This is a genomic window from Bacillus sp. ISL-7, assembly GCF_018613065.1.
In genome coordinates this window covers 1-115,343 of the sequence record NZ_JAGGQW010000034.1, presented here as the reverse complement: position 1 = coordinate 115,343, position 115,343 = coordinate 1, and the positions used below count along the sequence as shown (strand labels likewise).

Genomic DNA, 115,343 nt, shown 5'->3' with positions numbered 1-115,343 from the left:
CAACTTTAACACCACCGGCTTTCCCCCGTCCACCAGCATGGATTTGTGCTTTTACCACACAAACCTGTGTGCCTAGTTCTTTTGCTGCTTCCACTGCTTCTTCTACAGTGAATGCTACTTTTCCATTCGGAACTACTACCCCGTATTTTCTGAGGATCTCTTTCCCTTGATACTCATGGATATTCATTTCCCATCCTCCTATTCAAACTCTTCTAAAAACTGACTCCGTTTTCATTTTATATAATGACAGTTACCTTGTCTACCATTATGCTAAAAAATTATATACGTCTTTAAAACATTCAGAATAATCAATCGTTTATTTCGGATAAATCAAGGAAATCTACACCTTATTTGGTATAATTTGTTTTCTACAATAATAAAAAAACAGGCATTGCCTGTTTTTTACTATTGTGTTTGATAATTAAACAAAATCCTTTACTGGTGCGAAACTTTTTCTGTGATAAGTGGTTATTCCGTGTTTTTGGATGGCTTCGATATGCTCCTTTGTTCCGTAGCCCATGTTGCGCTGAAATCCATAGGCTGGATGGGCCTCTGAAATTTCATTCATCAAATCATCTCTTGCTACTTTCGCTATAATCGAAGCGGCGGCGATAGAGATACTTTTTGAATCACCCTTAATAATAGATTCAGAGGTAAAGGGGGTTTCCAGTTTCATTGCGTCAATTAGCAATAAATCCGGCTTTGGATCTAAGGATGAGATGGCAGCTTTCATAGCTTTTTTTGTAGCTTCATAAATATTAATTTCATCTATTTCCTTGGCATGGATCATTGCAATACTGAAGGCAATCGCTTCTTTTCTAATAATCGAATCGAATTCCAAGCGTTTTTTTTCAGATAGCTTCTTAGAGTCGTCTATCCCTGCTAAGTAAAAGTCTTTTGGCAAAATGACAGCTGCTGCAACTACCGGACCTGCAAGAGGCCCTCTACCCACTTCATCGATACCGGCAATCTTCTCATATCCTCTTTTGCGCCATTTATGCTCATAGACATTCATTTCAACAAACTTTTCTTTTAGTCGATGATTCTCCGCAAATTTCTTACTCCATCTATGTACCAGCTGTTGGACACCCTTCCTCTCATCTTGAAGAATCCCCAACAAGAATGGATCAGTTTCTACTAATATATTTTCCAATTGTCGTTCAATTTCTGCGATTGTTAATTGTTTCATCTTATCACCCATTGTAATTGTTATCTTGGTCATTTGTTAAAAAACAACAAAATAACACCCAATATTCGAGATGAACTTGGGTGTTATTTCATTCCGTTAGGATATAACTAAGTCTTTTAGTTTGAATGTTTTGCTTGTGCCAAAAATTTCTTGTTCAAGTCTTCTTCCTGTCGGTGTCGCTGCAAGACCACCTTCCGCTGTTTCCCTTAAGGCAGATGGCATGGATTGGCCAATTAAGAACATCGCATGAATGACTTCATCGCAGGGGATTCTGCTTGTAATGCCAGCAAGTGCCATATCTGCAGCCGTGATGGCATTGGATGCACCCATTGCATTTCTTTTCACACAAGGAACTTCAACTAAGCCTGCTACAGGATCACAAACTAATCCAAGCATATTCTTCAATGTGATTGCCATCGCTTCTGCAGCTTGCTTAGGTGACCCACCAGCCAATTCTACAATCGAAGCTGCAGCCATACCACTTGCAGAGCCTACCTCTGCTTGACATCCCCCTGCCGCACCAGAAATAGAGGCATTATTTGCGACAACAAATCCGAAAGCTGCTGAGGTAAATAAAAATTCAATCATTTCTTGTCGGGTTGGATTTAATTTTTCTTTTACTGCAAATAATGTACCTGGTACGACACCTGCTGAACCAGCTGTTGGCGTTGCACAAATTACGCCCATTGCAGCGTTCACTTCATTGGTCGCCACCGCTTTACTGACGGCATCTAATAAAATGGTCCCCCCCAGCGCCTTGCCACTTTTAATATAGTTTTGGAGCAATACTGCGTCTCCACCGGTAAGACCTGTATGTGAGTACACACCGTTAAGTCCTCTTTCCAATGCTTGTTCCATAATCGTTAAGTTCTTATCCATTTTAGCAATAATATCTTCTCTAGAAAGGCCAGAAACTTCTATTTCTTGCCGGATCATAATTTCCGCTATTTTTACTTGATTGCTCTCTGCCAACTGAACAAGTTCTGCTACATTTCTAAACATAATGACACCTCCCGCTGGCTAATTAATGGTCTATTCGACCATACGAATAATTTGCGATACACTTGAAAGTTGATGTAGTTCCTCTATCACTAATTCATCAATTTTCTGATCAACTTCAATAACCATTAATGCCATTTCTCCTTTTTCTAATCGAGAAACTTCCATATGACCAATATTTATTTGATTTTTTGATAACACACTTGTTACTGCTGAGATAATACCAAATCGATCTTGATGAACAACCAAGATTGCGGGATGTTCACCGGAAAGCTTCAACGGAAAGGAGTTTAACTCTGTTATCTCAATCGTACCCCCGCCAATTGAAATCCCAACTAATTCGAGTTCGTTATCATCATTATATAAATTAATTTTTACGGTATTGGGATGATCCATCACAGCCTCTTCAATACAAAAGATCACCTCTAAACCCATTTGTTTTGCTATTTCTAAGGATTGTGGCATCCGTCCATCAAAAGTATCAAAATCTAACAGCCCTGCCACTATGGCAAAGTCTGTTCCATGTCCCTTATAGGTTTTTGCAAATGAACCGTACAATGAGATGATGGCTTTCTTTGGCAGCTGACCAAATAAGGTTCTTGCTACCCTGCCAATTCGCGCTGCGCCTGCGGTATGAGAGCTAGATGGTCCAATCATGACGGGACCAATAATATCAAATGCAGATCGATATTTCATTTAGAACGCTCCTTTACTTTCACTCAATTTATTTTACAAGATATACGGCTAAATTGCCTACAATAAATAGTGGTAAATTATTCCATAAAAAAGACTCTCCGTCTAGGAGAGCTTAAACTAGATTTTTTCTTTATTCAACCAAAAAATCAGTCGGTCGTTCAAATGTAATCCGACCAAACTTTTCTGATCTAATTTCCTTGATGACCAAATCTGAAACCTTATCATAATCAACGATACCACCAGCCATAAGACATCCACGCAGTACTCCTATTTTGTCAAACATCTCTACAACATCCTCAGGAAGGGTATCAAGATTGTACCGTTCTTTTAAACGATCTGGATATGCTCGTTCTAAATACTTAAGAGTATAGACAGTAAGATCCTGAAGATTTAATAACGTATCTTTGATTGCGCCTGTAACGGCAAGTTTTTTGCCGACTTCTTGGTCCTCAAATTTTGGCCATAAAATCCCGGGGGTATCAAGCAGTTCCATTTCCTTCCCCACTTTAATCCATTGTTGGGCCTTTGTTACACCAGGCGTATTTCCTGTTTTAGCGATATTTTTCTTTGCCAATCGATTGATTAACGTCGATTTACCAGCGTTAGGAATTCCAACTATCATCGCTCGGATCGCTCTTGGATTATTGACACCTCTAGCTCTTAAACGGTCAAACTTTTCCTTCAATATTTCCTTTGAAGCATTGGCAATGTCTCTCATGCCTTCTCCCGCATGAGAATTTATTGCGAGTGCCTTAATACCTTTATTCGCAAAAAACTCAATCCATTCCCTTGTTGCTTCTTTATCAGCCATGTCAGCCTTATTTAATAGGACAAGCCTTGGCTTATGCTGAATGATTTCATCTATCATCGGATTTCTCGAGGAATAGGGAATCCTCGCATCCACTAATTCAAAAATAATATCTACTAATTTTAACTTTTCCGTGACCTCTCTGCGAGCCTTAGCCATATGGCCTGGAAACCATTGGATCGTCATGCTTGGCCACCTCCCAAACTCTATTTCACTGTTACGATATGTGCATCATTTAACGGCCAGTAAACGAAACTGGTTTTACCGATAATTTTATCATAGGAAATGGTCCCAATATGCCGACTATCTTTACTGAAGCGGCGATTGTCGCCCATAACAAACAATTCACCTTCCGGAACCGTTTTACGTCCTATTTTTTCTTCTAAGGTAAATGGATCTGTTAACGGTCCATCCTCTACTTCTTTTTTATATTTATCCAAATATGGCTCTTTATACGCTTTTCCATTAACATATAATGTATCATCTTTATACTCAATTGTGTCGCCGGGCAATCCAATCACGCGCTTTATGTAATCCTTGTGTTCTGGTGCATGAAAGACAATGATATCAAATCGCTTTGGCTCACCAATATTATAACTAAACTTATTTACAATCATTCGATCCTGATCCTTCAATGTCGGCATCATCGATAAACCATCGACAACGATTGGAGCAAAAAGGAAGTACCGGATAACTGCAGCTAATATGACAGCAATCAAAAGGGCCTTTGTCCATTCCCAGAGTTCATTTTTCTTTTTTGTCATAACAATCCCCGCCATTCTCCGTAAAAAAATGTTTTATAAAATTCATTTTACATAATTTCAATAATTTTAACACGATGGGATCATATTTTTAATCAAACTTTAATAATTTGTTAAAAAATCAGCACCAATTTATAAACTCATAATTTAATATTACAAGGGCATCAAATCGATTATATAAAAAAAAGAGCCTGCTCCCGAGCAAGCTCTTTTTCTTTTCATATTATCGAATCTCTTTAATTCTTGCTTTTTTACCACGAAGGTTACGCAAGTAGTAAAGCTTAGCACGGCGAACTTTACCGCGACGAAGTACTTCTAGCTTCGCAATTTTTGGTGTGTGTACTGGGAAAGTACGCTCAACGCCTACTCCGTAAGAAATTTTACGAACTGTAAAAGTTTCGCTAATTCCACCACCACGACGCTTAATTACAACACCTTCAAATAACTGAATACGCTCACGAGTACCCTCGACAACCTTAACGTGTACACGCACAGTGTCACCAGGACGGAAAGCAGGAAGATCAGTACGAAGTTGTTCTTTTGTAATTTCTTCAATCAATTTTTGCATCGTTTTCAACTCCTTCCAACAGACGCTCATGCACATCAAACTCTTAATTATATTGCAGCGGAACATCGTTATAAGACCACAATCTGATTCATATCAGCTCAAGTCACAAGTAGTATCATACCATAATCGCTAAACTCGCGCAATACTACTCGTATTCTTTTTTTACTTCTTTAAGCCATTTTTCCTGTTCATTCGTCAATTCTATTTTCTCAAGTAGGTCTGGACGTCTTAAAATTGTTCGCCGTAACGCTTCTTTATTACGCCATTCTTCTATTAATTTATGATTACCTGATATTAGAACTTCTGGAACCTTTAGTCCCCGGAAGTCAGCAGGTCTTGTGTAGTGTGGATGCTCAAGCAGTCCTGTGCTGAAAGAGTCCTTCATATGAGATTCTTGATTTCCCAGCACTTCTGGTAAGAGTCGGACTACACTATCAACGATAACCATCGCACCAAGTTCACCGCCAGTTAAGACATAATCACCAATTGAGATTTCATCTGTTACTACATGTTCACGAATTCGTTCATCATAACCCTCGTAATGCCCACAGATAAAAATCAAATGCTCTTCCTTTGCCAATTCTTCCGCTTTCCGCTGCTCATATTGTTCACCCTGCGGACAAAGAAGAATCACCCGTGGATTCGTACCTTTTGCTTTTTCCTTGAGGGCTGTTACAGCATCAAAAATGGGCTGCGGTTTTAATACCATACCAGCTCCGCCGCCGTAGGGATAATCATCTACAGTTGAGTGTTTATTATCAGCAAACCCGCGAAAATTGACGACGTTATAGTTGACCGCAGATTTCTCAGCAGCCTTTTGCAAAATCGATTGTCCCAGTACCCCGGTAAACATCTCCGGAAATAAGGTGAGAATATCTATTTGCATCATGAAAGTAACCCTTCGATTGGATCGATTAGTATGACTTTTTCTTTCACATCTACTTTCTTGACCACATCATGGATATAAGGGATTAGTATTTCTTTGCCGCCTTTACCTTTAACCACCCAAACGTCATTGGCACCAGGAGATAGAATTTCAGAAACTTTTCCAAGCTCCTCGCCTTTTGTTGTAGCAACAAGGCATCCAATAATCTCATGGTAATAAAATTCATCCTCATTTAATGCACCAAGCTGTGTTTCAGGTACTTTTAGAATTCCATCCCTAAACTTTTCTACTTCATTGATATTGTTATAACCTTCAAATGAAAGTAATTCAAAATTTTTATGGGTTCGGCGGCTTTTAACTGTTAGTTCAATCGGCGAACTAGAATTAGGCATAAACAAATATAATACATTTCCTGCTTTATAGCGTTTCTCAGGGAAGTCAGTCTTTGATATAACTCGGACTTCCCCCTTTAGCCCCTGTGTGTTTACAATTTTTCCGACATTAAACCATTTTTCCATAGCTTTACACCTCTAGCGTATATCTTCTATTATTCCGTCTTTTATGATAATTGTAGGTTGCCCAATCCGCCCGTTCCATATGTCACCTATCTTAATTTCAACGAGGGCTTGTACTTCCTTTTCTTTTAACTCACTGCCTAATGGCAGCATATGTAATTGTTCGATTTGAAACTCAATAAGCTTTTCTTTTTCCAAACGTTTATTGATTTCTTTTTCAAAATGATTCTTTAATGCTCCAGGTGAATATCCCTTGGTTTTTTCCAAACGCTTCAACTCAAATTGAAGCTGACTAATCTCCCTTTGATACTGCAGCTTTTGTGCCTCGTAATGGTCAGCTAATTTTTTCTTACTATTTTCCGTTAGAATTTGTTTTACCACAACAGTTTGAATGATTTGCAAAGAAATGCCTCCCTCGTTCATTGAACTTTGAGAACTGTCTAGCTCCAGCGCCCAGCGGCTAGTGGACTTCGCTCTTCTCCCTACGATAAGTCAACATCGGATCGCTATCGCTCTCCGTGTTTCCTTTATCTCAGTCAAAGCGCTCCAGTCCATACGCCGCTAAACGGGCGCCTCCGCTTTTCTTATAGCAAAAAAGGGAGGAAATAATTCCTCCCTTTTATCTAGATGCAAAAAGCTATTCACCAATTTCTAGAAAAATTTTCTTTTGTTGTGATGATCCTGCTGCATAAACAACAGTTCTAATGGCCTTTGCAACGCGCCCCTGCTTACCGATAACTTTTCCCATATCTGTTTTATTAACAAATAACTGATAGGTTACACGGTTGTCATCTTCCACGACATCCACACGAACGTCTTCTGGAAAATCAACTAGGGGCTTAACAATCGTTTCGACTAATTGTTTCATCGTCGTCCCTGAGTTACTTACTTAATTTTGCATTATGGAATTTTTCCATGATGCCTTGATTAGAGAAAAGGTTACGTACTGTATCAGATGGTTTAGCACCGTCTTGTAACCATTTAAGAGCTAATTCTTCGTTGATGTCAACCTTAGCTGGTTGTGTAACCGGATTGTAAGTTCCTACAATCTCAATGTAACGTCCATCACGTGGTGAACGAGAATCTGCTACTACGATACGATAGAAAGGAGTTTTGTTTGCTCCCATACGTTTTAAACGAATTTTTACTGCCATTTTAAATAAGCACCTCCGAATAGTTTCACACAAGATAGTATAATATCAATTCTTTTATAGTTTGTAAAGTGTTTTTTCTTTACATACAGTATTACCAATAATTAGCAAAATAAAACAGATAAAAAAGTGAACTTAGATGACTGTCTAGCTCCAGCGCCCCTGAACAAGGCGCTTCCGCTTTTCGATTTTAAAACGGCTTGAAAGGAAGTTTAAATCCACCTTTTTTCTTACCTTTTTGCTGCATTCCAGTCATTTGTTTCATCATTTTTTTCATATCTTCAAACTGTTTTAACAAACGGTTTACTTCAGTTACAGAACGACCGCTGCCTTTGGCAATTCGGTTTTTCCGTTTGGCGTTCAAGATTTCTGGATTATTTTTTTCAACAGTCGTCATTGAACGGATGATTGCCTCAACATGAGCAATTTGCTTTTCATCGATTTGAAGATTATTTAACCCTTTAATCTTGTTTGCACCAGGCATCATCTTTAATAGTTCATCAAGTGGACCTAAATTACGAACCTGTCCAAGCTGATCCAAAAAATCCTCCAGCGTAAACGTAGCTGTCCGCATTTTTTGTTCCAACTCTTTAGCCTTTTCTTCATCAACATTGGCTTGTGCCTTCTCAATCAATGTCAGCACGTCACCCATACCAAGGATTCTAGATGCCATACGTTCAGGGTGAAAAGGTTCAAGTGCATCTAACTTCTCGCCTAAACCGACAAATTTAATTGGTGTTTGCGTTACTGCCCGGATTGAAAGTGCCGCCCCGCCTCTGGTATCACCATCCAGCTTTGTTAACACAACCCCAGTTAATCCGAGCTGTTCGTTAAAGCTTTGGGCCACATTGACTGCATCTTGACCAGTCATGGCATCAACGACTAGGAAGATTTCATCAGGTTTAGTCAGTTCCTTAATGTCCTTTAACTCACCCATTAATGCTTCATCAACATGAAGTCGGCCGGCGGTATCAATAAGGACATAGTCATGATGCTCTTCTTTTGCTTTCGCAATGGCTTGCCTTGCAATTTCGACAGGGCTTACTTGATCACCAAGTGAGAAAACTGGCATGTCTAATTGCTTTCCTAGTGTTTCAAGTTGCTTGATCGCAGCAGGCCGATAAATATCTGCAGCAACAAGCAATGGCATACGGTTATACTTTTTGCGAAGCAAGTTGGCAAGCTTTCCGGATGTTGTTGTTTTACCAGCACCCTGTAAACCGACCATCATAATGACCGTTGGCGGACGATTTGACACCGCGATTTTGCTTTGTTCTCCACCCATCAATTCCGTCAATTCTTCATTAACGATTTTAATAATTTGTTGTCCAGGTGTTAAGCTTTTCAGTACTTCCTGCCCAACGGCACGTTCACTTACCTTTTTCACAAAATCTTTAACAACCTTGAAGTTTACGTCTGCTTCTAGTAAAGCTAGACGTACTTCACGCATCATTTCTTTTACATCCGCTTCTGAAACTTTCCCTTTTCCGCGGATTTTTTGAATTGTATTTTGCAGTCGGTCGGCTAATCCTTCAAATGCCATTCATGCCGCCTCCTAATCTAAATTCTCCAACTCGGCAACAGCTTCTAACATTGCCTGCTTTGAAGGGTGATCCTCATTGAGCAATTCTTTTACATTTCTTAAAAGTTTGCTGCGCTCTTGAAATTTCTGAAATAATAGCAGCTTTTCCTCATATTCCTCGAGCATTGCCTCCGTCCGCTTGATATTATCATAAACGGCTTGGCGGCTTACATCATACTCTTCGGCAATTTCTCCTAAAGAGTAATCATCTAGATAATAGAGAGACATATAGCTTTGCTGCTTTGGGGTTAACAACGAATGGTAAAAGTCATAAAGATAGTTCATTCGTGTCGTCTTTTCAAGCATGCAATCCCCTCCAATGCGCATGTTAAGTGAAAAGCCTTTACATAAGTAGTTTACAAGGTCAGAGATTATCTGTCAAGATAATACCTTTACATCCATTAATCCGCTTTTTCCACTTCATCTGCAAATAAACCATACACATATTTTTCCGCTTCAAATTCTTGAAGGTCGTCCATTTTTTCGCCGAGACCAACAAATTTCACAGGAATTTTTAATTCATTGCGGATAGCAAGGACGATTCCGCCTTTTGCCGTTCCGTCTAATTTTGAAAGAACAATTCCACTAACATTTGTCACTTCTTTAAAGGTTTTTGCCTGGATCAGGGCGTTTTGACCAGTTGTTGCGTCAAGGACTAAAATTACTTCATGTGGGGCACCGGGAATTTCTTTTTCTATCACACGTTTTACCTTTTCAAGCTCCTTCATTAAGTTTACTTTGTTTTGCAAGCGGCCAGCGGTATCACATAACAAAATATCTGTTTTACGAGATTTAGCTGCCTGTATGGCATCGTACATAACCGCGGCAGGGTCAGACCCTTCCGATTGCTTAATAACATCGACGCCGACTCTTTCTCCCCAGACTTCAAGTTGTTCAATCGCACCAGCACGGAAAGTATCACCTGCTGCTAATAGTACTTTCTTTCCTTCATTCTTAAACTTGTACCCAAGCTTACCGATCGTTGTTGTTTTTCCAACCCCATTAACTCCAACAAATAGAATGACTGTCAGCCCATCCTCTTGAATATTTAATTTTGAGGATTGTTCTTCACCCGCATTGTAGATATCAACCAACTTTTCGGATATTACACTTTGTACATCCTGTGGGTCTTGGATGTTCCGGCGTTTAACTTCCATTTTCAACTCTTCAATCAGTTTCATCACTGTATCAAAGCCTACATCAGCCTGGATCATGATTTCTTCTAATTCTTCAAAAAAGTCTTCATCTACTTTACGGTACCTGGCAACAAGGTCATTTACTTTTCCTGAGAAATTATCCCTTGTTTTTGTAAGACCTTCCTTAAACTTCTCTGTCACCGTATCCGTGGATTTTGTGATTTTTTCTTTTAATTTTTTAAAAAAACTCATTTTTTTCACTTCCTAATTTTAAGATTCAACAAGCTCTTTTGTTTCCTCTAAGCGAACAGATACAAGCTTTGAAACACCTGATTCTTGCATAGTTACCCCGTAAAGCACATCTGCTTCCTCCATTGTTCCTTTGCGGTGGGTAATCACAATAAATTGCGTCTCCTTACTATATCGTTTTAAGTATTGGCTGAAGCGTTGGACATTGGCTTCATCCAACGCTGCTTCTACCTCATCAAGGATACAGAACGGAACGGGCCGTACCTTTAAAATAGAAAAAAGTAGCGCAATCGCAGTTAATGCACGTTCACCACCTGATAATAAACCTAAATTTTGCAGTTTTTTACCCGGTGGCTGCGCAACAATTTCGACACCTGTATTTAACAAATCACCTGGGACAGTTAGAACGAGGTCGGCTCTCCCCCCACCAAAAAGGGTTCTAAATACCGGCTCAAAATGTTCACGAATTCCATTAAAGGTCTGTTCAAAGCGTTTTTTCATTTCTTCATCCATTTCGTCAATAACCTTATAAAGGGTTTCTTTAGCTTCCTGGAGATCATTCTTCTGTTCATTCAGGAACTCATACCGTTCAGAGACACGCTCATACTCTTCAATCGCACCAATGTTGACATTACCAAGTTCTTCAATGGCCAGTTTTATAAGTTTGACCTTTTTTCTCGCTTCTTCAATCGATAACGTTAATGGATATTGTTCCTTTGCACCTTCAAACGATAAAAGATATTCTTCTCTTAACCGTGCAAAACGGTTTTCAAGATCGACATCCAAGCGGTTGATTTTTACTTCCTCGTCTTTTAAAACGACTATCATTCCTCGATGGAGTCTTTTTAGTTCTTTAACTTCCAATTCTAAGTCTTCTAAGGCGGACCTTAAGGACAAACGTTCTTCTCTTCTAACCGTAATTAACTGTAATGCAGCTTCTTTATCCTGTTGTTTTCTAATTGCAGCTGTTTCTAACTGTTCTTCACCTGATGAACTGTTTGTCATTTCCGAACTTAACAGATTAAGATCTTCAGTATAAAGAGCATGCTTTTGTTCACTCTCTTCTAAATCTGTTAGCAGAAGTGTCAACCGTTCTTTTGTGCTCATATACTGTTCATTTTTAGAAGCAAACGCTACTTTTAAATCATTTATTTCAATAGTTAGAGTCTCTTTCGAAGTCAAATCACTCGACTTTTGTTCGGTAAGCTTCGCTATTTGCGCCTCAAGCTTATCTATCGTTGTTTTGTATGTCTCCATTGCAATGGCTAATTCTTTTTTTCTATTTGTTAAGGTTGTTTTCTCATCAGAAAATTGCCCTTTTTCAAGGTCATAAATAGCTAAGCGTTCATTGATATTTTTTTCTTCGAGCTCTGCTTGCCGAAGGTCACCCTTCAAAGAAAGTTCATTTAATCTCAACTCTTCGCCATCTTTGCGCATTTCTTCAAGTTGCTTTTCTATTCGATGAACATCTTCTTTTAATGACTTTACAAGTTGTTCTAGATGGATCGTTTTTTCTTCCATCACAACTAACTTCTCTTTTAATTCCTCAAGTTCTCCTTTACGAGTTAATAAGGATGAGTTTTTTTGTTTAATGGCACCACCTGTCATTGAACCGCCAGGATTAACGATATCACCATCGATCGTTACCAAACGGCCGCGGTATTGAAGAATTTTCGCTAATTCATTGGCGCCTTTTAAGTCTTTTGTAATGACAACATTCCCAAGCAGACTGCTCATAACCTCCGAGTACTTTTGATCAAATTTAACAAGACTTACGGCTGTTCCAACAAAGGATGGATGATTTTGGATGGAAGCTATTTGCGCGGAAGACAACGGTCTTCCCTTAATGACATTTAACGGTAAGAAGGTTGCACGGCCAAAAGAATTCTGTTTCAAATATTGGATTGCTGTCCGCCCATTTTGTTCATTATCAACGACGATATGCTGCAAAGCCCCGCCAAAGGATGTTTCTAATGCAGTTTCATACTGTTTCGGAACAGTCACAAGCTCGGCAACCGCTCCCTCAATTCCCTTTAAGTTTTTCCCACGTGCTTTAAGAATTTCTTTTACTCCCTGAAAAAAACCTGAATAATCTTCTTCCATTTCTTCGAGCATTTCTTTTCTTGACTTTGCCTGTTGAAGAATTTGGTATGCCTGATACAGTGTCTTTTCTTGTTTTTGATAATTATTTCTTGTTGTCTCAAGCTTACGCTGCTTTTCTCGAAAAGCTCCTACTTGATCTTCTATTTTTTGTTGTACTTCGTCTAATGCTGATTGGATCGCAGCTTTTTTATCCTTGGCAATTTGCCGTTCCTCAATAAACTTGTCATTCTCAACATCAAGTCGTGAACTTCTTCTTTCCTGCTGTTCCAGTTGCTGTTCAATGTATTTCATTTCATTTTTTGCGCCAGCTTGATCATTTAGCCATTCGATATATTCACTTTTTAAACTCTCTATTTTATCTTCAATATTTTCGGTGAATAACTGCAGTTTCGCCTGTTTTCCCTTTAATTGAGTTTGTAATTCGGTGACCTGCTTTCCAAGATCCTCGGCAGACATTGAAAGGATGTCGCGATTCATTTTTAGCTGGTTAATTTTTTCATTTAGTTCCGAAATGTTCGTTTGAAGCTGTTCTTTATTTTGTGAAGCATTTTTCTTTCGTTCTTTTAAGACTTCTTTTCGGCCTTCCAGTTTTTCTAACTCCTCCGTAGCATGAAGAAGAACATTCTGCAGGTCGGTGATTGACTCATCAAATGCTGTCATTTGATCTCTTTTTTCAACTATTTTTGCTTCCTTTACTTGCAATTCAGAAGAGATTTTAAGTTCTTCCTCCTGATGTTCGTTCAACAGCTTGGAAAGGCCCTCCCATTTTTGATGAAGATCTTCAATTTCATACACTGTTAAGGCAACTTCAAATTTTTCTAGTTCCTCTTTCTTCTCCAGAAAATCTTTTGCCATCGAGGCCTGAATTTTTAATGGTTCTACTTGGCTTTCAAGTTCGTGTAAAATATCATTTACACGGTTTAAATTGTCTTGTGTTTCAAACAGTTTTACTTCTGCTTTTTTCTTTCGATGTTTATACTTTAGTACACCAGCTGCCTCATCAAATATGGTTCTTCGTTCTTCTGCTTTACTATTTAAGATTTCTTCCACTTTTCCTTGGCTAATTATCGAAAATGCTTCTCTCCCCAGCCCAGAATCCATGAATAAGTCGATAATATCTTTAAGACGACACTGTTGCTTATTTATCAAGAATTCACTATCACCTGAACGGGATACTCTCCTTGTGACACTTACTTCGTTATAATCAAGTGACACGCCTTGATCCTGATTATCCAAGGTTAATGTTACTTCAGCAAAATTTAGGGGTTTTCTGGTATCGCTACCCCCAAAAATAATATCCTCCATTTTACTGCCTCTAAGCGATTTGGCCGACTGTTCACCCAATACCCAACGAATAGCATCGGTAATATTACTTTTCCCACTGCCATTTGGACCTACCACAGCCGTTACGCCTGGAACAAAATCAACTCCAATACGATCAGCGAAGGACTTAAAGCCAATAATGTCCAACCGTTTTAAAAACATTTCTAAATCCTCCCTATGCATACAAGCTGGACTACTTGCAAACATTTTGTCATTTCTAAGTTGTTTTTTCCTTTAATATGTCGAGAGCCATTTGGGCGGCATGTTGTTCGGCTTCCTTCTTTGATTTTCCCGTACCTACACCTAATTCCTTGCCATTCAACGAAACTTTCGATACAAATTCTTTATTATGAGCAGGCCCAATTTCTTGAAGAACACGATATTCAATAGCGCCTGCCCCATCCCGTTGAATGAGTTCCTGTAACTGGCTTTTATAATCCATCACATGAGAAAAAGCACCGGCATTAATTTTAGGAAAAACTATTTTCTCGAGAAATTTAATGACTGTTTCAATTCCTTGGTCCAAATAAAGAGCTCCAATGAACGCTTCAAAAACATCTGCTAGTAAGGCGGGACGCTCCCTTCCGCCTGTCATCTCTTCCCCTTTACCCAACAAAACTAATTTTCCGAAGTTCAGTTCGTTGGCAAATGACACAAGAGATGGCTCGCAAACAATTGCAGCTCGAAGTTTCGTCAATTCTCCCTCTGTCATCGTAGGATATTTTTTGTATAGGAATTGTGAAACAGTTAACTCAAGAACGGCATCTCCTAAAAACTCAAGCCTCTCATTATCTTCAAAAGGCTTTCTTCGATGCTCATTCACATAAGATGAATGAGTAAAAGCTTGTTTTAATAATTTCTCGTTTTCAATCGTAATACCAATCGTATTTTGAAAACCCTTAAATAGATTTTCTTTTGCGCGATTATTTAAATCTTTTTCATTATTATTTCTGCGCATATAAAACGTCTCCACCTTGCATTAAATAATTTACACACCACTCAAGTATAAGTTTAAAAAAAGTTTTTAGCAAAACGCAAAGAAACTTGGCATCACAGTTGGAAGCCAAGTTCTATTTTACAGAATAAAGCTCCGTTTGAAAACGGAGCTTTTGTGAATAAATCCAACGATTACTTCGTGCTTTGTATGTAATTAACAGCGTCACCAACTGTGCTAATTTTTTCAGCATCATCGTCAGAAATTTCCATATCGAACTCATCTTCTAATTCCATAACTAGTTCAACTACGTCAAGGGAATCAGCTCCAAGATCATCTTTGAATGAAGCTTCAAGTTTAACTTGAGATTCATCCACGCCTAAGCGGTCAACGATGATTTTTGTTACACGTTCTAATACCTCTGCCATGCCTGTTCACCTCCCCTCAAGCTATTATAGAGTATTTCAACAAAATAATACACCTTGTTTTTATTAAAATTACATTACCATGCCGCCATCAATATGAAGTGTCTGCCCTGTGATATAGGCAGAATCATCAGAAGCAAGGAATGCGGTGATTTTGGCGATGTCTTTAGGCTCTCCTAATCTTGCTAAAGGAATCAGTTTTAACATTTCTGTTTTTACATCTTCAGGTAATTTTTCGGTCATATCCGTTGTGATGAAGCCTGGTGCAATGGCATTTACGGTAATATTGCGAGATGCCAGCTCTTTAGCCGTTGTTTTTGTTAAACCAATGACCCCAGCTTTTGCCGCCACGTAGTTTGCCTGCCCTGGATTCCCACTTACACCAACAATCGATGCAATATTAATGATGCGTCCTACCCGTTGCTTCATCATTTGTCTTGTTACTGCTTTTGTACAAAGGAAGACACCTTTAAGATTGATATTAATTACGTCGTCCCATTCTTCTTCTTTCATTCTCATTAATAAATTATCTCTGGTAATACCCGCATTATTGACGAGAATGTCAAGTTTTCCAAAGCGGTCTATCGTTCCCTTAACCATTTCTGCGACTTCTCCTGAGTTTGAAACATCACATTTTACAGCGAATGCCTCTCTCCCAAGTGCCTTTATTTCATCAACAACCTCATTTGCTTTGGCTTCACTGCCGGAAAAATTAACCGCCACATTTGCTCCTTGTCGTGCAAGTTCAAGAGCGATTTCTCTGCCAATACCTCTTGATGCACCTGTTACAAGGGCTGCTTTTCCTTCAAGATTCATAGTCTTTCCTCCTTTAACGCATCTATTACAGCTTGTGCGCTTTCCTCATCCGATACAGAATATGTTGACACTGTTTTATCAATTTTTTTGATTAAGCCTGATAAAACTTTCCCAGAACCCACTTCAATGAATGTATCGACACCCAAATCAATCATTTTTCGAACGGAGTCTTCCCATTGTACCGGGGAATAAAGTTGTTCAATTAACTTATCCTTAATTTCTGAGGCAGAACTAATTGGTTCAGCAGAAACGTTTACTACGATTGGGACACTAGCATCCCTCATTTCAATTTCATCCAATACTTCACGCAATTGAACTGCTGCTGGCTTCATTAACACGGAATGAAAAGGACCGCTTACTTCTAATGGAAGCACTCTTTTTGCCCCTGCTTCTTTCGCTTTCACGGCTGCAAGTTCTACCCCTTTTTTCGAACCTGAAATTACAATCTGACCTGGGCAGTTTAAATTTGCTAAGGACACAGGAAAACCAGCATCACTGATTTCTGCCGTCACATTTGATAGCGGAGTGCGATCGAGACCGAGCACAGCCGCCATCGATCCTTCCCCGTTAGGTACAGCACTTTCCATAAATTCGCCTCGTTTTCTAACAGCATACACCCCTTCTTCGAAAGTAAAGGTGCCCGCTGCAACAAGGGCCGTATATTCACCTAAACTGTGACCAGCAACAAAATCAGCTTTAATCCCAGATTTTTGGAAGTATTTCAATATAGCAATACTTGTTGTTAAAAGGGCTGGCTGTGTATTATAGGTAATTGTCAATTCTTCTTTTGGTCCCTCAAATATAAGTTTACTCAGTTGAGTGTTAAGCTTTTCATCTGCTCTCTTAAAATAATCCATTACCTCGGAGTGTTTCTCTGCTAACTCTTTCCCCATCCCGACGGCTTGTGACCCTTGCCCTGGAAACACAAATGCTATTTTCTTCATTTCAATACTCCTTTACCGTTCTACTTTGGCAATACTCGCTTCTTCTGTTGACATTTTAATTAATCCAACTACATCGTTACTTACCATTTCCCTCGTTTGCCGGATGGCGCTAAAAATAGCTTGCCCATTCGAAGATCCGTGAGCCTTAATTACAGGTGCATTTAAACCAAACAGTGCAGCACCGCCATATTCGGAATAATCCATTGTATTCTTTAAAGTTTTAAGATTCGGTTTTAACACAGCGGCAGCTAGTTTACTTGTAAAACTGCTCATTAAAGCCGTTTTTAACATTTTAAACATGGACAGTGCCGTTCCTTCAATCGTCTTTAGCACCATGTTACCCGTAAATCCATCGGTAACAACTACATCAGCTGCACCATCAAGTAAATCCCTTGCTTCCACATTACCGACAAAATTGATATTAGCCGTTTTTAATAGTTCAAAGGCATGCTTGGTAAGTTCATTCCCTTTCTTTTCCTCTGTGCCAATATTTAATAGACCCACTCTTGGTTGTGTAATTCCTCTTACTTTTGCACTATAAATGGAACCCATCAATGCATATTGCAAAAGATGCTCTGGTTTGGCCTCAGCATTGGCCCCGACATCTAGTAAAAGGAAGCCTTCGCCGCCAATGGTCGGAAGCGTTGGTGCTAAGGCCGGGCGGTGAATCCCAGTTACCCTGCCAACCACAAAAAGGCCTGCCGCGACTAAGGCACCTGTATTTCCTGCAGAGATGCACGCATCTGCCAATCCATCTGCTACCTGCTGGGCCGCTAGCACCATGGAGGCATTCTTTTTGCGGCGAACTGCTTTTACAGGCTCATCTGTTCCGAGAATCACTTCGGTTGTATGTATAACTGAAATCCGTTCATGATCAGTTAACGTTTCTTTAATTTTATTTTCATCCCCGACAAGGGTAATATGTATATCAGAAAATGCTTGTACAGCTTTTAGTGCGCCTAAAACGATTTCCTTTGGAGCATTGTCGCCGCCCATTGCATCAATTGCTAGGTTCATTTTTTTCCTCATCCTTTACCGATTTTTCGAACGGTACATTTCAAATTCTCCGGTAAAAACAAGTTCATTATTTACAAAACTTGTCACTTCGACACTTGTTCTGCCTAAGTTCCCATCGATTTTTGTTACTCTTGCCTTGGCTATGACACGCTCATTTAATTTTACCAAACGCTTAAATTGAATATTCGCCTTTGCTGTCAACGCCAATTCATCGTTAATGACAGCTACTGCTAGGGAATTTGCCTGTGCGAATACATGATGACCACGGGCAATGTTATTACGAATAAACACATGTTCTTTTTTTACATCAAAAATCGAAATGGCATTTTGATCTAATTCTATATGAATAATTTCACCAATGACTTCTTCAAGCGGAAGGGAGCGGACCTCATCATCAAATCGTTTTTCAGCAACAGTCTTAATTCGTTCCCGTAGTTCCGGGATTGATAATTCTAACCGATCAAGACGGATTGTTTGTACACTTACTTGGAATTTTTCAGCTAAATCTTCATCAGTAATAAATGGATTATCTTTTATTGTCGAGGTTAACAATTGCTGGCGCTCTTTTTTACTTTTTCTCATGAATTTTTACACCGTCCGAGATCTTATGACTAGGTACTAATAGTAGTATAAAATTTGAATTAGCAGATTGCAAGAGTTTGTTTTTTATACATAGCATCTGCTTTTTTTATTCTGGAATTCATTTAAAGGGAAAAAAACTTTATTAATCAAGCTTTTCCCCTTCTAATACACGTGATTCTTCAAGCATTTTTCTTAAAAATTGATATTCTTCCGCAGTCCAGAAGGTTTTTGATTGGATAAGCATTATCGCATCACTTCTCGCTGTTTCTAGTGCCCGATAATCATGAACCATATCTGCAACCTTAAATTCAGGAACACCGCTTTGTTTTCTCCCAAAAAAGTCGCCAGGACCTCTGAGTTCTAAATCCTTTTCACTTAGAACAAATCCATCGTTTGTTTCTGTCATGATCCGCATTCTTTCTTGGCCCACTTCTGATTTAGGACTGGCAAGCAAAATACAGTAGGATTGTTCGCTGCCACGTCCAACACGTCCACGAAGCTGGTGAAGCTGAGACAGGCCAAATCTTTCAGCATCATAAATAACCATCATGGTCGCATTTGGAACATTAACACCAACCTCAACAACTGTAGTTGAGACAAGCACCTGTACTTCGTTGGTACTGAACGACTTCATTACGGAGTCTTTTTCTTCCGAACTTAAACGCCCGTGCATAAGGCCTGCTTTATATCGGTTTTGAAAGTATTGGCTTAAAGTATTAAATACATCGATTGCGTTTTGGACATCAAGCTTTTCTGATTCTTCAATAAGCGGGCAAATTACATAGGCTTGGTGTCCTTTTTGTAATTCTTTTTCAACAAAGGCAAGTACACGCTCAAGCATTTCCGGCTTTGCCCAGTAAGTTTCAATTGATTTTCGGCCAGCTGGCATCTCGTCAATAATAGAAACATCCATTTCACCAAACACAGTGATTGCAAGTGTTCGTGGAATCGGTGTCGCAGTCATAAAAAGAACGTCAGGATTCTCGCCTTTTTCCCTGAGCACTCTTCGCTGCTCGACCCCAAAGCGATGCTGTTCATCGGTAATGACAAAACCGAGTCTTTTGAATGTGACCTCATCCTGTATGAGAGCGTGCGTACCAATTAATAGATCAACATTTCCTTCTGCCAGTTCATGAAGGATTTCCTTTCTCCGTTTACCCTTAATAGAACTCGTTAAAAGCTCGCATCTGACATCAAATGGTTCTAGCATGCTTTTTAAGCTTTGCGCATGTTGCTCTGCTAAAATTTCTGTTGGTACCATTAGAGCACCTTGGTAACCTGCTGTTACACTGGCATATAAACCAATTGCAGCCACTACAGTTTTCCCCGAACCAACATCCCCTTGCAACAATCGATTCATGCGTAGGGGTGATTTTAGTTCCGCCAACAATTCATTGACAACCCGTGTTTGAGCATTTGTTAACGGAAATGGAAGACTATTGATAAAACCCTCTACCTGAGTAACGTTATAGTTTTGGCAAATTCCTGGGGAATGTTCCCGTTCAAATTTCCTTAAGGCCTGCATTTTTAGTTGAAACATAAGAAATTCTTCATAAACAATGCGCCTTCGTGCCTGTTTCACATCCTCTTGGCTGCTCGGAAAGTGCATTGCTTCAATCGCCCCCTGTCTATCAAGAAGGCGATACTTTTTTAAGGATGCTGCTGGCAGTGTTTCTTCAATAAAATGTCCATATTGCTGGAAAGCAATGCTGATAAATTTTCGTATTCCCTTCGTTGTTAATTTCCCTCTTAATGAGTACACAGGCTCAAAATCCTTTGTCTTGGCGTTTGTGCCTGACTGCATTTCATTTGCAGTGATCGTTTGCCGATGGGCATCCCATTTTCCTGTGACCGTTATCGTTTCATTAATAATGATTTTATTTTTCAAATAGGGTTGGTTAAAAAAGACGACTTTGATTAAATGAGAACCAACGAAAAGTCGGATCATTAGTTTGGATTTCTTCCTTCCATAATAGACAAGAGAAGGCTCGCTATGAACCTTCCCTTCCACTGTTACTTTCTCATCATGCTGTACCTCTGTTATTTCACGAAGGCGGTAATCTTCATAGCGATAAGGAAAATATTCCAATAAATCTTGTATCGTAAAGATTTTCATTTCTGAAAAAATCTCAGCAGTCTCTTCACCAATTCCCTTAATGACAGTAATTTTTTGATTAAGATGTGGATTCACTATTACCCGACTCCCCCACTAAGCCATATCTATTGATTTTTTTAAAATTTACTCTTTCTAACTTCTTTTTTACAAAAAAAAGAAGGGAACTCCCCTTCTATTTTAGCGGTTCATTATTCAATTGAAAAGATAAATGAATACAACGGCTGCCCGCCGTTATGGATTTCTACTTCTACATCTTCATAAGTCTCTTCCACAAACTGTGTCAGCTGATTTACTTCTTCTTCGCTAACGTCTTCCCCATAAATGATGGTCAAGATTTCTGAATCGTCTGCGAGCATTTGTGAAAGTAATTCTTCAGCTACTTTTCCTTTGTTCTTGTTCTTTACCACAATTTTCCCCTCAGCAATACCCATAAAATCATCTTTCTCGATTTCTAAACCATCAATCTGGGTATCTCGTACAGCGAAGGTTATTTGACCAGTCTTTACGTGTTTTAGGGCATCATTCATTGCAGACTCATTGGCGTGAAGTTCCGCTGACGGATTAAATGCTAAAAGGGCCGAAAGTCCTTGCGGGACAGTTTTGGATGGTATGACATAAATATCTTCTTCTGCCACATCGGCTGCCTGCTGGGCTGCCATAATAATGTTTTTATTATTAGGTAAAATAAATACCTTTTTAGCATTAACTTCCTTAACAGCTTTCACGATATCCTCCGTACTTGGATTCATCGTTTGCCCGCCTTCTATTACGGCATGGGCGCCAATACTTCTAAATAAATCTGCAATTCCTGCTCCCATGGAAACCGCTACAATTCCGTATTCTTGCGGCTCTTTTGGAGGCTTCTGTTGTACAGCACCGGGTGCAATATGTGTTTCACCAACTATATTGGTATGCTGTTGACGCATGTTTTCAATCTTCATATTTATTAAATTTCCGTACTTTTGTCCGTAGCTTAATACTTCGCCAGGTTGTTCGGAATGTATATGGACTTTTACAACGTCTTCATCCGCTATGACTAATAAAGAATCACCTAATTTGCTGAGGTCATTTCGGAAAACCCCTTCACTGAAAGGATGCTTGGCGGTCTTTTCCTGTTCAAAGCGAACCATAAATTCGGTGCAGTATCCAAATTCAATATCTGCCGTGTTAATATGTCCTTGGACATTTTTGTGGTGTTCAGTATTAACCAATTCATCCATAGAAAGAGATGCAGAAGGGGTATCGGGAAGTTTTTCGCCTCTTAATACCGCAAGAAATCCTTCGTAAACAAACACTAGACCTTGTCCGCCACTATCGACAACACCGACTTCCTTTAACACTGGAAGTAGATCAGGAGTGCGCTTTAATGAAGCTTTTGCTTCTTGTAAAACTTCTTCCATAATAACAATAATATCATTTGAATTCTGGGCAGCTTGTACGCCCTTTTTAGCTGAATCCTTTGCTACAGTTAAAATGGTTCCTTCAACAGGCTTCATTACTGCTTTATACGCAGTTTCTACTCCAGCATCGAGGGCATGGGCAAAATCATTCCCTGAAATTTGCGCTTTCATTTCTACTGCCTTAGAAAAACCACGGAACAACTGTGAAAGGATCACTCCTGAATTTCCGCGAGCCCCCATCAGCAATCCTTTAGAAAGGGCTACTCCAACTTTACCAATATGTTCTTGAACATTATTTTTTACTTCTTTCGCCCCTGATGTCATTGATAAATTCATGTTTGTTCCAGTATCACCATCGGGCACGGGAAAAACGTTTAGTGCATCAACCATTTTTGCATTTGCAGCCAAATGATTTGCACCTTGAATCACCATCTCGGCAAAACGTTTTCCATCTAAAGCTGTTATTGACACAAACTTTCCTCCTCTACTTGAGGTTCATTATACAAACTTAAGGGTTCGTCACTCGAACTCCCTGAACGTAAATATTTACCGAGTCAACGGCAAGTCCAACAGTCTTATCGAGGGTGTATTTAACCTTTGATTGCACGTTGTGGGCAATTTCGGAAATTTTCGTTCCATAGCTAACAATAATGTACATATCAATATGTAATGCTTCATTTTCTTGGCGGACGATCACGCCGCGAGTGAAATTTTCTCTTCGTAGTATTTCCGTAATTCCGTCTTTAATTTGATTCTTTGAGGCCATACCGACAATACCATAGCATTCGATTGCCGCTCCTCCAGCGATGGTCGCGATTACTTCGTTTGAAATATCAATTTGTCCGAACTTTGTTTTTAATTCAATGGACATGAATCGTTCCCCCTCTTGAAAAAATTGCTCCTTGACTACAGTCATTTTACTATAGTCAATGCAATATTGAAAGTTATTCCTGCCTGTTTAATATAAGTGCATTTAATTAATAGGGATGTCAAGGCTTTTTTCTTGAAAGGTAACTATTGCAATCAAATAAGTTGTATGATAAATTATTAAGGTATCTCAAGTCTAGAAAATTTGTTCAATCAATTTTCTTTTTTCAGATGAGGATCTTAAAGATAGCTGTATAAAGCTTTTGGTAGTTAAGGAGGGAAATCATTATGCCACGTCAATGTGTTGTAACTGGAAAGAAAACAACAACTGGTAACGCACGTTCTCACGCTATGAACGCAAATAAGCGTACATGGGGTGCTAACCTACAAAAAGTACGTATTCTTGTTGATGGAAAGCCTAAACGTGTTTGGGTTTCTGCAAGAGCGTTAAAATCAGGTAAAGTAGAACGCGTTTAATATGGAAAAGGCATCCGTTGAGGATGTCTTTTCTTTATATACAAAAAGTACAATTACTCTACAACCCTTGTAACCAAATAAAAAGCACCCAAATTAAACGGGTGCCATTCGTTAATGAAAAGAATATCTAGATAAAAACCCATGCTATTCGTTCTTTTTAAACGCCCCTATCATCGCACGGACAAGTCCGCCTAAAAATCTCGGCAGTTTAATCGTATAGAATTTCATACTGTCCCTCCTCACAAATCTCCCCAGCTTATTCAACTCAACTTTTTTCGAACGCCCTACCATTTTATTCAAACGAACGAAATCAGTACCAAATTGTTTTGCATATTAATCGTGACTTCTTATCACTATTAATATGCCTTCAGAAAATGAAAAAGTACCATATTCACTAATAAGTTCATTACTAATACATAGTGTTGAGCCTATTGAAATATGACGATTTTCCAAAGGGAATTTAAAGCCTTCTAAGGTGAGATTGCGGACATTCAGTGTTAAAGGAACAAAGGAAATATATTTTTTTTTGTTTATTTTTTCAATTGTATAGCGCCCAGGTTCTTTAATAAAAATGATGTTATAGCGGTCAATCAAGCAGATATCAGCCGATTTTTTGGTTTTGAACTGATTCAGCAATAAGTGCACATTGGCAAATAAATGATCAAGTCTCCCCCCAGTTGCACCGAACATACGGATCATACTTGGATTCTGATCAAGTGCCCAATTGAGGGCTAACTCCATGTCTGTTTCATCTTTTTCCGGCATATACTTCTTCAATTCTACTACACGTTCTTCAATAAACATTAATTCCTCAGATGATACTGAATCGAAATCCCCAAAGGCAATGACCGGAGTTATATTTCTTTTTAACAAATGATAGACACCTCGGTCAACTCCGACCCAAATTGCATCTTTCTCTAGATACTCTGTTAAATCAGGTAATAGGCTTTCAGGTCCTCCGGCTAGAATATTAATAATCATAAAACTAACTCCTTTTCCATATGCAAAAAGCCAGCGCTAAAGCTGGCTCTTATCATTAACCTCTTATTTGCGAAATTGCCTTGGCATAATCTTCTTCATTATAAATAGCCGAACCTGCAACAAGTACATTTGCGCCGGCTTCCATGCATAGCTTTGCCGTTTCTGAATTAACACCGCCGTCAATTTCAATCTCAATGTCTAAGCCTTTTTGTTCTGCCATTTCTTTAACTTTTCTTATTTTCGGAAGTACCTCTGGTATGAATTTTTGCCCACCGAACCCTGGATTAACCGACATTAATAATACCATATCAATGTCTCCAATTATGTGCTGAATGGATTCCACGGGGGTTGCTGGGTTTAAAACAACACCCGCCTTGATACCAAAGGATTTAATATTTTGGACTGTGCGGTGAAGATGACGACATGCTTCCACATGTACGGTAATAAAATCGGCTCCAGCTTTGGCAAATTCCTCAATATATTGATCAGGGTTTTCAATCATTAGGTGTACATCAAGTGGCAGCTTCGTAATCGGACGAATGGCCTCAACAATGAGCGGACCAATCGTAATATTTGGTACAAAGTGACCATCCATGACATCGACATGAATATAGTCTGCTCCACCTTTTTCAACAGCAATAATCTCTTCACCTAATTTCGAAAAATCGGCGGAAAGAATCGAAGGTGCTATTTTTACCATCTTTAATACCTCGGCTTTCTATCTTTTATCTCCTGTAGGAAATCCAGATAATGTTCATATCGGTACTTAGGGATTTCACCTGATTCAACTGCATGTTTCACACCGCATTTCGGTTCGGTCCCATGCAAGCATCCTCGGAATTTACAATTCTCACTTGCTCTTTGCATTTCAGGAAAACATGAAGTCAAATCTTCGGCTTCAATATTGGTAAATTCTAATGAACTGAAGCCTGGTGTATCAGCTATTAATCCATTTCCAATCTTTATTAACTCCACATGTCTAGTCGTGTGTTTTCCACGGCCAAGATGCGACGAAATATCATTTGTTTTCAAATCAAGATCAGGTCTAAGGACATTTAGCAAAGATGATTTTCCTACACCTGACTGACCAGCAAAAACAGATATTTTATTATCAATGTGTGGACTTAACAGTTCAACCCCTGCTTCGGTTTCGGAAGAAGTTAGGATTACTTTATACCCTGCAGACGAATACTGCTCTGCATAAATCTTAATCTTCTTTTGCTGCTCTTCGTTTGTGAGGTCCATTTTAGTGATACAAATAAGCGGTTCAATCCGATTAAATTCAACTAGCACAAGGAAACGATCTAAAAGAACAGTACTGAAATCTGGTTCAACAGCCGAAAACACAAGGATCCCTTGATCTACATTCGCTATGGGGGGACGAATCAATTCGTTCTTCCGTGTCTTCACTTCCATAATGTAGCCTTCCAAGTCATTTTCTGCTTGAAAAACAACTTCGTCTCCAACGAGGGGGGTAATTTTATTCTTTCTAAATACCCCTCTACCACGGCATTGGATCAACTTGTCATCATCAAGAACATAATAGAAACCGCTTAATGCTTTAACAATTTTCCCTTCAGGCATAGCCGCACTCCTTGTTATTCATTTCGCAACATCAACATATCATTCAAAATTCTGTTAACTGATTGGATAAAAGAGCATAGTAATATTAATTACTCTGTTTCTGGATAGTTAATTACGTCCTCTGCTATCACCTTGCTGTCACGAATAATCTTATAGCCCGCTTTTCCGCCATATGGAATAGTAAGTTCTATTTGTTTTTTTGTCGTTTCAGTTATAAAAAATGATTCGGCAGGTTCCGTCATACTATGATTCATATCTTCGATGTAGATTAAAACCTCTTGTTTTTGAACAGGATCTCCTGGCACTGGCACTGGGACAGTCGGTTCATAATCAATTGTTATATCTTTAACTACCGTTTTGGGCGGTTTTTCTTCTTTTCCTTTTGAAATAATGACTGATACCTTATCGCCTTTTTTCAGTTCTGTTCCAGCCTTTGGTGTTTGTGAAATTACCATGCCAGCAGGAATTTTTTCATCATATTTTTCTTCTGAGACATTTAAAGTCAGCCCTACTAATAAGGCATAATCCTCGGCCCCTTTTAAATTGTATTCGGTTAGGTCCCTTAGGACGATTATTTCAGGTCCTTTACTGACTTCAAATTCTAATACAGTATCTTCAGGAATAATTTCTTCACCTCCTGAAGGGTTTTGGCTAATAATGGTTCCTGGTTCACTCTCATCGTATTTCTCAGTTTTCAAAATATCTTTAAAACCCCTGTCTTCTAATAAACGGAAAATATCATCATATATCCGGCCAACATAATTAGATAGCTCAATTTTTTCTTTACCAGTACTTATATATAAATTAACTTTTGCGTTCTCCTTGACTGTACTGCCAATTTCGGGGTCGGTTTTGATAACCTTTCCTTCAGCCACCAGATCATCAGGAATTTCAACCTGTTTGTCAACCACTATTCCGCTGAGCTGAAGCTCAGAAATCGCATCATCAACATCCATCCCACTTACGTCAGGTATTTTAACGTCCTTAGCAGACAATAAATCAGGTAAAAATGTAACTGTTAATAGTCCGAGAATGGAAAGTATAAGGAAAGTCGAAATTAAGATCATCGGCCATTTTTTCCGCTTTTTCTTACTAGTTTTCTCCTTATTAGGTGTAACCTTTTTGACCGGCAATATTTTATCATTACTATGCACTAATGTTTCATCAAGGTTTTTATGTGGACGGTCATCTGTTATGATTGGAATGGCTTTTGTTGCCTCATCATCAATTGGAATAATAAACTTCGGTTCATCCATTCTTTCTGGATTTAGTGCCGTCCTTAAATCCTCCTCCATTTCATCGACACTGTTATAACGATGGAATGGATCCTTTGCCGTTGCTTTTAGGACTATATTCTCTACACTTTGCGGTATAGTTGAATTCCACCTTCTAACAGAAGGTGTTTCTGACTGTAGATGTTTCAATGCAATCGAAACGGCTGATTCCCCTGAGAATGGTAGCCTGCCTGTTAAAATTTCGAACATGACAATCCCAAGTGAATAAATATCTGATTTCCGATTAGCCATTCCCCCACGAGCTTGTTCCGGTGATAAATAGTGGACAGAACCCAACACAGAATTTGTTTGGGTAATGCTTGTCGCACTTAAGGCCATGGCTATCCCAAAATCAGTAATTTTCACACTGCCATTAGGATCAATTAGAATGTTATGCGGCTTTATATCACGATGAATAATATGATTTTGATGGGCATGGGAAATTGCAGATGTTAATTGCATCATTATGTCTAATGCTTTTTCTACACGGAGTGACGAATGCTGGTTTATGTATTGCTTTAATGTTTGCCCATTCACATATTCCATAACAATATAGTAAAGAGAATCCTCTTCACCCACATCATAAATACTAACGATATTGGGATGGGTAAGACTTGTGGCAGATTGTGCTTCTCTATGAAAGCGTCGAATAAATTCTTCATCATTGGCAAAATCAAGGCGGAGCATTTTCACGGCAACTTCTCTGTCCAGTATCATATCATGTGCTAAATAGACATTGGCCATTCCGCCTCCGCCTATCATTTTAAGAATTTTATAGCGGCCGCTTATTCTTTTCCCAATAATCACTGCTCATCACCCAATTCAAAATCATTAGCATATTTTAATATGATCAGGGTAATATTGTCTTCTCCACCGTTATCATTTGCAATATTAATTAATGTGGAAGCCTTTTGTTCAAGTGATTCTTCATTTTGAAGAATACTTACCATTTCCTGTTCGTTGACTTTATTTGACAACCCATCAGAGCATAAAAGGAGAAAATCTCCTTCTTCGAACATTATCGTTTTTATATCGATTTTTACATCCTGTTCTGTTCCTAACGCTCTTAATATCCAATTTTTCCTGGGATGATGTTCTGCATCCTCTTTAGTGATTTGTCCAGTTCGGACTAACTCATTCACAAGTGTATGGTCCTCAGTTAGCTGCTGGAAGCCAGTATCATTTAAGATATAACAACGACTATCCCCCACATGTGCAATCGTTGTAAAATTTTCAGAAGCAATCACTGCCTCTATAGTAGTACCCATACCTTCGCATTCCACGTGACTTCTTGAATGGTCAAACAATAATTGATTAACCTGGAGAACATGGGTTTTCAGCCATGCTTCGGCTTGATCTGCTGTTTGAATTCCTTCAGATTTCTCCCACATTTCTTGAAGATGCGTAACGCTCATGCTACTAGCAACATCACCGGCAAGGTGACCGCCCATGCCATCTGCTACGATGGCAAGACGGTGTCCATCCCGATTAACAAAAGTACCACCACTATCCTCATTATTCTGGCGAACTCTACCCTGGTCCGTTTTAAAAACAGCCTTCACTTTTGTCACCTCGTCTCCTCTTTCCGCTCCTTTGCACGAAGTTGCCCGCATGCTGCAGCGATATCTGAACCTTGCTCCCTGCGAATGGTTACATTAATACCTCGGTTTTTCAATGTTTTTTCAAAAGCAAAAATTTTGTCTCGTGGAGTCCGTACATAATCTCTTTCAGGAACATAGTTTACAGGAATTAGATTCACATGACATTTTAATCCTTTTAATAATATAGCTAACTCTTCAGCATGCTCGACTGAATCGTTTACACCGCCAAAAAGACCATATTCAAAGCTTATTCTACGACCTGTCTTATCGATATAATACCTTACTGCTTCCATTAAGTCATCTAGTTTATAAGCCTTATTAATAGGCATTAGCCTTGAACGTAATTCGGTATTGGGAGCGTGGAGAGAAATAGCAAAATTAATTTGTGTATTTTCATCTGCAAATTGATAAATTTTCGGAACGATACCACTTGTTGATACGGTTATATGGCGTGCTCCGATATTAAGAGCCTTTTCATGATTGATTATTTTTAAAAATGATAACATATTATCATAATTATCAAATGGCTCACCAATTCCCATGATAACAACTGAATTTACACGCTCATCTGTTTCATCAAGTGTTTGCTGAACTTTTACAACTTGTGCGACAATCTCTCCTGCCTCTAAGTGTCTTTTTAAGCCGCCTAATGTTGAGGCACAAAAAGTACACCCTATTCGGCAGCCTACCTGTGTCGTAACACAAACGGAGTTTCCATAATCATGACGCATTAGCACCGTTTCAATGGAGTACCCATCTTGAAGTTCAAAAAGGAATTTTATGGTTCCATCAGATGATGTTTGTTGAATCGCCGTATTTAATGTTGTTAATTCAAAATGGCTAGCAAGCTTATCTCTTAAGCCCTTTGATACATTACTCATATCCTCAAATGATGTAATTCGTTTTTTATAAAGCCATTCATAGATTTGTTCGGCACGGAATGCCTTTTCAGCATTTTCAGTCAGCCAATTCTTTAATTCGTTAAGCTGCAATGAATAAATTGATTTCTTCTTAATTTCCTTAGCTGTGTTTGTCTCAGTTGTATTTAATTGTTCCAACTGTTACACCTTCTTCCTTAAAACTGCAATATAGAACCCATCTGACCCAAGATCTTGTGGGAATATCTGTACATCAAAACCTGTAATCAATGGTTGGATAGCTTCAGGCATCCTGTTTTTAAATGATAAATCTCCTTCGAATTCAGGGTTATTCTCTAGGAATGTCTTAACCGTGTATTCATTTTCCTCTTTATCTACTGTACAAGTACTATAGACAAGGATGCCATCCTTTTTCAATAAAGGGGATACGGACATTAATAAGTCTTGCTGGATCGTACTTAACCTCTCAATATCCTTCTCTGTTTTTGTGTATTTCATATCAGGCTTTCTCCTCATTACTCCAAGACCAGAGCACGGAGCATCCAGAAGGATACGATCAAATGATTCTTTGTTGAATTTTTCCTGTATTTGTCTGGAATCAGAAACGCTTGTTTTTATATTTTCTAACCCTAGTCGCTTGGCATTATCATTGATTAATCTGACTTTGTGCTGATGGAGATCAACCGATATAACTTCTCCCGTATTATCCATTTTTTCAGCGATATGTGTACTTTTACCACCTGGTGCTGCACAAGCATCAAGGATAAATTCGTTTTGCTTTGCTCCTAATGCATAGGCGGCGAGCATTGAGCTTTCATCTTGAATAGTAAACATTCCATATTTAAAAGCAATAGTAGACGCTAAATTCCCCTTTAACGATCTGATCGCCTCAGGAATAATTGGACTTTTCTCGATTTGAAAACCATCTTCTTCTAAGATCGCAACACATTCATCTCTTGAAATTTTCGTGAGATTAACTCTAGCTGTTTGCAATGGTGCTGTTAGGTTTACTTCACACATTTCTTTTGTTTTTTCATAGCCAAATTGGTTTACCCATCGGGTAATTAGCCATTCTGGGTGGCTAGTTTCAAGTGATAGTCTTTTGTTTGGGTCCGTGATTTCCTCCATGGATGGGAGCCCTTCTCTTTGAATACTCCGCAATACTCCATTTACCAAACTTGCTATCCCCTTATGACCACGACTTTTGGCAATTTCTACTGCTTCGTAGATCGCTGCTCTGTCCGGAATTCGGTCGAGATAAATCATTTGATAAAGCGTTAGTCTAAGTAAATGATGAACCCAATTGGCTAACTTTTTATTATCTTTGACAAAAGGCTCTAAATAATAGTCAAGTGCCATTCTTCTTTGTAAGGTTCCATACGTCAATTCCGTTAGCAGTCCGACGTCCTTAGGAGACAATTCGTGTTTTTCAATTGTATTATTAAGAAGTAAATTGCTGTAAGATTGGTTTTTCTCAATAGCAACTAAACTATCCATTGCGATTGCCCGTACATTATTTATTGTTGATGTCATTTTATTCTCCCAGCTTGGTGCCTATTGAAATTTTTGAACCTCGTAAAAATTGTTCACTCATCATTTTTGTTTTTCCAGAGGGCTGAAGTTCAATGATTTTGATTGCCGTTTCATTACCGGTTGATACCGAAAAACCATCCGATTCTATATTAATAATTGTTCCAGGTACTTCCACATTCTGTCCAGATACCTTTTCTGCCCGCCATATTTTTAAGACCTGGCCATACAGGGTTGTAAACGCAACTGGCCATGGATTTAGAGCACGGATATGATTAAAGATTTCTTCACCTGATTTTGTCCAATGAATTTTTTCTTGTTCTCGCTTAATATTGGCAGCAAATGTGGCTTCTTCATTGTTTTGAGGCTTAGGCGTCAGACGGCCTTCCAAAAGAAGCGGCAAGGTTTCTGCCAACAATTTAGCCCCGGCTGTACTTAATTTAATGTGCAATGTACCAACATTGTCCTCTTCAGCAATTGGGACTTCAATACTTGTTAAAATATCCCCAGCATCTAATTTTTCAACCATATACATGATGGTAACACCTGTTTTTTGTTTTCCTTGCATAATGGCATAATGAATAGGAGCACCACCACGAAGTTCTGGGAGCAGGGATGCATGAACATTTATACAACCGTATTTAGGCGCTTCTAACAGCTTATTGGGTAGGATTTGCCCAAACGCAGCAGTAACAATTAAATCTGGATTCAAGGAAAGGATTTTTTCAAGTTCTTCTTCTTGACGGATTTTTTCTGGTTGAAAGACAGGAATAGAATGTTTCAAGGCTTCTACCTTAACCGGGGGAGGTGTTAAAATCTTTTTTCTTCCCACCGGTCGATCTGGTTGTGTAACTACTCCAATGACATCATACCCATCTTTAATCAGTTGTTGTAAGATTGGCACAGAAAAATCTGGAGTACCCATAAAAACAATTTTCGTCATTCAACTTCTACTCCTTTTAACTCATCTTCCTCGAGATATCTCGTCACTTTAGATGTAAATAAAATCCCGTCCAGATGATCGATTTCATGTTGAATCGCCCTTGCTAGGAATTCTTCTGCTTCTAATGTGTATTTTCTGCCTTTACGGTCAAATGCTTCAATTTTAACAAAATTGGGCCTTGTCACTTCACCGAATAATCCAGGGAAACTTAAACAACCTTCTGGTCCAGTTTGTTCACCGGATGTTTCTAATATTTCTGGGTTAATCATTTCGATTGTCCCTAATTCATCATCGATATCAACAATTGCGATGCGTGCGTCCAATCCAATTTGAGGAGCAGCTAGTCCCACCCCATCATATTCAATCATCGTGTCATACATATTATCAAGTATTTTTGCAAGCTTTTTATCAAACTTAATCACTGGCTTGCAAGTCTGCTCAAGTATCTCAGCAGGGTAATTTATTACTTTGAGTATAGGCAAATTATTTCCCCCAATAATTCCATTCTTATATAGGCGTTTTAAATTTATTAATTGCTTACATTTTCACCAAAAATGCGAAATAATAACCTTTGATGACCAGGTTACCTTTGGCTAACTTACATTAATATAAATGGATTTACATCTATTGAAACCAATAAGCCGCTTTTAGTATCTTTCTGGTGTTGATCCAAGATGGTTTTTAACATTTTTGTCAAGTTCGGTTCCCGCTTGTATTTTATCAGACATTGATAGCGATATCTATTATTAATCCTAGGAATCGGCGAGGCTGCAGGTCCTAAAACGACGGCATCCTTTGAAACCTGTGAACGTACATAATTAACAATTTTCTCTGTCGCTGTAACGACAGTCATCAATTGGTCATGACTGACTGTTATGAGGGACAGATAATAGAAGGGTGGATAATGATGGGTTTTTCGAATCATCATTTCTCTTTGGTAAAAGAGATCATAATCCTGTGTTCCCGCAAGTTCGACACTATAGTGTTCAGGGGTGTAGGTCTGAATGATGACCTCCCCCGGCAATTGATGACGTCCCGCTCTTCCGCTTACCTGTGTTAATAATTGAAAGGTTTTTTCAGACGCACGGAAATCAGGTAAATGCAGCATCGTATCAGCCGAAAGCACACCAACTAGGGTGATATTTGGGAAATCCAGCCCTTTTGCAATCATTTGAGTCCCGAGGAGAATATCTGCTTTGCCATTCTGAAAGTCAGTTAATAATCGTTCATGTGAGCCCTTTCGACCAGTTGTATCAACATCCATCCGAATAACCCTTGCTTCTGGGAGAATTTTACCAAGCTCGTCCTCTACCTTTTGAGTACCAGTCCCAAAATACCGAATATAATCACTGGAACACTCCGGGCATTGCTTAGGAACATGGCTTTCATACCCGCAATAATGGCATTTCATTTGTTCATTTACTCGGTGGTAGGTAAGCGATATGTCGCAGTTTGGGCAATTCATCACATAACCGCAGTCCCGGCACATTACAAATGACGAATGACCCCGTTTATTTAAAAATAAAACCGATTGTTGTTTTTTTTCTATTCGGTCCTTTAGCATATCAAAAAGCTTACGTGAAAACATTGACCGATTTCCGTCACGAAGCTCCTCACGCATATCAATGATCTCTACTGAGGGCAGGGTTTGATTATTCATCCGGTTAGGTAGCGATAATAGATGATACACCTTCTTTTGAGCCCTGGCAAACGACTCGAGTGATGGGGTAGCGCTTCCGAGCACAACTGGACAGTTATACGTTTTAGCTCTTTCAATTGCAACATCCCTAGCATGATATCGAGGCATATCCTCCTGCTTATAACTTGTTTCGTGCTCTTCATCAATAATAATAATTCCTAAGTTCTCAAATGGGGCAAAAATCGCTGATCTTGCTCCTACAGCTACTTTTACTTCTTTACGTTGAATCTTCCGCCACTCATCATATTTTTCTCCAGCTGACAAACCGCTGTGCAAAACAGCCACTAAGTCCCCAAATCTCCCTTTAAAACGATTCACCATTTGGGGAGTGAGCGATATTTCTGGTACAAGCACTATTGCTTCCTGTCCTCTTTCAATAACTTCTTGAATGGATTGGAGGTAAATTTCGGTTTTTCCGCTTCCTGTTACACCATAGAGCAAGAATACCTCATGTCGAATTGATTCAATCGCGTTTAGAATCGGCCCAATCACGGTCTGTTGGGAATTTGTTAATGGTAAGGGCTTTGTTCGTTTAAAGGTCCTATGTTCAAACGGATCGCGGTAAACTTCCATTTCATACTCAGTAAGAAGTTTCTTTTCTACAAGTGCCTTAACAGTTGAAGATGTCGTATTTAATTCAGCGACAAGCTGCCTCAATTCGACTGGTTCGAAATGATTGATAAAATAGCTCAATACTAGTTTTTGCTTTTCAGCTTTTGCTGGAAATCGTACTACTTCATCTTTCAATTCAGCAAGAGATACAAGTGGGCGGACAAACTTACGCTGTTTCTTTTTGACCTTCTCCTTAACGATGTAAAGGACTTCAAGTTTACCTTTTGCTGCTTCCTTTTGTAATAAGGGAACCACTCCATTATTCAAAGCATCTTCCCAGTCAATCATTGGATTGTTTTCAAAAAGAGTTTGAAGGGGTTCTGATAAATCAGCAGCCTCCACCCCTGAAGTAATCTTCACTTTTTTTTCGTATTTAGCTTTTAACGCGGCTGGAAGCATAACCTGAAAAGCAAAGATTTTAAAACAAAGTGTATTCTCAGTTAGCCAGTCACCAAGGTCAAGTAAATCCTTGTTTAAGATTGGCTCAAGATCCATGGGCTCGATAATTTCTCTTAATTTTTTAAATTCAGATTGTGTTTTAAGCGATGTGACAAATCCTTGGATTTTTCTCGGACCAAACGGAACGATTACCCTCATTCCCGGCTGGATTGTTCCCCACCACTGCTCTGGAATTAAATAATCGAACGCTCTATCCGTTTGTTTTGCCGGTACATCCACAATCACACTAGCTATTTCCATTTTCATCCATATCCTTCAATAAAGAAGTAATTTCTTTGATAATCCTTTTTGCTACATCACTTTTTGACATAATCGGTAAATCTATATTTGAGCCAGACCGTTTGAAAAGTGTGACAATATTTGTATCTGTCCCAAACCCTGCCCCTTCCTCTTTCACATTGTTTGCAACGATCATATCCGCATTTTTCGCATTTAATTTTTTCCTTGCATATTCTTCAACATTTTCCGTTTCAGCTGCAAAGCCTACAAGCACTTGGTTCTTCTTTCTCTTACCCAACTCAAGGAGGATATCTTTCGTTCGTTCCAACTCTATACTCGAGTCACCGGCTTGTTTCTTTACCTTATGATCAAATGTAATTTTTGGACGGTAATCGGCAACGGCGGCTGTTTTAATGACTACATCCGCAGAGTCATAATACTTCAACACAGCATTGAACATTTCTTCAGCGCTCTCGACCTTCACCACTTCCATACCTAATGGGGCCGGCAACCCAACCGGTCCCGAAACTAATACAACATGGGCACCTTGTTTTTTTGCCTCAACTGCAAGGGCATAACCCATTTTCCCTGTTGAATGATTGGAAATAAAACGAACAGGATCAATCTTTTCCCGTGTTGGCCCCGCTGTAACCACAACTGTTTTTCCTCTTAAGGTTTGTTGGAATTGATCGGTAAAGAATTGTTGTACGAGCTGGACGATTTTTTCCGGCTCTTCCAAACGGCCCTTTCCTACATATCCACAGGCAAGATAACCTTCACTTGGTTCAATAAATTGATATCCGTACTCAGCCAATATTGAGAGGTTCTTTTTCACAGCAGGATGGTCGTACATATGCACATTCATCGCAGGGGCAATCCAGACTGGTGAGGTTGCTGCAAGCAGGACCGTTGTTATCATATTATCGGCTATTCCACCAGCTATTTTTCCCATCGTATTTGCTGTAGCAGGAGCAACAAGGATTAAATCCGCCCAATCAGCTAAATCAATATGGGCAATGACACGCGGATTTTTTTCGTCAAAGGTATCAACATATACTTCATTACGGGATAACGCCTGAAAAGTTAATGGGGTAACAAATTTCTGTGCAGATTCACTTAAAATGACTTTTACATGAGCACCAGCCTGAACAAGCTTACTTGTTAGTGCCGCTGCCTTATATACGGCGATTCCGCCTGTAACACATAATAATATTTTTTTATCCTGTACCATTATTGGATTCCCCCGCTTCTCGTTCATTTCACTCTTTCTTTATTATGCTAGAATAAATGCAATTTTTCACCTTTTTCCACTCGTAATTCGACAAATTCTACAAAACGAGGATAACCAAAATAAAAAAGGCTGACATGTAAGGATTTCCCCTTTTGTCAGGCCTTCTCTCAGAAATTTACTGTCAATCAATAACTATTTAAGACTACTCAGCAGATGTGTCTGCTTTATTAGAAATTCGGTAGGTTAGTTCACCGCTGTATATTTCCTCTAGTGCTTTTCCAACATGTTTATGGGAAACGTATTTTGGCAATCTTTCATCTCTTACCTGGGACATCACGCGAGCGCGTTTCGCAGCTACGGAAACAAGCGAGTATTTCGAATCAATTTTCTCAAGCAGCGAATCAATAGAAGGATATAACATTATAATTCAACCTCCAGCAATTTTTTATAGCGGTGTTCAACACGTTCTCTGCGGCAATGCTCCGCAGTAACAATGGATTTCACGCGTTCACAGGCGCGCTCCACTTGATCATTTTCAACAACATAATCATATAATTCCATCATTTCAATTTCTTCGCGAGCTGAAAGCAGGCGGTTTTGTATGATGTCATCTGTTTCCGTTCCTCTTGTTACAATCCGGTTCTTTAGTTCAGATAAACTTGGCGGCATAAGGAAAATAAATAAACCTTCAGGGAACTTTTCTCGTACCTGACGGGCACCCTTTACTTCAATCTCTAAGAAGACGTCTTTTCCAGCATCCAGAGTGGAACGAACATAGTCAACAGGGGTACCATAATAATTCCCGACAAATTCGGCATACTCTAACAGTTTGCCCTGTTCAATTAATTGTTCAAACTCTTCTCTTGACTTAAAAAAGTAATCCACTCCATCAATCTCCCCATCTCGAGGTGAGCGGGTTGTCATTGAAATGGAGTATTCAAAAGCTGTATCCGGATGGGAAAAAATTTCTTTCCGAACCGTTCCTTTTCCAACCCCGGAGGGCCCAGAAAGTACAATCAGCAATCCTTTTTCCTGCATTTCATAAATCCTACCCTTCATCAATTATTTCATCACGATCAGCTAAGCGGTGCGCTACCGTTTCAGGTTGTACAGCTGATAGAATAACATGATCACTATCCATAACAATCACCGCTCGTGTCCGCCTACCGTATGTGGCATCAATTAATGCTCCCCGGTCCCGGGCATCTTGAATAATTCTTTTTATTGGAGCAGATTCAGGGCTGACAATTGAAATAATTCGATTGGCAGAAACGATATTTCCAAATCCAATATTAATTAATTTTATCGACATGGTACTCATCCAATCATTAATAATATATTTTGACCGTCTCAAACAGTTTCTAAACAAGGTTCACTCGATATTTTGAACCTGTTCTTTTAGCTTCTCAAGTAGACTTTTAATATCTACAACCTTTTTAGCAATGTTTGAATCGTTTGCTTTTGAACCAATGGTATTTGCTTCTCTATTCATTTCCTGGACGATAAAATCCAATTTCCTTCCAATTGGTTCCATGCTCTCAAGGGTTTGCAAGAATTGTTGAAAATGGCTTTTTAATCGTGTGACTTCTTCATTTATATCTGCTTTATCAGCAAAAACGGCGACTTCCGTCAAGATTCTCGTTTCGTCCAATTGCCCATTAACAAACTCTTCCATTCTTTTTGTTAAACGCTCTTTAAAGGATTGAACAACTAGTGGAGCAAATTTCTGGAGTTCAAAAACATGTGATTCTAATTGAGATAAAATGGCGAGCAAATCCTTTTTTAATTCTTCACCTTCTGCCATCCGCATTTGTGTTAAAAACTTGGCAGCTTCTTCTGTTGCAGCCAGAACTAGATTATCAAGTTCTTCATTGCCAGCTTCACTTTCTTCAATATGTAAAAGTTCACTTCTACTTAGCAAATTCTGAAGTGTTAACGTTCCTTCAACATCATATTTTTCACGAGCCTGTTTGATAAATTGATAATACTCATCTAGCAGTTTCCAATCCACGATGACTTTGCGGGTTACGACACCTTCACCCTCTAAGCTAACATAAACTTCTACCCTTCCACGGCGGATATACTGATTAAGTTTCTTTTTCATTCTATCTTCTATTTTTAAAAGCTGCCTTGGCATGCGGATATTCATTTCACAGAAACGGTGGTTCACTGTTTTTACTTCCACATTGACAGAGAAGCAATCTGATTCTGTTTTAGCTCTTCCAAAGCCTGTCATACTTATAACCATTTTTGTGCACATCCAATCTTCTGAAAAATTGATCGGCTAGCTATATTTTTCAAAAAAGACAAAAGGTAATAGAGTGGAATCTATTACCTTTTGGATTATAACACACTTTATTTTGTTTTTCTTAACAAAAATGACCCGGCTAGTAAAAAAGTTGGTATCGATGATAAACCAACAATCAACAGCCAATCCTTAGCTGCTACCGGCAGTGTGTGAAAAATAGGCTGTAATGGCGGGTAATAAATAACGACAAACATCAATGCAAGTGAAGATAAAACGGCCCAAACAAGGTACTGATTTCCGAAAGGATTTCTCGAGAGCACTGATTTCTCACTGCGGCAATCAAAAACATGAATCAGCTGAGCCATGACAAGTGTTGCAAAGGCAACAGTTTGTGCATATTGCAACTTGGAAGGATCGTTATTGTAAACAATCATAAAGGATAGTAATGTTACCAGCCCTATTAGGAAGCCACGTGACACAACCTTCCAGCCCAGACCTCGCGAGAAAACACCTTCATTTGGACTGCGGGGTTTACGTTTCATTACATTTTCTTCAGGTCGATCAAGCCCTAGTGCCATAGCCGGCAACCCATCAGTAACCAAATTCACCCAGAGGATTTGGATAGGAATAAGCGGCAGAGGCAGCGCTAAAATCATCGCAAACAACATGACCAAAATTTCACCAACATTAGAAGCCAACAAGTATCGAACAAATTTACGAATATTTTCATAGATATTTCTGCCTTCTACTATCGCAGCCTTAATCGTGGCAAAGTTATCGTCCAACAAGATAAGAGAGGAAGCTTCTTTGGCGACATCTGTCCCGGTAATCCCCATAGCGACTCCAATATCAGCGGCTTTAATAGCTGGCGCATCGTTCACACCATCACCCGTCATGGCGACAATATGTCCGCGATTTTGTAATGCTTTGACAATTTTCAGTTTATGCTCTGGTGAAACCCTAGCAAAAACTGAAACATCATCGACTATTTCTTCAAGTTCTTCGACTGTCATTTCAGATAATGCATTCCCATCAATGACCTTGCTGTTATTCGTTATAATTCCAAGTTGGGAGGCAATCGCTTTTGCAGTGATGACATGGTCACCCGTAATCATGACAGTTTTAATACCTGCTTCTTTACATTCCTTTACAGCCTTTTTCACTTCAGGTCTCGGCGGGTCAATCATTCCTTGAATACCAATAAGCGTTAAATTTTTCTCAGCTTCTCGTTCACTTAAAATAATCGTATTAGCCTGTATTGGTTTAAAGGCAATCGCGATCGTTCGAAGTGCCTGTGATGCGAGTCCATTTATTGCCTCCTGAACCTTCACTTGTGTCTCTTTATTTAAAAATTGTGTTCTCTCGTCCCAAAGAACGGATTCACTAATATCTAAAATAACGTCCGGTGCCCCTTTTGTGACTATAAAATGCCGTCCCTGCTTGTCTTTAACGTGAATACTCATCATTTTTCTGGTTGAGTCAAACGGGAATTCATTTATGATCGTAAACTCATCTAATAATTTGGGACGATCAAAACCTGCTTTCATTGCACTTACCAACAGTGCCCCTTCGGTTGGGTCTCCGTCAAGAATATAATCATCATCCTTAATGACTAAATCTGAATGATTACATAACATCCCAAAAATCAGCATTTGCTGCAATGCCTTTTCATCTTTAGGATTAATATTGCGTTCATTTCTATAGAAATTCCCTCGCGGCTGATACCCTACCCCATCAACTGTCCAAGTTTGACCCCCACTCCATAAATGGGTAACCGTCATTTTGTTTTGTGTCATTGTTCCCGTTTTATCTGAACATATGACCGAAGCACAGCCAAGTGTTTCTACCGCGGGCAATTTCCTGACAATGGCATTTTTCTTAATCATTTTTTGCACACCGAGGGATAATGCCACTGTCACGATTGCCGGCAGCCCTTCAGGTATGGCCGCAACTGCAAGAGAAACACCTGCTAAAAACATCTCATAAATGTCGTGTCCTCGCAAAACTCCAACCACTACAACCAGAACAGTTAATAGTAAGGCTACTGTAATTAGTATTTTTCCCAGCTGCTCTAAGCGGCGTTGCAATGGAGTATCTTGCGCCTCTGCATTTTGAAGCAAATCTGCAATTTGTCCCATTGCTGTTTTCATACCTGTTGCAATGACGACTCCTATCCCGCTTCCCCTCGTAATCATCGTACCCATAAATGCGATATTCTCCATATCTCCTATGCCAGGGTTAGGGTTAGTCAGGATTTCTATATGCTTGGAAACAGGGACGGATTCTCCTGTAAGCGCTGATTCTTCAATTTCTAAACTTTTTGACTCAATCACACGGACGTCGGCACCGATACGGTCCCCACTAACAAACTTCAAAATATCCCCTACCACAATTTCTTTCGAAGGAATTTTGATCCACTGACCATCCCGGAGCACAGAGACTTGTGGTGCAGATAATGCCTTTAATGCCTGTAGTGATTTCTCTGCCCGCCTTTCTTGAAAAAAACCAAGAAAGCCATTGATAATGACGATGGCAATAATAGCAATGGCATCAATATATTCGCCAAGCAATCCGGAGATTAAGGTAGCTGCGAGAAGAACTAAGACCATAAAATCCTTAAATTGACTAAAAAATAAGAGTAAAGCTGATTGCTTTTCTCCTTCGTCCAACTCATTTAGTCCGTGCAAATTAATTCTCTTTTTTACTTCTTCCTGTGATAATCCAGAAGAAAAGTCGGTTTCTAGAGACTTTTCTACTTGTTCTATCTGCATTTCATGGAATTTCATCCGACCATCTCACTTCCCCCTTTAAATACCTATAAATACCTGCTCTAAAGAAAGCTTATTCAGGGTCGTCCAAAAAAATGCTATGATATAGTGAAAGATAAATTAGAGAATAAATGGAACCCTATTGATTGGAGCGGAAATCAACTGGCACGTTTAACAGAGTAAAAATAAGACAGTATATTTTTAGTAAGCTATAATTAATTCATATGAATGTAGTAAAGGATGTTTTCCATGTCATTTGATGGTTTATTTACAAAAGCAATGGTTGATGAACTTGTTCGTTCCTTGAAGGGCGGACGGATCAATAAGGTTCACCAACCCTATAAAAATGAAGTAATTCTCACGATTCGTGCGAATGGAGTTAATCAAAAGCTGCTTTTATCAGCACACCCTAGCTATGCGCGGGTCCAATTCACGAATGAGGCATACGATAATCCTAGTGAAGCCCCGATGTTCTGTATGCTGCTTAGGAAACATATTGAGGGGTATATTTTAGAGGATATATATCAAGTAGAAACAGACCGGATGATAGTACTTGAAATAAAGGGCAGAAATGAGATTGGTGATATTAGCTATAAACAATTAATTATTGAAATTATGGGCAGGCATAGCAATATCGTACTGGTAGATAAAACACGAAATGTCATTCTTGATAGTATCAAACATGTTTCCTTTGCCGTTAATAGCCACAGGGCCATTTTGCCAGGACAACCTTATGTATTTCCACCAGAACAGCATAAGCAAAATCCGTTTCATTCGAGCGAAGATGAACTATTAAGAAAAATTGATTACAATGCAGGAAAACTCGACCGCCAATTAGTTGAGCAATTTGCAGGGATCTCTCCCCTTTTTGCCAAGGAAGTTATATTCCAAAGTGGTCTAGCCAATCGTTCTACAATACCGGGAACGTTTATTCGTATGATTAAAAAGGTGGAAACCGGTGAGATTTCTCCTTCGATTATATCGTCGGGCGGTAAGGACGCTTTTTACTTATTTCCCCTTGAGCATTTAAAAGGAGAAATAAAGACCTTCCCTACACTAAGTGAATTGCTTGACCGTTTTTATTTTGGCAAAGCGGAAAGAGACCGGGTTAAGCAGCAAGGAAATGATATTGAACGATTTATTCAAAATGAAAAAGAAAAGAATGAAAAGAAAATTAACAAACTGAAGGCTACTCTGAAAGAAGCAGAAAAGGCTGATCAATATCAACGCTCTGGCGAGTTGTTAACTGCCAATTTATATGCGGCTAAGAAAGGGATGCGTGATATTGAAGTTCTCGATTATTATGATGAATCTGGTGGAACGATTTTAATTCCGCTTGACCCCAGAAAGACACCATCTGAAAATGCCCAAAAGTATTTTTCAAAATACCAAAAGGCAAAAAATGCAGTTGAAATTGTCGTTGATCAAATTGAAAAGGCACAAGTCGAAGTAGCTTATTTTGATAATTTACTACAGCAGGTACAAGCTGCCTCTCCAAAGGATATTCAAGAGATTCGTGAAGAATTAGTTGAGGGTGGCTATATCCGCGAACGGCAGAAAAAGAAATTGAAAAAGGCTCAGAATGTTAAACCAATTTTAGATCACTTCTTATCTACAGATGGGACGGATATCATCCTTGGAAAAAATAATAAACAAAATGACTATTTAACAAATAAGCTGGCAGCAAGGGATGAGATTTGGCTCCATACGAAAGATATTCCCGGCTCACACGTGGTGATACGCAGCAAGGAACCATCTGATGAAACGATTCGTGAGGCTGCCGTTTTAGCCTCTTATTATAGTAAAGCGAGGAATTCAAGCTCTGTTCCTGTCGACTTTACGAGGGTCCGGTTTGTTAAAAAACCTAGCGGTGCAAAGCCTGGATTTGTGATTTATGACAATCAACAGACGGTTTATGTAACGCCGGATGAAGAATTAGTGCTGAAATTGAAGAAATAGAAAGGAAAAGAGGGCACCCGGTAGAACTTGGATGCCCTCTTTTTCTATTTATCAGCGGATATTACCTGTATATCAGCGAAAACACATGATTTATCAGCGTTAAATTCATTTTATCAGCGTATTTTCGATTATATCAGCGAATCTGTTTCAACGAACTGTTTGCTCCATTCAGATGGATCTTTCCTCCATAAAAGCAGACTTTTCTGATCCTCTGCCGTAACGTTGCCTTTTGAAATCGCTACTTCTATTAATGTCGGAAAATCAGTCAAAGAAATACTCTTAATCCCGTTTTCCTGAAGCAGTTCTCTTCCCTTTTCCAGCCCATATGTAAAAATAGAAACAACTCCAAGCACTTCACAGCCTGCTTCCCGTAATGCTTGAACTGCCGTAATCACACTGCCCCCTGTTGAAATTAAATCCTCAACAACGACAACTTTTTGACCTGATTCAACCTTGCCTTCAATCTGATTTCCTTTGCCATGCCCCTTTGCCTTTGAACGAACATAGCACATTGGTAAATCCATTAGCTCACTCACCCAAGCTGCATGTGGAATCCCAGCTGTCGCCGTACCAGCAATAACTTCAGCTTCTGAAAAATTCTCAAGGATGAGTTTTTGCAAGCCAGCAGCAATTTCTCTTCTAACAGCCGGGAATGAGAGTGTTAGCCGATTATCACAATAGATTGGTGACCGGAGCCCTGATGTCCAAGTAAATGGATCCTGTGGCTTTAAGGCAACCGCATTAATTTCTAATAATCTTTCAGCAATCACGTGTTTCATTGTCGTATCCCCTTCCATGCTTCCATCCATTTTTCATAGCTTTTCACTGGGTCAACTGACCGAGTAATCGAACGCCCTACAACAATAGAACTTACCCCCGAATTTCTCGCAAATTCCGGTGTAGCCACTCGCTTTTGATCCCCAACCTGATCAGACTCCATGCGAATTCCTGGGCATACGGTCAAAAACGATTGCCCAGCTTTCTCCCTAATAAAAGCAGCTTCCCAGGCAGAGCAGACGATACCGTCCAGGCCAGCTTCTTTTGTAAGTAACGCATAATGTAAAACGGATTCTTCCAATGAAACAGGAATGAGCTGTTCTTTATTCATTTGCTCTTCTGATGTACTCGTCAACTGTGTTACCGCGATGCAATCAGGTCGTTTCCGTCCTGCAGAAGTCCCTGCCTCCAGTCCTTCAAGTGCAGCTGCCATCATCTCTTTTCCCCCAGCAGCATGAACATTAACTAAGTCACATTCCAATCGGGCAAGCCCCTTCATCGCACTTTTCACAGTGTTCGGAATATCATGAAGCTTTAAATCCAGAAAAATATGATGACCTTTTTCTTTTAATTGATGAACGATTGAAGGGCCTTCTTGATAAAATAACTCCATACCAACTTTCACAAAAAGCTCCTTGCCTTCAAAAGGCTGCAAAAAACGATTCACTTCGCTGCCATTAGCAAAATCAAGCGCGATGATAAGTGAGTTGTCCATCTTCTCTCCAGCTCCTTCCTGTACATTCACTGATGTGTTCAAAGCCTAATTTTTCTAGTAAAGCTGGTAATTCCTCAATAATGGTCGGACATACGAAGGGATCCACAAAATTTGCAGTTCCAACTGCTACGGCACTTGCGCCTGCATAGAAATACTCAATCACATCGGCAGCCGACTCAATTCCACCCATGCCAATAATCGGAATGGATACAGCCTGACTGACTTCATAAATCATCCGTATGGCAACAGGTTTAATAGCAGGACCTGATAAGCCGCCTGTACGATTGGCTAAAATCGGTTTGCCCGTTTTTAAATCAAGCCTCATCCCAACAAGTGTATTTATCATGGTTAAACCATCGGCGCCCCCAGCTTCCACCGCTTTCGCCATATCCACAATATTAGTAACATTCGGTGACAATTTCACATACACCGGCACTTCGGAAACTTCCTTTACCTTCCGGGTTAATTGCTTAGCTACTTCAGGTATTGTACCAAATGCAATTCCTCCCGTTTTCACATTTGGACAAGAGATATTTAGTTCTAATGCATGCACATTTGGTGCTTTTGAAATACGGCGAGCAACCTCCACATAATCCTCTTCGAGTGAACCTGCAACATTTGCGATAATCGGGACATCGTACTGGGAGAGCCAAGGCAGCTCCGCGCCTAGTACTTTTTCAAGGCCTGGATTTTGCAATCCGATTGCATTTAACATCCCTGATGTTGTTTCTGCTACCCTTGGGGTTAAATTTCCGAACCGCGGTTCTACTGTTGTGGCTTTAATCATAATCGCGCCCAATACACTCAAATCATAAAATTGGCTGTACTCACGTCCAAATCCAAAACATCCCGAGGCAGGCATGATAGGATTTTTCAGTGTTAAACCCGGTAATTCGATGTTCAAACGGCTCATATCAATACCTCCCCGGCGCGAAAAACGGGCCCATCGCTGCATACCTTTTTATAGGCAACTCCGGTTGGGTCTTCTTTACTTTTACACACGCAGGCAAAGCATGCCCCAATTCCGCAGCCCATTCGTTCTTCTAATGATAAAAACATTTTTTTATCCGAATAACTTTGTTCAATCGCCTTTAACATTGGTGTTGGTCCGCATGTATAAATACAATCAAATCGTAAATCCTTCATAACATCTGTTACAAATCCTTTCCTTCCATAGGAACCGTCAACAGTAGTCACATAGGTTTCGCCATTTTCTAAAAATTCCTTTTCGTAAAAAACCGCCGTTTCCGTTTGAAAGCCTAGTACATGGATAACCTTTACACCTTTTTCGACTAATTGGTTAGAAAGTTCATATAGTGGCGGAACACCGATTCCACCGCCAACAAGCAAGGCTGTCTCACCTTTGCTGACCTCATCGACAGGAAAGCCATTGCCGAGCGGTCCAAGGATGTCAAGTTGCTTCCCTGGACCCAATTCTGCTAGCATTGTTGTTCCTCTACCTTCCTTGCGATAGATCATGGTCATGCTCTTTTGTTTTTTATCGAAGGAAGAGATACTAATGGGCCTTCGTAAAAGCGGGTCCCACCCATTTGAGACCCTAATATGCACGAATTGACCCGGGGCACTAATTTGTCCGACCAATTCTCCCTTTACAGTAAGCTCATATATGTCTGCAGCAATTTCTTTTTGGCTGCTGATTTTGCATAACTCTTTTTTAATCAAGCAAAGACAGCCTCCTTTTTCACTGAATCCATCGCTTCAGCCGAGAAGTTCATCGACTCAATCACTTTTAGGATAGCATCTGCTGTGTCTAATGAAGTTAAACACGGAACTCCATTTTCAACGGCTTCCCGGCGAATTCTAAACCCGTCGCGTTGCGGTTGTTTACCTTTGGTCAGTGTATTAATTATAAATTGCGCTTCGCCATGTTGAATGACATCCAAAAGAGTCTTTCCTTCCGAACCAATCTTTCCGACCTCTTTGACTCTTAGTCCAGCCGCCTCTAAAACAGCTGCTGTACCGCTCGTTGCCATTAAACGATAACCGTTAGCGGAAAATCGCTTCGCCAGCTTTAAGGCTTCCTGTTTATCTTTATCTGCTACAGTAAACAATACCGTCCCAAACTTTTGGACATTCATACCTGAAGCAACTAATCCTTTATAAAGAGCTTTTTCAAGCGTTACATCCTTACCCATTACTTCCCCTGTCGATTTCATTTCCGGTCCGAGGGTTATATCCACACTTTTGAGCTTAGCAAAGGAGAAAACAGGAACCTTTACGAAAACCCCTTCTTTTTCAGTTGCAAGACCAGGAATGTACCCTTGATCAACAATCGATACGCCCAAAATTGCTTTAGTGGCTATTTTCGCCATTGGAAGATTCGTTATTTTACTTAAGAAAGGAACCGTACGGCTTGAACGCGGATTAACCTCAAGCACATAGACTTGATCCCCTGCCAGAACGTACTGGATATTTAATAATCCGATAATGTTTAAGCCCTTTGCTAATTTCTCTGTATACTCCACAAGTGTTTGTTTTACCGTCTCAGTAAGAGTTTGCGGCGGATAAACAGCAATCGAATCACCAGAATGGACCCCCGCTCGCTCGATATGTTCCATAATTCCAGGTATTAGTACATTTTCTCCATCACAGATGGCATCTACTTCGATTTCTTTACCTGTTAAATAGCGGTCAATCAACACTGGATGATCTGGATTAATTTTTACAGCATTTTTCATGTAGTGTAGCAATTCCTCTTCATGGTAGACAATTTCCATTGCCCTTCCCCCAAGAACATAGGATGGGCGGACTAGAACAGGATAGGCGATTTCGTTGGCAATCACCACCGCTTCTTCCACTGATAAGGCTGTTTTCCCTAACGGCTGCGGAATATTTAATTGTTGAAGAGCATGTTCAAACTTATCTCTATTTTCAGCACGGTCTATATCTTCAAGGCTTGTTCCAAGGATTTTGACCCCATTTTCAGCAAGATCTGCGGCAAGGTTGATAGCTGTTTGCCCGCCAAATTGGACCACAACCCCAATTGGATTTTCTAACTCAATAATACTCATGACATCTTCAATCGTCAGCGGCTCGAAGTAAAGCTTATCGGAAATACTGAAATCGGTGGATACCGTTTCAGGGTTATTATTAATAATAATTGCTTCATATCCTGCTTCCTTAATGGCTTTAACCGAATGAACAGTAGCATAGTCAAACTCAATTCCTTGACCAATACGGATAGGTCCCGACCCGAGAACAATCACACTTTTTCTGTCCGTTACGACCGACTCGTTTTCCTCTTCATACGTACCATAGTAATAAGGTGTTTCCGATTCAAATTCTGCTGCACAAGTATCAACCATTTTATAAACAGGGATAATCCCTAGGCTCTTGCGCAGGTTAAAAATCTCTTTTTCAGTACTATTCCAAAGTTCAGCGATTTTTTTATCAGTAAAACCTTTTTGCTTTGCTTCAAAAAGGATTTCGTTATCAAAAGGATTAGAAGCAATTTTTGCTTCCAGACATATAATCCCTTCCATTTTCTTCAAGAAAAATAAATCAATTTTACTCCATTGATGCAAGGTTTCTATAGTAAGTCCTCGTTTTAACGCTTCTGCAATGTAGAAGAGACGCTCATCTCCTGCTTTTCGAATCCGCTTCTCGAGTAATTCATTATCAATTTCCTCCGCACCATTTAATTCAAAATGGAAGACGCCCGCCTCAAGGGAACGAATGGCTTTTAATAGGGATTCTTCAAACGTCCGGCCAATCGCCATAATTTCCCCGGTTGCTTTCATTTGCGTCCCTAGTGAACGATTCCCTGATTCAAATTTATCAAAAGGCCATCTAGGGATTTTTGTTACAATATAATCGAGAGCTGGTTCAAAACTTGCGTACGTTTTCCCAGTAACCGGGTTCAACATTTCATCCAGCGTTAAGCCAACGGCAATTTTTGCAGCAAGCTTGGCAATTGGATAACCAGTGGCTTTTGATGCTAATGCCGAAGAACGGCTAACACGTGGATTTACTTCGATTATAAAGTAATTGTAGCTATCTGGATCTAAGGCCAGCTGAACGTTACAGCCCCCTTCAATTCCTAAAGCACGAATGATTTTTAGTGATACATTCCTTAGCAGTTGATATTCTCGATCACTTAGGGTCTGACTTGGTGCAACCACAATGGAGTCCCCAGTATGAACACCCACCGGATCAATATTTTCCATGTTACAAACGACAATTGCATTGTCGTTTCCATCACGCATAACTTCGTATTCAATTTCTTTGAAACCGGCAATACTTTTTTCGAGCAAACATTGATTCACAGGACTATGCTTTAGTCCACTTGCGATGATTTCCTCAAGTTCTTCTGGATTATGACAAATGCCGCCTCCCGTTCCTCCTAGAGTATAGGCAGGACGGACAATCACAGGGAAACCAATCTGTTCAACAAAAGCCTTAGCTTCAGCTAATTCATGAATGATTGCACTATCAGGTACCGGTTCGTTTAACTCATTCATTAAGCTGCGGAATAGGTCCCGATCTTCTGCTTGTTTAATCGCGGAAAGTTTAGTACCAAGAATTTCAACCTCGCACTCAGCTAAAACTCCGGATTCAGACAACTCAACAGCCAGATTAAGACCAGTTTGTCCGCCGAGAGTAGCTAGAAGGGAGTCTGGACGTTCTTTACGAATAATTCTGCTGACAAACTCTACTGTTAATGGCTCGATATAAACAGCATCAGCAATTTCTGTATCTGTCATGATGGTTGCAGGATTAGAGTTTACTAGAATAACACGATAGCCTTCTTCTTTTAGAGCGATACATGCCTGAGTACCGGCATAGTCGAATTCTGCAGCCTGCCCAATGACGATTGGACCCGAACCAATTACTAAAATGGAGTTGATATCTGTACGTTTAGGCATTTGCTGTAACCTCCTGTTTGTTCTCTTCCATTAGGGCAAGAAACTGATCAAATAAGCCGTTTGCATCTTCAGGTCCTGGAGATGCTTCCGGATGATACTGAACAGTAAATGCCGGATAATCTAGGTGTTTTAACCCCTCAACCGTTCCATCATTTATGGCTATATGAGTAATTTGTAATCTTGTGTTTTTGATTGACTCTTCTTCAACTGTATATCCATGGTTTTGTGCAGTAATCGCAACTTTCCCTGTAGTTAAGTCTTTGACAGGTTGATTGGAACCGCGGTGACCAAACTTCATTTTTTCGGTGTTCGCCCCGCACGCCAGGGCAAATAACTGATGGCCAAGACAAATTCCGAATAATGGAACTCTGCCTAATACTCCTTTTAACATATCGATTGCTTCTGGTACATCCTTTGGATCCCCAGGTCCATTTGACAGCATAATTCCGTCTGGACTTAATTGAAGAATTTCTTCAGCCGTAGTGTGATATGGTACAACGATCACATCACAGCCGCGCTGATTTAATTCACGTAAAATTCCATGCTTCATTCCAAAATCAACAAGTACAACTCTTTTCCCGCGTCCAGGACTAGGATAGGCATTTTTAGTTGATACTTGACGTACCTGATCGATAGGAAGTGATGTTCCACGCAATTTTTGTAGAACCTGATTTGCATCTTTTTCAATACTGCAAATTGCTCCCTTTAGTGTTCCGTATTGGCGGATAATTCTTGTCAATTTTCGTGTATCAATCCCTGCAATTCCCGGGATTTTTTTCATTTCAAAATATTCATTCAACGTATATTCACTTCTCCAATTGGACGGGAATTCTGCCGCTTCTTTAACAACGAATCCCTTCACAGCCGGATTGATTGATTCGAAATCATCACGATTAATCCCATAGTTACCAATAAGCGGATAGGTTAGTGTTACAATTTGTCCACAATAGGATGGGTCAGAAAGGATTTCTTGATAGCCAGTCATCCCTGTATTAAACACCACTTCACCTATCGTTTCAGTATCACTGCCAAATCCTTTACCGATAAAAATTGTACCGTCTTCTAAGATAAGCTGTTTTTTCATGCTAGTACACATCCTTTTTCCCAAGCAATTTGCCCTCCAGCTATGGTCATATCAGGCCATCCTTTACATTTCCAGCCGCCAAATGGAGTATTTTTTCCTTTTGATAAGAATTCTTCTGGTTTAATTTCATATTCTTCATCGAGGTTCAAGATTACTAAATCTCCTGGTGCGCCTACTTCTATTCTTCCATATGGAAGCCCGAATGCTTCCGCTGGTTTTATTGTTAAAAATTCAATTAATTGGTTAAGCGAGATGATATTTTTTAATACAAAATGTGAATACAGCAGTGGGAACGCAGTTTCTAGTCCAACAATTCCGAATGGAGCGAGAACCATTCCTTCACTTTTTTCTTCTGCTGTATGCGGCGCATGATCGGTTGCAATAAAATCAATCGTTCCATCTAGAAGTCCTTCGATTAGGGCCGTTCTATCATCTGCACCACGAAGCGGTGGATTCATCTTGAAATTCGTATCAAGCCCTGGAATATCATCTTCAGATAACAATAAATGATGCGGTGATACTTCTGCGGTTACATTAATGCCTGCTCGTTTTGCATCCTTTACCACCCGAACCGATTCCTTAGTACTAATATGGCAGACATGATAATGACAGCCTGTGGCTTCAGCTAAGAGGACATCTCTTGCAATCTGAACTGATTCGCAGATGGAAGGAATACCATTCAAGCCATGTTTCTCTGAGAAAGAACCTTCATGGACACAGCCTTTATTAATTAGCGTGTTTTCTTCGCAGTGTGCAACGATTGCCATATTATTGGCTGCTGCTTTCCGCATGGCTGCTAGCATCCTCTCAGCCGACTGAACTCCGACACCATCATCGGTAAAGGCAAACGCTCCCGCTTCATTTAATGCCTCAAAATCAGTTAGTTCCTGGCCAAGCTGTCTAGTCGTAATCGATGCATATGGCAAAACCCTTACCTTTGCTGTTTCGCTGATTCTGTTTTGCAGCCATTCCATTTGTTCCTTGGTGTCAGGCACCGGTCTTGTATTCGGCATCGCTGCTATTGTTGTAAACCCGCCCCTAGCTGCGGCAAGTGTCCCTGTAGCGATGGTTTCCTTTTTTTCTCCGCCAGGCTCGCGAAGATGAACATGTAGATCAATAAATCCTGGTGAAACTAACTTCCCAGCTGCATCCACTATCCGATCCACAATCGCATCAATGTTCGTTTCAATTTTTGCAATAACACCATTTTCTACCAATATATCAGCTTGTTTTGTTTCCCCATTAGAGGCTATGTAGCATGCGTTCTGAATAAGAATGTTCATAATTTTTTCCTCCTTCAAGACTTTCAATTGATCTTTTAATTGCTGCCATTCTTACATATACACCGTTTTCCATTTGCTTAAAAATTCTTGACCGCTTGCACTCCACAAGACTATCAGCAATTTCTACATTTCTATTTACTGGAGCAGGATGCATAATGATACTGCCCGACTTCATCATTTTTTCTCTTTCTAAAGTGAGCCCAAATTGTTTATGGTACTCATTTGCTGTAAAACTGCTTTTATTATGGTGCCGTTCATGTTGAACTCGCAGCAGCATTACTACATCTGCTTCTTGTACTGCCTGATCAATAGGCCTATACCTAGATATATCTACACTCCTAGTATCAAACCATTCTTCTGGTCCAGAAAAAACCACTTCCGCTCCCAGCCTGGTCAGAACATCTGCATTGGAACGCGCCACCCTGCTATGTCGGATGTCTCCAATAATGGCAATTTTTAATCCTGCAAATTGGCCAAATTCTTGTTGGATGGTCAATAAATCTAGAAGCGATTGTGTTGGATGATGTCCGCATCCATCACCGCCATTTATGATTGGGATATTAATCTTCCCAACTAACTCATCAAAGTATCGATCCTGATCATGACGAATGACAATCGTATTTACGCCAATTGATTCTAAGGTCTTCACAGTATCATAAAGTGTCTCCCCTTTTTGAACACTTGAGGTTAGAACTTCAAAAGGGATAACTTCTAATCCTAATCTTCTTTGTGCCACTTCAAAGCTGCTCTTAGTTCTTGTGCTTGGTTCGAAAAATAGATTGGCAGTAAACATTTGCCCTTCAGGATGCCACTTCATTCCATTTTTGAATCCCTGAGCATCTGCTAAGATTTGATTAATCTCCTCCACCTTTAATTCATTTGTGGTTAGTAAGTGATTTATCATCCGTCTTATTCCCGCCTCTCATTTTGATAAAAAACACCCTGACCATTGGTTGGTTCAGGGTGTAAGAATTCACGACTTAATCCATGAGACTAAAATCATGGCATCAAGCTTACACCCTTATAAATCTCTCTGGATTTATTTAAAAAGTTGAAACTTTATTATGCAGTTTTCCGCTTTTCAGAGGATTGATTCTCCTCAAGCATATTTTCATTAATTGGTTCTTTGCCAGGCAGGATGAGATTTAAGAGAACCCCGCAAATTGCTGCCAATGCCATACCTTGGATTTGCAATGAATCAGATACTTTTATCACAGCGCCACCGATGCCAATCACCAGGATGACAGAAGATATGACAAGGTTCCGCTTGTTTCCAAAATCAATTTTGCTATCAACCAGCATTCGCAACCCTGAAGAAGCAATAATTCCGAAAAGCAGAATCGAAACTCCGCCCATAACCGGTGTTGGAATGGTCCCGATTAAGGTCGTTATTTTTCCAATAAAACCAAAGATGATAGCGAAGACTGCTGCACCAGCAATGACATACACACTGTATACTCGTGTAATGGCAAGGACACCAATGTTTTCACCATAAGTTGTTTTGGGTGGGCCGCCAACCAAGGCAGAAATAATTGTTGCTGTTCCATCACCAAGAATCGAGCGGTGCAAGCCGGGGTCTTTAATATAATCACGACCAACTACTTTACTTAGTACTAACTGGTGTCCGATATGTTCCGATAAAGTTACAATTGCAACTGGTACCATTAAAAGGACTATATCCCAAGTGAATTTTACTTTATAACTTACAAATGGAAGGATAAATTCAGGCATTTCAAACCATTTAGCATCTAATACTGGTTTGAAGTCGACGATCCCAACTAGTAGTGCATAGATATATCCCACAATTATCCCTGCTAAGATAGGGATCATGCTTAACATTTTTTTTGCATAGATCGAGAAAATAATCGTCGCTGCCAAGGTAACAAGTGCGACGGAGAAATGAAGCAAGCTGTACTTTCCAGTCGCAGGATTATTCATTGCCATATTCACTGCAGTTCCAGATAGAGCTAATCCGATAACAATGATAACTGGGCCGACAACAATTGGCGGCAGCAGGTTCATGATCCAGCGGTGCCCCGCCTTGCTTATGACAAGTGCAACAATTCCGTAAACTAATCCTGCTAGAAAAGTACCGACCATCGCACCACCAGGGCCGCCTGCTGTTTTGGCAGCAATGACAGGTGCGATAAAGGCAAAGGATGAACCCAGATAAGCAGGAACCTTGAATTTAGTTATTATTAAAAACGCCAATGTTCCAAGTCCACTTGAAATAAGTGCAATCGCTGGGCTTAAACCCACCAGGTAGGGAACAAGTATTGTTGCACCGAACATAGCAAACAAATGCTGTAAGCTTAATGTTATCCATTGAAATGGTTTTGGAATCTCTTTTACGTCTAGGATTGGTTTATTGTTCAATTGGATTTCCTCCATTTGATATACTACATTTTATTAGTATCTATTTTTTTCATAAAAAAAACCCTCTTTGCCAATAAGGGTACAAAGAGGGCATGGAAATGCCATAATGAAGTCTCATGTTGGCATATTCCCCTTTGTCAGCCTCACAGGACTAAATTTAAAAGGGTTGCTATTTATTTTTCAAAGATACTTACTTGATCAACCTTATCCACTTCGGCTAACTCAACAACGATTTTTTCGTCACTTGACGTTGGGATATTTTTCCCTACATAATCTGCCCGGATTGGGAGCTCACGATGTCCTCGGTCGACTAATACCGCAAGTTGGATAACTGATGGGCGTCCTATATCCATTAAGGCATCCAGCCCAGCTCTAACTGTTCTTCCCGTATATAAAACATCATCAACAAGAATTACTTTTTTATTATTTATACCAACCGGAATAACTGAGCCTTTAACAAGTGGCTCTTGACTTTCCGTCTTCTTAGTTAAATCGTCTCGATAAAGGGTAATATCTATCTCACCTATAGCAATCGACTTGCCCTCAATCTCTTCAATTTTTGCTGCAAGTCGATCCGCAAGATAGATGCCTCTCGTCCGGATACCAACCAGAATGCAGTCCTCTATACCTTTGTTTTTTTCAATAATTTGGTGGGCAATTCTAGTCAGCGCTCTACCGATAGCTTGTTCATCAAGGACAACAGCTTTTTGGTTCATATTACACCTTCTTCTTTAGTAAAAATAAAAAACCTCTCACCCAATTCTGGTGAGAGGTTAACAAGTTAATTCATAGATATGGACATAGTATGACCATAATCTTAACCGTTTCCTTCTCAGCCTCTCGGGACTGTTTTAAAGGCTTATTAAGCTAAAATCATCTTACTTTAAATAAACAACTATGTCAACGATTATTTCGAAGCTGTGTTAGCAACAATTCGATATCTTCTGGAAGCGGCGCTTCAAATTCTAAATATTCGTTAGTTCTCGGGTGGTTAAATCCAAGCACACCTGCATGCAAGGCTTGTCCTTCTATGTCCAGTGTTTTTTTCGGTCCATATTTTGGATCACCAGCGAGAGGATAGCCAATATATTTCATATGAACACGAATTTGGTGTGTTCGACCAGTTTCTAATTGGCATTCTACAAAAGTAAAGTCTTTAAACCGTTCAATCACATGGAAATGCGTGACGGCATGTTTTCCGTGGTCAACAACTGTCATGCTTTGGCGGTCTTTTGTATCCCTGCCTAGCGGAGCATCAACAGTTCCAAAGTCATGTGGAATGACACCATGGACAATCGCTTTATATTTACGAGTGACAGTTTTTGCCACCAATTGATTGACAAGGCTTTCGTGAGCCATATCATTTTTGGCCACCATCAACAGCCCAGTAGTATCTTTATCAATCCGGTGAACAATCCCGGGTCTTAATACACCATTAATACCCGATAAATCCTTACAGTGGAACATTAAACCATTGACTAATGTCCCTGACAAATGCCCTGGTGCCGGATGAACAACCATCCCTCTTGGTTTATTTACAACCAATACATCTTTATCTTCATAAAAAATTTCTAAGTTTAGATCTTCAGGTAAAACATCTAGTTCTTCTGGGTCTGGTATTGTGATCTCAATTTTATCATTTGTGCTGCATTTATAATTGGTTTTAATCTGTTGTCCGTTCACAAGGACATTACCTTCTTTTATCCATTGCTGTACTTGTGTTCGGGACCATTCTTCATCAAAGCTTGAGATCACCTTATCAATCCGATCTCCTTTTTGCTCCTCAAGAATGGTGTGTTCCATTTTCTCCATATGATTTCTCCTTTGATTCTCTCTCTTCTAGCAACATTTGAATCATTAACATGATGACACCGATCACTAAAGCTGAGTCTGCGATATTAAAGACTGGGAAATTATAGCCAAAAACATACGTATGAATGAAGTCGACAACTTCCTTACGAATCACACGGTCAATAAAATTGCCTATGGCACCTCCGAGCATTAATGCTAACGATAACCCTAGCAGCCATTTTCCTTTTACTGCTTTGTATAGATAATACATAATAGCAACTATTACAATGACAGTAATTACATAAAAAAGCCACATTTGACCTTGTAATATCCCCCATGCTGCTCCACGATTACGATGAGAAGTAATATAGAAAATTTTATCAATGATGGTAATACTTTCTCCTAGATACATGTTGCTTACAATTAACCATTTCGTAATTTGATCTAATAAAATAACAAAAAGAGCGATTAAGTAATAAAACACTAAGAAATACCTCCACATCAACCTAGACTTGCGATTCTAGGCGCTTTCGCTTTTCATACTTCTTAAGCATTTTAGCATACTTTTTCGCTAAACGAAAATGGAACATTATTAATTAAGAATGGTAAATTGATTTTTTGAAGTAACTTTCCAAATACTCTGAGTCTCTTTGTGATTTTAAGGTGGGAATCATCTTTAATAAATCAGCGGATAAAAATTCACCGGAAATTTCACATTGCCCAAAATTCCCATTTTCTAACTTTTGGATTGCTGTAATAGTATCTGACAATTCCTCTTCCAAAATGGTTGTAAACCAATTTTTTCCTTGTTTATTTTTTAACGAATATTCGATTTCTTCTTTCGTTTGACGGAGTTCAAAGAACAGCTTTTCCTGCGATGCATTCATAGTTGTTACCTCCGTTACTCATTTTTCTTATTATTTCCGTCATCAATTACTTAACTCGGAAAAACATTTGACAACAACTACAACAATTAACGGAGAAGGAAAAAATTAAAAGCCCTGTGCATTTTTGCACAGGGCTTCACTTTATTTATGCTAAATGGGTATAGTTTTCTTTTACTACGTCCGCACAACGGTTGCAAAGTGTGGAATGTTCTGGATTTTGACCTACTTCCGGTGTAACAATCCAGCAACGCTCACATGTTTCTCCCTCAGCTTTCGTAATAACAATGGATGCAGTTTCTAACTTCACCGCATGTTCAGGTGCTTCCTCATATGTTCCCGCTACTTCGAAGCCTGAGATAATAAACAACTGTTTCATATTTTCATCAATAGAATCTAATAGCTGTCTCGATTTTTCATTAACATACAGGGTTACTTTTGCGGTTAACGATTTACCAATCACCTTTTGATTACGGGCTTCTTCAAGTGCTTTTAACACATCATCACGCAGATTCATGAATTCAGTCCACTTTTCTTCCAAAGCATTTGCATTGCTCAACTCCTGGTATTCTGGAAGGTCAGTCAATTGAACACTTTCTTCTGTTACAGATGGAATGAATTTCCACACCTCATCAGCTGTATGGGACAGAATTGGCGAAACCAACTTAGTTAATGCGAAAAGTGATTCATATAAAACTGTCTGGATCGCACGACGCTCATGATTATCTGTTGCCTCAATATAAAGGACATCTTTTGCAAAATCTAGATAGAATGAACTTAAATCAAGGGTACAGAAATTATTAATCGCATGATAAATACCTGCAAATTCATAGTTTTCATAGGCCTTACGAACATTTTTAATCAGCTTATTTAATTTAACAAGCATGAATTGATCGACTTCCCGTAGATTTTCATAAGGAACTCTATCTGCAGGGGTAAAGTCTGCTAAATTCCCCAATAAGAATCGGAAAGTATTTCGAATTTTACGATACACTTCAGCAACCTGTTTCAAAATAGCATCGGAAACACGAACATCTGCTTGATAATCAACGGAAGCAACCCAAAGGCGTAAGATATCTGCGCCTAATTGATTCATCACTTTTGCAGGGATTACTACATTCCCGATTGATTTACTCATCTTTCTACCTTCACCGTCAAGAGCAAAGCCATGGCTTAATACTCCTTTATACGGTGCTTCACCTGTCACAGCTACCGCAGTTGATAATGACGAGTTAAACCAGCCACGATACTGATCAGAGCCTTCAAGATAAAGGTCGGCAGGTCGAACTAAATCATCTCTTTCAAGTAACACTGCTTGATGTGAGGAACCTGAATCAAACCACACGTCCATGATATCCGTTTCCTTTGTAAATGTTCCGTTTGGACTTCCTTGATGGGTAAAGCCCTCCGGAAGTAAATCTTTTGCCTCACGTTCAAACCAAATATTAGAACCATACTCACGGAATAAATCTGAAACATGATTGATCGTTTCATCAGTGATGATTTCTTCCCCATTTTCTGCATAAAAAACAGGAATTGGTACCCCCCAGACACGTTGACGGGAAATACACCAGTCCCCACGGTCACGCACCATATTAAATAACCGCGTTTCACCCCAAGCAGGAATCCACTTGGTTTCCTTCACCGCATCGAGTAATTCATTACGGAAATCCTTAATAGAAGCAAACCACTGGGCTGTAGCACGGAAGATAACCGGCTTCTTCGTTCTCCAGTCGTGAGGATAAGAGTGAGTTATAAACGAAAGCTTAAGTAGTGCACCTGCATCTTCTAATGCTTGTGTAATTGGTTTATTAGCTTTATCGTAAAATAATCCTTCAAAGCCCGGTGCTTCACTTGTCATCACGCCTTTATCATCTACAGGGCATAATACTTCTAAACCGTATTTTTGACCTACATGGAAGTCATCTTCCCCGTGGCCTGGTGCTGTATGAACGCATCCAGTACCGGCATCAGTTGTTACATGTTCACCTAACATGACCAATGAATCACGACCATATAGAGGATGGATGGCAAGAATATGCTCTAATTCATTTCCTTTTACCTTCTGAATAACTGTTGCTTCTTCCCAGCCAATTACCTTCGAAACTTCTTCCAGAAGAGCTTCAGCAACTAGGTATTTGTTTTCATTTGCAGATACCACTACATAAGTTAAATCAGGATGCACTGAAATTCCTAAGTTTGCAGGAATTGTCCATGGAGTAGTCGTCCAGATAATAATTTGGGTTTCCGTGTCAAGGACACCTTTACCATCCCTTACCTTAAAGCCCACATAAATGGATGCAGACTTTTTATCCTGATATTCAATCTCTGCTTCTGCAAGTGCTGATTCACTTGAAGGGGACCAATAGACAGGCTTAAGACCTTTATAAATATAACCCTTTTTGGCCATTTCACCGAAAACCTTAATTTGTTGTGCTTCATATGCTGGGTTAAGAGTAATATAAGGATTTTCCCAGTCACCACGAACACCAAGACGTTTAAATTGTTCACGTTGATTATCAATTTGTTCAAGAGCATATTTTGTACAAAGTTGACGGAATTCTGCAACCGTCATTTCTTTGCGTTTCACTCCCTTATTGGTTAACGCCTGCTCAATAGGGAGTCCATGTGTATCCCAGCCAGGTACGTATGGTGCATGATAACCACTCATAGATTTATAACGGACAATCATATCTTTTAAAATTTTATTAAGGGCATGGCCCATATGGATATCACCATTTGCATACGGAGGACCATCATGTAAAACAAACATAGGACGTCCTTTGGTCCGTTCCTGGACTTTTTTATAAATATTCATCTCTTCCCATTTTGCCTGAATCTCAGGTTCTCTTTGTGGAAGATTACCACGCATCGGAAATTCAGTTTGCGGCATTAATAACGTATTTTTATATTCCATCTTTTCTTCCTCCTGTAATCCTCTTCATATAACAAAGAATAGCCAATAGACAAACAAAAAAACCCTCTCATCCCAAAATAGGGACGAGAAGGTTTTTTTCCCGCGGTACCACCCTGATAAATAGTACGAAATAATCGTTCTACCCTCTTAAACATTCGTAACGTGAATAACACGCCTAAGCCTACTATCCTTAAAGAAGGAGGTTCGACCTGGAACTCGAGGGTGATTTTCCAATTTTCAACTTTACCGGGCTTCCACCACCCCCGACTCGCTTTTAAAAAGCCATAGAAAATTGTACTTTCCCTTTCATCGTCATTGACCATTCTTTATAACTGTTAAGAAATTATATGCTAAAAAAACGCATTTCGTCAAGCTAATGAATCTTCTTCTTGATGAACTTTTAGCTCTGTCGCATCAACCTCATACTCTAATAAGTGATCCCAATCATCCGTGTTCAACATATCAAGCTGAGCTTCAATCAACATTTTAAACCGAGTTCGGAATACTTTGGATTGTTTTTTTAAATCCTCGATTTCAAGAGCAATTTTCCTTGCTTTTGAAAGTGAATCATTGACAATTCGATCCGCGTTTTTCTCTGCTTCCTTAATGATTAACTTCGCTTCCTTTTGGGCATTACGTTTTACATCTTCCCCAGCTTCTTGAGCAATGATGATTGATTTATTCAGAGTATCCTCAATAGTAACAAAATGACCAAGACGCTCATTCATATCGTTTAAGCGTTCTTCCATTTCTTTTTTCTCTCTGAGTACTAATTCATAATCTTTGATGACTTGATCGAGAAATTCGTTCACTTCATCTTCATCATATCCTCTAAAACCCTTATTAAACTCTTTATTATGAATATCCAACGGTGTTAACGGCATTGATGCCACCTCCATACAATCTCTAATTCTATATGTATAAGCAATTATTCGACAACATTCTTCGAATTTCCTTCTTTACTTATGTAGTTATTTTTGTTTTCCGACATTTATTCGCCATTTTTCTTTTTTTGTTTTCCCTTCGATGGCGAGAATTTTTGCTCTTCCGTATCCTCTAACTGAAATCATATCACCAACATCGCATTCAAATGAAGGATTTTCGGTTAATGTCCAATTCACTTTCACGAGCCCTTGTTGAATAAGAAGTTGTGATTTTTGCCGTGATACATGATAAATACCTGAAATAACAGTATCCAATCGTAGTGAAGATACTGTTAAATCACTATCGACCAATAATTCATTGGTACGGATGGCATTCTCGATATCTGTTTCAGTTAGTTTAACGCCAGCCCTGCCAATTGTTTCGACATTAGTTTTTATATAGTCGCTTATTTCCTTTGCAGCGAAAAATTGGCATTTATCATCCTTATTGAGGATATCACCAAATTTCCCTCGCTTTAGCCCTAAAGACATTAACGTACCCAATACCTGTCGATGTTCGATCGTGACGAACTTGGTTGGATAATGGATTTCAAAAAGACTGATTTGAAATTCTTCTTCCGTGGCGGTTAGATAATCTGGAAAGATTAAGGCTCTTTTTCGTTCAACATTCGGGCTGCCGCCAAAAAGTTTATAATTTACTTGGCCATGTTCACCAATTAATATTTTTAGAATATGCTGTTCCCTTGGATCAAGAAAATCTGTTAACTTAGGAGTATATTGCGTCTCGACATAATCCTTCCAATTTAACACTTGGTCAATATATTCTCGTTCTTCTGGCCGGAAATGCTGGTAAATATTCATTTTTCAAAACACAACCTAGTTTCAGTATTCTTATGCAAGCCAGCGATATACACTGCCTAAACCACTGCTCGCAAAGTTTAAAACAAGAAATCCAACAATAGGTGATATATCCATCATACCAAGAGGTGGGATGATTTTTCTAAATGGCTCTAAATAAGGTTCACAAACTTTTGCTAAAAATTGACCAATTGAGGACTCTCTAGCATTTGGAAACCAGGACATTAAAATATAAATAATTAATGCCCACGAATAAACTTGAATTAACTGTTGTAATAAACTAAATACAAATGCCATTTAACATTACCACCTCATATTTTGATTATCAAAGTCAGGAATCAGATCGGATATATTTCCTGACACCTCAACATTATCAGGAGTACATAAAAATATACTTAAACCAATTTTTTGAATGTCACCCCCGAGGGCATAGACAACTCCGCTTAGAAAATCAACAATTTGCCTGCCTTGTTCACTATCAATCCGCTGCAGGTTCACTACAACTGCCCGGCGATTTTTTAAATGGTCTGCAATATCAGTTGACTCAGAATATGTACGTGGTTCAACTAATATTACCTTGGATGACTTTGATGAAGTGGTAGTTTTTTGGACGCTTTGCAAGCTAACAACATTTTGGTTTTTTACCACTGGCAGATGCTGTTGCTTTTGCTTTACAGGAGCCGGTTCAACTGTTTGTGCATAATCATCATTAGTATCATCATATTCATCATCTAAAAAGAAAAATGTTTTTAATTTTGATTTAATCGTCATTATCTTCTCTCCTAACCATCTTCACCAACAAGAGCTGTGCCTATTCTTACCATTGTTGACCCTTCTTCAATAGCAATTACATAATCATTAGACATACCCATCGAAAGCTCTGTGCATGGGGCGTAATCTAAATTTAGAGCTTGAACTTGATCGCGAAGTTCTCTTAATTTGCGAAAACATTCTCGAATTTGGTCTTCATCATCCGTTAATGGTGCCATTGTCATTAAACCTTCCACGCTAATCCTCTCAAATTTGCGAAGCGATTCAATAAAGACTATCGCACCTTCAGGACTTAAGCCGTGCTTAGATTCTTCTCCAGAGACGTTGACTTGAACCAGGCATTTTACCTTTTGTTCTGCTCGTTTATTGATTTCTTCTGCAAGAGAAATCCGGTCCAAAGAATGAATATATTCAACTATATTAATTATATTTTTTACTTTTCGCGTCTGAAGCGAACCAATGTAATGCCAATTAGGCTTGTCCTTAAGAACTTCCCACTTATGAAGGAGCCCCTCATCACGATTTTCACCTAAATTTATGATGCCAGCTTGTAATGCTTCAATAGCTCTCTCCGTACTAACATATTTCGTAACGCCTATCACTTTCACCTCTTCAGGGTCCCGCTCTACTCGATGGCATGTCTCAATAATTTGTTGTTTTATTTGTTCAAACTTTACTGCAACCCTCATAAACTTTTCGTAGTCTCCTTCCAGCCAATAAAACTTACCATTCTTCCTGTCCTACCTTGATCACGTCGGTAGGAAAAAAACTCTTTATCACAACTAGAACAAAATCCAGTCATCTGAATATTAATATCAGGTACACCTGAATTGACAATAATTTGTCTGTTTACTTCACGTAAATCTAAAGAGTATTGGCCATCATTAATTAAATTATAGGGTAATGTTTCGACATCTACTAGTGTATTTTCAACTAAATTTATAACACGCTGATCAACAATATAACATTTTTCACAAATTGATGGGCCAATTGCCACAAAAATCTGTTGGGGATTAATTCCTTCTCTTCCCCATGCATTTATCATTTCCTTGGCAATTTGACCAACGGTCCCTTTCCAGCCAGCATGAGCAATTCCAATCATCCTTGATTCAGGTGCAATAAAAAAAAGAGGGACGCAGTCGGCAAAGCAAAGCGATAAAAGAATACCCTCCTCATTCGTATAAAAACCATCAGTGTCTTTAAAAGAATCTTCATAGGATTTTGACCCTTTACCTCGATCTGCTTTTGAAATTTTCTTAAGATGAATACCATGTGTTTGTTCTGCCCCAACCCAGGTGTTTAGAGGAAACTTCAGAAGTTCAGAAACTTTTCCTCGGTTGATGCAAACATCGCTTCTGTCATCTCCAACATGAAAGCCAAGGTTTAGGGTTTCGTAATTCCCTTTACTCGCTCCTCCATTTTTGGTTGTCATACCCGCAGCCAAACCAGGAAATTGCCTTATCCAGCTTTCTATTGAAAAAAATGACTCATTCTTTAAAACAAAGGGTTCCATTACCATACCTCTTTTGTTTTTTTCTATAGTTTACCATGAAATGAAAAAATGGTCACCGCAAATAACTATTGTCAAACCTCTGTTTCCGCTGGAAATCTCTCTTCATTTCCTTTATACCTTACCAAAATTACGTCCTGACCAATTTTAATGATATTTTTCCACGGAATAACCACGTCATCATCTTTTCCAAAAAAGCCAAGTACTCTGCCGCTGCCACTAATCACGACGGCATCAATTTTACCTGTGGTTAAATTGATCTCTATATCACCTATATTACCAAGCCTTTTTCCGTCTGATACATTAACCACATCTTTTATTTGGAATTCGGAAATTTTCACCATCATCTCTCACTCCCAGTTTTATTACTATAGAAAATATATGATTGTTGATATCATTTTAGTAAAAAGAATAAAAATAAAGCTGCCCAAAGGACAGCTTAACTTTGAATATTTTTATTCATTTGTCTTATGGCCGCTTTCTCTAGTCGAGAAACCTGAGCTTGAGATATCCCGATTTCATCCGCGACTTCCATTTGTGTTTTTCCTTGAAAAAATCGTTTACGTAAAATTAATTTTTCACGATCGTTTAACCTTCGCATTCCTTCTTTTAAAGCAATTTCTTCAATCCAGTGAATATCTTTATTTTTCTCGTCGCTTAATTGGTCCATTACATAAATTGGGTCGCCGCCATCATTATAAATTGGCTCGAAAAGGGACACTGGGTCCTGTATGGCATCAAGGGCGAACACGATTTCTTCGTGTGGAACTTCTAAGACCTTTGCAATTTCTTCTGCAGTGGGTTCACGTGAAGTTTCGCTCATCAATCGCTCCCTTACTTGGAGGGCCTTATAAGCTATATCCCTCAAGGACCTTGAAACGCGAATTGGATTATTATCACGTAGATACCTTCGAATTTCTCCAATAATCATTGGTACGGCATAAGTCGAAAACTTTACGTTTTGACCTAAATCAAAGTTATCGATTGATTTCATCAGTCCAATACAGCCAACCTGAAACAGGTCGTCAACAAACTCGCCTCGATTGTTAAATCGTTGAATGACACTTAATACGAGTCGTAAATTACCGTTGACGAGCTTTTCTCTGGCATAATTATCGCCCTCTTGCATTTGCTTGAAGAGTATTCTCATTTCTTCATTTTTTAATACAGGAAGTTTTGCTGTGTCCACACCGCAAATTTCAACTTTATTTCGAGTCAATCCTTTTCCCTCCTCACAGGAGTTGCTGTACAAAAAACAGTATTTCCTTGAGGAGGAAAAATATGCACTTATCCACGATGGTGGACAAGTGCATATTTGTCGAAAAATGTAATTAAGTCGCGAAATTCTTAGGTTTTTCGAATGAAAAAAATTTTCTTTTCTTAAACCATCTTATTAAATTCTTTTCTTAGTCTTTTTATGATTCTTTTTTCTAATCTTGATATATAGGATTGGGAAATTCCCAGCATGTCAGCTACGTCTTTTTGGGTTTTTTCTTCCCCGTTGGTCAGACCAAACCGAAGCTCCATTATTTGTTTTTCACGGTCTGTAAGCTGATGCAGTGCTTTTGTTAATAACTTTCGGTCCACATTGGCCTCTAGGTCTTTTGTGATAATATCATCATCTGTTCCTAATACATCAGATAATAAAAGCTCATTTCCATCCCAATCAATGTTCAAAGGTTCATCAAAGGAAACCTCTGATCTGATCTTATTATTACGTCGTAAGTACATGAGAATCTCATTCTCGATACATCTAGAGGCGTATGTAGCAAGTTTTATTTTTTTCTCAGGATTAAAGGTATTTACGGCTTTAATCAATCCAATGGTCCCGATACTAATTAAATCCTCGATATTAATACCTGTATTCTCAAATTTTCTAGCAATATATACAACTAGACGGAGATTACGTTCAATTAATATCGACCTTGCGGCTTTATCACCACCAGGTAGTTTTTTTAACAACAACTCTTCTTCATCTTTACTCAAAGGAGGCGGTAATGCTTCGCTGCCACCAATATAATAAACTTCATCCGTTTTTAAGCCCAATTTCATTAATAGTTTATACCAGTAGTAGGATAAGCGAATCCTCCATTTTTTCATGCGTGTTCCTCCTTCTAAAATATGTTTTTCTGAGTATAGTAATATTAACTCACCTTAACGGTTTCAGTTTGCTGTTTATGCCCAGTTAGCATTTTTGGATGAACAATGCATTGAAATGCATCCTCACTAGAGAGTTGCTTTATTGTAAAAGATACAAGGCCTTTTTCACATAGATACTGAGTGCCGTTATGTTCGATCAATATGCTTTCAGGTTTAACCGCTATAATAAGCTGATGCTCTTGTCCGATTACGCGAGTAGGGATGATCCTGAGCCTGCTTTGCCATTCCTCTGGGATTTCTCCACTCCCTTTTAAAAGTATTTCTGGATCATCCGCCAGTTTCTGTATCGTTTCTGGGATTGTATCTAGTTGGTTTTTAATTGAGACGAACATAACAGGAAGCTTTGACAACGGATCATAAAGTTGGTTTCCACTATCCACTAATCCTTTAAAAGTAAGTGTTTCATTGTCAATTTGCACGGTTACTTTAACAATTTGATCAAATTGAATTTTGGTCATCTCCATACTTTCTACATTTTTTCTTGAGAAATGCCAGGCAACCGGAAAACCAATAAGAACGAATACCCAACTAATTGGGTCTCCAAAACCTTTTACACTGGTCATTAGGACCTTAGTTGTCAATTCAGAGTCATATTGAATAAAATAATGTGCCCCCATTAATGCCCCGCCAATTAAAAAGGTTGAAACATATAGCGTCATTAAGGCTTTAATGAAAAAAGTCATTCGCTTATACCCAAAGGTAATTAACACCATCAAGATTGAAAACATGAATTTTGAAATTGGATGGCTTGTATAGACATTTAATGGCGTAAATGATAATAAAATTATCATTGAACCAATAAATCCGCCGGCAAGTAGTCTCCCTAATTTAATTTCTCTTTTTAGAAAAATAGCTGTTAAATACAGAAGCAGGCTATCAAAAAACAAATTTAGTGCCCAAATCACATCTAAATAAATAGTCAGGCGAGCTTCCTCCCTTTAAATTGTCAGCTTTTCCTTTCTGTTTACGAAAAAGTATAACGTACTTGCATGGCTGAAGTGTGTCACTTTCTGTAATCAAAAAAACAGAATTTTCCACTATTCACAACGGATTTTGTCAGATAGATTTTGTTGCAATAAATAAAAGCTCTGTATACTGCCTGTTGATTTCCGCTCCAATCAACATAGTGTCAAAATCAACAATGAGCTTTAACATCACCTAAATAAAAAAAGACATGACCCATAATTGGCCATGCCTTTCTTAGATGATTCGTTATTTATCTTCTCCGATTACGGTTACGTAAGAAGGTTGGAATATCCAAAGTTTCTTCTTGGGAAACTTGGGTGTGTCGAACGGGTTCTTGCTGAACCTCTTCGCGTTTTGGCTGCTCTCTCTTAACATTGCCAATTGTCGGCTTGGTTTGTCCAAAAGTAGGACGAGTTGCTTTTGGCTGCATGCTTTCTTCTTTAAAGCCTGTTGCGATGACTGTAACAATAATTTCTTCTTTAAGCGTTTCATTGATAACAGAACCAAAAATCATATTTACTTCCTGGTCAGATGCGGTTGCTACAATATCGGCAGCTTCTTGAACTTCGTAAAGACTTAAGTTTGTGCCACCTGTAATGTTCATAAGTACTCCTTGTGCTCCATCAATAGAGGTTTCTAATAAAGGAGAACTAATTGCTTTCTTAGCGGCTTCAGCTGCACGATTTTCACCGGCAGATACACCAATACCCATTAACGCTGAACCCTTATTAGACATAATTGTTTTTACGTCTGCAAAGTCCAAGTTAATTAGACCAGGGACAGCAATTAAATCTGATATACCTTGTACACCCTGCCTGAGGACATTGTCTGCTTCACGGAAAGCTTCAAGCATTGGCGTACTTTTGTCAACGATTTCTAGAAGACGATCATTAGGAATCACAATTAGTGTATCTACAGCTTCCTTCATCGCACCGATTCCGCCTGATGCTTGACCTGATCGTTTTTTACCTTCAAATGTAAACGGACGTGTGACAACACCCACCGTCAATGCACCTAAGTCACGGGCAATCTGAGCAATAACTGGTGCAGCACCAGTTCCTGTTCCTCCACCCATTCCAGCTGTAACAAATACCATATCTGCTCCGCTTAATGCAGCTTCAAGCTGTTCTTTACTTTCTTCTGCTGCTTTCTTTCCCACATCAGGATTAGCACCTGCACCTAGTCCACGAGTAAGTTTTGCGCCAATCTGCATCTTAACTTCTGCTTTAGAAAGATTTAATGCTTGAGCATCAGTATTTACAGCGATAAATTCTACCCCTTGAACGCCATGTTCAATCATTCGGTTTACCGCGTTATTACCACCGCCGCCTACACCGATTACTTTTATTGTTGCAAGAGAATCTAAATTTGTATCAAATTCTAACATGACAATCCTCCTAATTCGTCGCTTCCCTTTTTGATTTTCCTATTCAAAAAAGTAACCAAGGAATTTTTTTACTTTTGATGACATCTTTTCTTCCGGATGTTTTTCTACTTTTGCTTTAGGTTGTTGTTGTTGTTGTTTTGGTACTCGCTTTTCTACAGGTTCAGAAATAGTCGATGAACCAATGGTACCACCTGGTAATCTAGCATTCTTGTAGGCATATTTAATTAAACCGACAGCTGTAGTATATTGAGGTTCTCTCACACCAATATAGTCAGGGACGGCAATCCGTACTCGATTTTGTAAAATCACCTGGGCAAGTTCTAGAACACCTTGCATATTAGCCATGCCGCCAGTTAAAACATAACCGCCAGGAAGATCACTTAATCCTAGGCGTTTCATTTCGTGTAAAACTAGTTCAAAAATTTCTTCCATTCTTGCTTCAATAATATCAGATATCTCAAGCTGATTAAATTGTTGATGCTGATCACTGCCGATTATTGGTACACTGAATACTTCATCCTCTGAAGCCTCATCATAAAATGCGTGTCCATGTTTTACTTTGATTTTTTCTGCATCTTCTGTCGAAGTCCGTAACCCTACAGAAAGATCTTTCGTGATATAATCTCCGCCAACTGGAATGACACTCGTTTGTGTGATAAATCCTTCTTCGAAAACAGCGATCGTAGTAGATCCTCCACCAAGGTCAATAAGAGCTACCCCGAGATTCTTCTCATCCTTTGACAAAGCATAATCTCCTGCAGCCAAAGGCTGAAGGACAATGTCTACAATCTCAAGTCCAGCGCGTTCTACACAGCGAAGTGTATTAATAATGATCGATTTGGATCCGGTAATGAGTGTTCCATCCATTTCCAAGCGAACCCCAATCATACCGCGGGGATCATTAATTTCATCTTTTCCATCCAGTATAAATTGTTTTCGAATAACGCCAATGTTCTCTCTCTCAGGCGGGATAGAACCAACATGGGATGCTTCAATAACACGAATGACATCCTCATTCGTAATCTCTCGGTTTTGGCTTGAAACAGCTACAATACCATGACATTGTTGAAGCATAACATTGTTTCCAGAAATGCCAACCACCACATCTCTGATTTCCATCCCAATCATTCTTTCTGCTTGCTCAATTGCCCTTCTAATCGAATGAACGGTGTCGTCCATGTCCACTATCGACCCTTTGCGCAATCCTTCGGATTGCACATTTCCAACACCAATTATATTTAACGAGTCTTTACCCGAGTCATTGACCATTTCACCAATGATAACTTTCACACTGGATGTACCGATGTCAAGACTAACATATATTTCATTGCTGTTCATTCTTTGGCACCTCCTTTAGATTTCCTTAAGTTGAACAACAACTATTTTTTTTGTTCAATAAAAGTTTCCATAGTAATATTTAAATTATTCGTCACAACTATATGATTCCCTTTAAAAAATTTCAATTTTTTTCTACTTTTTCTTTGCTTGTTGACCATTTCGTCAATATTATTCGCCTTATTACGGCAATATTCTGAAATAATCTGACACCAAACGCGAAAACTGCCGCTAAATACAAGTCTACACCAAGATGAACACCGAGAAAAGCTAAACTTGCAGCTAGCATTATATTAAAAAAGAATCCTGAAACAAACACTTTTTCATCATATATATTTTGCAGGTATGCCCTGATGCCGCCGAAAAGTGTGTCGAATGCCGCTAAGACAGCAATCGACAAATAATTGGAATATTCTTCAGGTATTCGAATCTCCGTTAACAAACCAAGTATGATTCCAATTATTAATCCAATGAATGGAAGCCACATTAAGAATCGCCTCCTTCTTTTGTCGGTTCCATGTATCGGATACGAATGGAATTATCATAGGCAGGTACCGTTACGTTCGGATTTGGTTTTGAAATGGAAAGTCTGAGATTTTCAATAAAAAATTCTTCCGTAGATTTAGATACTTTCATCCGATTGTATAATTTTTCAGCTGTATTATTATCATCTACACCCACGATAACTTCTATCGGCAAACTATTAATTGTATGTCCATCGATCTTTGTTTCCCGATTGATGTCTCGAATGACAGTCGTATTAATAATTCTTCGTCCATCAATCGCAACATATTTTGCTTCGTACATATTCAATTCATTAAGTAATCTTTTTAAAAGTTCTGGTGAAACCACCCTATTAACTGGAGTACCCGGCTTTATTTCTTCGATTACTGGTTCAATATGTAAGGTAATTCCTGGAACAGTAATTTTGGATAATCCAGCTTCAATCTTTAATTCATCTAATGTATCCTTTAAAGCTTGTTCCTTACTTTGTTTTCGCTTAGATTCATAGGCTGCCAGCTTTTCTTCATTTGAACGAATTTCACTTAATAAATTGGATTGAAGTTCTTTTTCTTTAAGTAACGCTTCACGAAGCTGCCAAATATCGCGTGTGTCACGTTCAGCAGGTTTTTTTACTGTTTGAAATTGGATTGCAATCATGAAACCGACCAAAATTGCTATTAATGTAAAACTTGCATTAATTTTTTGGTTGTCCACCTTTTTTCACCTAACCTTTTATATAATCATCCCGTGGACACTACTCCTGAAAATGGCTAACTTCCTAGAATTGGATTTAGGACAATTTCATCATTTTTTTCTAATGTAAAAACAATATTATCGTTCACTAGTTGATCCTTAACCCCTCCTACTAAGTTTATTGATGATGAAAGGACGTCAGGGTCTCCGATTGCTGTAATAATAAATGGTGCTGGATGTTCAATTCCATCCACAGTAATAACCGGTCCATTACAAATAATATAAGAATGACTTGTCAGCCTTTGCCCATTTATAGCAACAGCTGCTGCTCCTGATATATATAGTTCATTCACCACTTTAAATACATGGTGTTCATGAACAAGGTAATTATTAATATTGTCTTCTTTTGGATCGTAGGCACCGTCAGTGAGAGTAATCTTAACCCCTTTACCCTGTACCTTCACCTTCCCTAAGAACATACGATATTTTTCGGCATCCTCAGCAAGATTAAGAAAGACCTGTGCTTCCTTTGAGAGGTCTTTTTCATTTTTAAGAACCAAATCTTGTTTTTGATGTAACTCCTTTTGCAGTTCTCGATTACTCTTTTCTTCTTCAATTAATTGATTTCTTAATGCAAGTGTCTTTTCCCACTGTTTACCCGATACATTCGGCTTCTCATTTTTATTTTCTATTTGCGTCAAATGATAAGAAAAGGCAATCATAAATCCTAATACAAGGCAGACGAGGGACAAGATAACATGTTTACCCTTCACCTTTATCTTGCTCAACTTCTTTTTCCTCCCCTTCTGTTTCAAAAGCCTTAAAGTAAGATCCAACTTCTAAGTCAATAATTCCCTTTTTGTTAGGATCTAATTGGGAGATAATTGAGGGATAATGCACCATTTTTTCTGAAAAACTTCTTAATGTCGCACTCACCTCGAATCCATCATTCATAAATAAGGATATATGAAATGGATCTGTTTTCTTGGGAGTATAATGGATTTCAGAGATCGAGTTTGTAATTTCTCTAGGAAGTTTTTCTAACTCTTTAACCAATTGATTGAGGGCTGCCCCTTCTTTAAACTCAAATAAAATTGGAGAATTAACAGGAATTTTATTTGCTTCTTGATTTTTTAAAATTTTCCCATTATCCATAACTGGAAGGAAATTATTCCCTTGTTTTAGATAGGCAATTCTTTTATATTCTTTTACTTGAATAATAACTGTACTAGGCCAGTGAATCTGAATATCAGCTTTTTTGATCTCGGATAATCGCTGTAATTTTACAATGGTTTCGTCCTTCTTTATTTTCCAAATATTCGTATTATTCGAAAGGCCGCTCTGACTGACTAATTCTTCAGCGGAATACACTCCATTGCCTTTTATTGTTATCGTCTTTACATGACTTAATGGTGATTGTGAGTAGGCGATAACTACTATCATTGTAAAAAACAGAATTAACAGGAGCACAAGGCGTCTATTCGCTTTTCGTCGTCTTTGCTCTTTAAGTTGAGGGATACGATCCTCGAGAGCAACGATTTTACCTTTTTCCATTTATTATTCCTCCAAATAAAAAGCAGCTGCCTCAGGAATAGCTAACTAAGCCTGTCCAAACATTCGATAGTGTTACCTTGAAAAGAGAAACAACGGCACGAAAAATCATGCCGTCAGTTACTTTTCGAAGTTTCACCTATAATATTATCAGTAATTATAACACAATATTTGTCATTCGTCCGATTATTTCTTTCTTATTTCCGTCCGATTATTTCTACCTCTGTTTCCATTTTTACATTATAAAGGCTGTAAATGGTATCCTTTACATGCTGAATTAAGGCAAGCACATCTGCTGCAGTAGCATTTCCAGCATTTACTATAAAATTCCCATGCATTTCCGATATTTTTGCACCGCCAATACTATATCCCTTTAACCCAGCATCTTCTATTAATTTTCCTGCGTAATTCGGAAGCGGGTTCCTGAATATACTGCCAGCACAGGGGAAATTCCATGGTTGGGTATCTTTTCGATAATCCTTATTCTTGATCATTTGTGATACAATGACTGCTTTATCACCTTCGACAAGTTGAAATGCAGCTTCTACAACAATGCCTGGTCTAATTTTCTGTAAGACAGATGTTCTATACGAAAATTTCATTTCGTCATTCGAAAGCCACTCCATCGTCCCATCTTCAAATAAAATATGAGCCCTTGTCAGTATTTTGCTAATATCTGAGCCGTGTGCACCAGCATTCATATAAACAGCACCGCCAACAGATCCAGGGATTCCACTGGCAAATTCTAATCCGGCCATCCCTTTCTTGCTAATAAGTGTAGCCAAACTTATCAGGGAATGTCCGCCTCCTACTGTAATCTCTGAGCCATTAATTTTAAGTTCATCCACTCCAGAGCCAAGTTTAATTACCGCTCCTTCGATTCCTTTGTCAGAGACTAAAAGATTAGAACCTCTGCCAATCGCCCGCCAATTTAAGCTGTGTTTTTTTACCAACCCCATCACCTGTTTTAAATTTTCAACTGATGAAGGTTCAATAAAAAGATCAGCAGGACCGCCGATTTTGATTGTGGTGTGGTTGACAAGAGGTTCACTTATTTTCACTTTTCCTATATTTGAATATTGCAATTCCGTTATTATTGCGTCCATATTTACCACCTATCTTTCGAAGATGCATTTATTTCAGTTTATGCTAAAAACGATTTTGGGCTACCTTTGATTTGTTTTTACAAGCTCTTGCATTAAGGAATACAGTCTAATAGCTGAATCAGGCACACCCATTTTTTTAGCTTTTAGCTTCATTTCCTTTAAATTTTCATTATTTAAGAGAATACGATCGATGTGGTTCACAAGACTTTTATTATTTAAATCTTTTTCTAATAGTAATTCTGCCGCACCATGGTCACTTAAAGATTTAGCGTTTTTCTCTTGATGATTATTTGTAACATACGGGCTAGGAATAAGAATGCTTGGAATACCGAGCGAGGTAATCTCTGCTAGTGTCGTTGCTCCTGCTCTTGAAACGACTAGATCAATCCCCGCCAGAACCTCTGGCATATTATGAATAAATGGCTTAATTACTACATTTTTAGGGTTTCCAATTAGATCTACTTCTTTTTTAACATCCTCAAAATGTACGTCTCCTGTAATATAAAGAATTTGATATGGCTTTTCTGCCAATTCCCCAAATGCCTTTACAACAGCCTCATTAATTGGCCTGGCACCACGGCTGCCGCCAAAGATTAAAACTGCTGGTATTGTTGTACTAAGCCCAGCTGCAAGACGTCCTCGAATCCCATCCTTGCCAATTACTTCGGATGCACGAGGATTACCTGTGAAAACAGTCTTCTCTTTCGGAAAGAATTCTTTGGCTTCTTCAAAACAAATCGCAATTTTATTTACATAACGGCTTAAAAATTTATTAGTAAGTCCAGGAACACTATTTTGTTCGTGGATAATCGTTGGGATACCGAGCTTTGACGCAGCATATACAACAGGTCCGCATACATATCCGCCTGTTCCAATGACAATATCAGGTTTGAACTCTTTTAACATTCTTTTACTGTCTTTGACTCCTTTTAGAAAACGTAGGACAGTTCGTATATTTTCAAAGGAAAGCTTTCTTTGAAAACCAGTAATATGAATAGCTTTAAAAGAAATATTCTCCATCGGAACAAGCTTACTTTCCAAACCATTTTTAGTCCCAATATATAAAAATTGTGCATCTTTATTCTGTTTCTGAATTTCTCGAATTAGTGCGAGAGCAGGATAGATATGTCCGCCAGTCCCTCCACCGCTAACAACTATTTTCATTTTTCCACCTCATTAACTATTTAACACCTGATTGCCATAACTATCTTACTATAAAAACGAACGAAATAATGCATATGAAAAAAGAATGTTATCTAATTGTAACCTTATGAATTAGATTTGCTAAAAATAAAAAGAACCCTGCTGCTAAACAGGGGTAAGGTTCAAAAGCGAGAATACCTGCTAATATTAAGGAGAACACCGATCGCCATTAACATCAGAGTCAAACTAGAGCCTCCATAGCTCAAAAATGGCAAGGTAATGCCCGTAACAGGCATTAGCCCTGTGACAACTCCAATATTAATCATTACCTGAATAGCCACCATGGCGATGATCCCTACGGCTAAAAAGCTGCCATATAAATCCGGTGCACCTAGGGCGATTCGAATACCTCTCCACAACAACAGTGCAAATAATAGTAATATAAATGAACCACCGATAAAACCTAATTCTTCAGATAGTATTGCAAAGATAAAGTCGGTCTGTGGTTCTGGTAAGTAAAAAAACTTCTGTCGGCTTTCGCCAAGTCCAAGTCCAAACAATCCGCCGGGACCTATCGCGTAAAGCGATTGAATAATTTGAAATCCGCTCACCAGCGGGTCCGACCAAGGATCCAAAAAAGAGGTGATCCGTTTAATCCGATATGGAGCGGAGGCAATTAAGCCGACAAACCCGGCTAGTCCCAAGAGCCCTAAAAAGGCAAAATGACTAACGCGTGCCCCAGCAATAAAAATCATGACGACACAGGTTCCCATCATAACTGTTCCCGTACCTAAATCAGGTTGGAGCATGATTATTGAAAAGGCTAAAAAGGCAAGCCCTAATGATGGAACAAGACCTTTCTTGAATGAAGTAATGAGCTTTTGCCGTTCGGACAGATATTTTGCCAAAAAGGCTATCATCGCCAGTTTCATAAATTCTGAAGGTTGAACTGAAAAAGCGCCTACACCAATCCAACTTCGAGATCCATTTCTTTCATTACCAATTCCCGGAATTAAAACAAGAATAAGTAGGACAAAACAAATAATGATAAAGGTTTTCGACCAGGTCCTCCACGTCCAATAGTTGATGTTCATAATAAAAAACATAGCAGCAACTCCTACCCCTGCAAAAAGAGTTTGTCTTTTCGCAAAGAAAAAGGAATCATTAAATTTATATTCAGCCCAGATAGCACTTGCGCTGTAAACCATGATAAGCCCTATTGCCAGAAGCGTGAATGTTACGATCATTAAAATAAAATCGGGAGTTGTTTTTTTTGTCGGCACCACAATACACCTCAACTGCTAGTTTTAGGGCTTTGCAGAACCACGCAAGGTACAAGCCCTTACTTAAGCTTATGCACCGCTTCGATAAAAATGTCTCCCCTGACCTCAAAAGTTTTATATTGATCCCAGCTCGCACAAGCAGGAGATAACAATATTACGTCACCTGATTCGGAGTATCGATAAGCTTCAGGCACTGCCTTGTCAACATTATCGACACGGATGATTGTTTTTATTCCAGCCATTGTCCCGACCCGTTCCATCTTAGGAGCGGTTTGCCCAAATGTAATCATTGCTTTTACATTTTTTAAATAAGGCAGGAGCTCATCAAACTCGTTACCGCGATCCAAACCGCCTGCGAGCAGAATAACAGGTGCTTCAAACGCAGCTAAAGCATTAATGGATGCCAGAATATTCGTCGCTTTAGAATCATTATAGAATTTTCTACCGTTCACTTCTGTAACGAATTGCAGGCGGTGCCTGACACCAGTAAATGTACGCAGAACCCTTTGAATCGCGCTATTTTCTACGCCTGAAAGCTTTGCCGCAGCCATTGCAGATAAAATATTTTCAAGATTGTGGTTGCCCGGCAGAGCTATTTTCTCAATTTCCATCACTTTTTCACTATTAAATATAATCCAGCCATCGGAAATATAAGCACCTTCCGACAGTTTCTTCTTTGTAGAAAAAGGAATGATGCTGGCCTTAGAGTGACGAGCAACTTCTAGAGTCTCTTCTTGATCCGCATTGACAATGAGATATTCAAGTTCTGTTTGATTTTTTGTGATGTTTGCCTTTGCCGCAATATATTCTTTTTTTGCCCCATGATAATCCAAATGGGCATCATATAGGTTTGTAAGAATGGCAATTTTAGGATTAAAATTGACAATCCCCATTAATTGAAACGAAGATAATTCAATGACAATCGTATTGTCTGTTGTTGCTTCCTCCGCAACACCTGATGCCACTGTACCAATATTCCCTGCAATTAGCGGATTCTTTTCATCCTCTTTCAACATTTCATAGACTAAAGTTGTTGTTGTTGTTTTCCCGTTTGTTCCTGTAATAGCAATAAATGGGGCTTCCGATACCTCATATGCAAGCTCTACCTCGGTGATAACCGGAATTCCTTTTTCAATCGCTCCAGCAATCATTGGGTTGTTATAAGGAATACCCGGATTCTTGACAATCAGCTCGAATCCTTCATCTAGAAGTTCAATAGGATGTTCACCACATATCACTTTAATCCCTTGTTCTAATAGCCCTTGTGCCTCAGGATTTTCCGAGAATGGCTTTTTATCATTAACCGTCACAAATGCTCCAAGCTTATGTAATAGAGCGGCTGCTGTTACCCCGCTTTTCGCCAAACCAAGGACAAGAATTTTTTTATGACTGAAAGTTTTAATCTGTTTCAATTTATAACCACACCTCTATATAGATTCCTAGTATCGCAAGGATTAATCCAACACTCCAAAAAGTGACGACAACACGCCATTCCGACCAACCTACTAATTCATAATGGTGATGCAATGGGCTCATACGGAAAATACGTTTACCGGTTGTTTTAAAGGAGATAACCTGTAAAATAACGGATAATGTTTCAATGACAAATACTCCTCCGATAATGATAAGCAAAATTTCAAGTTTGGTAAGAATTGCGATAGTGGCAATTGCCCCTCCAAGGGCAAGTGAACCGGTATCTCCCATGAAAACCTTGGCTGGATGGGCGTTAAACACCAAGAACCCTAACACAGCTCCTACAACCGCCACAGAAAATATCGCAATTTCCATCTGTGATTGATTCCAAGCAAGTACTGCTAATGCACCAAAAGCAATTGCTGCGGTACCTGACACCAGGCCATCAAGTCCATCGGTTAAGTTGACCGCATTTGAAAAGCCAACTAACCAGAATATGATGAAAAAGATGAAAAACCAGCCTAAATCAAATGTTGTATCAGTAAATGGGATACTAATTTCGGTAGAGAAACCTTGTTGTTTATAGATAAGATAAAAGATAATTGAAATAATGATTTGACCTGCTAGCTTTTGTTTAGATGTTAATCCTAAATTTCGTTTTAAGGCGACTTTGATAAAATCGTCTAAAAAACCAAGCAATCCAAAACCGAGCGTTACAAGAAGCAGCAAATATGTTTTAACAGTCGGTTCAGAAAATTTGCCTGTCATCACAAGTGTCGTAATAACGATCGAAAACAAGATCATCACACCGCCCATGGTTGGTGTGCCAGATTTTTTCTGGTGGGATTTTGGCCCTTCTTCACGAATGCTTTGTCCAAATTTCAACCTTCTTAAGAAGGGAATAAATACAGGAGAAAGCAATACTGATATAAGAAAGCCCATAATTATTGTGAAAAAAATAACTTGTTCAAGCATTTTATTCCCTCCTTTCAGGTTTGTTTTTATTAATTATCTCGTTTAATAACACAGATATATCATATGTTTCGTTATTTTTATTAAGAAGTTTTTTATTTGAAAATTTAAAGTTAGTTATCGCCATAATTTTGTCTGTTTCTCCATTTAATTTTTCAATATATCTATTTAAAATTGTTACAATTGCATCAGCAGGATCGTTTGTAAAAAATACTGGAAAATGGTTCGGAGTATACCTTGGAAGATCGTATTCTTGATTCCAAATAGCTGCGATTGCTCCATTTGCAATCGCTTCTGAAAGTTCACCATTCATTCCGTTATATGACACAAATAATCCTTTTGGCTGCGGTTCTTTTGCTTGGTCGCTAACCGAAGCAAACAAAAAATCGTCTTGGATTCCACGGCTAGAATCAAATAGACCTCCCAAGTCTTTCAAAGCTAAATACATAGCTATCTCCCCTCAATCGCTTCCCGTGCTACCAACCTGTCATCAAAATCGTGAACGACATTGCCAATAATTTGATATGTTTCATGGCCCTTACCGGCTATTAAGATCACATCTCCTGTTGTTGCCTGTTGTATTGCTGTATGAATCGCTTCTTTACGGTCAGGTATGATCTTATATTTTTCACCCTCAACCCCCGATTCCATTTCCTTCAATATTGCTAATGGGTCTTCACTTCTAGGGTTATCTGAAGTGAGGATAGGATCTGTGGCCAATTGACAGGCTATCTGAGCCATCAATGGCCGCTTCGTACGATCACGATCCCCACCGCAGCCTACGATGACGAAGATTCTTTTTTTTGCAAAATGCTGAACCGTCTTTAATACATTTTCAAGGCTGTCAGGTGTATGGGCATAGTCAACAATAACCGTGAAATCTTGTCCTGCATTTACAAGTTCAAACCTTCCTGATACACCCTCTACACTTTCAATGGATTTGATAATTTCATTAATTTCGACCCCGGACACAAGTGAGGCAGCAATACTTGCTAAAACATTATAAACACTGAATCTCCCAATTAATTGCATTTGGATCGGAAATTGTTCCGTTTCGACAAAGAGATTGAAATGAGTACCAGCGGAAGTCATTTGGATGTTTTTCGCTTGAATATCTGCCTTGTTGTCGATTCCGTATGTAATTACATGTGCGGCAGTTGACCTGCTATACATATCCGAGGCAGGGTCGTCTGCATTTAAAACAGCAAATTTTGGTTTATGATGATCAAATGTATTACCGAGCTGGGCAAATAATAAACTCTTCGCACGCTTATATTCATCCATTGTCTTATGATAATCCAGGTGGTCCTGCGTTAAATTTGTAAACACAGCCACATCATAATCGCAGCCATGGACCCTGCCAAGGTCTAAGGCATGCGAAGAAACCTCCATTACGGCCGTATTTACACCTGCTTCAACCATTTGCTGAAAGGTTTTTTGAAGTGTCAAGCTTTCAGGTGTGGTGTTTTTGGTTTCAATCGTCTTTTCAGCAATTTTAGTGTACATCGTGCCAATCAAACCGGTCTTTTGACCAGCATCTACCATTATTTTTTCAATTAAATGACTGGTGGTTGTTTTTCCGTTTGTTCCTGTGATCCCAATTAAATGCAGCTTTTTAGTTGGCTGCCCATAAAGAGTATCAGCTAACACAGCCATTGCTCTTGTTGTATCTTTTACAAGAATAACAGGCACACCAAGTGATAACGGACGTTCCGCAAGTATGGCTGCTGCACCGTTTTTTACAGCTGATTCTGCAAAATCATGACCATCAACTGTATAACCCTTAATACAAATAAATAAGCTCCCTTTTTGCACCTTCCGATTATCGTTTTCGATCGATGTAATTTCCAGATCTTCACCTTTAAAAGGAACTAAAAGATGCAAATTCTTAAGCAGCTTTTGTAGCTTCATTTCTCTCAAATCCTCTCATGACCGTACATACATATTACCAGTATTTACCTCAAAATTCTTCTTAACGAAAGTTCCATCTTATTTTACATTAAAATATTTTATTTTGCTATTTAGTTATATAAGCTTAAAGAAAAAATTAGGCGGCGGAAAACATTCCGACCGCCCTAACAATAAGAAATCCAACTCGAGTTATTCTTCTTTACCAAAATAAAGCCTAATTTTTGACCCTTCCTTCACTTTGGTTCCGGCTACAGGAGATTGCCTAATAACCTCATCTCCCTCCCCGCTGGCATCTACCTTTAAGTTAATAAGCTGATCCATTAACTCCATTTTTGTTAAACCGGTAAAATCAGGAAGTTTTATTAAAGGAGTATCTGGCCATTTTAGTTCTTTTTCAATTTGATCCTTTCTCGGCTCAACCCCCATTGCTTTCATACTATCCTTCATAATATTACCTACAATTGGAGCCGTAATGGTTCCCCCAAATGCCGTAACTCCTTTTGGGTTATCAACAGCAACATAAACGACAATCTGTGGGTCATCAGCAGGGGCAAAGCCCATAAAAGAAACAATAAAGTTATTTTCTAAGTATCTGCCGTTTTGTGCTTTTTGCGCAGTCCCTGTTTTTCCACCCACACGATAGCCATCAACAAATGCCCTGCCACCTGTCCCTTGGGCCACTACACTTTCAAGTGCATGGCGGATTTCCTTTGAAGTCTTCTCGGAAATTACTCTTCTTTTTTCAACAGGAGAATTCCTCATTACAATCTCTTTGGTTACAGGATCAATTAACTCTTTCGCAATGAACGGCTTGTATAATATTCCGCCATTGACCGCTGCTGACACTGCGGTTACCTGCTGGATCGGTGTTACAGATACTCCTTGTCCAAAAGCAGTTGTTGCCTGTTCAACAGGACCTACTCGGTTCAAATTAAATAAAATCCCTGTTCCTTCACCTTGTAAATCAATTCCAGTTTTCTGTCCAAATCCAAAATCCTTAACATATTTAAAAAGCTTTTCTTTTCCTAGTCGTTCACCTAATTCAACAAATCCAGGGTTACACGAGTTTTCAACAACCTCTAAAAATGTTTGATCACCATGCCCGCCCCGTTTCCAGCATTTTAACCTTGCACCTGCTACTTGAACCGACCCAGAATCATGGAAATGTTCCTTTTCCAAGTTAACTTTTCCTTCATTCAATGCTGCAGCAAGGGTAATAATTTTAAAAGTTGAGCCAGGTTCATAGGTTGACCAAACTGGCAGGTTCCGATTATAGACCTCTTGGGGTACATTCCGGAAATTAGCAGGATCAAAAGTTGGTCTGCTGGACATCGCTAGAATTTCACCACTATTTGGGTTCATAGCAATGGCGATAATACCATCTGGATTGTATTTTGCCTCAGCAATATCTAGTTCTCTTTCGACAATGGTTTGTATCTTTGAATCGATTGTCAGCTTCAAATCGAGACCGTTGATCGGCTGCTCATAATCATCTGCCATATCGTTCATTCTTTCACCTTTAGCATTCGCATAGAACTTAACTGAGCCCCGTTCACCACTTAGCTCTTTATCATAATATTGCTCTAGTCCCATCAACCCCTGGTTGTCCACTCCTGCAAACCCAAGTACATGTGAGAGATAACTCCCCATGGGATAATGACGCTTGGAGTCTTCCCCAATATAGACCCCTTCAAGACCCAGGGATCTGATTTCCTTAGCCTTTTCATGAGAAATTTTTCTGCCTTCCTTTATACGAACAATTCTCTCCTTTAAGGTGATATCCCGGTATGCCTTTTCTTTTGACATATTTAAAACGGAGGCCAGCTTTTCCGCGGTTGTTGCTGGGTCCTTTATTTGTCTTGGGACTACCCAAACAGTGGGGGTACTTATATTCGTTGCCAACGGCACCCCATTACGGTCTACAATTTCTCCTCGTTCAGGTTCGAAAGGGATATTACGGCTCCAAGAGTCTTTTGCTCCTGCAGTCAACCAATCACCCAAAACAAATTGAACATATCCAAGCCGCACATCAATAATTAAGAAGGTTAGAATACCAACGAATAGAGCTATCATTAATCGTTTACGGACAGTTACATTTGAAACTCGCATATTTTGAACGACCCTCCTTTTTCTATCGTTTATTTATATGCTTGTACTTTTTTTATTAGAACGCCGACTAACGTTACTAAATAAGAGAAAATCCCGCTCTAGTAAGCGGGATTAACGTTTAATCTTGGACTTTGTCTTCAATGGTTTCTTCTGATTGGTCTTGACCATTTGAATTAGCCTGATTTTCATGAGTCCACTGTTCTTCAGGCGTTTTTAAATCAACTATTAAGAAATCACCGTTTCGCATAATCGTTTTTGGTTTGATATTTTGCTGAGTTACATAGCCTTGTCCCTTTGAATTCAGTTTTAAGCCAGCAATATTGGCTACTTTCATTACATCTCTAAGTGACCAGCCTGTCATATCTGGGGCCAGTTTATCTCCATTTGTTTGGATGATTACCTTTTCCCCCTCTAAAACAGTCGTACCTGACTCTGGTAGTTGTCTGACAACTTTTGTTCCGTTGCCTATTACAACGGTTTCAATGTCTTTTGCCTTTAGTTCTTTTTCTGTTGCCTCGACCGACTTCCCAATAAAATCTGATAGTTTATTTAATTGTGCTTTTTGACTCTTAGAAGGTTGGATATTTAAATATTGCAAGCTGTTTTTCATGACAGGATTAAAAATATCCGAGACAGGAAGGGCACCTAAGCCGGTTCCATCAAGATCAGGCTGCTGAACAGCAACATATACAATCAACTTGGGATCATCCTTAGGGGCCATGCCTAGAAACGAAAACATATAGTTATCTGCCCCTTGTAAATATCTTCCGTTCGGTCCTGGGATATTAGCTGTCCCCGTTTTACCAGCGACACTGTAGCCATCAATTTTGTAACGGCCACCCGTTCCTTTAGGTGAAGTAACAACGGTTTCAAGGATATCACGAACCTGTTTGGCAGTCTCTTTTGATATAGGAGTTGAAACGACCTCAGGAGTGGTTGATTTAATCGTTTCTCCCGTGTCATGATTGACAATTTTTTTGACAACATGCGGCTTTATCATTTTCCCGTCATTAGCTATCGCTGTTGCCGCTTGAATTTGTTGAATAGGTGTAATTGCCGTTCCCTGTCCGTATGCAGTAGTAATTTTTTCAATTGGATAAGTAAACTGAATCTTTCCTGAGGTTTCATCAGGAAGATCAATGCCCGTAGGTTTATCAAAACCAAATTTTGTTAAATATTCTCTAAACTTTTCAAAACCCAACTTCTCCTTCGCAATCTTCGCAAATGCAACGTTTGATGAACGTTGAACACCCTCAAGATAGGTGATGGTTCCCCAGCCGGAGTAATTATGGTCATGAATTGCTTTATCCTTTTTGGTAACTTGATAGGAACCAGATTGATAGGTTTCATTCGGATTAAAAACCTTTTCTTGCACCGCTGCTGCAAGTGTAAATATTTTCATTGTCGATCCAGGTTCAAATGAGGTTTCAATAGCTTCATTATGCCAGCCTTTATCAATTCCTTCTTTTGTTATTGGATGGAAGGACGGCCGTTGCCCCATCGCTAATATTTCTCCTGTTTTCGGATCGGCTACAATCGCAATAATTTTTTGAGGTTTATATTCCTTATCTACCTTGTTCATAGCATCTTCTAAAAAGGTTTGAATTTTTTGGTCAATGGTCAAATAGACATCATTCCCATTTTGAGCAGGAGTAATTTTTTCCTTCTCGTCCGGAAGTATATAGCCCCACAAATCACTCTCAAAATTTAATTTACCATTTTTTCCTGTTAATTCATCATTTAGAATTTTCTCGATTCCCATTTTCCCAATTGATTTAATCGTTTTATCCTTTTGCTCAATCCGGTCTGCATACCCAACTAAATGTGAAGCAAAAACTCCGTTTGGATAAAAGCGTTTCGAATCCCGAATAAATGTAATTCCTGGAAGCTTAAGTTCTTCAATCTTTTTCTTTGTTTGGTGAGTAATATCTCTGCCCGCCTTGCCAAACTCAACCTGGAATTTCTTATTTTCTTTCCCTTTGGATAATATACTATAAATTTCTGATTGATCCATTTCCAAGTACTTTGCTAATTCTTTTGCTGTTTTGTCTAGATTTTTTACGTGTTGTGGCTTTTTGGGATTTGTCGTCATCTTCTTATCTAAAATAGCAATCAAGGTATATGCATTGGTGTCTTCTGCAATTACCCCGCCATTCCGATCAAAGATATCGCCCCTTAAGGCCGCCAAATTCCCTTCCCTGCTATATTTCTCTTGAGCTTTCGCAGCAAGAGGCTGCCCGTCTACTTCTCCAGAGATTTGAATCGAAAAATACCTGAAGAGTAATACAAAAAAGAGCAAGCCAAATAATCCAAATAAAATGGCTGCTCCTGCATTGATATATGGTTGTTTCTTGTTCATTTTAATGCACTACCTTGACATTATTTTCATTTTTAATAAGGCCCATTTCCTTAGCCTTTTGATAAATTCGATCATATGCACTTAATTCGCTTACCTGAACCTGTAAATCACTATTTACCTTCTGTTGTTCGGACACCTTTGCTTCTATAACCTGGATGTCCTTATTTACATCGTAAATTTTAGATTGGTTCGAAATAATGTGAATCGCCCCAAAACATACAAATCCAGCAAAGGCTAATCCAATTATTTTTTCTCCTGGTGTAAGCCAGGATTTTTTGATAATTACTTGACCTTTTTTTTGGACTTTCTGCTCTGTTTGTTGCTGCTCTAAATACTTCCTGGCAAGATTACTCAAACGCTTCCCCTCCAGATTTTATTCATTTTCTACCACCACTGCCTAGGTGATGGTATTTTTTATAATTTTTCTGCAATACGGAGCTTTGCAGATCGGGCACGATTGTTTTGTTCTAATTCTTCTTCAGATGGAAGAATTGGTTTCCGTGAGATTAGCTTTAAGATCGGTTTATACTCATCTGGAATGATTGGTAAACCTGGAGGTAAATTAGGGGTTTCACTTGCTTTCTTAAGGGCTGCCTTGCAAATCCTGTCCTCTAGAGAATGAAAGGTAATAACACTTATTCTTCCCTCTGGGTTTAATAAGTCAATTGCTTGATTTATCGATTTTTCAAACACAGCTAATTCATCATTTACAGCAATTCTTACTGCTTGAAAAACTCGCTTGGCAGGATGTCCACCTTTTCTTCTAGCAGGTGCTGGAATAGCATCCTTAATCAATTCAACTAATTCTGCCGTTGTTTCAATTGGTTTTGCAAGTCTTGCCGCTTCAATTTTACGTGCTATTTGTTTAGAGAATTTTTCTTCGCCATAGCGAAAAAAGATGCGAACTAAGTCTTCATATGCCCAATGATTAATCACATCATAGGCAGAAACATCAGCATCATTATCCATCCTCATATCGAGTGGTGCATCATGATGATAGCTAAAACCTCTTTCTGGTGTATCCAATTGTGGTGAGGATACCCCAAGATCGTATAGGACTCCGTCAACTTTAGCAATTCCTCGATCATTAAGCTCTTCTTTTAAATATAAGAAATTGCTTTTTATTATCTCTAATCTGTCTCCATATTGTGCCAACTTCTCTTTAGCATGTGCAATAGCTGTTTCATCCTGGTCAAATGCAAATAGTTTACCTCGGGCTCCGAGTTTCGAAAGAATCAAGGAACTGTGTCCCGCCCCACCCAAAGTACAATCAACATAAATACCATCTGACTTAATATTTAATCCATCAACAGCTTCCTTTAACAACACAGTTGTATGTTCAAACATGTAGTAACCACCTTTTCCAATCGAACGATATATAACAGAAAATATATTAACATAATTTATCCATTATATATCAAAGCCAATCATATTTTCTGCAATTTCCGCAAAAGATTCTTCAGACTGTGAAAAATAGTCTTCCCAAATCTGTTTGCTCCAAATTTCAATTCGATTGGAAACACCCAAAATTACACATTCTTTTTCTAGCTTTGCATATTGCAATAGTGGTGCTGGGATATTAATTCTTCCTTGCTTATCAAGTTCACTCTCTGTTGCTCCAGAAAAGAAGAAGCGAGTAAAAGCACGGGCATCTTTTTTTGTCAGAGGTAAGCCTTTTAACTTTTCTTCAATAAGCTCCCACTCTGATATGGGGTAACCAAATAAACATTGATCCAATCCACGTGTGATAATGAACATTTCACCAAGCTCATCACGGAATTTGGAGGGCACAATCATGCGGCCTTTATTATCAATGCTGTGATGGTATTCACCCATGAACATACCCATGACCCCCACTTTCTATTAAAAATGTACCACATTCCCCCACTTTCCACCACCTATTTTTAACTATTCTCTTTAATTCTTAATAATCCTGTTTCATTATGTTATTTTTTTACAAAAAAAAGAAAAACTCCACAATGTAAGTGAAGTTTTTCTATATTTTCATGACCTTGTGCCTTCCATCAAATTCGAATCTTCCTGTCATTAAGTCATTAATAAAATTCAATCCATATTGATTTAGATAATAAAATACATTCCAAACCCTCTCTTGCGGAAAACCATCAGGTCTTAAAGCTAGATCGACACGCGCATATTTTTTGATCATATTATCGTGCTTTAATCTTACTGCTTCATCAAGTTTCTTTTCCAAAAAATCGATTTCTTTTAATAAGTAACCTTCGTTTTTCTTAAATAATGGTAGGAGGCCGCGGTCTAACTGAGCTGTTTTTGCTTCAATTTGTCTATATTGCTTTACTAATTGGTCTTTAGTAATTGAAAAAAGTGACTCTACTTCTTTGTCTTTTATTGCTTCTAGAAATTGGTGTCTTCCTTTGTCCGTTCCAATGCTCAAAACTTCTGCTAAATTTAGATGCAATTCTGCAACATCTGTTTCCACCGATCGATCAAGGATGGTAATATTCAAACGTGGAACGATCGGCGGCATCTTCATATCAAAATGCTCAAAAACTAGTTTGAGTTCTGCCCAGTATGATATTTCACCTGGCCCTGCAATGAAAGCAACAGTTGGAAAGAGCCATTCCTGCATTAACGGACGCGTCACCACATTATTGCTTAAATTTGCCGGATTCTCCTCGGCTAGCACCACTAATTGTTCTCTCGTAAATGCCAAGGTCCCATTTTTCCCCACAAACCGATCATTTCCTCGATCGTACTCAAGTAGAATCCGTTCACTCATTTTCTGATCATAGTAGAATAGGTTGGCATTTTCTTCACTTGCATCAATCGTAATCGGAAAACCCTTTATTCCAATTTCCCTTTGTTGTTCCAATAATTTGTTTGTTATCTCTTCATGGTGAAGAATTTGACTTTTTAAAAATTCTTTCTGCAGCAACCGAAACTCTTTGTTACCTGAATCAACAATTAATAACCCATAATCCTTGAACAATTCCATAATAATATTTGCGAAGAAATCGACAAAGGTGGTTGATATGGATATTTGTTCTTTTGCAAATTCTAATAGTGTATTCGTATGCTCTGTCTCACCGAAATTCTCAATTAGATTATTAACCCATGATAGACAGCTTTCTTTGTTTAACTGAATATCGGTGACCATTTTCTTATTAACTACTCTCTCCGGATAGGTCCATTTATCTACCTTTCGATTAACTGGCACAAACACATGATTAACTTCTTGGAAATCATGATCTTCGCCTGCAATCCAAAATACTGGAACGACTGGTACTCCAAGCTGCTCTTCCTTTTGCTCTGCTAATTTAATAATTGAAATGACTTTATGTATTGAATAAAGCGGCCCTGTAAGGATCCCTGCCTGCTGACCACCAATAACTACGAGGCTATTATTTGTTTTAAGTTTATCAATTGACTTGATAACAGCTTCAGACGATGGAAACTGCTTCATAAAGCTCTCAATGTGTTCAGCAACCTCTATGCGAGGAAATGACCGGTTACTTAATTCTGAAACCCTTTTGGCATCATCGGTTAATTCATTATACCTGTAATGAAAAAAAGGCTCGATTTCAGTAGACTGTTCCAAATAATTCGAAGCAAACCGATTTGTTGCTGGTAAAGAGAGATTTAAAATCTCCATTCATGTACTTCCTTTCTGATTACCCAAATTCATTCTTTTTAGAGTATACCACTACCAACCGGATTTGAAAAAAACTTTGGCTTGAAATCAGTTGGAAAAGGTAAATATTAATGCACGATGGATTAATCCATATAGCGTTAAGGTGATGTATGCAAGGAGAAAAAGGATAAAATTAAAACGCCAAAAACCCTTCATCACTTTTTTCAAAACAATTTCTTCTTTTACCTTCCAATGAACAAATACAAAAATCATCGCAATTAAAATCATTATTAGTATTATTAACCAAAAAAGTGATTTACCCCAAATAGTAGCAATTAAAAAATGAACGGAAATAATAAATAAAATCGTTGTATAATCAAGTGACATGTGGACAGATTTTCGAGTATTTTTTGTCACCAGTTTTGTTATAAAAAAAACGATGAATAATCCTAAAAATGGTAAAGTGAATAAAATAGATATTATGGAGGATAGAAAAGTAATCAAGAGTTCGCCTCCTTTACCACTTCTTTCCCTTTTATTAAATAATAAAGGTTCTCAACCTGAGGTGCGGTCATTTCCTTAAATTGTGCTTCTTCTAAAATATACCCTAGGATTGCATCTATTTCTGTCATTTTGTTCGCTTCAATATCCCTAAGCATGGAGGAGTGGTTTTCGGAGGTGTTTTTACAAATATCAATAATTTGTAGTTGATGTACTTCAGCATTTTTCAAATTTAATACCGTAGAAATTTCGGCAAATAAATTTTTTAATACATGAAAATAGTATTGATTATTTATTAATTCGCCATTTTTAACCTGAAGAATAGCCGTTAATGGATTAATGACTGCGTTGACAATTAATTTATTTTGCAGCATTTGAAAGTAATCCTCTTTGAGAACAAGTGGAAATTCGATTGGTGCTGAAAAAACAAATTCACTCAAAAGTGTAGTATCACCCTTGAAAACAGCAACATTAGTTATACCTTCACCATTATGGGATACAGTATATGAATTTTCTTTAAGGGCTCCGTGCTCCACTGATCCCACATAAATATTAGTAAACGGGATTGTTTCAAGCTGTTTTAAATGCCCCATGCCATTCTGTAAAAATAATAGATTGTTAGGAATTACCGGTAATTGATTTATTTTCTCAATAATTGGATAAAGATGATACTGTTTGACCGCGATAATTGTTATATCCTCTACTCCCTTCCACTCTGTAATTGGCAGGGCCTGTACAAAGGATATCGTTTGTTCTCCTTTTTTCTTTAGTACGATTCCATTTTTATTTATCTCAGATGTTTGCTCTGTTGATCTGCAGTATATCGTAACCTCAAACACCCTACTAATATAAGCGGCAAATAATAAGCCAATTGATCCAGCACCTATAATTCCAACCCTCATGGTAACCCCTCTTTTTAGTCATCTTTACCCATATTTTATCAGATGCAGTCGATAGTTTGTTAGAAAGATTAGAAAAAATTAACCCTATCCGACAACCGCCAAATAGGGTCTATAAAATTATACGGGGTAAACAGGATGCTTACGGACACTGAAATTTAATTCTTTCGTTTCATAGTAAGCAAAGCGTTGAATAAGTATATTTCGTAATTCAGACGGAGCGACGATTTCATCGATTATAAGCTCTGAAGCAAGCTTGTAAATGTCGATATGCTCTTTGTATTCTTTCTGTTTTTCTTGGACAAAAGCAATTTTTTCTTTCGGGTCGGTTATTTCATTAATTTTGTTTGAATAGACCGCATTGACAGCGGCTTCAGGACCCATAACGGCAATTTGTGCGGTCGGCAACGCGATGCAGCAATCAGGTTCAAAAGCGGGACCTGCCATCGCATATAGTCCAGCACCGTAAGCTTTTCTAACAATTACCGATATTTTCGGAACAGTTGCTGAGCTCATAGCAGCAATTAATTTTGCCCCATGACGGATAATTCCTGCACGTTCAACCTTTGTTCCGATCATGAAACCAGGTACATCTGCCAAAAATAATAGCGGAATATGAAAAGCATCGCAAAGCTGAATAAATTTTGCAGCTTTATCAGCGGAATCAACAAACAAAACGCCGCCTTTTACTTTTGGCTGATTAGCAATAATTCCAATAGCTCTTCCATCGATTCTAGCTAATCCCGTTATCAATTCTGGGGCAAATAATTTTTTAATTTCATAAAAGCTATCTTGGTCCACAAGTCTATCAATACATTCATACATATCAAACGGTGCGTTTTGGTTTTCCGGAATGATCGCTTCTAGTTCACGGCCTTGTTTCGCTGCTGCGCCTTCAGTCATCTTTGGTTTTTCTATAAAACTGCTTGGAAAGAAACTGATATACTTTTTTGCTGATTCAATCGCATCTTCCTCACTATAAGTGAGAACATCTCCACAGCCGCTGACAGAACAATGCATCCTGGCACCGCCCATTTCCTCAAGCGTTACCTTTTCGCCGATAACCTTTTCTGCCATACGTGGTGATCCCAAATACATCGAAGCATTTTGATCAACCATAATAACAATATCGCAAAATGCAGGGATATAAGCCCCACCAGCAGCGGACGGGCCAAACAGAATACATACTTGGGGAATCATCCCGGAAAGCTTCACTTGATTATAAAAAATTTTTCCAGCACCTCGTCGATTTGGAAACATTTCTAATTGATCTGTTATTCTTGCTCCTGCTGAATCGACCAGATAAAATAACGGAACTTTTAATTTCTCCGCTACTTCTTGAATACGGATTATTTTTTCAACCGTTCTTGCTCCCCATGACCCTGCTTTGATTGTTGAATCATTTGCCATGACACAGACAGTCTGACCTTTAATTTTACCAATCGCTGTTACGACACCATCTGCAGGAAGGTCACCCGCCTTAAAATTGGCAAATTTACCATCTTCTTCGTATTTTCCTTCATCAAGCAATAATTGAAGACGCTCACGAACAAAGAGCTTTTTTTGTTGTTTAGCCTTCTCATGATATTTTGGTAGTCCGCCGGATTCAATTATTTTACGGTTCTCGTACAATTGATTATTCAATAATTCTCCTCCTCAAAAAACGTCCGTTAATATGTTTCATCATCATTTTCTAAATTTCCTGCAATCTTTGAAAACGCTATCTGAACTTATTTGAAGAATTTTTTGAGTTTTTGTTATATAATAAAGGTGATTCATTTGTTCCTGAATAACATAATGCAAAATTAATTTCATATCATGTTATTCAGGAACAAATGAATATATACAAGATTATGATGTTTTCATATTTAGGAGGTCGACTATGGCAATTAAAGTGGAAAGACTAAAAGTAAACTTTAAGACACTAGAAGAGTTTAAAAAGTTTAAAGAATATGGGATTCAAGAATTGTCTATGCTTGAAGATCTTGAAGCAAATATGGTTGATAACAATAGCGACTCACCATTCTATGGAATTTATTTCGGGGACAAACTAGTAGCACGAATGAGTTTATATCAAATTGATGCAAAATTTGACCGCTATTTCTATCCGCCGCAAAATTACTTAGAACTATGGAAGCTCGAGGTATTGCCTGATTATCAAAGTAAGGGGTATGGCAAAGTGCTTGTAGAATTTGCGAAGAACTTTGGTCTCCCGATTAAAACGAACCCTAGAGTTCAATCAAGGAGTTTCTGGGAAAAAATGGACTTTGCCAATGTAGAATATGATATGGAGCGTGACCGTGGAGAAAATCCATTGGTTTGGTATCCTAAAGGCGTCGAACCACAACATCATAATTAAAAAAATGAAAAAGCGGACATTAGGTCCGCTTTTTCTACTTTTCTACTCTTTCAAGGTTACCGTTTTTATCCATTTGAAATTTTACCTTTTGTTGTCGGTCCTCATCTTGAAGGACGACCATTTTTCGAGCTCTTTCCATAATTTCAATTAATGATCGATAATCCTCTTCGATTGCTTTTAAATTTTTGGATAATCTTTCATTTTCTGCAGCTAAATAGAATGCCTTCTTTTCCAACTCTTTGATTTTTTCATAAGACCTCTTCCTGTCTGCTTCAAAATCGGATGAAACTTGCGCTTTTTGATGGAGACCCTCTAAAAATTGAATAACAGCCGAAAACGTAATTGTGCTGCTTGGCACATTTCCTTTTGGTGAAGGAACGCTTTCTACTTTAACCGCTTCCTGAATAGTCTCTACTTCATTCGAGACTGGCTGCTTTTTCAACTCTTTACGCTGCTTTTTGGCAAGCTCTATCCCTGATTTATATTGTTTTCTTACAAATGAATTCCAGCGAAACCCACAGGCTGCAGATGTACGCGTAAGCTGCTTCCCTACTTCCTCAAACGCTTGCAGCTGTGTCCCGCCTTCACGGATGTGCCGTAACACAACTTCAGCAAGCAACAAGTCTTCGTCTTGGGACCATGCATCTTGTCGAGTTGGTGACATTAAATCATCCCTCCTAGTGTTTTTATAATACATATGCATCTACTAGAAAAGATAGACTTAATCAAAAGCGGTGTTTTAATCTTTATTCATTGTTTTTACCTATAAAAGTTTTTACATATTGATGATGGGCATCACTTTCCCACAATAAGGAACAATTTCTTACCTCTTCCTCTATCCTTTCACGGAGTTTAGTTTCCTCCCACTTTCTAACCCAAAGCATTTTATAGGATTTCAGCACACTTCGATCATTTGTTAACACTTTCTGAAGGTATTCTTCACAAGCCTTAAGAGAGTTACCCCTATATAAAGCATCTATAAAACCAATTTCGTTTAAATATGACGCTGTTTGCAGTTCAGCTTCCATTAAAAGCTTCATAGCAGCTGAGACTGGGAACTTTTCTGTTAAAATTGAACCTCCACCCCAGCCTGTTGTTATCGCTTGCTTGCCTTGTACAAACCCTGCCTTTATACCTTCTCGTGCAATACGAAAGTCGCAAGCTGCTGCAAGTTCGCACCCGCCGCCAATCGCTGTTCCATTTATGAGAGCCATGGTCGGAACCGCTAATGTTAGCAGCGAATAAAGAATATTAGCCATTTTAGAAAGCATTGGGTACGCTTCTTCCTTTGTGTGAAGCTTATGAAAAACAGATAAATCTCCTCCCGAACAAAAAGCCCGATCGTCTTTTCCAGTAATCACAAGTGCCTTTATATCTGGTTCAGAGGCTCTTTTTATCGCCTCAGCTAAGCCTTCCATCACGTCAAAATTAATAGCATTTCTTTTTTCACTTCTATTAATCGTAAATAATAAATAACCCTTTTCCTGTTTTTCAATGGAATAAAACAAACTGTCGCAACCTTTCATTACTTATTTAGAATATGTATTTTTCTTAAAACGACAAAAGCACAAGGGCTCTAACACCCTTGTGCTTTCTATCTTACCTTAAAATTAGTCGTTCACTACGTCTTTTCCTTTGTATGTTCCGCAAGCTTTACATACGCGGTGTGAAAGTTTCATTTCACCACAGTTTGGGCAGCTTACCATACCAGGTACGTTTAATTTAAAATGAGTACGACGTTTTCTTTTTGCAGTTTTAGAAGTCCTTCTAAAAGGTACAGCCATTCTTCCCACCTCCTTAAAGAGTATTAAGAAAGTAATGAAGGCCAGGAATTCTGGTTCTTCACTTTGCTTCTTAGATTTGTCGATTATGATTCGGAAGAAGAATTGTTTTCGTCAAAAAACTTTGCGAGACCAGCAAGTCTCGGATCCATTTTTTTAGATTGATCTTCCTCATGAACAACTTCCCAATCCTTGCCAGACTGTGGAGCAGCATCTTCATGATTAACATCGTCACAAAAAACTTGCATTGGAACTTCAAGTAAAAGAATTTCTCGAAGGATTGGCATTACATCAATCACATCACTATTTACTTGATATGCTTCCTCCTCAGTTTCATAAACTGAACCTTGCAAGAGGAACGTTTCAGTCGTTTCGACATTAATTGGAAGTTTTACATCCACTAAAGTACGAGAACAAGGAAGTATTAAGTAACCTTCGATTTTTAAATGGAATGTCACTTTTGTTGAATCGATATCTCCCCGACCAGTAATATGCATCGGAGAAACTTCTCGGATGGTTGGATCATCTTGTTTGATCTCATCCACACGAACCATCTCATCAATCATAAAATCCTTGTTTCGATATTTTTGTAATTGACTTAATGTCCATTTCAATTGAATCACCCCAAGGCAACAAAGGTAATTATAGCCTTCGATAAATTTTTTGTCAATGTTTTTTCTTTACACCCCGTCAGGTGATAAAAAGCAATCGCTCATAAAGGTTTCCTATACTAGTTTAACCAGTTAAGCTATTTGCAAACATCTTTAATATCTTATCATATAATTTGATTGGTTTCCTTACATTATTGATATAATGTTAGTAGTTTAAAAAAAAAAGGGAGAAAATAAATGAAATCTGTAGGATTAATAGTGGAATACAACCCTTTTCATAATGGACATGCCTTTCATTTACAAGCATCAAAGGAGGCTGCAGAGGCAGATGTTGTCATTGCAGTAATGAGTGGAAACTTTTTACAGCGCGGGGAACCGGCACTTGTTTCCAAATGGCAGCGCACCAAGATGGCATTGCTTAATGGAGTAGATATAGTCTTTGAGCTTCCCTATCGATTCGCTACTCAAAAAGCGGAAACGTTCGCAAACGGTTCTGTGTCAATTTTAGATGCAGTCGGCTGCGACTCTCTATGTTTTGGCAGTGAAAGTGGGGATTTATCCTCGTTCATTCAAACTATCGATTACTTAAAAGATCAGCAAAACTCATTTAATGAAAACATCAAATGGCACTTAGATACTGGTGTCAGCTATCCTAAAGCCCTTTCCTTAGCTTTTAAACAATTGCCTAATGCAAATAATTATTTAGATTTAGCAAAACCAAATAATATTCTTGGACTTGAATACATAAAAGCAATCCAACGACAAAAGAGTTCAGTCAGTCCGATGACAATCCCTCGAAAAAACGCTGACTATCACGATGAACATTTTGCTTCTGCAACAATTGCCAGTGCGACGAGTATTCGAAAAGCCATTTTTACAGATAACGCAATCCAAACAGAAATTAATCAATATGTACCAGAGCAAACAAAACTTTTATTAAAAGAGTATGTACAACAATTTCAGGGATTTCACCAATGGGAAAATTATTGGAACTACCTTCAATTTCGCTTGATTCATTCTAGTCCCAGTGAACTCAGGGAAATTTATGAGATGGAGGAGGGACTTGAGAACCGACTTCAAGCAGCAGCTCTTGTAACCGATAACTTCCATAAATTTATGCAGCAAATTAAAACAAAAAGATATACATGGACAAGGCTGCAAAGGTTATGTGTTCATATTTTAACAAACACAAAAAAGGAGGAAATGACGAGAGACTCGGAAAAAGCCTCTTATCTAAGACTATTAGGAATGACCAGTATAGGCAGGGAATACTTAAATAAGAAGAAGTCTCACCTTAGTCTCCCCCTTATTTCAAAACTAGCCTCATTTAAAGAAAAAGAAATAAACCTTGATATTAAGGCAGCTCGGATTTATTCTCTAGGGATTCCTAGTCATTTAAAAAACAAAATGCTTCGGCAGGAATTTGAGCAACCGCCAATTTATATACAGGAAAAATAAAAATGATGATGCAGACGCACCATCATTTTTTTATTTTTCCTTTAGCTTTTCTAAATACCTAACTGCGTCGTCAAATGTATCAATTGGAACGATCTTCATTTTGGTTTTTATGTCCCTTGCAGTCTTAACTGCATCCCGGTAATTGGAATTCTTTATTCCTTTTTCATTAGGAGCTAAAAAGTACTCCGCCCCAGCCTTGTCAGCAGCTACGATTTTTTGTTCAATTCCTCCAATAGGTCCGACTGTTCCATCCACATCAATCGTCCCGGTACCAGCAATTTGATAGCCCTTAGTTAAGTCTCCTTCTGTTAACTGGTTATAGATTTCTAATGAAAACATGAATCCAGCAGATGGTCCCCCAATTTCATCTGTCTTTACTTTAACCTTTGGCTTGACAACTATTTCTTTATCGTCCACTAGAGAAATCCCTATCCCCACCTTTTGAGGATTCTCTTTAAAAGGCTGAAGTTTTAATGTAACAGTCTTTGTACTTTTATTACGCAAGTAGGTTAATTTCACCTTATCCCCAGCTTGTTTTTTGCTTACGTAATCAATAAATTTTTCCGAAGAAGGCAATTGCTGCCCATCCACTTTAAAAATGCGGTCACCCGTGGAAAGCTTTCCTTCCGCAGGCATTTCTGGAATCACCTGCATGACATAGATCCCCTTATATTTATAATTCACAGGCAATCCCGCCTTACGGTAGGCAACTTCTATTGCATTAAGTTTTGAGCCAGCCATCAGATGGAGCTGTCTCGCATTGTATTCTTCCTCTGTTTCTTTTTTATTTAAAATCATATCTAATGGGTAAAGTTCTTCATAATTTCTTATCTTGGCTTCTAAATAGGAGTAAATATTTGCTCTACCCATTCTAACTGTTGTAAGCATAAAATTACCTTTATCCTTATCGCCGCCTTCAACCAAAATGATTGGTCCAAGTTCTTTCGCCATTCCAGGTTTTGAAACATAATAAGGCAATGAATAGAACATTCCCCAGATAAAAAAAATGGCAACGATTAGTGCAGAACCTATATATATTTTTTTGCGCATCGCAATTTCTACCCCTTCCACTGTTCAATCACGGTTTTTATTTGCTTTAGATGTTTTTTCGCTTCTTCCTCACCAAGATTAATGATCTCATCAATATTTGTGAAGGCTCGTGAACTATAAATTTCAACAGGGGGTCGAATCATTACACTGGCAGCGATCTCTCTATTGTTAATTATTTCCGCTTGCATAATGTCTATACTCTGCATAATCACATCGTAAATTGAGGTAATTTCTGCGTTCCGTTTCACCCTGGAGACATCTACTGCGATAACTATATCCGCCCCCATCTCTTTAGCCACAGAAACAGGAATACGGTCAGATACACCACCATCTACAAGGATTCTCCCATTATATTTTTCTGGAACAAATATCCCCGGGATGGAAATACTTGCTCTTACAGCATCAGCAACCGGGCCCGTTTGAAAAACAACCTTTTCCCCCGTCAATAAATCAGTTGCGACGATACCTATTGGAATGGACAAGTCCTCAATGTTTTTTCCATGAGTAAAGACCTTAATAAATTCCTTTACTTTTTTTCCTGAGATAAATCCCATTTTCGGAACAGTAAAATCCAAAAAGTATTTTCTTTTAAAAGCAGTGGATAATTTATATAACCGATCCATGTCAATTCCTGCCCCGTAAAAACTTGCAACCAGCGCCCCCATGCTGCTGCCTGCAATCAGATGAATCGGAATTCCAGCATCTTTCAATGCTTTTATGACTCCTAAATGAGCAAACCCACGTGCACCACCCGAACCAAGCGCCAAGCCTATTTTAGGGTGCTCCATTACTAAAGACCTCCTATTTAAACCTATTAGATATTTTTTCTTCTTAACAGACAGGACTTCCCGAAGCCAATCCACAGAAATAAGAAATCTCGTTCAATCTTATGGTCTAAATAAACGTTCTATGAGTATATTTGTTTAATATGAGGACAAGTCAGGATAAGAATAATTCTTATTTTACCATTCAATTAAATGATTGCACAGTTTCATCGATCCCTCTCGGAAGGAGGTTCCTTCATTGTTTCGTTCCAAACTAAAAACTATTTTTTTATCTATATCCGTCACTATTTTAGCTGCCTCACTTATTTCTTTTCCTCAAGAGTCCTTAGACGCTTCTATCCGAGGGCTAAATATGTGGTGGGAAATTGTCTTTCCATCGCTATTACCTTTTTTTATTGTTTCTGAAATGTTAATTGGCTTTGGGGTTGTCAAATTTATCGGCGTATTATTGGAGCCATTAATGAGGCCTCTCTTTAAGGTACCTGGTGTTGGAGGGTTCGTTTGGGCGATGGGTATGGCTTCAGGATTCCCCGCTGGAGCAAAGTTTACCGCAAGATTACGTCAGGAAGGCCACTTAACACGAATTGAAGCAGAAAGACTTGTTTCTTTCACAAATTCTTCTAACCCTTTATTTATCTTTGGGGCAGTATCTGTAGGTTTTTTCTATAATCCTCATTTAGGTGTTATTCTTGCTTTAGCCCACTATTTAGGAAATATTTGTGTTGGATTGATCATGCGTTTTTATGGGAATGAATCCCCTAACGAAATTAGTAAGAAAAATAAAAAGTTCAAAATCCGATTGGCTTTATCCGCTTTGCATCAAACAAGATTAAAAGATAATCGACCAATTGGTAAACTTCTTGGTGATGCAGTTAATTCTTCCATTCAAACTTTATTAATGGTTGGCGGGTTTATTATTTTATTTTCTGTGATTAACAAATTACTTTATCATTTACATATTACAGCGACACTTGCAAAATCAGTAGAGATCTTGTTATCCTCATTGTCTTTCCCTGAAATGTTAAGCATTCCATTTATATCTGGTTTATTTGAAATTACATTAGGCAGCCAACTAACGAGTCTGGTTCAAGATGCTACTCTATTACAAAAAGCAATGATTACCAGCTTTATCCTGGCATTTAGTGGATTTAGTGTCCAAGCACAGGTTGCAAGCATCCTGGCACAAACAGATATCCGATTTAAACCATTTTTTATTGCAAGAATCCTTCAAGGTATATTTGCAAGCTTGTTTGCATTGATTTTGTGGAAGCCAGTTTACTTGCGTTTCAATAATCAAGAGCAGCCTTCTAACGCTTTACCTGTTGGTTTTTTTGAAGACGGTTCATGGGGAGATCATTTTTATCATAAAATGATGGAAGTTGGTCCGCTTATCACCATTTTCTCCCTTTTTGTGTATGTGCTAATTTTGTTTTCCCGTGTAAAAAAACAATAAAAAAGAGCTGGCAAAGCTCTTTTTTATTGTTTTTTGAACTTCTTTTGTAATTCTTTTTCAACAATTGGTGGGACGAGCGTTGATATGTTCCCATTATATTTTGCCACTTCTTTTACAATACTGGAGCTTAAGAAGGAATATTGATTATTGGTCATAATAAAAAAGGTCTCGATATCTTCATTAAGCACTCTATTCATCGAAGTGATTTGCATTTCGTACTCAAAATCTGAAACTGCCCGCAATCCACGGATGATAGCATTAGCATTAACAGCCTTTGCATAATCAACAAGTAAGCCAGAATGGACATCTACCTTAACATTAGGAAGATCTTTTGTTACAGCCTGAATTAGATTCATTCGCTCTTCAACACTGAATAACGGATTTTTAGATGAATTGTTTAATACACTCACATAGACAGTGTCAAATACTTTGGCACCTCTTCTAATAATATCTAAATGACCATATGTAATTGGATCAAAGCTTCCTGGACAAACGGCTATTTTTGTCAAATTGACTCCCCCTCACTCAATATCTGTTCGTATATAAATAGTTACCGCGATCATTCCATACTTTTCATGTTTTATTTGGATAAACCGCCCTAATGATTTTGGTAATTCAACATCGAAGCTATGCTCACAGACAACGCATCCATCTATTTTTACTACATCCTGTTTATCCATTTTTTCCATTAAGCTGACGAGTTGTTGTTTTTTGTACGGCGGGTCTAAAAATATGTAATCAAAGCAGATTTCTCTTTTTATGAGAGCCTTTAATGCTCTATCGGCATCATTGCGATAGACTTCCGTTTGGTCCTCAAATTTACAAGCTTTAATATTTTCCTGGATCACTTGAATGGCCTTTAATTCTCGGTCAATAAAAATAACTTTATCCAATCCCCTACTAAGTGCCTCCAAACCTAATCCACCGCTTCCAGCAAATAGGTCCAATCCAATGCCGCCATCAAAATAAGGTCCAATCATATTAAATAAAGCCTCTTTTACCTTATCAGTTGTCGGCCTCGTTGTATTACCTGGAACAGCTTTCAAAGGTCTACCTTTGCAAATCCCTGAAACCACTCTCACTACCATATCACCACATTTTTTCAGAAATAATTTTCTTAATCCATCCTACCATAATATACAAAAAGTAGACAATTAGTAAGTGTATATCTTTTCATTTGAGTAATGATTTACAGAAAATGATTCTTTCATCAGGAAAATTTATTCGAAAGTACGTATAAGCTTTTAGGTTGTGGAAATAATGTAATTAACAACATCAATTCGAGGATGTTGTTGCCAACCGCGGAGAAGACTTACGTTTCCCCATAAGTTCTTCCTCCGGTTTCTCCTCTCCCTTTGCCTTCTATCCTTTATAAGGATGTGGAAGGACCCTGCAGAATTTTCTGCAGGTTTTTTTTTTACTTATTATTCAAAAGATCGGAAATTAGTGATAGAGTATTCTTGAATTAAGCCATTTTAAAGGAGAGTTTTCATTGATCCAGCGTTTTATTGAATTAGGAGAAGGATATTCAGATATATATGAACTGATTGAGCTTACAAATGCAAATCAACACCGTCTTCAACATATGCTCGCACTGCACACAAAGATTGATGATCAGGATAGAACCTCATTGGTTGTCGTATTAAAGCCAACAGACCCTGGAAAATTCCAAGCCCTATATATTTGTCGTGAGGGTATTCCAAACCCCAAATTTATATCAAATAAGAGGTATGATATCTTTGCTTCTACTGCTGTAAAACATGGGAAGCAAATACATGAGCTATCTGTTAAGCCGTCAACCATTTTTTATGAAAAAGAGCTGTATTACCAGCACTTAATCGGCATTCTCCGTCTTAATCATTATTTACTTCCACTACAATAGAAAAAGGTGAGGGAAACGCCCTCACCTTTTTAAATACCCATTTTATAATCATATTCCTTTGCTTTATCTGGCGCCGAATTCTCATACTCCATTCTTAAAAATGGTTTATATGAAGGTTCTACTTTCTTTACAAACGAAAAAGAATTCAACTTTTCCATTAGTTCATTCAGCTCTTCTTGATTACAATACAGAACAACATACTTCAACTTTTTTGAAACGTAATGAACGTTTCCGAAACGCCGAAGCATTTTAGCTTGTTTTAACGAGTAAAGCCAAACAACCAATCCTTGTCTTTGAACAAACATACTTTTTTCCCCTTCAACAAACCATCATTTTACATAAGTCTAGCATATTAAAACGTTCCTTTTCAATTCAAACTTTACTACTTATTCCAGATAAGTGCTTAAAATCTGAAAAGATTGACATTACAAAAAAAAATCAGCACAATTCGCTGATTTTTTCAGCCGCACCCACAGCTTCCTCCGCCGCCACAACCACTAACGTGGCTGGTTTTCGTTTCAAAAAACTGATTTCCTGTTGGAACTTTTATATGTTCAGAGACCGCACCGCCTACAATAATACTAATTGCATCTAGTAGGTCTTGCAAATCATTCTCAGCCAATTTGAATTCTGCTACCAGAGGATCCATATCCATTTCCCTTTTATTTTCGCGGATTTGTGTCATTACCTTTTTATAATCAGGATGGTATTTACCAAACCGCTGGACCTCGTCATATAGCTCCTTTAGACGAACGAATTGACTTATTTTCCGCTGTGCTTCCTTGTTATTTTGCAATTTATATAAACATATTTGATATTGTTCGGCTATTTCAGATTCTAATACCATCTTTGCTAATTGCTCAGCTTGTTCCAATAATTCGACTCTCTCTAACGTAGCAAGCATTTTACGCCCACCTCCAAAGATATTTTAACATGAAAGTGGTAGTAATGTGAAAATTTCAGTTTATCTAGGGATATTTACCATAAATTCTTTCGCTAATCCATACGGTTCATTATTTGGATTGACAACTTCTAACTTTACCTTATGGGTTCCCGGTGAAAAACCTTTAATTATAAAAGCTGCCGCTTTAACCTCGCTATTTTTCTTTCCATCCACCCAAACAACAATCTTCCCGATTCTTCCTTTTGAAGGATCTGCGTCACGGAAGCTGATTCCTGTAACAATACAATTAATTAAAACTGTATCACCTTTGATCTGGTGGTGAACATATAGTGAAGGAATTTCAGTTCTAGGTAAGTCATTATTAAATCCAGTAAGGATTCCAATAAAAAAGATCATTAGGATTAACTGCGGAACTAGCTTTTTCATTTAAATTCACTCCTTCTTTTGCTTGTATTGTTCGCCTCCTTTTCTTTTTTTAGTCTTACTCCGCTATGACAAATAAAAAAAGCCACAAAATAAATCCTGTGACTTTGTTTAATTTTGATTTTTCATCCCCTGAAGCATGTGATACATCATCGAAGCCATTTGTACACTATTCGAAAACTTATTCACTTGGTCAGGAATTGTTTTCTTATAATAGTGTAAGGATTCAATTTCAAGCGATTGCAAATCATATGGATTTCTTGACAGCTTTCTATACCATATTGGTTGTTCGCGAATGAATTGTTTTAAATCCTTTTGACTTTCAATATATTGCAGTATATCTCTTCGCATAAGTTAAGGTTCCTTTCCATCAATCTTTTCTAAACACAAATGGATGTTTAGGTCCTTCTGACGGCTTAACAGGACCTGTACCAGGGTTTTCTCCTTGAAATTGTGAAATTACACCTTGGATCGCCCCCAGAGCCTGACTTAGGTTATTCATGTGGTTTTGCATTTGATTCGGATCCATTTTCTTAACCATTCCCATAATATTAGAAAGCCAATCACCTTTAGACTCTGTGCTTGTTTCATCGACTGATCCAGTATCAGATCCCATCGATTCCCAGCGGCTATCCTCTTCACCTAATAAATACCAGTCTTCATATAGTTCCTGCCAAGTTGCCTTCCCTTTCCGTACTTCTTTGATTAGTTTTGGATTGTTTTTAACAAATTCTTTGAATTGTGACACGGAAGGGTGTAATTTTTTTTGTGTCATTTATCTCACCTCAGCCCAAATTAGTCCCAGTAATACAATATGAAAGAATTTTACAAATGTGAAAGAACACTGAGATTAAAATATTTAATATTTGCCTTGTAAATGGTAAGATGTCAAAAGACAAAGAAATGAAAGAGGTAAGTATAATGAAAGATGAATTACGTCAATTATTAGAAACATGTATTGAAACTGGTTCAGAGACTGATTTAAATTCTCTTGCCTACCTTTTATCGGGATTCCAAGTAAAAATTAAACAAAAGCGAAGTACATATATTGACGGAATTCTACAAATGGATAGAAAACTAAATGAGAAAACCTGCGAAATTACGATTCCTTTAGACCCAACTCTTAATAACCACCTAGATATTGTCCATGGCGGGATTACTGCGACGGTACTTGATACAGCAATGGGGAGTCTGGCTAATTATCTTCTACCAGATGGTTATGGAGCCGTAACAAATCAATTGAATATCCATTACATAGCACCAGGTATCGGAGAAACACTCTACAGTAAAGCGGAAATTGTTCATAGCGGCAGCAAAACAATGGTCATCTCAGGTGAAGCATATCGGAGTGACGGAAAAAAAATCGCCTTTGCCACAGGTACATTCTTTATTATAAAAAAATAATAAGCGGAGGTGTGATCAATAATGGTCACCGCCATCGTAATCCCAATTATTTGCTTTTACTTTTTTTGGCTTACAAAAAAAGAGATGAAGGAGCACGATACAAAGTGGCTTGATACTGGCCAAGTACAGCAAGAAGCAATCATAACAGGTGAAATTAAAAGTATTATCGAAGAGAAGCAACGGTTTTATTATCATCGCTACATTTATGTTCAGTCCTTAAAACTACAAACAGAAACAAAACTAATCACCGCCCAAAAGATCACACCCATTACTAACAATTTCAATAAAGAGTCTTTTAATGTGGGGGAAGTGATCCGATTATTCGGGAAATGGGAGCAAAACAGATTTATATTTAATCAATATAAGATTGAAAAAAGGTGACCTAATCGTCACCTTTTTCATTGTTCTGTTTTTGATATAAAGTTTTGAGTATAGTACTTTTGGAATACCCCTACACCAAGATGAGAGTATTCCTTACTTAACAGTGACTCACGGTGTCCTTTACTATTTAGCCAACCTTCGACAACAGCTGGTCCATCTGTATAATTTGCCGCAATATTCTCGCCTGCAGCCTGGTAAACCACATGGGCCGTTTTTAATCGTTTGGTAAGATCTCCAAATTTCTTGGATTTATGTGAAAAGTCGTTGTTAACTGACATATCCTTACTGTGCTCAAACGCGGCCTCTGCCGTATTCTCATCCCATTTTAATTCCTTTAATTTATTTCTTACTCGTAAGACATTCGTTAGGTCAAATATCTCTTGTTCCGTATCTTCTTCAATGGCACGCCGCCTTTCCTCACTAGGTTCAGGTGCTTTGATTAAATATCCACTATAAACAAGTTCATATGGCCTTTGTTTAATTAGTGTTTCTGCATTAAGGAACCGAACACTAGAAAGATTGCCAGTAAATTTATCTATGTAGAGCTGGACAAAGACATCACCCAATTGCACCATTGGCCGAAGATTTAAATCAGCATCATTCAATTCAAAATGATACGAATTACTATTAAATTCAATCTTAATATTTGTATCAATATAATGCGTATTGAAGATTTCCTCAACCGGCTCTCCTATTTCAAAAGGTGCTACATCAAGATTTTGGCCTATCGCGAAAATCGTAACTACACGTTTATTTTCAACACCCACTTGGACATACTTTTTATCGTCTTGATTATAAATATACCACTGATAACCATACATTGACTCATCAATCCGAACTGGTGGACCAAATAGTTTTTCTAATTCACCTTCATTTTTCCCAATTAATAAAGCCAAACCTTCTTTCGGTTTATCCGAGACTATTTTTTTACTTGGCTTATTATCAGGATTTTGTGAAATAGGTTGTTTCATTTCTGAAGTATGATCTTCTTTAATTAAAATATTACTATCGTTATTTTCGTTTATACTCACATAAAAACCGATAGTTAAGAAAACTGCTGAAAGAATAAGAATTCTAGTCAGTGTACGCAGAGGCATTCACCCTCTCTATTACTTTCATGAATCATTATATGTATAGATAAAATTATTATATCATCAATATCTTGAATAGTAATAGTCATAATCAAAAATGTCAGACAAATGAACTGATAAAAAGAAAACAGGCACGATGAGTACCTGTTTTCTAAAGTTAAAACTATTTTTTTATATAATAATTTTTAATGTTGTGCTCCATTATAATTTTGCTCAGATATTTCCGTTAATGCCTCTTTTGCTTGGTCGTCAGTCAATTCGCGGATCGCGAAATCACCAAGGGAAACAATTCCTATTAACTTACCATCCTCTACCACAGGTAATCGTCGGATTTGATGCTTTGCCATTAATTTTGCTGCATCTTTACTGGAAGAATCAGGAGTAACAGTAATAAGGTCATTACTCATGATATCTTCTACTTTTGTTGAACCAGGATGTTTTTCAGCAACACCTCGAACAACAATATCTCGGTCTGTAATCATTCCGACAAGCTTTTCCTGGTCAATAATTGGGATAGCCCCAACATTTAAGTGCTTCATCTTTAAGGCGACTTCATAAACATTATCCAATAACGTACAGCATTCTACCTCTTCAGTCATTATATCTCGGATTTCTTCCATTTTACTGCCCCCTATGTTTATTTAATTCCTCTTACCAGTATTTTAGGGTTTCCTACCAAGATTGTTTTATTCGCTGAAGGTATTCATTGCAAGTTGAAACATTTTCAACTATTATTAAATTGAATTATTATTGCTTTCCTACTTAAATAGGAAACATAGGGGCAATGGTATTGTTTTTAGGAGGGATTCATTATGAAATTCGAGAATACTGAAATTGAAAAGTTAAAGGCTGACTTAAACCGTTTAGATGAAGTAATGTTAGATCACGGTTTAGTTCGCGAAGGACAATGGGACTACGAACGAGTTACATACGACCGCAAGTTTGAATTAAAAGAAGAGGTATTTTACTTGCGTGTACGGGGTCATGCGATTGAGGGCGATATTGGCGCTGATAAAGCAACTATTCAATTAATGACACCGCTTTTAGGCAAACATTATTACCCGCATGGTGTAGAATATGGTGATGGCGAAAGCTTCCCAACCTCACTTGTAAATCAATGTAAAAAAATTCTCGATGAAGTAAAAGCAGAAGTAAGTAAGTTTGCATTATAATCGAAAAAAGACGCATGGTTCTCATGCGTCTTTTTATTATTCGGAAGCGATTAATTTTTTATAGTCCAAGAATTGCTTTTAGCATAGATGTTGTCTCGCCGCCTCGATAAAATACATAAAGCAATAGGTATACGGCAACACCCGTGATCGCAGTAAAAAACCAAATGAAACTAGTTATCGGGCCCAGCTTTCGATGGATAGAAAGTTTGTTTTTGTATCCTGTCATGATAGAGACAATGCCGAATACAGCTCCAGTCGTCGCAAGTGTAATATGGAAGATTAAAAATATTGTATAATAAATTTTGATATTATCTGGCCCTCCAAACGAAGTATTTCCAATAAAGAGGGTTCTAGAAGCATAGATAATAAAAAAGATTACAGCAAAAATAGCAGCCAAAAACATTGTCTTTTTGTGGGCCTCAATATGTCTTTGCTTAATTTGCCACCATCCAATAGCAACAGTAATAGCACTTAAAACAATAAATGAGGTACTAATAGTAGGTAAAATCGGTAAGGAATTCATTTAGGCGTCCTCTCTTTTCTTTTATTCTACAATAATAGTAGTTCAACGATCCTTACTTTTCAAACGATACCCAAGAAATTAAGGCTTATCAGTAAAAAAATCTCCCAGGAGTATGGGAGATTATTTAATGAGCAACGGATTTAATGGTTGCTTCATTTCCTGTTCGGAGTCTGATTGATCTTTACGGTACCATTCGAAGAAAACATGACCAAGAATGACACCATATATAATTTCTTGAATAATTTTCATTAAAACTCCACCAAGCTGCTGATCATGTAGTAATGATATCGAACTAAAAAGTTGTGGACCACTCAAATTTAAACTATCGAAGTTCGCTGATCCAACACATAGGCTCATCACTTGTCCCCAAACATGGGGATCAGAATAGGTTGCATACATTGGTGTATCTGCAAAAATGATTAAGGCACAAGCTGGTGTTAACAGAATCCCATCTGCAAAAATATAACCAACCTTCTTAAGTCCATTTAATGTCTGATGTTCAGGCATCTTATTAAGCAATGGCCACCACATAAAGATTGCGACGGCAAACAATAAGATTGAATAGCCAGCATGCAGCCAAGCATTTTGCATGATGTGATCAAAAATGATGGGTACATGATAAAAAGAAAAAAAGCCGTTAAATGCAATTAAAGCAATAAGTGGTTTTGAGAAAAGCTTAAAAAGCGAATCAATAACGGAAACACTGAAAATTTTTCTCCAAAACCAGTCAGGTACAGCCATGATAAATAGAGGCGGTACGACTAAAACTAAAGCAGCCATTTGAATCATATGGACCCAAAACATAAGGTGTGCTAATAAATCAACAGGAGATCCTTTAATGGCATAAAGCAGGATCATTGATAATAAAAACAAAGCTCCTTGTGTTTTCGTTAATGGCTCACCATCTGGAAAAAAGCTTCTGTATTTTGTTGTAAGGACAAAATACCCTACAGTTATGACTATCAAGATTAGTAAAAAATACGGGCTCCAAAGTGCTTTAAAACCGAATATATCTAATGTAAGCACCCAAATCACCTCATTATGATTTAAAAGTATTATTGACTATATTATACCCTTGGCCAAAACGATACGCAAAGAAAATGGAAACAACCCTTAGATAGGTCTAAAAAAGAAAATCGGCCATAAGCCGATTTTCTTTTTTGAACATATTACCACCAAATAATAGTTGAAAACGTAAGAATAGTTATTGCTCCAACCATCACACCAGAGTATAAAAAGAGCGATGGTGCTTCATGTCCTTTATGGCTCATATGCATGAAATAATATAGTTGAAAAATAACTTGAACGACAGCTAAAAGGATAATAAATGGAACTGTAAACCACGCACTAAATCCTTTAATTGCAACAGCCGCAAAAGCAATGAGAGTTAAGAAAATCATCAAGGCAAAAGAAACCAATTGATATCTCATCTCTTCTGCATTTTTCTTGCGACGATATTCAATGTCTACTCTTGGGTTACCTGAATTTAATTGTTGATTAGCCATCAGTTTATCCCACCATTCCCATTAAATATACTACTGTAAAGATAAATACCCAAACAACATCGATAAAATGCCAGTATAAACTAAATACATAGAATTTTGGAGCGTTGTAAAGGTCTAAGCCTCGTTTGGAATTTCTAAACATCAATGTTAAACACCAAAGTAAACCAAATGCAACGTGGCCTCCATGAAAACCAACTAGTGCGTAGAAGGCAGAACCGAAAGCACTGCTTGTAAATGTATGTCCTTCATGAACATAATGGGAAAACTCGTAAACCTCAAGTCCTAAGAAACCTGCACCTAATAGCGCAGTAAGACCGAGCCAGACCATCATTTTTTTGAAGGCAAAGTTCTTCATGTGGTACATTGCGTAAACACTTGTTAATGAACTCGTTAAAAGAAGCATTGTCGCGACAAATGTTAACGGTAATTCAAATAAATCCTTAGCTAGATGGTGACTTGAATCAGGAACTTTATCCTTCAATGCAAGGTAAGTGGCAAAAAGGGAAGCAAAAAGAACTGTCTCTCCCCCTAGGAAAAACCAAAAACCTAAGAATTTATTTTTGGATTCAAGGGTTGATTTTTCCGGCGCAGCAGGCCATGTTTCATAAGTAAATTTTTCATCAGCGTGCATTATGCCTTAACCCCCTTATCATCCTCATCAATTAAGTCTTCTTTGTGAATATGAAATCCATGATCGTCTTTCACCGAACGTAAGAACATGGAGCCAAAAGTTACTAATAATCCGATGATCATTACTGGTAATGCCCAAGCCTTATCATTTACATGGTACATTGCACCAAATGCCGCAATGAATAATCCTAGAGCCATCATAAACGGTAAAAACGACGAATTTGGCATATGAATATCACCAAGTGGCTCTGCCGGAGTCATTCCTTTTTTACCATCCATTTTTTCTAACCAGTAAGCATCTAAACTACGTACAAGTGGAAGCTGCTTAAAATTATAAAACGGTGGTGGAGAAGGGATTGCCCATTCAAGTGTTCTTCCATCTCCCCATGGATCATTACCAACTTTAACATTTTTCACAGAAGTGATAATGATGTTAAATAACATTACGATAACACCTAATCCCATAAACGCAGCACCTATAGAACTAACCATGTTAGCAGTCTCAAATCCTTGACCAGGAAGGTATGTGAAAACGCGTCGCGGCATTCCCCATAAACCTAAGAAATGTTGGATAAAGAATGTTAAATGGAACCCAATAAAGAACAACCAGAAAGTAATTTTTCCAAGTGTTTCATTTAACATGGTACCAAACATTTTTGGCCAATATAGATGTGTACCTGCAAAGACTGCAAATACCACACCACCCACAATTACGTAATGGAAGTGTGCAACAACAAAATAAGTATCATGATATTGATAGTCGGCTGCTGCGGAGGCAAGCATTACCCCTGTTACTCCACCAGCAAGAAATGATGGAATAAACGCCATTGCCCAATGCATAGGAGTGGTAAATTTTACACTTCCTCCCCACATTGTTAAAAGCCAGTTGAAAATTTTAATTCCGGTCGGTACACCAATAGCCATTGTAGCAACTGCGAAAATGGCATTAGCTACTGGACCTAAACCTGTAGTAAACATATGGTGGGCCCATACCATGAAGCCTAAGAAACCTATTAATACAGTTGCAAATACCATGGAAGAGTATCCAAATAATCGCTTTCTTGAGAAAATCGGAAAAATCTCTGAGAAAATCCCGAAAGCTGGAAGTATTAAAATATATACTTCTGGATGACCGAAAATCCAGAAAAGATGTTCCCAAATAATCGTATTACCACCCATAGTGGCATCAAAGAAATTCGCACCAAACAAGCGGTCAAACATCATTAAAACTAAACCAACTGTTAATGGAGGAAATGCAAACAAAATAAGTGCTGAGGTAACAAATGTAGTCCAAGTAAACAAAGGCATTCTCATATATGTCATACCTGGAGCACGCATGTTAATGATGGTAACAAGGAAGTTAATACCACCAATTAATGTTCCTATACCTGATATCTGTAAACCTAAGATATAAAAGTCTACGCCATGCCCTTGGGAATGAAGTGCAAGTGACGCGTATGATGTCCATCCTGCATCAGGTGCTCCTCCTAAGAACCAAGAGAGGTTTAGGAATATTCCTCCAAAAAAGAACAACCAAAATCCTAATGCATTAACAAATGGAAACGCTACATCGCGGGCTCCAATCTGTAATGGCATTACTGCATTCATAAAAGCGAAAACCAGCGGCATCGCAGCTAAGAAAATCATTGTTGTTCCGTGCATTGTTATAATTTCATTAAATAATCCGGCACTCACAAAATCATTATTAGGCACTGCAAGTTGGATACGGATAAATACTGCTTCAAGTCCGCCCACTAAGAAGAAAAATCCACCTGCAATGAGATATAGGATGGCAATTTTTTTATGGTCAACAGTTGTTAAAAAGTCCCATAATGTTGCGCCAAATCCCTTTTTTTGAGCATAGGTACTCACAATTTTACCTCCCTTTCAACCAATTCCCCAATTATTGCTGGGCTTTTAAGCCCATTAAATAGTCTGCTAAAGCATCTAGCTGTTTTTCAGACATTTCCGGGTATTTTCCTGTCATCATGTTACCTGGTTTGTATGTTTCTGGATTACGAATCCAATTTTTTAACTCTTCTTTATTATGATCCAAAACACCGGCTACACGAGATCGTTCACCAAAGTTTGATAAGTTTGGTGCTAGACGTGCTGTGTCTGGCATTTTGTTTGATGGTGTTACAGCATGACAGCCAATACAGCTTTTATTAAATAGTTCTTGTCCTTGTGCCGCAGAAGCTGTCTGGGCTTTTTGTGGTTCTTTAACATTCTGCATCGAAGTTACCCAAGCGTCAAATTTATCCCGGCTAATAGCTTTTACTTTAAAATCCATTAAAGCATGGGATGGACCACAAAGTTCTGCACATTTTCCATAGAAAAGATTTCCTGCTTCGTTTGCTTTTTTATCGTCAAACTCTAGCCAGAATTTATTAATATTCTCCGTATTTGTATCTAACTTTCCACCTACTGCTGGAATCCAAAATGAGTGTTTCACATCAGATGACTTCAAGTTAAAATATACCTTTTCATTTGTAGGAACAACAAGTTCCTGGCTTGTAACAATCTTCTTGCCTGGATATTCAAAGTCCCACCAATATAAGTGTGACCGAACATTAATTACAAGTGCCTTTGTATTTTTCTTATCCATTGGAGATACATCTGCAAGTTTAAAGGTTGCGGCCACAGTCGGAACGGCAAGAATTAATAGTAAAAGAATCGGCACAGCAGTCCAAATAATTTCTAATTTGTGACTTCCTTCTACTTGTTTTGGTATTCTGTCATCCCTTCGTTTAAAACGAACCAAAATCAAAACGAAAATAATCGCAACAATAACAATAACCCCAACCATGATTAACGTACTTAACTTCATTAAATCATATTGCGTTTGCGCAACTTCACCGGCAGGCTTTAACGTGGAAAGGTACGGTTCGCCACATCCGGAGAGAACAAGCGCTAAAATCGTAAATAACGATATTAAACGCCACTTTGCTAGCCTTTTCATAGCTTAATCAAACCCCTCTTTCACTAATAAAATTATTTAAAGCATTATGTTGATCAAAGAATTATGTAGTACGATTGCTTCCCTTTAAACAAGAAACAATCATTTGCAAAACTAAATTAATGTAACTATAACCATTGCTACAAAAATAATAGTTAAATATTGCAAAGAGTAAACAAACATTAGTTTTGCCCACTTTATGTCATCTTTGATTCTATATCCATAAATCCCTAATGCAAGCCACCCGATATTTAGAACGATAGCAAGTATTAGAAATGGGATTCCTAATTTGGTAAGAAAAAATGGAATTGGCTGAAGTGCAGCAACCCAAAGGATGATGTGAATTTTTGTGGTTTTAAAACCCTTCACTACAGGTAACATTGGGATCCCAGCTGCTTTATATTCTTTAACCCGTCTCATCGCTAGCGCATAAAAATGCGGAGGCTGCCAAACAAACATTAGCACAAACAATGACCATGCCATGATATCGAGATTTGCATCAACTGCTGCCCATCCGATTAGTGGTGGTACTGCTCCTGATATGCTCCCAATAATAGTGTTGGACACCAATTGCCGCTTTGACCATAATGTATACAGGAAAACATAGCTAAAAACTCCAAGCAGTCCAATTACTGTTGCAGTCATCGTAGTAAAGAATAAAGACAGTGTTCCCAGTCCAATAAGTAAAATACCTAATACGAGAACTTTTATCGGAACTACTTTCCCGGTTACAGTAGGTCTTTCTTTTGTTCTTTCCATTAAATGGTCAATGTCACGATCAACATAATTATTGATAGCACATGAGCCTGCAATAATCAGTGAAGATCCTGCTACTGTAAAAAGCACGATATCTAAATTGTTTAGAAAGCTTTGTCCTGAAAAGTGAAGCGCAAGCCATAACCCCGTAAAAGTAGTAATAAGATTAGAATTTACAATTCCAATTTTGATAAGAGCCATAAAGTCTTTCCATGCAGAGGTTTTTATATTGGCTTGCAAGCTCGCAGCGCCATTATCAATAGCAGCTTCTCCGAAGGCCTTAGAGTTCGACATCTGGTTTCTCCTCCTAAACCTAAATAACAAATATTCATCATTTAAGTAAGTGATAATTGATATTTAATTTATATATGCCCTCATTTGTAAAAAAAAGGAACGATGATAGAAAATTAATATTAATTTTTTTCGATTTAATAAACAATCAAATTAAAAAGATAGTGATAATTAAAACACTTTCTCTGTATATTAAATCACACTTTTAGATATTTTTGTGAATTTTTTTTGAATAATTTTAGACTAAATTGTGACCAAAGTTCATTTTACCGTTATAATCTTAGCTTTTTAAGGATTTATAATTCCATTTATACAAATTATCCCCTAAATTTATAAAAAATCCTAGTGTCTACATGAAGAGTTTAATTTTAATTCCTCTTACACCTAAAAAGGAATAATTCTAATTAAACTACCACTAATATAGTTCTAACAGACCACCAACTGAGTTTCTATGGTTTTCACTATAATAATAGTGAAAACTATATATTATTCCGTATCTGTTTTTATTGATTTAAGTTATCTTAAAATCTATACTTAATTTCTGTTCTTTTTCAATTTTATTCGTTATGATTAATAGGGAATTTAATAATCGAATTACTTTCCAATCTATTATACTGTCAGGTTTATCCAATGACAAATTATTGAACTTTTTTAAGAGGTGAATTTTTTGCGACGATCTTTGAAATGGTTGGCTGTTGCTACTACCATCGGAATGATATTTATCTTAATTGGCGGAGCACTAGTTACAAAGACTGATTCTGGAATGGGATGCGGGAGATCATGGCCGCTTTGTAACGGTAAATTTCTTCCGTTGGAAATTACCCCAGAATTAGTTATTGAGCTTGCCCACAGACTTGTCTCTGGAGTAGTTGGAATGATGGTTCTCGTTCTTTCTGTTTGGTCATGGAAAGCGGTAGGACATATTAGAGAAACGAAATTTCTTTCCTTCCTTTCCTTTTTCTTTTTACTTTTACAAGCATTAATTGGGGCTGCTGCAGTAAAATGGGGACAATCTGGTTTTGTACTCGCATTACATTTTGGTATTTCACTTGTATCCTTTTCTGCTGTGTTATTGTTAACACTTCTAATATTTGAAATTGATAAGAGATTTGATGCCGAAAAACTATATATCGATAAGAGAATGGGGTTTCATATTGTCGGTGTTTCCATTTATAGTTATCTTGTCATCTACACTGGCGCACTCGTACGTCACACTAAGTCAAGTTTGGTTTGTCGAGACTGGCCGCTATGTTTAAATGACGCTCCTTCCTTGCCTTCCAATATGTACGAATGGGTGCAAATGGGACACAGAACCGCTGCTGGATTAATCTTTATCTGGATTACTTACATTCTTTATTTGACTGTTCGCCATTACAAAAACCAAAAAGTTCTTTATTGGGGCTGGATTATTTCATTCATCCTTGTTTCATTACAAGTGATTGCAGGAGCTTTGATTATTTTTAGCAGCTTAAATCTGTATATCGCCCTGCTGCACGCCTTCTTTATTACTTGTTTGTTTGGCGTCCTAGGTTATTTCCTATTGTTATATTCTAGATCTAAAAAAAATAATCTATAAAAAAGCTGCCAGGGATACCCACTGAACTGTAACCTATAAAATGGACAGTCTAAAAAAGACCATGTTTAAGCTGCTATTAGATGACTCCGGTATTGGACCGGAGTCATTTTATTTAGGCCCCATTGATAACGATCATTGTTATATTCTTCAATATAATTTCCTATCAAATCTTGTAATTCCT

121 protein-coding genes and 1 other annotated feature (1 of these 122 running past the window's edge) are annotated in these 115,343 nt (G+C 38.3%); of the genes, 10 read left to right on the top strand and 111 right to left on the bottom strand.

Going from position 1 to position 115,343, the window contains the following annotated elements; genetic code table 11:
* The 25 genes from sucC to J7E66_RS12170 all read right to left on the bottom strand — a co-directional run.
* Positions 1-187, bottom strand: the 5' end (the start) of a protein-coding gene (sucC, locus tag J7E66_RS12290; protein ID WP_215000354.1) for an ADP-forming succinate--CoA ligase subunit beta. It extends 974 nt beyond the left edge of the window; the window shows 187 of its 1,161 coding nt (coding positions 1-187); it begins with the start codon at positions 185-187; its stop codon lies beyond the left edge, outside the window.
* A gap of 234 nt (positions 188-421) precedes the next feature.
* Positions 422-1,189, bottom strand: a complete 768-nt coding sequence (locus J7E66_RS12285; protein WP_215000352.1) for a ribonuclease HII — start codon at positions 1,187-1,189, stop codon at positions 422-424.
* A gap of 96 nt (positions 1,190-1,285) precedes the next feature.
* On the bottom strand, positions 1,286-2,191 hold the full coding sequence (sdaAA, locus tag J7E66_RS12280) for an L-serine ammonia-lyase, iron-sulfur-dependent, subunit alpha (RefSeq protein WP_215000350.1): 906 nt from the start codon (positions 2,189-2,191) through the stop codon (positions 1,286-1,288).
* A gap of 30 nt (positions 2,192-2,221) precedes the next feature.
* Positions 2,222-2,884: an L-serine ammonia-lyase, iron-sulfur-dependent subunit beta gene (gene sdaAB / locus J7E66_RS12275; RefSeq protein ID WP_215000348.1), complete on the bottom strand. Its 663-nt coding sequence runs from the start codon at positions 2,882-2,884 to the stop codon at positions 2,222-2,224.
* Between the two features lie 130 nt (positions 2,885-3,014).
* Positions 3,015-3,878 carry a ribosome biogenesis GTPase YlqF gene (gene ylqF, locus J7E66_RS12270; RefSeq protein ID WP_215000346.1) on the bottom strand — a complete coding sequence of 288 codons (864 nt, stop codon included), beginning with the start codon at positions 3,876-3,878 and terminating at the stop codon, positions 3,015-3,017.
* 20 nt (positions 3,879-3,898) lie between these two features.
* Positions 3,899-4,456 carry a signal peptidase I gene (gene lepB / locus J7E66_RS12265; RefSeq protein ID WP_215000344.1) on the bottom strand — a complete coding sequence of 186 codons (558 nt, stop codon included), beginning with the start codon at positions 4,454-4,456 and terminating at the stop codon, positions 3,899-3,901.
* 220 nt (positions 4,457-4,676) lie between these two features.
* Entirely contained in the window at positions 4,677-5,021 is a 345-nt protein-coding gene (rplS, locus tag J7E66_RS12260) for a 50S ribosomal protein L19 (protein WP_026566443.1), read from the bottom strand.
* Positions 5,022-5,166: 145 nt separating this feature from the next.
* Positions 5,167-5,907 (bottom strand): tRNA (guanosine(37)-N1)-methyltransferase TrmD, encoded by a 741-nt coding sequence (gene trmD, locus J7E66_RS12255; protein WP_215000667.1) that lies wholly within the window; start codon positions 5,905-5,907, stop codon positions 5,167-5,169.
* The gene (gene rimM / locus J7E66_RS12250) at positions 5,907-6,425 is read right to left on the bottom strand and encodes a ribosome maturation factor RimM (RefSeq protein ID WP_215000342.1); all 519 of its coding nucleotides are present in this window, start codon (positions 6,423-6,425) and stop codon (positions 5,907-5,909) included. The genes trmD and rimM overlap by 1 nt, the downstream gene beginning before the upstream one ends.
* Before the next feature lie 12 nt (positions 6,426-6,437).
* Positions 6,438-6,824 carry a YlqD family protein gene (locus tag J7E66_RS12245; protein WP_215000340.1) on the bottom strand — a complete coding sequence of 129 codons (387 nt, stop codon included), beginning with the start codon at positions 6,822-6,824 and terminating at the stop codon, positions 6,438-6,440.
* Between the two features lie 235 nt (positions 6,825-7,059).
* Positions 7,060-7,290 carry a KH domain-containing protein gene (locus J7E66_RS12240; RefSeq protein WP_088086362.1) on the bottom strand — a complete coding sequence of 77 codons (231 nt, stop codon included), beginning with the start codon at positions 7,288-7,290 and terminating at the stop codon, positions 7,060-7,062.
* A 13-nt stretch (positions 7,291-7,303) separates the two neighbouring features.
* A complete protein-coding gene (gene rpsP / locus J7E66_RS12235) occupies positions 7,304-7,576 on the bottom strand; it encodes a 30S ribosomal protein S16 (RefSeq protein WP_215000338.1) in 273 nt (90 codons plus the stop codon).
* A gap of 187 nt (positions 7,577-7,763) precedes the next feature.
* Positions 7,764-9,116: a signal recognition particle protein gene (gene ffh / locus J7E66_RS12230; RefSeq protein ID WP_215000336.1), complete on the bottom strand. Its 1,353-nt coding sequence runs from the start codon at positions 9,114-9,116 to the stop codon at positions 7,764-7,766.
* Between the two features lie 12 nt (positions 9,117-9,128).
* The gene (locus J7E66_RS12225) at positions 9,129-9,461 is read right to left on the bottom strand and encodes a putative DNA-binding protein (RefSeq protein WP_215000334.1); all 333 of its coding nucleotides are present in this window, start codon (positions 9,459-9,461) and stop codon (positions 9,129-9,131) included.
* Positions 9,462-9,556: 95 nt separating this feature from the next.
* Positions 9,557-10,543: a signal recognition particle-docking protein FtsY gene (gene ftsY, locus J7E66_RS12220; protein ID WP_215000332.1), complete on the bottom strand. Its 987-nt coding sequence runs from the start codon at positions 10,541-10,543 to the stop codon at positions 9,557-9,559.
* Positions 10,544-10,561: 18 nt separating this feature from the next.
* Positions 10,562-14,128 (bottom strand): chromosome segregation protein SMC, encoded by a 3,567-nt coding sequence (smc, locus tag J7E66_RS12215; RefSeq protein ID WP_215000331.1) that lies wholly within the window; start codon positions 14,126-14,128, stop codon positions 10,562-10,564.
* A gap of 55 nt (positions 14,129-14,183) precedes the next feature.
* Positions 14,184-14,924, bottom strand: coding sequence for a ribonuclease III (rnc, locus tag J7E66_RS12210; RefSeq protein ID WP_215000329.1), 741 nt, complete (start codon positions 14,922-14,924; stop codon positions 14,184-14,186).
* Positions 14,925-15,094: 170 nt separating this feature from the next.
* Positions 15,095-15,328, bottom strand: coding sequence for an acyl carrier protein (gene acpP / locus J7E66_RS12205; RefSeq protein ID WP_026566432.1), 234 nt, complete (start codon positions 15,326-15,328; stop codon positions 15,095-15,097).
* Positions 15,329-15,397: 69 nt separating this feature from the next.
* Positions 15,398-16,141: a 3-oxoacyl-[acyl-carrier-protein] reductase gene (gene fabG, locus J7E66_RS12200; RefSeq protein WP_215000327.1), complete on the bottom strand. Its 744-nt coding sequence runs from the start codon at positions 16,139-16,141 to the stop codon at positions 15,398-15,400.
* Positions 16,138-17,085 carry an ACP S-malonyltransferase gene (gene fabD / locus J7E66_RS12195; protein WP_215000325.1) on the bottom strand — a complete coding sequence of 316 codons (948 nt, stop codon included), beginning with the start codon at positions 17,083-17,085 and terminating at the stop codon, positions 16,138-16,140. Before fabD ends, fabG begins: the two co-directional genes overlap by 4 nt.
* Positions 17,086-17,097: 12 nt before the next feature.
* The gene (gene plsX / locus J7E66_RS12190) at positions 17,098-18,102 is read right to left on the bottom strand and encodes a phosphate acyltransferase PlsX (protein WP_215000323.1); all 1,005 of its coding nucleotides are present in this window, start codon (positions 18,100-18,102) and stop codon (positions 17,098-17,100) included.
* 15 nt (positions 18,103-18,117) lie between these two features.
* Positions 18,118-18,684 carry a transcription factor FapR gene (fapR, locus tag J7E66_RS12185; protein WP_088086352.1) on the bottom strand — a complete coding sequence of 189 codons (567 nt, stop codon included), beginning with the start codon at positions 18,682-18,684 and terminating at the stop codon, positions 18,118-18,120.
* Positions 18,685-18,826: 142 nt separating this feature from the next.
* Positions 18,827-20,875, bottom strand: a complete 2,049-nt coding sequence (recG, locus tag J7E66_RS12180) for an ATP-dependent DNA helicase RecG (RefSeq protein ID WP_215000321.1) — start codon at positions 20,873-20,875, stop codon at positions 18,827-18,829.
* Between the two features lie 113 nt (positions 20,876-20,988).
* The gene (locus J7E66_RS12175; protein WP_215000319.1) at positions 20,989-22,671 is read right to left on the bottom strand and encodes a DAK2 domain-containing protein; all 1,683 of its coding nucleotides are present in this window, start codon (positions 22,669-22,671) and stop codon (positions 20,989-20,991) included.
* Positions 22,672-22,708: 37 nt separating this feature from the next.
* Positions 22,709-23,071: an Asp23/Gls24 family envelope stress response protein gene (locus J7E66_RS12170; RefSeq protein ID WP_088086349.1), complete on the bottom strand. Its 363-nt coding sequence runs from the start codon at positions 23,069-23,071 to the stop codon at positions 22,709-22,711.
* 284 nt (positions 23,072-23,355) lie between these two features.
* On the opposite strand from J7E66_RS12170, the gene rpmB reads away from it, so the two are divergent.
* A complete protein-coding gene (gene rpmB, locus J7E66_RS12165; protein ID WP_026566424.1) occupies positions 23,356-23,544 on the top strand; it encodes a 50S ribosomal protein L28 in 189 nt (62 codons plus the stop codon).
* Positions 23,545-23,688: 144 nt separating this feature from the next.
* On the opposite strand, the gene spoVM is transcribed toward rpmB, so the two are convergent.
* From spoVM to J7E66_RS12080, 17 genes are all read right to left on the bottom strand, one after another.
* Positions 23,689-23,772: a stage V sporulation protein SpoVM gene (gene spoVM, locus J7E66_RS12160; RefSeq protein ID WP_007087787.1), complete on the bottom strand. Its 84-nt coding sequence runs from the start codon at positions 23,770-23,772 to the stop codon at positions 23,689-23,691.
* Between the two features lie 105 nt (positions 23,773-23,877).
* Positions 23,878-24,525: a thiamine diphosphokinase gene (locus J7E66_RS12155; protein WP_215000317.1), complete on the bottom strand. Its 648-nt coding sequence runs from the start codon at positions 24,523-24,525 to the stop codon at positions 23,878-23,880.
* Between the two features lie 55 nt (positions 24,526-24,580).
* Complete coding sequence (gene rpe / locus J7E66_RS12150) at positions 24,581-25,225, bottom strand: ribulose-phosphate 3-epimerase (RefSeq protein WP_215000315.1); 645 nt, start codon at positions 25,223-25,225, stop codon at positions 24,581-24,583.
* A 2-nt stretch (positions 25,226-25,227) separates the two neighbouring features.
* On the bottom strand, positions 25,228-26,109 hold the full coding sequence (gene rsgA, locus J7E66_RS12145) for a ribosome small subunit-dependent GTPase A (RefSeq protein WP_215000313.1): 882 nt from the start codon (positions 26,107-26,109) through the stop codon (positions 25,228-25,230).
* Between the two features lie 89 nt (positions 26,110-26,198).
* The gene (gene pknB / locus J7E66_RS12140; protein WP_215000311.1) at positions 26,199-28,190 is read right to left on the bottom strand and encodes a Stk1 family PASTA domain-containing Ser/Thr kinase; all 1,992 of its coding nucleotides are present in this window, start codon (positions 28,188-28,190) and stop codon (positions 26,199-26,201) included.
* Complete coding sequence (locus tag J7E66_RS12135) at positions 28,187-28,945, bottom strand: Stp1/IreP family PP2C-type Ser/Thr phosphatase (RefSeq protein ID WP_308162502.1); 759 nt, start codon at positions 28,943-28,945, stop codon at positions 28,187-28,189. Before J7E66_RS12135 ends, pknB begins: the two co-directional genes overlap by 4 nt.
* Positions 28,946-28,950: 5 nt before the next feature.
* On the bottom strand, positions 28,951-30,042 hold the full coding sequence (gene rlmN / locus J7E66_RS12130; RefSeq protein ID WP_168242744.1) for a dual-specificity RNA methyltransferase RlmN: 1,092 nt from the start codon (positions 30,040-30,042) through the stop codon (positions 28,951-28,953).
* Positions 30,043-30,045: 3 nt separating this feature from the next.
* Positions 30,046-31,395 (bottom strand): 16S rRNA (cytosine(967)-C(5))-methyltransferase RsmB, encoded by a 1,350-nt coding sequence (gene rsmB, locus J7E66_RS12125; RefSeq protein WP_215000307.1) that lies wholly within the window; start codon positions 31,393-31,395, stop codon positions 30,046-30,048.
* A gap of 1 nt (position 31,396) precedes the next feature.
* Complete coding sequence (fmt, locus tag J7E66_RS12120; RefSeq protein WP_215000305.1) at positions 31,397-32,335, bottom strand: methionyl-tRNA formyltransferase; 939 nt, start codon at positions 32,333-32,335, stop codon at positions 31,397-31,399.
* The gene (gene def / locus J7E66_RS12115) at positions 32,332-32,817 is read right to left on the bottom strand and encodes a peptide deformylase (RefSeq protein ID WP_215000302.1); all 486 of its coding nucleotides are present in this window, start codon (positions 32,815-32,817) and stop codon (positions 32,332-32,334) included. The genes fmt and def overlap by 4 nt, the downstream gene beginning before the upstream one ends.
* Positions 32,818-32,933: 116 nt before the next feature.
* Positions 32,934-35,345, bottom strand: a complete 2,412-nt coding sequence (gene priA, locus J7E66_RS12110; protein WP_215000665.1) for a primosomal protein N' — start codon at positions 35,343-35,345, stop codon at positions 32,934-32,936.
* The gene (gene coaBC, locus J7E66_RS12105; RefSeq protein WP_215000300.1) at positions 35,332-36,555 is read right to left on the bottom strand and encodes a bifunctional phosphopantothenoylcysteine decarboxylase/phosphopantothenate--cysteine ligase CoaBC; all 1,224 of its coding nucleotides are present in this window, start codon (positions 36,553-36,555) and stop codon (positions 35,332-35,334) included. Before coaBC ends, priA begins: the two co-directional genes overlap by 14 nt.
* A 202-nt stretch (positions 36,556-36,757) precedes the next feature.
* Positions 36,758-36,976, bottom strand: coding sequence for a DNA-directed RNA polymerase subunit omega (rpoZ, locus tag J7E66_RS12100; RefSeq protein ID WP_215000299.1), 219 nt, complete (start codon positions 36,974-36,976; stop codon positions 36,758-36,760).
* Entirely contained in the window at positions 36,976-37,593 is a 618-nt protein-coding gene (gmk, locus tag J7E66_RS12095) for a guanylate kinase (protein WP_214731260.1), read from the bottom strand. Before gmk ends, rpoZ begins: the two co-directional genes overlap by 1 nt.
* Before the next feature lie 10 nt (positions 37,594-37,603).
* Complete coding sequence (gene remA / locus J7E66_RS12090) at positions 37,604-37,867, bottom strand: extracellular matrix/biofilm regulator RemA (RefSeq protein ID WP_026566410.1); 264 nt, start codon at positions 37,865-37,867, stop codon at positions 37,604-37,606.
* 60 nt (positions 37,868-37,927) lie between these two features.
* On the bottom strand, positions 37,928-38,803 hold the full coding sequence (locus J7E66_RS12085; RefSeq protein WP_215000297.1) for a YicC/YloC family endoribonuclease: 876 nt from the start codon (positions 38,801-38,803) through the stop codon (positions 37,928-37,930).
* Positions 38,804-38,910: 107 nt separating this feature from the next.
* Positions 38,911-41,589: a calcium-translocating P-type ATPase, SERCA-type gene (locus J7E66_RS12080; RefSeq protein ID WP_215000295.1), complete on the bottom strand. Its 2,679-nt coding sequence runs from the start codon at positions 41,587-41,589 to the stop codon at positions 38,911-38,913.
* Between the two features lie 231 nt (positions 41,590-41,820).
* Here J7E66_RS12080 and J7E66_RS12075 point away from each other — a divergent pair, with 231 nt between their 5' ends.
* Entirely contained in the window at positions 41,821-43,530 is a 1,710-nt protein-coding gene (locus J7E66_RS12075; RefSeq protein WP_215000294.1) for an Rqc2 family fibronectin-binding protein, read from the top strand.
* A 128-nt stretch (positions 43,531-43,658) separates the two neighbouring features.
* On the opposite strand, the gene pyrE is transcribed toward J7E66_RS12075, so the two are convergent.
* The 46 genes from pyrE to J7E66_RS11845 all read right to left on the bottom strand — a co-directional run bounded on the left by pyrE (position 43,659) and on the right by J7E66_RS11845 (position 91,812).
* Positions 43,659-44,309, bottom strand: coding sequence for an orotate phosphoribosyltransferase (gene pyrE / locus J7E66_RS12070; protein ID WP_215000292.1), 651 nt, complete (start codon positions 44,307-44,309; stop codon positions 43,659-43,661).
* A complete protein-coding gene (pyrF, locus tag J7E66_RS12065; RefSeq protein WP_168242735.1) occupies positions 44,306-45,022 on the bottom strand; it encodes an orotidine-5'-phosphate decarboxylase in 717 nt (238 codons plus the stop codon). Before pyrF ends, pyrE begins: the two co-directional genes overlap by 4 nt.
* Complete coding sequence (locus J7E66_RS12060; RefSeq protein ID WP_215000290.1) at positions 44,994-45,935, bottom strand: dihydroorotate dehydrogenase; 942 nt, start codon at positions 45,933-45,935, stop codon at positions 44,994-44,996. Before J7E66_RS12060 ends, pyrF begins: the two co-directional genes overlap by 29 nt.
* Positions 45,932-46,705, bottom strand: a complete 774-nt coding sequence (locus J7E66_RS12055) for a dihydroorotate dehydrogenase electron transfer subunit (protein ID WP_215000287.1) — start codon at positions 46,703-46,705, stop codon at positions 45,932-45,934. Before J7E66_RS12055 ends, J7E66_RS12060 begins: the two co-directional genes overlap by 4 nt.
* Complete coding sequence (gene carB, locus J7E66_RS12050) at positions 46,702-49,908, bottom strand: carbamoyl-phosphate synthase large subunit (protein ID WP_215000285.1); 3,207 nt, start codon at positions 49,906-49,908, stop codon at positions 46,702-46,704. The genes J7E66_RS12055 and carB overlap by 4 nt, the downstream gene beginning before the upstream one ends.
* Positions 49,901-50,992: a carbamoyl phosphate synthase small subunit gene (locus J7E66_RS12045; RefSeq protein WP_215000279.1), complete on the bottom strand. Its 1,092-nt coding sequence runs from the start codon at positions 50,990-50,992 to the stop codon at positions 49,901-49,903. Before J7E66_RS12045 ends, carB begins: the two co-directional genes overlap by 8 nt.
* Entirely contained in the window at positions 50,989-52,275 is a 1,287-nt protein-coding gene (locus J7E66_RS12040) for a dihydroorotase (RefSeq protein ID WP_215000277.1), read from the bottom strand. The genes J7E66_RS12045 and J7E66_RS12040 overlap by 4 nt, the downstream gene beginning before the upstream one ends.
* Positions 52,235-53,176: an aspartate carbamoyltransferase catalytic subunit gene (locus J7E66_RS12035; protein ID WP_215000663.1), complete on the bottom strand. Its 942-nt coding sequence runs from the start codon at positions 53,174-53,176 to the stop codon at positions 52,235-52,237. Before J7E66_RS12035 ends, J7E66_RS12040 begins: the two co-directional genes overlap by 41 nt.
* A gap of 161 nt (positions 53,177-53,337) precedes the next feature.
* Positions 53,338-54,666, bottom strand: coding sequence for a solute carrier family 23 protein (locus J7E66_RS12030; RefSeq protein ID WP_374103846.1), 1,329 nt, complete (start codon positions 54,664-54,666; stop codon positions 53,338-53,340).
* Between the two features lie 158 nt (positions 54,667-54,824).
* Entirely contained in the window at positions 54,825-55,367 is a 543-nt protein-coding gene (pyrR, locus tag J7E66_RS12025; RefSeq protein ID WP_215000273.1) for a bifunctional pyr operon transcriptional regulator/uracil phosphoribosyltransferase PyrR, read from the bottom strand.
* A 184-nt stretch (positions 55,368-55,551) separates the two neighbouring features.
* Positions 55,552-56,463, bottom strand: a complete 912-nt coding sequence (locus J7E66_RS12020) for an RluA family pseudouridine synthase (RefSeq protein ID WP_215000271.1) — start codon at positions 56,461-56,463, stop codon at positions 55,552-55,554.
* Positions 56,435-56,944 (bottom strand): signal peptidase II, encoded by a 510-nt coding sequence (gene lspA / locus J7E66_RS12015; protein WP_251032892.1) that lies wholly within the window; start codon positions 56,942-56,944, stop codon positions 56,435-56,437. Before lspA ends, J7E66_RS12020 begins: the two co-directional genes overlap by 29 nt.
* 94 nt (positions 56,945-57,038) lie before the next feature.
* A complete protein-coding gene (locus J7E66_RS12010) occupies positions 57,039-57,329 on the bottom strand; it encodes a hypothetical protein (RefSeq protein WP_215000269.1) in 291 nt (96 codons plus the stop codon).
* A gap of 145 nt (positions 57,330-57,474) precedes the next feature.
* Positions 57,475-60,243, bottom strand: a complete 2,769-nt coding sequence (gene ileS, locus J7E66_RS12005; protein WP_215000267.1) for an isoleucine--tRNA ligase — start codon at positions 60,241-60,243, stop codon at positions 57,475-57,477.
* Between the two features lie 76 nt (positions 60,244-60,319).
* Positions 60,320-60,562, bottom strand: a binding site (T-box leader).
* 49 nt (positions 60,563-60,611) lie between these two features.
* A complete protein-coding gene (locus tag J7E66_RS12000; RefSeq protein WP_215000265.1) occupies positions 60,612-61,127 on the bottom strand; it encodes a DivIVA domain-containing protein in 516 nt (171 codons plus the stop codon).
* 87 nt (positions 61,128-61,214) lie between these two features.
* Positions 61,215-61,988: a YlmH family RNA-binding protein gene (locus tag J7E66_RS11995; protein WP_215000263.1), complete on the bottom strand. Its 774-nt coding sequence runs from the start codon at positions 61,986-61,988 to the stop codon at positions 61,215-61,217.
* 30 nt (positions 61,989-62,018) lie between these two features.
* On the bottom strand, positions 62,019-62,282 hold the full coding sequence (locus J7E66_RS11990; RefSeq protein ID WP_215000262.1) for a YggT family protein: 264 nt from the start codon (positions 62,280-62,282) through the stop codon (positions 62,019-62,021).
* Between the two features lie 6 nt (positions 62,283-62,288).
* On the bottom strand, positions 62,289-62,756 hold the full coding sequence (locus tag J7E66_RS11985) for a cell division protein SepF (RefSeq protein ID WP_215000261.1): 468 nt from the start codon (positions 62,754-62,756) through the stop codon (positions 62,289-62,291).
* A gap of 11 nt (positions 62,757-62,767) precedes the next feature.
* Positions 62,768-63,445: a YggS family pyridoxal phosphate-dependent enzyme gene (locus J7E66_RS11980; protein WP_215000260.1), complete on the bottom strand. Its 678-nt coding sequence runs from the start codon at positions 63,443-63,445 to the stop codon at positions 62,768-62,770.
* Positions 63,442-64,269, bottom strand: a complete 828-nt coding sequence (gene pgeF, locus J7E66_RS11975) for a peptidoglycan editing factor PgeF (RefSeq protein WP_215000259.1) — start codon at positions 64,267-64,269, stop codon at positions 63,442-63,444. The genes J7E66_RS11980 and pgeF overlap by 4 nt, the downstream gene beginning before the upstream one ends.
* A gap of 71 nt (positions 64,270-64,340) precedes the next feature.
* Positions 64,341-64,610: a YlmC/YmxH family sporulation protein gene (locus J7E66_RS11970; RefSeq protein WP_215000655.1), complete on the bottom strand. Its 270-nt coding sequence runs from the start codon at positions 64,608-64,610 to the stop codon at positions 64,341-64,343.
* 95 nt (positions 64,611-64,705) lie between these two features.
* A complete protein-coding gene (gene sigG, locus J7E66_RS11965; RefSeq protein WP_215000258.1) occupies positions 64,706-65,485 on the bottom strand; it encodes an RNA polymerase sporulation sigma factor SigG in 780 nt (259 codons plus the stop codon).
* A 161-nt stretch (positions 65,486-65,646) separates the two neighbouring features.
* Positions 65,647-66,366 (bottom strand): RNA polymerase sporulation sigma factor SigE, encoded by a 720-nt coding sequence (gene sigE / locus J7E66_RS11960; RefSeq protein WP_215000257.1) that lies wholly within the window; start codon positions 66,364-66,366, stop codon positions 65,647-65,649.
* Positions 66,367-66,410: 44 nt separating this feature from the next.
* The gene (gene spoIIGA / locus J7E66_RS11955; RefSeq protein WP_308162501.1) at positions 66,411-67,343 is read right to left on the bottom strand and encodes a sigma-E processing peptidase SpoIIGA; all 933 of its coding nucleotides are present in this window, start codon (positions 67,341-67,343) and stop codon (positions 66,411-66,413) included.
* Positions 67,344-67,642: 299 nt separating this feature from the next.
* Positions 67,643-68,779 carry a cell division protein FtsZ gene (gene ftsZ, locus J7E66_RS11950; protein ID WP_215000255.1) on the bottom strand — a complete coding sequence of 379 codons (1,137 nt, stop codon included), beginning with the start codon at positions 68,777-68,779 and terminating at the stop codon, positions 67,643-67,645.
* Positions 68,780-68,818: 39 nt separating this feature from the next.
* Positions 68,819-70,117, bottom strand: a complete 1,299-nt coding sequence (gene ftsA, locus J7E66_RS11945; RefSeq protein ID WP_214715978.1) for a cell division protein FtsA — start codon at positions 70,115-70,117, stop codon at positions 68,819-68,821.
* Positions 70,118-70,238: 121 nt separating this feature from the next.
* Positions 70,239-70,601 carry a small basic family protein gene (locus tag J7E66_RS11940; RefSeq protein ID WP_215000253.1) on the bottom strand — a complete coding sequence of 121 codons (363 nt, stop codon included), beginning with the start codon at positions 70,599-70,601 and terminating at the stop codon, positions 70,239-70,241.
* Positions 70,601-71,332, bottom strand: a complete 732-nt coding sequence (locus J7E66_RS11935; RefSeq protein WP_168242717.1) for a DUF881 domain-containing protein — start codon at positions 71,330-71,332, stop codon at positions 70,601-70,603. Before J7E66_RS11935 ends, J7E66_RS11940 begins: the two co-directional genes overlap by 1 nt.
* A 56-nt stretch (positions 71,333-71,388) precedes the next feature.
* A complete protein-coding gene (locus J7E66_RS11930) occupies positions 71,389-72,099 on the bottom strand; it encodes a DUF881 domain-containing protein (RefSeq protein ID WP_251032891.1) in 711 nt (236 codons plus the stop codon).
* Complete coding sequence (locus tag J7E66_RS11925; RefSeq protein ID WP_215000251.1) at positions 72,074-72,865, bottom strand: cell division protein FtsQ/DivIB; 792 nt, start codon at positions 72,863-72,865, stop codon at positions 72,074-72,076. Before J7E66_RS11925 ends, J7E66_RS11930 begins: the two co-directional genes overlap by 26 nt.
* A 194-nt stretch (positions 72,866-73,059) precedes the next feature.
* Complete coding sequence (gene murB, locus J7E66_RS11920; RefSeq protein WP_215000249.1) at positions 73,060-73,968, bottom strand: UDP-N-acetylmuramate dehydrogenase; 909 nt, start codon at positions 73,966-73,968, stop codon at positions 73,060-73,062.
* A gap of 60 nt (positions 73,969-74,028) precedes the next feature.
* Positions 74,029-75,132, bottom strand: coding sequence for an undecaprenyldiphospho-muramoylpentapeptide beta-N-acetylglucosaminyltransferase (murG, locus tag J7E66_RS11915; RefSeq protein WP_215000247.1), 1,104 nt, complete (start codon positions 75,130-75,132; stop codon positions 74,029-74,031).
* A 161-nt stretch (positions 75,133-75,293) separates the two neighbouring features.
* Positions 75,294-76,394, bottom strand: coding sequence for a stage V sporulation protein E (gene spoVE, locus J7E66_RS11910; RefSeq protein ID WP_215000245.1), 1,101 nt, complete (start codon positions 76,392-76,394; stop codon positions 75,294-75,296).
* 59 nt (positions 76,395-76,453) lie between these two features.
* The gene (gene murD, locus J7E66_RS11905) at positions 76,454-77,806 is read right to left on the bottom strand and encodes a UDP-N-acetylmuramoyl-L-alanine--D-glutamate ligase (RefSeq protein ID WP_215000243.1); all 1,353 of its coding nucleotides are present in this window, start codon (positions 77,804-77,806) and stop codon (positions 76,454-76,456) included.
* 1 nt (position 77,807) lies between these two features.
* Complete coding sequence (gene mraY, locus J7E66_RS11900; RefSeq protein WP_168242711.1) at positions 77,808-78,782, bottom strand: phospho-N-acetylmuramoyl-pentapeptide-transferase; 975 nt, start codon at positions 78,780-78,782, stop codon at positions 77,808-77,810.
* Position 78,783: 1 nt separating this feature from the next.
* Positions 78,784-79,227 carry a hypothetical protein gene (locus J7E66_RS11895; RefSeq protein WP_215000241.1) on the bottom strand — a complete coding sequence of 148 codons (444 nt, stop codon included), beginning with the start codon at positions 79,225-79,227 and terminating at the stop codon, positions 78,784-78,786.
* A gap of 2 nt (positions 79,228-79,229) precedes the next feature.
* Positions 79,230-80,690 carry a UDP-N-acetylmuramoyl-L-alanyl-D-glutamate--2,6-diaminopimelate ligase gene (locus J7E66_RS11890; RefSeq protein WP_215000239.1) on the bottom strand — a complete coding sequence of 487 codons (1,461 nt, stop codon included), beginning with the start codon at positions 80,688-80,690 and terminating at the stop codon, positions 79,230-79,232.
* Between the two features lie 189 nt (positions 80,691-80,879).
* Positions 80,880-82,799: a stage V sporulation protein D gene (locus tag J7E66_RS11885; RefSeq protein ID WP_215000237.1), complete on the bottom strand. Its 1,920-nt coding sequence runs from the start codon at positions 82,797-82,799 to the stop codon at positions 80,880-80,882.
* A gap of 118 nt (positions 82,800-82,917) precedes the next feature.
* On the bottom strand, positions 82,918-85,158 hold the full coding sequence (locus J7E66_RS11880; RefSeq protein ID WP_215000235.1) for a penicillin-binding protein: 2,241 nt from the start codon (positions 85,156-85,158) through the stop codon (positions 82,918-82,920).
* 1 nt (position 85,159) lies between these two features.
* Positions 85,160-85,513, bottom strand: a complete 354-nt coding sequence (ftsL, locus tag J7E66_RS11875; RefSeq protein WP_215000233.1) for a cell division protein FtsL — start codon at positions 85,511-85,513, stop codon at positions 85,160-85,162.
* Between the two features lie 59 nt (positions 85,514-85,572).
* Positions 85,573-86,505 (bottom strand): 16S rRNA (cytosine(1402)-N(4))-methyltransferase RsmH, encoded by a 933-nt coding sequence (gene rsmH, locus J7E66_RS11870; protein ID WP_214715958.1) that lies wholly within the window; start codon positions 86,503-86,505, stop codon positions 85,573-85,575.
* A 63-nt stretch (positions 86,506-86,568) separates the two neighbouring features.
* Positions 86,569-87,000: a division/cell wall cluster transcriptional repressor MraZ gene (gene mraZ, locus J7E66_RS11865; protein WP_066252575.1), complete on the bottom strand. Its 432-nt coding sequence runs from the start codon at positions 86,998-87,000 to the stop codon at positions 86,569-86,571.
* Positions 87,001-87,154: 154 nt separating this feature from the next.
* Complete coding sequence (gene bshC / locus J7E66_RS11860) at positions 87,155-88,789, bottom strand: bacillithiol biosynthesis cysteine-adding enzyme BshC (protein WP_215000231.1); 1,635 nt, start codon at positions 88,787-88,789, stop codon at positions 87,155-87,157.
* 87 nt (positions 88,790-88,876) lie between these two features.
* Complete coding sequence (locus J7E66_RS11855; RefSeq protein ID WP_215000229.1) at positions 88,877-89,272, bottom strand: DUF3397 domain-containing protein; 396 nt, start codon at positions 89,270-89,272, stop codon at positions 88,877-88,879.
* Positions 89,269-90,171 (bottom strand): 2-dehydropantoate 2-reductase, encoded by a 903-nt coding sequence (locus tag J7E66_RS11850; RefSeq protein ID WP_215000227.1) that lies wholly within the window; start codon positions 90,169-90,171, stop codon positions 89,269-89,271. Before J7E66_RS11850 ends, J7E66_RS11855 begins: the two co-directional genes overlap by 4 nt.
* Positions 90,172-90,288: 117 nt before the next feature.
* Positions 90,289-91,812, bottom strand: a complete 1,524-nt coding sequence (locus J7E66_RS11845) for an acyl-CoA carboxylase subunit beta (RefSeq protein ID WP_215000225.1) — start codon at positions 91,810-91,812, stop codon at positions 90,289-90,291.
* A 238-nt stretch (positions 91,813-92,050) separates the two neighbouring features.
* On the opposite strand from J7E66_RS11845, the gene J7E66_RS11840 reads away from it, so the two are divergent.
* Entirely contained in the window at positions 92,051-92,527 is a 477-nt protein-coding gene (locus tag J7E66_RS11840; RefSeq protein ID WP_168242699.1) for an N-acetyltransferase, read from the top strand.
* A gap of 34 nt (positions 92,528-92,561) precedes the next feature.
* Here J7E66_RS11840 and J7E66_RS11835 read toward each other — a convergent pair whose 3' ends face one another.
* From J7E66_RS11835 to J7E66_RS11820, 4 genes are all read right to left on the bottom strand, one after another.
* On the bottom strand, positions 92,562-93,191 hold the full coding sequence (locus J7E66_RS11835) for an RsfA family transcriptional regulator (RefSeq protein ID WP_215000223.1): 630 nt from the start codon (positions 93,189-93,191) through the stop codon (positions 92,562-92,564).
* Positions 93,192-93,273: 82 nt separating this feature from the next.
* Entirely contained in the window at positions 93,274-94,035 is a 762-nt protein-coding gene (locus J7E66_RS11830) for an enoyl-CoA hydratase/isomerase family protein (RefSeq protein WP_251032890.1), read from the bottom strand.
* 102 nt (positions 94,036-94,137) lie between these two features.
* Positions 94,138-94,311, bottom strand: coding sequence for a 50S ribosomal protein L32 (gene rpmF, locus J7E66_RS11825; RefSeq protein WP_026566356.1), 174 nt, complete (start codon positions 94,309-94,311; stop codon positions 94,138-94,140).
* Positions 94,312-94,394: 83 nt separating this feature from the next.
* Positions 94,395-94,922 (bottom strand): YceD family protein, encoded by a 528-nt coding sequence (locus J7E66_RS11820; RefSeq protein WP_168242697.1) that lies wholly within the window; start codon positions 94,920-94,922, stop codon positions 94,395-94,397.
* 234 nt (positions 94,923-95,156) lie between these two features.
* Between J7E66_RS11820 and J7E66_RS11815 the strand changes: the two genes are divergently transcribed.
* Positions 95,157-96,377 carry a nucleotidyltransferase gene (locus J7E66_RS11815; protein WP_215000219.1) on the top strand — a complete coding sequence of 407 codons (1,221 nt, stop codon included), beginning with the start codon at positions 95,157-95,159 and terminating at the stop codon, positions 96,375-96,377.
* A 30-nt stretch (positions 96,378-96,407) separates the two neighbouring features.
* Here the strand turns inward: J7E66_RS11815 and J7E66_RS11810 are convergent, their stop codons facing one another.
* Both J7E66_RS11810 and J7E66_RS11805 read right to left on the bottom strand, forming a co-directional pair.
* Positions 96,408-97,427 carry a SepM family pheromone-processing serine protease gene (locus tag J7E66_RS11810; RefSeq protein WP_215000217.1) on the bottom strand — a complete coding sequence of 340 codons (1,020 nt, stop codon included), beginning with the start codon at positions 97,425-97,427 and terminating at the stop codon, positions 96,408-96,410.
* An 8-nt stretch (positions 97,428-97,435) separates the two neighbouring features.
* Positions 97,436-98,215 (bottom strand): patatin-like phospholipase family protein, encoded by a 780-nt coding sequence (locus J7E66_RS11805; protein ID WP_215000215.1) that lies wholly within the window; start codon positions 98,213-98,215, stop codon positions 97,436-97,438.
* A 235-nt stretch (positions 98,216-98,450) separates the two neighbouring features.
* Here J7E66_RS11805 and ylbJ point away from each other — a divergent pair, with 235 nt between their 5' ends.
* On the top strand, positions 98,451-99,665 hold the full coding sequence (gene ylbJ / locus J7E66_RS11800) for a sporulation integral membrane protein YlbJ (protein ID WP_215000213.1): 1,215 nt from the start codon (positions 98,451-98,453) through the stop codon (positions 99,663-99,665).
* A gap of 23 nt (positions 99,666-99,688) precedes the next feature.
* Here the strand turns inward: ylbJ and coaD are convergent, their stop codons facing one another.
* Complete coding sequence (gene coaD / locus J7E66_RS11795) at positions 99,689-100,174, bottom strand: pantetheine-phosphate adenylyltransferase (RefSeq protein ID WP_168242692.1); 486 nt, start codon at positions 100,172-100,174, stop codon at positions 99,689-99,691.
* Positions 100,175-100,186: 12 nt separating this feature from the next.
* On the bottom strand, positions 100,187-100,747 hold the full coding sequence (gene rsmD / locus J7E66_RS11790; protein WP_168242691.1) for a 16S rRNA (guanine(966)-N(2))-methyltransferase RsmD: 561 nt from the start codon (positions 100,745-100,747) through the stop codon (positions 100,187-100,189).
* A 410-nt stretch (positions 100,748-101,157) separates the two neighbouring features.
* On the opposite strand from rsmD, the gene J7E66_RS11785 reads away from it, so the two are divergent.
* The gene (locus tag J7E66_RS11785) at positions 101,158-101,547 is read left to right on the top strand and encodes a DUF7147 family protein (protein WP_215000211.1); all 390 of its coding nucleotides are present in this window, start codon (positions 101,158-101,160) and stop codon (positions 101,545-101,547) included.
* A 29-nt stretch (positions 101,548-101,576) separates the two neighbouring features.
* Here J7E66_RS11785 and J7E66_RS11780 read toward each other — a convergent pair whose 3' ends face one another.
* The 5 genes from J7E66_RS11780 to J7E66_RS11760 form a co-directional block, all read right to left on the bottom strand.
* Positions 101,577-101,852: a YlbG family protein gene (locus J7E66_RS11780; RefSeq protein WP_215000210.1), complete on the bottom strand. Its 276-nt coding sequence runs from the start codon at positions 101,850-101,852 to the stop codon at positions 101,577-101,579.
* 155 nt (positions 101,853-102,007) lie between these two features.
* Positions 102,008-102,451, bottom strand: coding sequence for a YlbF/YmcA family competence regulator (locus J7E66_RS11775; RefSeq protein WP_215000208.1), 444 nt, complete (start codon positions 102,449-102,451; stop codon positions 102,008-102,010).
* Positions 102,452-102,511: 60 nt separating this feature from the next.
* On the bottom strand, positions 102,512-102,877 hold the full coding sequence (locus J7E66_RS11770; protein WP_215000206.1) for a hypothetical protein: 366 nt from the start codon (positions 102,875-102,877) through the stop codon (positions 102,512-102,514).
* A 108-nt stretch (positions 102,878-102,985) separates the two neighbouring features.
* Positions 102,986-103,225 (bottom strand): YlbE-like family protein, encoded by a 240-nt coding sequence (locus J7E66_RS11765; protein WP_215000204.1) that lies wholly within the window; start codon positions 103,223-103,225, stop codon positions 102,986-102,988.
* A 19-nt stretch (positions 103,226-103,244) separates the two neighbouring features.
* Entirely contained in the window at positions 103,245-103,649 is a 405-nt protein-coding gene (locus J7E66_RS11760) for a YlbD family protein (protein ID WP_168242686.1), read from the bottom strand.
* A gap of 146 nt (positions 103,650-103,795) precedes the next feature.
* Here J7E66_RS11760 and J7E66_RS11755 point away from each other — a divergent pair, with 146 nt between their 5' ends.
* Entirely contained in the window at positions 103,796-104,278 is a 483-nt protein-coding gene (locus tag J7E66_RS11755; RefSeq protein ID WP_215000202.1) for a PaaI family thioesterase, read from the top strand.
* A 21-nt stretch (positions 104,279-104,299) separates the two neighbouring features.
* Positions 104,300-104,659: a hypothetical protein gene (locus J7E66_RS11750; RefSeq protein ID WP_215000200.1), complete on the top strand. Its 360-nt coding sequence runs from the start codon at positions 104,300-104,302 to the stop codon at positions 104,657-104,659.
* Positions 104,660-104,676: 17 nt separating this feature from the next.
* Here the strand turns inward: J7E66_RS11750 and J7E66_RS11745 are convergent, their stop codons facing one another.
* Both J7E66_RS11745 and J7E66_RS11740 read right to left on the bottom strand, forming a co-directional pair.
* A complete protein-coding gene (locus tag J7E66_RS11745) occupies positions 104,677-105,756 on the bottom strand; it encodes a CAP domain-containing protein (protein WP_215000198.1) in 1,080 nt (359 codons plus the stop codon).
* A 179-nt stretch (positions 105,757-105,935) separates the two neighbouring features.
* Positions 105,936-106,370, bottom strand: coding sequence for a CBS domain-containing protein (locus J7E66_RS11740; RefSeq protein ID WP_215000196.1), 435 nt, complete (start codon positions 106,368-106,370; stop codon positions 105,936-105,938).
* A 192-nt stretch (positions 106,371-106,562) separates the two neighbouring features.
* Here J7E66_RS11740 and J7E66_RS11735 point away from each other — a divergent pair, with 192 nt between their 5' ends.
* A complete protein-coding gene (locus J7E66_RS11735; RefSeq protein WP_215000194.1) occupies positions 106,563-106,922 on the top strand; it encodes a YugN family protein in 360 nt (119 codons plus the stop codon).
* Between the two features lie 58 nt (positions 106,923-106,980).
* On the opposite strand, the gene J7E66_RS11730 is transcribed toward J7E66_RS11735, so the two are convergent.
* The 7 genes from J7E66_RS11730 to cyoE form a co-directional block, all read right to left on the bottom strand.
* Entirely contained in the window at positions 106,981-107,445 is a 465-nt protein-coding gene (locus J7E66_RS11730; protein ID WP_215000192.1) for a DUF420 domain-containing protein, read from the bottom strand.
* Between the two features lie 120 nt (positions 107,446-107,565).
* A complete protein-coding gene (ctaG, locus tag J7E66_RS11725; protein ID WP_215000190.1) occupies positions 107,566-108,471 on the bottom strand; it encodes a cytochrome c oxidase assembly factor CtaG in 906 nt (301 codons plus the stop codon).
* Positions 108,472-108,614: 143 nt separating this feature from the next.
* Positions 108,615-108,950 carry a cytochrome c oxidase subunit IVB gene (gene ctaF, locus J7E66_RS11720; protein ID WP_168242678.1) on the bottom strand — a complete coding sequence of 112 codons (336 nt, stop codon included), beginning with the start codon at positions 108,948-108,950 and terminating at the stop codon, positions 108,615-108,617.
* Positions 108,951-108,954: 4 nt separating this feature from the next.
* Entirely contained in the window at positions 108,955-109,581 is a 627-nt protein-coding gene (locus J7E66_RS11715) for a cytochrome (ubi)quinol oxidase subunit III (RefSeq protein ID WP_088086268.1), read from the bottom strand.
* Positions 109,581-111,452 (bottom strand): cytochrome c oxidase subunit I, encoded by a 1,872-nt coding sequence (ctaD, locus tag J7E66_RS11710; protein ID WP_374103845.1) that lies wholly within the window; start codon positions 111,450-111,452, stop codon positions 109,581-109,583. Before ctaD ends, J7E66_RS11715 begins: the two co-directional genes overlap by 1 nt.
* A 31-nt stretch (positions 111,453-111,483) precedes the next feature.
* Positions 111,484-112,542, bottom strand: a complete 1,059-nt coding sequence (coxB, locus tag J7E66_RS11705; protein WP_215000189.1) for a cytochrome c oxidase subunit II — start codon at positions 112,540-112,542, stop codon at positions 111,484-111,486.
* A gap of 111 nt (positions 112,543-112,653) precedes the next feature.
* Positions 112,654-113,589: a heme o synthase gene (gene cyoE, locus J7E66_RS11700; protein WP_246869716.1), complete on the bottom strand. Its 936-nt coding sequence runs from the start codon at positions 113,587-113,589 to the stop codon at positions 112,654-112,656.
* Positions 113,590-114,253: 664 nt separating this feature from the next.
* Here cyoE and J7E66_RS11695 point away from each other — a divergent pair.
* Positions 114,254-115,162 (top strand): COX15/CtaA family protein, encoded by a 909-nt coding sequence (locus J7E66_RS11695; protein WP_215000187.1) that lies wholly within the window; start codon positions 114,254-114,256, stop codon positions 115,160-115,162.
* A gap of 65 nt (positions 115,163-115,227) precedes the next feature.
* On the opposite strand, the gene J7E66_RS11690 is transcribed toward J7E66_RS11695, so the two are convergent.
* Positions 115,228-115,343, bottom strand: a 116-nt coding sequence (locus J7E66_RS11690) for an IS3 family transposase (RefSeq protein ID WP_215000647.1), incomplete at its 5' end; no start/stop codon positions are given.

Excerpts from the sequence above, each read along its gene's own strand:
- lspA (WP_251032892.1), bottom strand. The coding sequence starts at position 56,944 with ATGTGGAGGTATTTCTTAGTGTTTTATTACTTAATCGCTCTTTTTGTT.
- rplS (WP_026566443.1), bottom strand. The coding sequence starts at position 5,021 with ATGCAAAAATTGATTGAAGAAATTACAAAAGAACAACTTCGTACTGAT.
- J7E66_RS11810 (WP_215000217.1), bottom strand. The coding sequence starts at position 97,427 with ATGCGCAAAAAAATATATATAGGTTCTGCACTAATCGTTGCCATTTTT.
- J7E66_RS11805 (WP_215000215.1), bottom strand. The coding sequence starts at position 98,215 with ATGGAGCACCCTAAAATAGGCTTGGCGCTTGGTTCGGGTGGTGCACGT.
- priA (WP_215000665.1), bottom strand. The coding sequence starts at position 35,345 with ATGGAAATAGCTAGTGTGATTGTGGATGTACCGGCAAAACAAACGGAT.
- trmD (WP_215000667.1), bottom strand. The coding sequence starts at position 5,907 with ATGCAAATAGATATTCTCACCTTATTTCCGGAGATGTTTACCGGGGTA.
- sdaAB (WP_215000348.1), bottom strand. The coding sequence starts at position 2,884 with ATGAAATATCGATCTGCATTTGATATTATTGGTCCCGTCATGATTGGA.
- J7E66_RS12080 (WP_215000295.1), bottom strand. The coding sequence starts at position 41,589 with ATGAAATTCCATGAAATGCAGATAGAACAAGTAGAAAAGTCTCTAGAA.
- J7E66_RS11885 (WP_215000237.1), bottom strand. The coding sequence starts at position 82,799 with ATGCGAGTTTCAAATGTAACTGTCCGTAAACGATTAATGATAGCTCTA.
- spoVM (WP_007087787.1), bottom strand. The coding sequence starts at position 23,772 with ATGAAATTCTATACGATTAAACTGCCGAGATTTTTAGGCGGACTTGTC.
- ffh (WP_215000336.1), bottom strand. The coding sequence starts at position 9,116 with ATGGCATTTGAAGGATTAGCCGACCGACTGCAAAATACAATTCAAAAA.
- J7E66_RS11740 (WP_215000196.1), bottom strand. The coding sequence starts at position 106,370 with ATGGAAGAAATCCGAGATATAATGACTGAAGAGGTAGAATGCTGTACG.
- J7E66_RS11715 (WP_088086268.1), bottom strand. The coding sequence starts at position 109,581 with ATGCACGCTGATGAAAAATTTACTTATGAAACATGGCCTGCTGCGCCG.
- J7E66_RS12225 (WP_215000334.1), bottom strand. The coding sequence starts at position 9,461 with ATGCTTGAAAAGACGACACGAATGAACTATCTTTATGACTTTTACCAT.
- pyrF (WP_168242735.1), bottom strand. The coding sequence starts at position 45,022 with ATGGACAACTCACTTATCATCGCGCTTGATTTTGCTAATGGCAGCGAA.
- J7E66_RS11890 (WP_215000239.1), bottom strand. The coding sequence starts at position 80,690 with ATGAAGCTACAAAAGCTGCTTAAGAATTTGCATCTTTTAGTTCCTTTT.
- J7E66_RS11815 (WP_215000219.1), top strand. The coding sequence starts at position 95,157 with ATGAAATCTGTAGGATTAATAGTGGAATACAACCCTTTTCATAATGGA.
- rimM (WP_215000342.1), bottom strand. The coding sequence starts at position 6,425 with ATGGAAAAATGGTTTAATGTCGGAAAAATTGTAAACACACAGGGGCTA.
- J7E66_RS12075 (WP_215000294.1), top strand. The coding sequence starts at position 41,821 with ATGTCATTTGATGGTTTATTTACAAAAGCAATGGTTGATGAACTTGTT.
- J7E66_RS11835 (WP_215000223.1), bottom strand. The coding sequence starts at position 93,191 with ATGTCACCAACTCGACAAGATGCATGGTCCCAAGACGAAGACTTGTTG.
- coaBC (WP_215000300.1), bottom strand. The coding sequence starts at position 36,555 with ATGGTACAGGATAAAAAAATATTATTATGTGTTACAGGCGGAATCGCC.
- rsgA (WP_215000313.1), bottom strand. The coding sequence starts at position 26,109 with ATGCCTGAAGGGAAAATTGTTAAAGCATTAAGCGGTTTCTATTATGTT.
- rsmH (WP_214715958.1), bottom strand. The coding sequence starts at position 86,505 with ATGTTTGAACATACAACTGTGTTGTTAAAGGAAGCTGTTGATGGATTA.
- pgeF (WP_215000259.1), bottom strand. The coding sequence starts at position 64,269 with ATGGAACCCTTTGTTTTAAAGAATGAGTCATTTTTTTCAATAGAAAGC.
- rpmF (WP_026566356.1), bottom strand. The coding sequence starts at position 94,311 with ATGGCTGTACCTTTTAGAAGGACTTCTAAAACTGCAAAAAGAAAACGT.
- J7E66_RS12155 (WP_215000317.1), bottom strand. The coding sequence starts at position 24,525 with ATGATTATTAATATTCTAGCCGGAGGACCTGAAAGCCTATTACCTGAT.
- J7E66_RS11850 (WP_215000227.1), bottom strand. The coding sequence starts at position 90,171 with ATGAGGGTTGGAATTATAGGTGCTGGATCAATTGGCTTATTATTTGCC.
- coxB (WP_215000189.1), bottom strand. The coding sequence starts at position 112,542 with ATGAAAAGGCTAGCAAAGTGGCGTTTAATATCGTTATTTACGATTTTA.
- mraZ (WP_066252575.1), bottom strand. The coding sequence starts at position 87,000 with ATGTTCATGGGTGAATACCATCACAGCATTGATAATAAAGGCCGCATG.
- J7E66_RS11840 (WP_168242699.1), top strand. The coding sequence starts at position 92,051 with ATGGCAATTAAAGTGGAAAGACTAAAAGTAAACTTTAAGACACTAGAA.
- smc (WP_215000331.1), bottom strand. The coding sequence starts at position 14,128 with ATGTTTTTAAAACGGTTGGACATTATTGGCTTTAAGTCCTTCGCTGAT.
- J7E66_RS12045 (WP_215000279.1), bottom strand. The coding sequence starts at position 50,992 with ATGAAAAAACAGCTTATCTTAGAAGACGGTACAATTTTTATCGGTAAA.
- rpsP (WP_215000338.1), bottom strand. The coding sequence starts at position 7,576 with ATGGCAGTAAAAATTCGTTTAAAACGTATGGGAGCAAACAAAACTCCT.
- J7E66_RS11730 (WP_215000192.1), bottom strand. The coding sequence starts at position 107,445 with ATGAATTCCTTACCGATTTTACCTACTATTAGTACCTCATTTATTGTT.
- J7E66_RS11775 (WP_215000208.1), bottom strand. The coding sequence starts at position 102,451 with ATGCTTGCTACGTTAGAGAGAGTCGAATTATTGGAACAAGCTGAGCAA.
- J7E66_RS12000 (WP_215000265.1), bottom strand. The coding sequence starts at position 61,127 with ATGCCGTTAACACCGTTGGATATTCATAATAAAGAGTTTAATAAGGGT.
- mraY (WP_168242711.1), bottom strand. The coding sequence starts at position 78,782 with ATGCTTGAACAAGTTATTTTTTTCACAATAATTATGGGCTTTCTTATA.
- J7E66_RS11995 (WP_215000263.1), bottom strand. The coding sequence starts at position 61,988 with ATGAATATTTACCAGCATTTCCGGCCAGAAGAACGAGAATATATTGAC.
- sdaAA (WP_215000350.1), bottom strand. The coding sequence starts at position 2,191 with ATGTTTAGAAATGTAGCAGAACTTGTTCAGTTGGCAGAGAGCAATCAA.
- J7E66_RS11895 (WP_215000241.1), bottom strand. The coding sequence starts at position 79,227 with ATGTATTTAGCTTTGAAAGACTTGGGAGGTCTATTTGATTCTAGCCGT.
- acpP (WP_026566432.1), bottom strand. The coding sequence starts at position 15,328 with ATGGCAGAGGTATTAGAACGTGTAACAAAAATCATCGTTGACCGCTTA.
- J7E66_RS12020 (WP_215000271.1), bottom strand. The coding sequence starts at position 56,463 with ATGGAGAAAATGGAACACACCATTCTTGAGGAGCAAAAAGGAGATCGG.
- cyoE (WP_246869716.1), bottom strand. The coding sequence starts at position 113,589 with ATGTCGAACTCTAAGGCCTTCGGAGAAGCTGCTATTGATAATGGCGCT.
- J7E66_RS11980 (WP_215000260.1), bottom strand. The coding sequence starts at position 63,445 with ATGAGGGTTGCAGTAAAGTTTGAACAAATAAAACAACAAATTATTGAG.
- murG (WP_215000247.1), bottom strand. The coding sequence starts at position 75,132 with ATGAAAATAGTTGTTAGCGGTGGAGGGACTGGCGGACATATCTATCCT.
- J7E66_RS11765 (WP_215000204.1), bottom strand. The coding sequence starts at position 103,225 with ATGCGAAGAGATATACTGCAATATATTGAAAGTCAAAAGGATTTAAAA.
- J7E66_RS11925 (WP_215000251.1), bottom strand. The coding sequence starts at position 72,865 with ATGGAAAAAGGTAAAATCGTTGCTCTCGAGGATCGTATCCCTCAACTT.
- J7E66_RS11880 (WP_215000235.1), bottom strand. The coding sequence starts at position 85,158 with ATGAACAAGAAACAACCATATATCAATGCAGGAGCAGCCATTTTATTT.
- fapR (WP_088086352.1), bottom strand. The coding sequence starts at position 18,684 with ATGAGAAAAAGTAAAAAAGAGCGCCAGCAATTGTTAACCTCGACAATA.
- murB (WP_215000249.1), bottom strand. The coding sequence starts at position 73,968 with ATGGACGCAATAATAACGGAATTGCAATATTCAAATATAGGAAAAGTG.
- J7E66_RS12060 (WP_215000290.1), bottom strand. The coding sequence starts at position 45,935 with ATGAGCCGTTTGAACATCGAATTACCGGGTTTAACACTGAAAAATCCT.
- J7E66_RS11985 (WP_215000261.1), bottom strand. The coding sequence starts at position 62,756 with ATGACGATTAAATCAAAATTAAAAACATTTTTCTTTTTAGATGATGAA.
- J7E66_RS11780 (WP_215000210.1), bottom strand. The coding sequence starts at position 101,852 with ATGTTTGTTCAAAGACAAGGATTGGTTGTTTGGCTTTACTCGTTAAAA.
- J7E66_RS12240 (WP_088086362.1), bottom strand. The coding sequence starts at position 7,290 with ATGAAACAATTAGTCGAAACGATTGTTAAGCCCCTAGTTGATTTTCCA.
- J7E66_RS12085 (WP_215000297.1), bottom strand. The coding sequence starts at position 38,803 with ATGGTTATAAGTATGACAGGCTTTGGAAGAGCTAAAACAGAATCAGAT.
- bshC (WP_215000231.1), bottom strand. The coding sequence starts at position 88,789 with ATGGAGATTTTAAATCTCTCTTTACCAGCAACAAATCGGTTTGCTTCG.
- J7E66_RS11940 (WP_215000253.1), bottom strand. The coding sequence starts at position 70,601 with ATGTGGCTTCCATTCATTGGATTAATAATTGGAATCATACTTGGTTTG.
- rpmB (WP_026566424.1), top strand. The coding sequence starts at position 23,356 with ATGCCACGTCAATGTGTTGTAACTGGAAAGAAAACAACAACTGGTAAC.
- J7E66_RS12285 (WP_215000352.1), bottom strand. The coding sequence starts at position 1,189 with ATGAAACAATTAACAATCGCAGAAATTGAACGACAATTGGAAAATATA.
- ileS (WP_215000267.1), bottom strand. The coding sequence starts at position 60,243 with ATGGAATATAAAAATACGTTATTAATGCCGCAAACTGAATTTCCGATG.
- J7E66_RS11770 (WP_215000206.1), bottom strand. The coding sequence starts at position 102,877 with ATGAAAAAGCTAGTTCCGCAGTTAATCCTAATGATCTTTTTTATTGGA.
- J7E66_RS12170 (WP_088086349.1), bottom strand. The coding sequence starts at position 23,071 with ATGTCCATTGAATTAAAAACAAAGTTCGGACAAATTGATATTTCAAAC.
- J7E66_RS11990 (WP_215000262.1), bottom strand. The coding sequence starts at position 62,282 with ATGGCATTTGTATTTAGTTTATTACAACAGTTAATTCAAGTTTATTCG.
- J7E66_RS12030 (WP_374103846.1), bottom strand. The coding sequence starts at position 54,666 with ATGGAGGAAATCCAATTGAACAATAAACCAATCCTAGACGTAAAAGAG.
- rpoZ (WP_215000299.1), bottom strand. The coding sequence starts at position 36,976 with ATGTTATATCCTTCTATTGATTCGCTGCTTGAGAAAATTGATTCGAAA.
- plsX (WP_215000323.1), bottom strand. The coding sequence starts at position 18,102 with ATGAACCTAGCAATTGATGCAATGGGCGGCGACAATGCTCCAAAGGAA.
- pyrE (WP_215000292.1), bottom strand. The coding sequence starts at position 44,309 with ATGAAACACGTGATTGCTGAAAGATTATTAGAAATTAATGCGGTTGCC.
- ftsY (WP_215000332.1), bottom strand. The coding sequence starts at position 10,543 with ATGAGTTTTTTTAAAAAATTAAAAGAAAAAATCACAAAATCCACGGAT.
- fabD (WP_215000325.1), bottom strand. The coding sequence starts at position 17,085 with ATGAAGAAAATAGCATTTGTGTTTCCAGGGCAAGGGTCACAAGCCGTC.
- ftsA (WP_214715978.1), bottom strand. The coding sequence starts at position 70,117 with ATGAACAGCAATGAAATATATGTTAGTCTTGACATCGGTACATCCAGT.
- fabG (WP_215000327.1), bottom strand. The coding sequence starts at position 16,141 with ATGAATCTTGAAGGAAAAGCAGCCCTTGTAACAGGTGCATCAAGAGGT.
- ctaF (WP_168242678.1), bottom strand. The coding sequence starts at position 108,950 with ATGGCTAATCAACAATTAAATTCAGGTAACCCAAGAGTAGACATTGAA.
- rnc (WP_215000329.1), bottom strand. The coding sequence starts at position 14,924 with ATGCGCAGAAATAATAATGAAAAAGATTTAAATAATCGCGCAAAAGAA.
- J7E66_RS11970 (WP_215000655.1), bottom strand. The coding sequence starts at position 64,610 with ATGGTGAAAATTTCCGAATTCCAAATAAAAGATGTGGTTAATGTATCA.
- remA (WP_026566410.1), bottom strand. The coding sequence starts at position 37,867 with ATGTCGATAAAATTAATTAATATTGGATTTGGAAATATCGTTTCTGCC.
- ylqF (WP_215000346.1), bottom strand. The coding sequence starts at position 3,878 with ATGACGATCCAATGGTTTCCAGGCCATATGGCTAAGGCTCGCAGAGAG.
- sigE (WP_215000257.1), bottom strand. The coding sequence starts at position 66,366 with ATGAAAAAATGGAGGATTCGCTTATCCTACTACTGGTATAAACTATTA.
- J7E66_RS11755 (WP_215000202.1), top strand. The coding sequence starts at position 103,796 with ATGAAAGATGAATTACGTCAATTATTAGAAACATGTATTGAAACTGGT.
- J7E66_RS12010 (WP_215000269.1), bottom strand. The coding sequence starts at position 57,329 with ATGAATGCATCGCAGGAAAAGCTGTTCTTTGAACTCCGTCAAACGAAA.
- rpe (WP_215000315.1), bottom strand. The coding sequence starts at position 25,225 with ATGGTAAAAATAGCACCTTCGATTCTTTCCGCCGATTTTTCGAAATTA.
- rsmB (WP_215000307.1), bottom strand. The coding sequence starts at position 31,395 with ATGACATCAACAATAAATAATGTACGGGCAATCGCAATGGATAGTTTA.
- pyrR (WP_215000273.1), bottom strand. The coding sequence starts at position 55,367 with ATGAACCAAAAAGCTGTTGTCCTTGATGAACAAGCTATCGGTAGAGCG.
- gmk (WP_214731260.1), bottom strand. The coding sequence starts at position 37,593 with ATGCAGGAAAAAGGATTGCTGATTGTACTTTCTGGGCCCTCCGGGGTT.
- J7E66_RS11745 (WP_215000198.1), bottom strand. The coding sequence starts at position 105,756 with ATGCCTCTGCGTACACTGACTAGAATTCTTATTCTTTCAGCAGTTTTC.
- J7E66_RS11750 (WP_215000200.1), top strand. The coding sequence starts at position 104,300 with ATGGTCACCGCCATCGTAATCCCAATTATTTGCTTTTACTTTTTTTGG.
- ftsZ (WP_215000255.1), bottom strand. The coding sequence starts at position 68,779 with ATGTTAGAATTTGATACAAATTTAGATTCTCTTGCAACAATAAAAGTA.
- lepB (WP_215000344.1), bottom strand. The coding sequence starts at position 4,456 with ATGACAAAAAAGAAAAATGAACTCTGGGAATGGACAAAGGCCCTTTTG.
- J7E66_RS11760 (WP_168242686.1), bottom strand. The coding sequence starts at position 103,649 with ATGACACAAAAAAAATTACACCCTTCCGTGTCACAATTCAAAGAATTT.
- carB (WP_215000285.1), bottom strand. The coding sequence starts at position 49,908 with ATGCCTAAACGTACAGATATCAACTCCATTTTAGTAATTGGTTCGGGT.
- J7E66_RS12040 (WP_215000277.1), bottom strand. The coding sequence starts at position 52,275 with ATGAACATTCTTATTCAGAACGCATGCTACATAGCCTCTAATGGGGAA.
- J7E66_RS11735 (WP_215000194.1), top strand. The coding sequence starts at position 106,563 with ATGAAATTCGAGAATACTGAAATTGAAAAGTTAAAGGCTGACTTAAAC.
- fmt (WP_215000305.1), bottom strand. The coding sequence starts at position 32,335 with ATGACGAAAATTGTTTTTATGGGTACTCCAGATTTTTCTGTGCCAATC.